Annotated in this window: 104 protein-coding genes, 1 tRNA gene, 1 rRNA gene and 1 pseudogene; 59 read left to right on the top strand and 48 right to left on the bottom strand. The window is 62.4% G+C overall.

The window, feature by feature from the left end:
- Nucleotides 1-244: 244 nt before the first annotated feature.
- Nucleotides 245-363 (top strand): 5S ribosomal RNA (gene rrf, locus QP802_RS06665).
- A gap of 458 nt (nucleotides 364-821) precedes the next feature.
- Here rrf and QP802_RS06660 read toward each other — a convergent pair.
- Nucleotides 822-1799: a pseudouridine synthase gene (locus QP802_RS06660; protein ID WP_070479705.1), complete on the bottom strand. Its 978-nt coding sequence runs from the start codon at nucleotides 1797-1799 to the stop codon at nucleotides 822-824.
- A gap of 22 nt (nucleotides 1800-1821) precedes the next feature.
- On the opposite strand from QP802_RS06660, the gene QP802_RS06655 reads away from it, so the two are divergent.
- From QP802_RS06655 to QP802_RS06640, 4 genes are all read left to right on the top strand, one after another.
- Nucleotides 1822-1968 carry a hypothetical protein gene (locus QP802_RS06655; protein WP_168156154.1) on the top strand — a complete coding sequence of 49 codons (147 nt, stop codon included), beginning with the start codon at nucleotides 1822-1824 and terminating at the stop codon, nucleotides 1966-1968.
- 76 nt (nucleotides 1969-2044) lie between these two features.
- Nucleotides 2045-2938: a universal stress protein gene (locus tag QP802_RS06650; RefSeq protein WP_070361739.1), complete on the top strand. Its 894-nt coding sequence runs from the start codon at nucleotides 2045-2047 to the stop codon at nucleotides 2936-2938.
- Between the two features lie 142 nt (nucleotides 2939-3080).
- A complete protein-coding gene (locus QP802_RS06645; protein WP_070361740.1) occupies nucleotides 3081-3350 on the top strand; it encodes a GlsB/YeaQ/YmgE family stress response membrane protein in 270 nt (89 codons plus the stop codon).
- A gap of 140 nt (nucleotides 3351-3490) precedes the next feature.
- Nucleotides 3491-4123, top strand: coding sequence for a TetR/AcrR family transcriptional regulator (locus QP802_RS06640; protein ID WP_070975662.1), 633 nt, complete (start codon nucleotides 3491-3493; stop codon nucleotides 4121-4123).
- Here QP802_RS06640 and yidC read toward each other — a convergent pair.
- The gene (gene yidC / locus QP802_RS06635) at nucleotides 4086-5192 is read right to left on the bottom strand and encodes a membrane protein insertase YidC (RefSeq protein ID WP_070975661.1); all 1107 of its coding nucleotides are present in this window, start codon (nucleotides 5190-5192) and stop codon (nucleotides 4086-4088) included. The genes QP802_RS06640 and yidC overlap by 38 nt on opposite strands.
- Nucleotides 5193-5208: 16 nt before the next feature.
- Between yidC and QP802_RS06630 the strand changes: the two genes are divergently transcribed.
- Both QP802_RS06630 and QP802_RS06625 read left to right on the top strand, forming a co-directional pair.
- Nucleotides 5209-6000 (top strand): class E sortase, encoded by a 792-nt coding sequence (locus tag QP802_RS06630; RefSeq protein ID WP_070975660.1) that lies wholly within the window; start codon nucleotides 5209-5211, stop codon nucleotides 5998-6000.
- Between the two features lie 3 nt (nucleotides 6001-6003).
- On the top strand, nucleotides 6004-6156 hold the full coding sequence (locus tag QP802_RS06625; protein WP_168156155.1) for a hypothetical protein: 153 nt from the start codon (nucleotides 6004-6006) through the stop codon (nucleotides 6154-6156).
- 4 nt (nucleotides 6157-6160) lie between these two features.
- Here QP802_RS06625 and QP802_RS06620 read toward each other — a convergent pair whose 3' ends face one another.
- Entirely contained in the window at nucleotides 6161-6721 is a 561-nt protein-coding gene (locus tag QP802_RS06620; protein WP_083329434.1) for a DUF2020 domain-containing protein, read from the bottom strand.
- Between QP802_RS06620 and QP802_RS06615 the strand changes: the two genes are divergently transcribed.
- Nucleotides 6720-7982, top strand: a complete 1263-nt coding sequence (locus tag QP802_RS06615; RefSeq protein ID WP_070479701.1) for a sensor histidine kinase — start codon at nucleotides 6720-6722, stop codon at nucleotides 7980-7982. The two genes, QP802_RS06620 and QP802_RS06615, sit on opposite strands and share 2 nt — an antisense overlap.
- Nucleotides 7979-8617, top strand: coding sequence for a LuxR C-terminal-related transcriptional regulator (locus tag QP802_RS06610; RefSeq protein WP_070361745.1), 639 nt, complete (start codon nucleotides 7979-7981; stop codon nucleotides 8615-8617). The genes QP802_RS06615 and QP802_RS06610 overlap by 4 nt, the downstream gene beginning before the upstream one ends.
- On the opposite strand, the gene QP802_RS06605 is transcribed toward QP802_RS06610, so the two are convergent.
- Both QP802_RS06605 and QP802_RS06600 read right to left on the bottom strand, forming a co-directional pair.
- Nucleotides 8614-8934: a histone-like nucleoid-structuring protein Lsr2 gene (locus QP802_RS06605; RefSeq protein ID WP_070361746.1), complete on the bottom strand. Its 321-nt coding sequence runs from the start codon at nucleotides 8932-8934 to the stop codon at nucleotides 8614-8616. The genes QP802_RS06610 and QP802_RS06605 overlap by 4 nt on opposite strands.
- Nucleotides 8935-9027: 93 nt before the next feature.
- Nucleotides 9028-9657, bottom strand: a complete 630-nt coding sequence (locus QP802_RS06600; protein ID WP_070361747.1) for a DUF6474 family protein — start codon at nucleotides 9655-9657, stop codon at nucleotides 9028-9030.
- An 86-nt stretch (nucleotides 9658-9743) separates the two neighbouring features.
- Here QP802_RS06600 and QP802_RS06595 point away from each other — a divergent pair, with 86 nt between their 5' ends.
- The gene (locus QP802_RS06595; RefSeq protein WP_284817964.1) at nucleotides 9744-11222 is read left to right on the top strand and encodes a TM0106 family RecB-like putative nuclease; all 1479 of its coding nucleotides are present in this window, start codon (nucleotides 9744-9746) and stop codon (nucleotides 11220-11222) included.
- Nucleotides 11223-11247: 25 nt separating this feature from the next.
- Here the strand turns inward: QP802_RS06595 and QP802_RS06590 are convergent, their stop codons facing one another.
- Both QP802_RS06590 and QP802_RS06585 read right to left on the bottom strand, forming a co-directional pair.
- Nucleotides 11248-12423, bottom strand: coding sequence for an MFS transporter (locus QP802_RS06590; protein WP_256005694.1), 1176 nt, complete (start codon nucleotides 12421-12423; stop codon nucleotides 11248-11250).
- 521 nt (nucleotides 12424-12944) lie between these two features.
- Nucleotides 12945-13547 (bottom strand): superoxide dismutase, encoded by a 603-nt coding sequence (locus QP802_RS06585; protein ID WP_070361750.1) that lies wholly within the window; start codon nucleotides 13545-13547, stop codon nucleotides 12945-12947.
- An 83-nt stretch (nucleotides 13548-13630) separates the two neighbouring features.
- On the opposite strand from QP802_RS06585, the gene msrA reads away from it, so the two are divergent.
- From msrA to QP802_RS06570, 3 genes are read left to right on the top strand one after another with little or no spacing between them, the layout of a single operon-like run.
- Complete coding sequence (msrA, locus tag QP802_RS06580; protein WP_070975654.1) at nucleotides 13631-14272, top strand: peptide-methionine (S)-S-oxide reductase MsrA; 642 nt, start codon at nucleotides 13631-13633, stop codon at nucleotides 14270-14272.
- Nucleotides 14272-15000: a glycerophosphodiester phosphodiesterase family protein gene (locus QP802_RS06575; protein WP_070479694.1), complete on the top strand. Its 729-nt coding sequence runs from the start codon at nucleotides 14272-14274 to the stop codon at nucleotides 14998-15000. The genes msrA and QP802_RS06575 overlap by 1 nt, the downstream gene beginning before the upstream one ends.
- A 20-nt stretch (nucleotides 15001-15020) precedes the next feature.
- A complete protein-coding gene (locus QP802_RS06570) occupies nucleotides 15021-15926 on the top strand; it encodes a DUF5926 family protein (protein ID WP_070975653.1) in 906 nt (301 codons plus the stop codon).
- 39 nt (nucleotides 15927-15965) lie between these two features.
- Here the strand turns inward: QP802_RS06570 and QP802_RS06565 are convergent, their stop codons facing one another.
- Nucleotides 15966-17228, bottom strand: a complete 1263-nt coding sequence (locus QP802_RS06565) for an LCP family glycopolymer transferase (RefSeq protein ID WP_070361753.1) — start codon at nucleotides 17226-17228, stop codon at nucleotides 15966-15968.
- Nucleotides 17225-17920, bottom strand: coding sequence for a CPBP family intramembrane glutamic endopeptidase (locus QP802_RS06560; protein ID WP_070361754.1), 696 nt, complete (start codon nucleotides 17918-17920; stop codon nucleotides 17225-17227). Before QP802_RS06560 ends, QP802_RS06565 begins: the two co-directional genes overlap by 4 nt.
- 18 nt (nucleotides 17921-17938) lie before the next feature.
- On the opposite strand from QP802_RS06560, the gene pheA reads away from it, so the two are divergent.
- Complete coding sequence (gene pheA, locus QP802_RS06555; protein WP_284817956.1) at nucleotides 17939-18829, top strand: prephenate dehydratase; 891 nt, start codon at nucleotides 17939-17941, stop codon at nucleotides 18827-18829.
- Nucleotides 18830-18845: 16 nt separating this feature from the next.
- Here the strand turns inward: pheA and QP802_RS06550 are convergent, their stop codons facing one another.
- The 3 genes from QP802_RS06550 to QP802_RS06540 are packed head-to-tail and all read right to left on the bottom strand — an operon-like array spanning nucleotide 18846 to nucleotide 20962.
- Complete coding sequence (locus QP802_RS06550; protein ID WP_256000847.1) at nucleotides 18846-19193, bottom strand: metallopeptidase family protein; 348 nt, start codon at nucleotides 19191-19193, stop codon at nucleotides 18846-18848.
- The gene (locus QP802_RS06545; protein ID WP_070361756.1) at nucleotides 19193-20209 is read right to left on the bottom strand and encodes a septum formation family protein; all 1017 of its coding nucleotides are present in this window, start codon (nucleotides 20207-20209) and stop codon (nucleotides 19193-19195) included. The genes QP802_RS06550 and QP802_RS06545 overlap by 1 nt, the downstream gene beginning before the upstream one ends.
- A gap of 3 nt (nucleotides 20210-20212) precedes the next feature.
- Nucleotides 20213-20962 carry a GntR family transcriptional regulator gene (locus tag QP802_RS06540; protein WP_252931694.1) on the bottom strand — a complete coding sequence of 250 codons (750 nt, stop codon included), beginning with the start codon at nucleotides 20960-20962 and terminating at the stop codon, nucleotides 20213-20215.
- Nucleotides 20963-21050: 88 nt separating this feature from the next.
- On the opposite strand from QP802_RS06540, the gene serS reads away from it, so the two are divergent.
- From serS to glpK, 4 genes are read left to right on the top strand one after another with little or no spacing between them, the layout of a single operon-like run.
- Complete coding sequence (gene serS / locus QP802_RS06535) at nucleotides 21051-22304, top strand: serine--tRNA ligase (protein ID WP_284817953.1); 1254 nt, start codon at nucleotides 21051-21053, stop codon at nucleotides 22302-22304.
- Nucleotides 22304-23125, top strand: coding sequence for a lysophospholipid acyltransferase family protein (locus QP802_RS06530; protein ID WP_070361758.1), 822 nt, complete (start codon nucleotides 22304-22306; stop codon nucleotides 23123-23125). Before serS ends, QP802_RS06530 begins: the two co-directional genes overlap by 1 nt.
- 1 nt (nucleotide 23126) lies before the next feature.
- The gene (locus tag QP802_RS06525) at nucleotides 23127-23954 is read left to right on the top strand and encodes an HAD family hydrolase (RefSeq protein WP_284805348.1); all 828 of its coding nucleotides are present in this window, start codon (nucleotides 23127-23129) and stop codon (nucleotides 23952-23954) included.
- A gap of 3 nt (nucleotides 23955-23957) precedes the next feature.
- Nucleotides 23958-25418: a glycerol kinase GlpK gene (gene glpK, locus QP802_RS06520; RefSeq protein WP_284817951.1), complete on the top strand. Its 1461-nt coding sequence runs from the start codon at nucleotides 23958-23960 to the stop codon at nucleotides 25416-25418.
- Between the two features lie 13 nt (nucleotides 25419-25431).
- On the opposite strand, the gene QP802_RS06515 is transcribed toward glpK, so the two are convergent.
- The gene (locus tag QP802_RS06515) at nucleotides 25432-27318 is read right to left on the bottom strand and encodes an N-acetylmuramoyl-L-alanine amidase (protein WP_284817949.1); all 1887 of its coding nucleotides are present in this window, start codon (nucleotides 27316-27318) and stop codon (nucleotides 25432-25434) included.
- A 133-nt stretch (nucleotides 27319-27451) separates the two neighbouring features.
- On the opposite strand from QP802_RS06515, the gene glf reads away from it, so the two are divergent.
- A complete protein-coding gene (gene glf, locus QP802_RS06510; protein ID WP_070361762.1) occupies nucleotides 27452-28630 on the top strand; it encodes a UDP-galactopyranose mutase in 1179 nt (392 codons plus the stop codon).
- A 240-nt stretch (nucleotides 28631-28870) separates the two neighbouring features.
- On the opposite strand, the gene QP802_RS06505 is transcribed toward glf, so the two are convergent.
- The 4 genes from QP802_RS06505 to QP802_RS06490 form a co-directional block, all read right to left on the bottom strand.
- The gene (locus QP802_RS06505; RefSeq protein WP_252931676.1) at nucleotides 28871-29008 is read right to left on the bottom strand and encodes a hypothetical protein; all 138 of its coding nucleotides are present in this window, start codon (nucleotides 29006-29008) and stop codon (nucleotides 28871-28873) included.
- A 45-nt stretch (nucleotides 29009-29053) separates the two neighbouring features.
- The gene (locus tag QP802_RS06500) at nucleotides 29054-30208 is read right to left on the bottom strand and encodes a Fic family protein (RefSeq protein WP_284817947.1); all 1155 of its coding nucleotides are present in this window, start codon (nucleotides 30206-30208) and stop codon (nucleotides 29054-29056) included.
- 1125 nt (nucleotides 30209-31333) lie between these two features.
- Entirely contained in the window at nucleotides 31334-32056 is a 723-nt protein-coding gene (locus tag QP802_RS06495) for a hypothetical protein (protein ID WP_284817945.1), read from the bottom strand.
- Nucleotides 32057-32190: 134 nt separating this feature from the next.
- Entirely contained in the window at nucleotides 32191-32412 is a 222-nt protein-coding gene (locus tag QP802_RS06490; RefSeq protein ID WP_084028527.1) for a PspC domain-containing protein, read from the bottom strand.
- 356 nt (nucleotides 32413-32768) lie between these two features.
- Here QP802_RS06490 and QP802_RS06485 point away from each other — a divergent pair, with 356 nt between their 5' ends.
- Genes QP802_RS06485 through QP802_RS06470 form a run of 4 tightly spaced genes read left to right on the top strand, consistent with a single transcriptional unit; the run spans nucleotide 32769 to nucleotide 36468 of the window.
- Nucleotides 32769-33671, top strand: coding sequence for a siderophore-interacting protein (locus QP802_RS06485; protein ID WP_070361765.1), 903 nt, complete (start codon nucleotides 32769-32771; stop codon nucleotides 33669-33671).
- A gap of 12 nt (nucleotides 33672-33683) precedes the next feature.
- Nucleotides 33684-34706, top strand: a complete 1023-nt coding sequence (locus QP802_RS06480; protein ID WP_350338465.1) for a FecCD family ABC transporter permease — start codon at nucleotides 33684-33686, stop codon at nucleotides 34704-34706.
- Complete coding sequence (locus tag QP802_RS06475; RefSeq protein ID WP_256041993.1) at nucleotides 34706-35701, top strand: FecCD family ABC transporter permease; 996 nt, start codon at nucleotides 34706-34708, stop codon at nucleotides 35699-35701. Before QP802_RS06480 ends, QP802_RS06475 begins: the two co-directional genes overlap by 1 nt.
- Nucleotides 35698-36468, top strand: coding sequence for an ABC transporter ATP-binding protein (locus tag QP802_RS06470; RefSeq protein WP_070361767.1), 771 nt, complete (start codon nucleotides 35698-35700; stop codon nucleotides 36466-36468). The genes QP802_RS06475 and QP802_RS06470 overlap by 4 nt, the downstream gene beginning before the upstream one ends.
- Before the next feature lie 9 nt (nucleotides 36469-36477).
- On the opposite strand, the gene QP802_RS06465 is transcribed toward QP802_RS06470, so the two are convergent.
- The gene (locus QP802_RS06465; protein WP_284805336.1) at nucleotides 36478-37431 is read right to left on the bottom strand and encodes an iron-siderophore ABC transporter substrate-binding protein; all 954 of its coding nucleotides are present in this window, start codon (nucleotides 37429-37431) and stop codon (nucleotides 36478-36480) included.
- A gap of 99 nt (nucleotides 37432-37530) precedes the next feature.
- Nucleotides 37531-37920, bottom strand: coding sequence for a CBS domain-containing protein (locus tag QP802_RS06460; protein ID WP_284817941.1), 390 nt, complete (start codon nucleotides 37918-37920; stop codon nucleotides 37531-37533).
- 430 nt (nucleotides 37921-38350) lie between these two features.
- Here QP802_RS06460 and QP802_RS06455 point away from each other — a divergent pair, with 430 nt between their 5' ends.
- Complete coding sequence (locus QP802_RS06455; protein WP_284817940.1) at nucleotides 38351-39571, top strand: ATP-binding protein; 1221 nt, start codon at nucleotides 38351-38353, stop codon at nucleotides 39569-39571.
- A gap of 102 nt (nucleotides 39572-39673) precedes the next feature.
- Nucleotides 39674-40066, top strand: a complete 393-nt coding sequence (locus QP802_RS06450; protein WP_284817938.1) for a hypothetical protein — start codon at nucleotides 39674-39676, stop codon at nucleotides 40064-40066.
- On the opposite strand, the gene QP802_RS06445 is transcribed toward QP802_RS06450, so the two are convergent.
- Nucleotides 40063-40203, bottom strand: coding sequence for a hypothetical protein (locus QP802_RS06445; protein ID WP_168156157.1), 141 nt, complete (start codon nucleotides 40201-40203; stop codon nucleotides 40063-40065). The genes QP802_RS06450 and QP802_RS06445 overlap by 4 nt on opposite strands.
- Nucleotides 40204-40224: 21 nt before the next feature.
- The gene (locus tag QP802_RS06440) at nucleotides 40225-40740 is read right to left on the bottom strand and encodes a VanZ family protein (RefSeq protein ID WP_284817936.1); all 516 of its coding nucleotides are present in this window, start codon (nucleotides 40738-40740) and stop codon (nucleotides 40225-40227) included.
- Between the two features lie 435 nt (nucleotides 40741-41175).
- Here QP802_RS06440 and QP802_RS06435 point away from each other — a divergent pair, with 435 nt between their 5' ends.
- From QP802_RS06435 to QP802_RS06385, 11 genes are all read left to right on the top strand, one after another.
- Complete coding sequence (locus QP802_RS06435; RefSeq protein WP_284817934.1) at nucleotides 41176-43125, top strand: glycosyltransferase; 1950 nt, start codon at nucleotides 41176-41178, stop codon at nucleotides 43123-43125.
- Nucleotides 43112-43615, top strand: a complete 504-nt coding sequence (locus QP802_RS06430; RefSeq protein ID WP_070479664.1) for a phosphatase PAP2 family protein — start codon at nucleotides 43112-43114, stop codon at nucleotides 43613-43615. Before QP802_RS06435 ends, QP802_RS06430 begins: the two co-directional genes overlap by 14 nt.
- Entirely contained in the window at nucleotides 43612-44598 is a 987-nt protein-coding gene (locus QP802_RS06425; protein WP_070361773.1) for a decaprenyl-phosphate phosphoribosyltransferase, read from the top strand. The genes QP802_RS06430 and QP802_RS06425 overlap by 4 nt, the downstream gene beginning before the upstream one ends.
- 13 nt (nucleotides 44599-44611) lie before the next feature.
- On the top strand, nucleotides 44612-46420 hold the full coding sequence (locus QP802_RS06420; RefSeq protein ID WP_284817931.1) for an arabinofuranosyltransferase AftB family protein: 1809 nt from the start codon (nucleotides 44612-44614) through the stop codon (nucleotides 46418-46420).
- A gap of 27 nt (nucleotides 46421-46447) precedes the next feature.
- The gene (locus QP802_RS06415; RefSeq protein ID WP_070361775.1) at nucleotides 46448-47449 is read left to right on the top strand and encodes an alpha/beta hydrolase; all 1002 of its coding nucleotides are present in this window, start codon (nucleotides 46448-46450) and stop codon (nucleotides 47447-47449) included.
- Between the two features lie 695 nt (nucleotides 47450-48144).
- The gene (locus tag QP802_RS06410) at nucleotides 48145-50088 is read left to right on the top strand and encodes an alpha/beta hydrolase-fold protein (RefSeq protein ID WP_284817929.1); all 1944 of its coding nucleotides are present in this window, start codon (nucleotides 48145-48147) and stop codon (nucleotides 50086-50088) included.
- A 9-nt stretch (nucleotides 50089-50097) separates the two neighbouring features.
- Nucleotides 50098-50565, top strand: coding sequence for a DUF732 domain-containing protein (locus QP802_RS06405; RefSeq protein ID WP_070479656.1), 468 nt, complete (start codon nucleotides 50098-50100; stop codon nucleotides 50563-50565).
- A 9-nt stretch (nucleotides 50566-50574) separates the two neighbouring features.
- On the top strand, nucleotides 50575-51504 hold the full coding sequence (locus QP802_RS06400) for a cutinase family protein (protein ID WP_256000769.1): 930 nt from the start codon (nucleotides 50575-50577) through the stop codon (nucleotides 51502-51504).
- A 39-nt stretch (nucleotides 51505-51543) separates the two neighbouring features.
- Nucleotides 51544-53337: a FadD32-like long-chain-fatty-acid--AMP ligase gene (locus QP802_RS06395; protein WP_284817926.1), complete on the top strand. Its 1794-nt coding sequence runs from the start codon at nucleotides 51544-51546 to the stop codon at nucleotides 53335-53337.
- A gap of 38 nt (nucleotides 53338-53375) precedes the next feature.
- Nucleotides 53376-58052, top strand: coding sequence for a polyketide synthase Pks13 (gene pks13, locus QP802_RS06390; RefSeq protein ID WP_284817924.1), 4677 nt, complete (start codon nucleotides 53376-53378; stop codon nucleotides 58050-58052).
- Nucleotides 58042-59586 (top strand): acyl-CoA carboxylase subunit beta, encoded by a 1545-nt coding sequence (locus QP802_RS06385; protein WP_071573006.1) that lies wholly within the window; start codon nucleotides 58042-58044, stop codon nucleotides 59584-59586. Before pks13 ends, QP802_RS06385 begins: the two co-directional genes overlap by 11 nt.
- 132 nt (nucleotides 59587-59718) lie before the next feature.
- On the opposite strand, the gene QP802_RS06380 is transcribed toward QP802_RS06385, so the two are convergent.
- The 6 genes from QP802_RS06380 to QP802_RS06355 form a co-directional block, all read right to left on the bottom strand.
- Nucleotides 59719-60063, bottom strand: coding sequence for a DUF3054 domain-containing protein (locus QP802_RS06380; protein ID WP_284817922.1), 345 nt, complete (start codon nucleotides 60061-60063; stop codon nucleotides 59719-59721).
- Nucleotides 60064-60073: 10 nt separating this feature from the next.
- Entirely contained in the window at nucleotides 60074-60457 is a 384-nt protein-coding gene (locus tag QP802_RS06375; protein WP_284817920.1) for a DUF305 domain-containing protein, read from the bottom strand.
- Between the two features lie 27 nt (nucleotides 60458-60484).
- On the bottom strand, nucleotides 60485-62707 hold the full coding sequence (locus QP802_RS06370) for a copper-translocating P-type ATPase (RefSeq protein ID WP_284817918.1): 2223 nt from the start codon (nucleotides 62705-62707) through the stop codon (nucleotides 60485-60487).
- A gap of 51 nt (nucleotides 62708-62758) precedes the next feature.
- Nucleotides 62759-63085 carry a heavy-metal-associated domain-containing protein gene (locus QP802_RS06365; RefSeq protein ID WP_284817916.1) on the bottom strand — a complete coding sequence of 109 codons (327 nt, stop codon included), beginning with the start codon at nucleotides 63083-63085 and terminating at the stop codon, nucleotides 62759-62761.
- A gap of 113 nt (nucleotides 63086-63198) precedes the next feature.
- Nucleotides 63199-64326, bottom strand: a complete 1128-nt coding sequence (locus tag QP802_RS06360) for a sensor histidine kinase (RefSeq protein WP_070479642.1) — start codon at nucleotides 64324-64326, stop codon at nucleotides 63199-63201.
- A complete protein-coding gene (locus tag QP802_RS06355) occupies nucleotides 64323-65045 on the bottom strand; it encodes a response regulator transcription factor (RefSeq protein ID WP_070479640.1) in 723 nt (240 codons plus the stop codon). The genes QP802_RS06360 and QP802_RS06355 overlap by 4 nt, the downstream gene beginning before the upstream one ends.
- A gap of 403 nt (nucleotides 65046-65448) precedes the next feature.
- Here QP802_RS06355 and QP802_RS06350 point away from each other — a divergent pair, with 403 nt between their 5' ends.
- The 3 genes and pseudogenes from QP802_RS06350 to QP802_RS06340 all read left to right on the top strand — a co-directional run.
- On the top strand, nucleotides 65449-66024 hold the full coding sequence (locus QP802_RS06350; protein ID WP_284817913.1) for a CueP family metal-binding protein: 576 nt from the start codon (nucleotides 65449-65451) through the stop codon (nucleotides 66022-66024).
- Nucleotides 66025-66095: 71 nt separating this feature from the next.
- Nucleotides 66096-67571, top strand: coding sequence for a multicopper oxidase family protein (locus QP802_RS06345; protein ID WP_284817911.1), 1476 nt, complete (start codon nucleotides 66096-66098; stop codon nucleotides 67569-67571).
- An 88-nt stretch (nucleotides 67572-67659) separates the two neighbouring features.
- Nucleotides 67660-67874, top strand: a pseudogene (locus QP802_RS06340) (cytochrome c biogenesis protein CcdA); the annotation flags it as partial.
- A gap of 274 nt (nucleotides 67875-68148) precedes the next feature.
- Here QP802_RS06340 and QP802_RS06335 read toward each other — a convergent pair.
- The 4 genes from QP802_RS06335 to trmB are packed head-to-tail and all read right to left on the bottom strand — an operon-like array spanning nucleotide 68149 to nucleotide 72904.
- Nucleotides 68149-69147: a lysylphosphatidylglycerol synthase transmembrane domain-containing protein gene (locus QP802_RS06335; RefSeq protein WP_284817909.1), complete on the bottom strand. Its 999-nt coding sequence runs from the start codon at nucleotides 69145-69147 to the stop codon at nucleotides 68149-68151.
- Nucleotides 69131-71449, bottom strand: coding sequence for an MMPL family transporter (locus QP802_RS06330; RefSeq protein WP_284817907.1), 2319 nt, complete (start codon nucleotides 71447-71449; stop codon nucleotides 69131-69133). The genes QP802_RS06335 and QP802_RS06330 overlap by 17 nt, the downstream gene beginning before the upstream one ends.
- A gap of 9 nt (nucleotides 71450-71458) precedes the next feature.
- Nucleotides 71459-72139: an NYN domain-containing protein gene (locus QP802_RS06325; protein WP_284817905.1), complete on the bottom strand. Its 681-nt coding sequence runs from the start codon at nucleotides 72137-72139 to the stop codon at nucleotides 71459-71461.
- Between the two features lie 3 nt (nucleotides 72140-72142).
- Entirely contained in the window at nucleotides 72143-72904 is a 762-nt protein-coding gene (trmB, locus tag QP802_RS06320; protein WP_284817968.1) for a tRNA (guanosine(46)-N7)-methyltransferase TrmB, read from the bottom strand.
- A 329-nt stretch (nucleotides 72905-73233) separates the two neighbouring features.
- Here trmB and QP802_RS06315 point away from each other — a divergent pair, with 329 nt between their 5' ends.
- Nucleotides 73234-75057 (top strand): phosphoenolpyruvate carboxykinase (GTP), encoded by a 1824-nt coding sequence (locus tag QP802_RS06315; RefSeq protein ID WP_083290995.1) that lies wholly within the window; start codon nucleotides 73234-73236, stop codon nucleotides 75055-75057.
- A 501-nt stretch (nucleotides 75058-75558) separates the two neighbouring features.
- Here the strand turns inward: QP802_RS06315 and QP802_RS06310 are convergent.
- Nucleotides 75559-75804, bottom strand: coding sequence for a hypothetical protein (locus QP802_RS06310; protein ID WP_256041982.1), 246 nt, complete (start codon nucleotides 75802-75804; stop codon nucleotides 75559-75561).
- Nucleotides 75805-76600: 796 nt separating this feature from the next.
- Here QP802_RS06310 and QP802_RS06305 point away from each other — a divergent pair.
- The 3 genes from QP802_RS06305 to QP802_RS06295 all read left to right on the top strand — a co-directional run bounded on the left by QP802_RS06305 (nucleotide 76601) and on the right by QP802_RS06295 (nucleotide 79296).
- Nucleotides 76601-77860: a sensor histidine kinase gene (locus tag QP802_RS06305; RefSeq protein ID WP_256008316.1), complete on the top strand. Its 1260-nt coding sequence runs from the start codon at nucleotides 76601-76603 to the stop codon at nucleotides 77858-77860.
- Nucleotides 77861-78212: 352 nt separating this feature from the next.
- A complete protein-coding gene (locus tag QP802_RS06300) occupies nucleotides 78213-78899 on the top strand; it encodes a response regulator (protein WP_256008317.1) in 687 nt (228 codons plus the stop codon).
- A 79-nt stretch (nucleotides 78900-78978) separates the two neighbouring features.
- The gene (locus tag QP802_RS06295) at nucleotides 78979-79296 is read left to right on the top strand and encodes an ATP-binding protein (RefSeq protein ID WP_284817898.1); all 318 of its coding nucleotides are present in this window, start codon (nucleotides 78979-78981) and stop codon (nucleotides 79294-79296) included.
- A 132-nt stretch (nucleotides 79297-79428) separates the two neighbouring features.
- Here QP802_RS06295 and QP802_RS06290 read toward each other — a convergent pair whose 3' ends face one another.
- From QP802_RS06290 to QP802_RS06270, 5 genes are all read right to left on the bottom strand, one after another.
- The gene (locus tag QP802_RS06290) at nucleotides 79429-80655 is read right to left on the bottom strand and encodes a hypothetical protein (RefSeq protein ID WP_284817896.1); all 1227 of its coding nucleotides are present in this window, start codon (nucleotides 80653-80655) and stop codon (nucleotides 79429-79431) included.
- Nucleotides 80639-81448, bottom strand: coding sequence for a hypothetical protein (locus QP802_RS06285; protein WP_284817894.1), 810 nt, complete (start codon nucleotides 81446-81448; stop codon nucleotides 80639-80641). The genes QP802_RS06290 and QP802_RS06285 overlap by 17 nt, the downstream gene beginning before the upstream one ends.
- Nucleotides 81449-81482: 34 nt before the next feature.
- Complete coding sequence (locus tag QP802_RS06280) at nucleotides 81483-82136, bottom strand: ABC transporter ATP-binding protein (protein ID WP_284817892.1); 654 nt, start codon at nucleotides 82134-82136, stop codon at nucleotides 81483-81485.
- Between the two features lie 496 nt (nucleotides 82137-82632).
- Nucleotides 82633-83016, bottom strand: a complete 384-nt coding sequence (locus QP802_RS06275) for a hypothetical protein (RefSeq protein WP_284817891.1) — start codon at nucleotides 83014-83016, stop codon at nucleotides 82633-82635.
- A gap of 11 nt (nucleotides 83017-83027) precedes the next feature.
- Nucleotides 83028-83768, bottom strand: coding sequence for a class I SAM-dependent methyltransferase (locus tag QP802_RS06270; RefSeq protein WP_284817889.1), 741 nt, complete (start codon nucleotides 83766-83768; stop codon nucleotides 83028-83030).
- A gap of 4 nt (nucleotides 83769-83772) precedes the next feature.
- On the opposite strand from QP802_RS06270, the gene QP802_RS06265 reads away from it, so the two are divergent.
- Nucleotides 83773-84849, top strand: coding sequence for a glycosyltransferase family 4 protein (locus QP802_RS06265; protein WP_284817887.1), 1077 nt, complete (start codon nucleotides 83773-83775; stop codon nucleotides 84847-84849).
- On the opposite strand, the gene QP802_RS06260 is transcribed toward QP802_RS06265, so the two are convergent.
- The 4 genes from QP802_RS06260 to QP802_RS06245 form a co-directional block, all read right to left on the bottom strand.
- Nucleotides 84846-85301, bottom strand: coding sequence for a DIP1984 family protein (locus tag QP802_RS06260; RefSeq protein ID WP_284817885.1), 456 nt, complete (start codon nucleotides 85299-85301; stop codon nucleotides 84846-84848). The genes QP802_RS06265 and QP802_RS06260 overlap by 4 nt on opposite strands.
- Before the next feature lie 1791 nt (nucleotides 85302-87092).
- Nucleotides 87093-87320, bottom strand: a complete 228-nt coding sequence (locus tag QP802_RS06255) for a three-helix bundle dimerization domain-containing protein (RefSeq protein WP_256008336.1) — start codon at nucleotides 87318-87320, stop codon at nucleotides 87093-87095.
- Nucleotides 87321-87414: 94 nt separating this feature from the next.
- Nucleotides 87415-88806 (bottom strand): MmpA family trehalose lipid delivery protein, encoded by a 1392-nt coding sequence (locus QP802_RS06250; protein ID WP_479684162.1) that lies wholly within the window; start codon nucleotides 88804-88806, stop codon nucleotides 87415-87417.
- Nucleotides 88799-89593: a porin PorA family protein gene (locus QP802_RS06245; RefSeq protein WP_284817882.1), complete on the bottom strand. Its 795-nt coding sequence runs from the start codon at nucleotides 89591-89593 to the stop codon at nucleotides 88799-88801. The genes QP802_RS06250 and QP802_RS06245 overlap by 8 nt, the downstream gene beginning before the upstream one ends.
- On the opposite strand from QP802_RS06245, the gene QP802_RS06240 reads away from it, so the two are divergent.
- The 6 genes from QP802_RS06240 (at nucleotide 89594) to QP802_RS06215 (ending at nucleotide 95388) form a co-directional block, all read left to right on the top strand.
- Entirely contained in the window at nucleotides 89594-90634 is a 1041-nt protein-coding gene (locus QP802_RS06240) for an acyltransferase family protein (protein WP_284817880.1), read from the top strand.
- Nucleotides 90631-91815 carry an ABC transporter substrate-binding protein gene (locus QP802_RS06235; protein ID WP_284817879.1) on the top strand — a complete coding sequence of 395 codons (1185 nt, stop codon included), beginning with the start codon at nucleotides 90631-90633 and terminating at the stop codon, nucleotides 91813-91815. Before QP802_RS06240 ends, QP802_RS06235 begins: the two co-directional genes overlap by 4 nt.
- A gap of 7 nt (nucleotides 91816-91822) precedes the next feature.
- A complete protein-coding gene (locus tag QP802_RS06230) occupies nucleotides 91823-92872 on the top strand; it encodes a FecCD family ABC transporter permease (RefSeq protein ID WP_071567900.1) in 1050 nt (349 codons plus the stop codon).
- A 2-nt stretch (nucleotides 92873-92874) separates the two neighbouring features.
- Complete coding sequence (locus QP802_RS06225; protein ID WP_284817877.1) at nucleotides 92875-93600, top strand: ABC transporter ATP-binding protein; 726 nt, start codon at nucleotides 92875-92877, stop codon at nucleotides 93598-93600.
- A 222-nt stretch (nucleotides 93601-93822) separates the two neighbouring features.
- Entirely contained in the window at nucleotides 93823-94908 is a 1086-nt protein-coding gene (locus QP802_RS06220; RefSeq protein ID WP_284817875.1) for a trypsin-like serine peptidase, read from the top strand.
- Between the two features lie 9 nt (nucleotides 94909-94917).
- The gene (locus QP802_RS06215; protein WP_284817873.1) at nucleotides 94918-95388 is read left to right on the top strand and encodes a hypothetical protein; all 471 of its coding nucleotides are present in this window, start codon (nucleotides 94918-94920) and stop codon (nucleotides 95386-95388) included.
- A gap of 203 nt (nucleotides 95389-95591) precedes the next feature.
- Here the strand turns inward: QP802_RS06215 and QP802_RS06210 are convergent, their stop codons facing one another.
- From QP802_RS06210 to QP802_RS06200, 3 genes are all read right to left on the bottom strand, one after another.
- A complete protein-coding gene (locus tag QP802_RS06210) occupies nucleotides 95592-95864 on the bottom strand; it encodes a hypothetical protein (protein WP_284817871.1) in 273 nt (90 codons plus the stop codon).
- Between the two features lie 507 nt (nucleotides 95865-96371).
- A complete protein-coding gene (locus QP802_RS06205) occupies nucleotides 96372-99326 on the bottom strand; it encodes an alpha-(1->3)-arabinofuranosyltransferase domain-containing protein (RefSeq protein WP_284817869.1) in 2955 nt (984 codons plus the stop codon).
- Nucleotides 99313-99489: a DUF2613 family protein gene (locus QP802_RS06200; RefSeq protein ID WP_071565697.1), complete on the bottom strand. Its 177-nt coding sequence runs from the start codon at nucleotides 99487-99489 to the stop codon at nucleotides 99313-99315. The genes QP802_RS06205 and QP802_RS06200 overlap by 14 nt, the downstream gene beginning before the upstream one ends.
- Here QP802_RS06200 and QP802_RS06195 point away from each other — a divergent pair, their 5' ends adjacent.
- From QP802_RS06195 to QP802_RS06165, 7 genes are all read left to right on the top strand, one after another.
- On the top strand, nucleotides 99490-100677 hold the full coding sequence (locus QP802_RS06195; protein ID WP_284817867.1) for a glycoside hydrolase family 3 N-terminal domain-containing protein: 1188 nt from the start codon (nucleotides 99490-99492) through the stop codon (nucleotides 100675-100677).
- A gap of 25 nt (nucleotides 100678-100702) precedes the next feature.
- Complete coding sequence (locus QP802_RS06190; RefSeq protein ID WP_284817865.1) at nucleotides 100703-102349, top strand: VanW family protein; 1647 nt, start codon at nucleotides 100703-100705, stop codon at nucleotides 102347-102349.
- 796 nt (nucleotides 102350-103145) lie between these two features.
- Nucleotides 103146-104933 carry an ABC transporter ATP-binding protein gene (locus QP802_RS06185; protein WP_070361799.1) on the top strand — a complete coding sequence of 596 codons (1788 nt, stop codon included), beginning with the start codon at nucleotides 103146-103148 and terminating at the stop codon, nucleotides 104931-104933.
- The gene (locus QP802_RS06180; protein WP_070975613.1) at nucleotides 104930-106678 is read left to right on the top strand and encodes an ABC transporter ATP-binding protein; all 1749 of its coding nucleotides are present in this window, start codon (nucleotides 104930-104932) and stop codon (nucleotides 106676-106678) included. Before QP802_RS06185 ends, QP802_RS06180 begins: the two co-directional genes overlap by 4 nt.
- Before the next feature lie 34 nt (nucleotides 106679-106712).
- Nucleotides 106713-107309 carry an MptD family putative ECF transporter S component gene (locus QP802_RS06175; RefSeq protein WP_070361801.1) on the top strand — a complete coding sequence of 199 codons (597 nt, stop codon included), beginning with the start codon at nucleotides 106713-106715 and terminating at the stop codon, nucleotides 107307-107309.
- Nucleotides 107302-107988 (top strand): energy-coupling factor transporter transmembrane component T family protein, encoded by a 687-nt coding sequence (locus tag QP802_RS06170; RefSeq protein ID WP_256005628.1) that lies wholly within the window; start codon nucleotides 107302-107304, stop codon nucleotides 107986-107988. The genes QP802_RS06175 and QP802_RS06170 overlap by 8 nt, the downstream gene beginning before the upstream one ends.
- The gene (locus tag QP802_RS06165) at nucleotides 107985-109376 is read left to right on the top strand and encodes an ABC transporter ATP-binding protein (RefSeq protein ID WP_284817863.1); all 1392 of its coding nucleotides are present in this window, start codon (nucleotides 107985-107987) and stop codon (nucleotides 109374-109376) included. Before QP802_RS06170 ends, QP802_RS06165 begins: the two co-directional genes overlap by 4 nt.
- 149 nt (nucleotides 109377-109525) lie before the next feature.
- Here the strand turns inward: QP802_RS06165 and QP802_RS06160 are convergent.
- A tRNA-Gly gene (locus tag QP802_RS06160) sits at nucleotides 109526-109599 on the bottom strand.
- A gap of 57 nt (nucleotides 109600-109656) precedes the next feature.
- Nucleotides 109657-110553, bottom strand: a complete 897-nt coding sequence (locus QP802_RS06155; RefSeq protein ID WP_284817861.1) for an esterase/lipase family protein — start codon at nucleotides 110551-110553, stop codon at nucleotides 109657-109659.
- 44 nt (nucleotides 110554-110597) lie between these two features.
- Here QP802_RS06155 and dcd point away from each other — a divergent pair, with 44 nt between their 5' ends.
- Nucleotides 110598-111161, top strand: a complete 564-nt coding sequence (gene dcd, locus QP802_RS06150; RefSeq protein WP_070479603.1) for a dCTP deaminase — start codon at nucleotides 110598-110600, stop codon at nucleotides 111159-111161.
- A 12-nt stretch (nucleotides 111162-111173) separates the two neighbouring features.
- Complete coding sequence (locus QP802_RS06145; protein WP_284817859.1) at nucleotides 111174-112442, top strand: UDP-glucose dehydrogenase family protein; 1269 nt, start codon at nucleotides 111174-111176, stop codon at nucleotides 112440-112442.
- On the opposite strand, the gene QP802_RS06140 is transcribed toward QP802_RS06145, so the two are convergent.
- Together QP802_RS06140 and QP802_RS06135 are read right to left on the bottom strand one after the other, a co-directional pair.
- Nucleotides 112439-113725 (bottom strand): pyridoxal phosphate-dependent aminotransferase, encoded by a 1287-nt coding sequence (locus QP802_RS06140; protein ID WP_284817857.1) that lies wholly within the window; start codon nucleotides 113723-113725, stop codon nucleotides 112439-112441. The two genes, QP802_RS06145 and QP802_RS06140, sit on opposite strands and share 4 nt — an antisense overlap.
- 22 nt (nucleotides 113726-113747) lie before the next feature.
- The gene (locus QP802_RS06135; RefSeq protein ID WP_284817856.1) at nucleotides 113748-114398 is read right to left on the bottom strand and encodes a DUF1707 SHOCT-like domain-containing protein; all 651 of its coding nucleotides are present in this window, start codon (nucleotides 114396-114398) and stop codon (nucleotides 113748-113750) included.
- Nucleotides 114399-114564: the final 166 nt, after the last annotated feature.

Here is a 114564-nt window from a genome sequence, read left to right as displayed (position 1 = left end):
GGGTTGATAGGCCGGATCTGGTAGCACTGTGAGGTGTGTAAGGTGACTGGTACTAATTACACCGAGACTAAAACAAAACACATGGTGTGCATTGTTTATGGTCAAGAGTTTTGAGTGTTCTTCCGCGAGAAGAAAAAGAGTGTTTGCGTCCACTGTGCAGTGTCTGGCATGACATGCCTGTGCTGATATGTGAATATTGTCGTTGTTATCAACAGTATTGTTTTGTTGGCACGATTTTGGTCGTGTCGGTGGTTGATGGCGGCGGGGAAACGCCCGGTCCCTTTCCGAACCCGGTTAGCTAAGCCCGCCCGCGCTGATGGTACTGCACCTGGGAGGGTGTGGGAGAGTAGGTTACCGCCGGCCTATAACTTCATTTTCTTGTGTGTGGTGAGTGTGTGTTGTTGTGGCACATACTCACCACACTTTTTTGTTTTGGTGGGGGTGTGCACCACGTGCGTGGGGGTGTGGTGTGGCTCGGGTGTGGGGGTGTGCGCACCAGATTCTTGCTTTGCCCTTAGTGCCAGTGTCGTTGTGTTTTACCAGTAGGTGTGTACGGCTTGCGGGAATGTGGTTTGTGGGATCCCAGGGGTGGTGACACAGGGACGCAGTTCTGTTGGTTGTTTGTGGTACACACCCAGGTTGTACAGGGGTGCGTGGTTTGTCATTGCGTGTATGGGTAGTACGGGTTGCTCGACACCAAATTTCCTTGCGCAGGGGGCGTGAGCTGGGGAAACGCCACCGCACAGTCTCGAAGACCCGGAATGTGGTGCACAGCTGCCTCGGCTACCGTTGGAGACACACTATTGGTACTCCGAGAGGGTTTATGGCCAGGGCACCGATGGGTCGGTCGTGAAGTGGACGGCCTTGCTGGAGAGCGGGTCGGTGAAGGCAACGGAAATGCATTCCAACAGCATTGGTTTGGTGAAGTCGTCCTCCCCAAAAGGATGTGGGACGGGGTAGATAGAGTCGCCGATGATGGGCACCCCGGCGTCCAACATCTGGATTCTCAGTTGGTGCGTGCGTCCACTGATCGGTTCGAGGAGATAGCGCCCGAGCGGTCCTTCCACTCCGTAGCGTTCTTGTAGCACTGTTTCCTCTTCTGACGGCAAACGGGACGCGCCAAGGAACATCGTTTCTGAATTGGGTTCCGCGCCGCGGACAATCTTGGAAGCAACTTCGCCGTGTTCTTTGACGATGTGATGCCGCCAAGGTCCGGCAGGTAGCGAAGGATCATAAGGAGCAACCGCGGAATACAGGCGGCGGACTTCTCGGCGGGCGAACATGTCCTGGTACGCCCCGCGGACTTCACGGCGCTTCGTCAGTAGCAACAATCCACTCGTCATGCGGTCGAGGCGATGCGCCGGTGTGAGCTCCTCGTTGCCGGTCTCGCGGCGAAGGCGGACGGTGAGGGTCTCCGTGATGTGGGCGGCGCGTGGCATCGTCGCCAAGAACGGCGGTTTGTTGACGACGAGGACGTTATCGTCTTCGAACACCACGGTGTGAGTAAACGGTACGGGAGTTTCGGGGGCGGGGCGTCGATAAAAGAAGACGTCTGTGCCTGGCTGCAAGATATCGTTGGGAGAGAGCGGGGTGCCGTCGCGCAGGACGACTTCGCCGACGGCGAAGCGCTGGAGGACGGCTGCGGCGTCGTCATCGGGGTGGCGGTGGCGCTGCCCCTTGATGACTTCGGTGAGGAAGTCGCCGGCGGTAATGGGGGCGTCGGGGACGCGGACTCGTGACGCGCCGAGGCCATCGCGCGGAGGCAGTGGCGGGGGCGACTTCCTTCGTTTTCTACTCATATCCTTTGCTAGATTAGTCGCTATGGATCTTGGAGCGATGTTGCAACCAGTACTGGCGTTCTTCAATGAAGGTATCGGGAAGGTGATCGCGGACGTGCTGCGAGCACTCTATGAGACGTTCTTCCCTGCGAACTCTGAGGGCGCGAAGCCCGTGGAAATTCCCAAATAAGGGCCACGATATCGATGTGGGTTTTGTCTACAATGGGGGTAGAAACTGCCTACCTTCTTGAGAAAGGGCGAAACACATGTCGAATGAAGAAATGGTCGTCGTAGCTGTGGACGGAAGCCCGGCTTCCCACAACGCGGTCCGCTGGGCGGCGAACACCGCCGCGAAGCGCGGCATCGCGCTGCAGCTGGCTGCAAGCTACACCATGCCGCAGTTCCTGTACGCGGAAGGGATGGTTCCGCCGAAGGAGCTGTTCGACGATCTGCAGAAGGAAACCATCCAGAAGGTCGAGGAAGCGCGTGACATCGCGCTTGAGGTCGCCCCAGATATCAAGATTGGGCACGCAATCGCGGAGGGATCCCCGATTGACATGCTGCTTGAGATGTCGCGTACCGCGACCATGATCGTGATGGGGTCGCGTGGCCTTGGCGGGCTTTCCGGGATGGTCCTCGGCTCTGTGTCTGGTGCGGTTGTCTCCCACGCAAGCTGCCCGGTTGTGGTGGTCCGCGAGGACAACAACGTGACGGAAGAGAATAAGTACGGCCCGGTCGTAGTCGGCGTTGATGGCTCTGAGGTATCCCGCCATGCGACGGAGGTCGCCTTTGAGGAGGCGCACGCTCGCGGTGCGGAGTTGATTGCGGTGCACACGTGGATCGATACTCAGGTGCAGGGGCCGGGCGCTGGGTTCTCTGTCACGGACGAGCACTGGAAGGCTGTGCAGGAGGAGAAGGACGAGATCCTCAATGGCTACCTGGAGGACTCCGCCGCGAAGTACCCAGATGTGCAGATCCGCAAGGTGATTACGCGTGACCGTCCAGTCCGCGCGCTTACCGAGGCCGCTGAAGGCGCACAGCTCCTGGTCACCGGTTCCCACGGTCGTGGCGGGTTCAAGGGCATGCTGCTCGGCTCGACGTCGCGTGCGCTGCTGCAGTCCGCGCCGTGCCCGATGATGGTTGTTCGTCCGAACGACTAATCTCGCGGAACGCAACCAAGTCCCAGCGGTGCCGTTTCCAGATCGTTACCCGTTGGTGTCCGAATCGTAGTGGCATTATGCCCGAATGGGAGGCACCATGGTCAGTAGATATTAAACGATCGTTATAGAAGGAGACGTGCACATGCTGGGACTTGGCTTTTTCGGCTGGATTATTATCGGTGGACTTGCGGGCTGGATCGCTTCGAAGATTAAGGGCAAGGACGCCGATATGGGCATCGGCCTGAATATTATTGTCGGCATTATCGGTGGCCTGATTGGCGGCTGGTTGCTGGCGAAGTTCGGAGTGGACGTCGACAATGGCGGGCTCTGGTTTAGCTTCTTCACCTGCATCCTTGGTGCGGTGATCCTGCTGACCATCGTCAACTTTGTGAAAGGCAAACAACGCCAATAGCCAGTAGCGCGAAAAGCGCGTGATGTATGTACCGGCCGGAGGGACACACCCCCGGCCGGTATTTTTCTTTTCAGAAACTACGGTACGCGGTATGGTGAACGTACTGGTTTGTCTACTAGAGATTTTGGAGGAGCAGTCGCGTGAGCAGCGGTACAACCAGCAAGGCAAAGAGTGCTTCCAGGAGGCGGAATCGTCCCAGCCCCCGGCAGCGGCTGCTGGACGCCGCCACGAAACTCTTCCAAGAAGAAGGCATCCGCGTCATCGGTATTGACCGTATTTTGAGGGAGGCGGACGTCGCGAAGGCGTCGTTGTACTCTCTGCTTGGGTCGAAAGACAACCTGGTCATCGCGTACATTGAGCGGCTGGACGAGGAGTACCGGCAGCGTTGGGCGGAGCGTACCGAGCACGTCTACGACGCGGATGGGAAGGTGCTGGCGTTCTTCGACATGGCGATTGAGGAGGAGCCGGACCGGGAATTCCGTGGCTCGCCGTTCCTGAACGCGGCGAACGAGTATCCGCGCCCGGACACGGAGTCGGAGGAACGCATCGTTGCGGCGTGTAAGAAGCACCGCCAGTGGATGTACGACACGATTACGCACCTGCTCAGCGTGAAGAACGGCTACAACTCGGCCTCGCAGACAAATGAGCTTTTGATCTTCCTCGACGGCGGACTGGCGGGAGCCCGCTTCGTGCGCGATACCGCGCCGCTGGAAACTGCCCGTACGCTGGCGAAAGCTACGCTTGGGACTCCTCCTGCTGACTATTCGATTTAGCCTCCCGCTGCACTTTCGACCGCTCTTTTTCGATGGCCTTTTTGGCGCGCTTCTCGTCGCGCTTGGCCTCGGCTAGGGCGGATTTTTCTGCGCGGATGTCGCGGCGAACCGCTGGGATGGTCGTTGGTCGCACGAGCGCGCCAGCCTTCTTGCGGCGCCAGGTCCGCTTGCGCTCCCGCTTCTCCCGCTTCTTTTCGACGTACGCTTCGCGCGCCTCGCGTACATGGTTGCGGTGAATCTCCTCGGATGGGAAACGCTTTACAAGCAACGCCCAGAGCAGAACGGTCTGTGAGGCAGTCCAGAAGTTGTTGACTACCCAGTACAGCAGTAGCGCGATCGGTACGAGGCCGAGCAGGCCCGCCGTGGTCAGGGACAGCGCAATGAAGGGGATCATCCAGTACAGGAACCGGTAGCTGCCGCGGGTGAACGCGTTTTCCCACTCGAGGGTGGTGCGGTTGCGGATCTGGGAGAGCAGCAGGTTGATGCTGGTGAAGCAGATGGCGGCGATGAGCATCGGGATGGCCAGGCCGCGAACGGCGTCGACCGTGGTGCCGAGGGAGGCAAACTGCTCGGGTGTCATGGAGACGTAGGCGGGGAGGGGGACGTCGAAAAGCGTGGTGTTGCGGAAGCTTTCGATCTCGTCTGGGGTGAGCAGGCCGATCCGGTGGGCGTCGCCGACGTCGGGGACGGCGAGCCAGTACAGCAGGCGGTACAGGCCGAAGAAAAACGGCAGCTGGATCATGGCGGGAACGCAGCCGGCGAGCGGGTTGTAGCCGTGCTCGCTGCGGAGTTTCTTGATGGCTTCGCGCTCCGCCTCGATGTCCTCGAGTGCGGTGGAGCTGCCGTAGCGGTCCGCGATAGCTTTCATGTGCGGGCGCATCATGTAGCTGGTGCGGCCTACCTTGTACGTCTTCCAGGAAAACGGTGCGATGGCTCCGCGCACTGTGATGACCAGCAGGATGATGGATGCGATCCAGGCACCTGAGACGGGGGCGCCGAGGACGTCGGCGAGGAGCCAGTGCCAGAACTGCAGCACGGCGGATACGGGATAGACGAGGATTTCCATCATTCGCTAATGTTAGGCCATGGTTTACCAACAACCCAGACGCAAGGTGCGCGCCTCCCAGGTGTTCGGCGAGGTGCTGCTGACCATCGGGGCGTTGTTGTTGCTGTTCGCGTTTTACGAGTCCTATTGGACGAATATCGCTTCCGGCAAGATGCAGAACGAAGCGCAGGACACGTTGTCGGAGCAGTGGAAGAACCCGCGCCAGCTGCGCACGCCACAGCTTGGCGACGCATTCGCGCGCATGTACATCCCTGCGTTCGGGTCGGACTACCAGTTCGCCATCATCGAGGGCACCGACGAGAACGAGTTGTTGGTGGGTCCGGGCCGCTACCCGGACACGCAGATGCCGGGCGAGCCGGGTAATTTCGCGGTGGCGGGGCACCGCGTGGGTAAGGGGGCGCCGTTCAATGACCTTGGGGCGCTGAACAGTTGTGACGCCATCGTGGTGGAGACGCAGGATTCCTGGGTGACGTACCGCGTGCTGCCGATGGGCCTGGATCCGCAGGAACGCCGGGACGTGGCGGCGGGCTGCGTGCCAGCCGAGATCAACGAGCCGATCGCGACGGGCGAGTACCGCAACGTGGTGGGCAGGCACATTACGCTGCCGGGAGACGTGAACGTGATTAACCCGATCCCGGAGCAGCCCTCCATTGAGGTGCGCCCGGACATGCTGGGCATGATCACGCTGACCACGTGCCACCCGCAGTTTTCGAACGCGGAGCGCATGATCATCCACGCCGTGCAGACTGAGGTGCTGGCGAAAACACCGGGCGAGCAAACGCTGCCGCAGGCGATGTCGGAGGTGAGATAGACAATGTATGGAGCACTTTGGCGGATGCTGCCGGGGCCTACGCCGGTGAAGTGGCTGCTCGCGATCGTGATCGCGGTGGCCGTGTTCTTCCTGCTGATGGAAGTGGTGTTTCCGTGGGTGTCGGCGCAGATGCCCTACAACGACGTTGCAGTGTAACGCCCTAGAGCTGCAGGTTCTTGATGGTCTCCTCGGCGACGAGCTGCGCCTTGATGGACTCGTCCTGGTTGGTGAACACGGTCACGGCCGTGTTGCTCTTGGCCACGGAGTAGGCGGCGCCGATCCTGTTGGGTACGGCCCCGCCGCCGTGGCGTCCGCCGTTCCACCCGGCTGGCTGGTTGGCGGGTTCGGTGTAGTCGATGGGTGTTGCCCAGTCGACAACGGCCATGGCGTCCTCGGGGCTGTCCATGTGCCGCACGATGACGGTCAACTGAGGCTCGGGCGGGTAGGACCAGAACTGGCAGGCTGGGGGGTCGAAGCGGGCGTCGATACCTACGCCGGTGACGCGCTGGCCGTTGGCGTCGGCGACCCAGTCGGTGTCGAGGTATGGGCAGGGCTGCCACGCGTTGCGGTCGGTGGCGGGCAGGGCGTCGAGAGGCAGGGCGGCTTGTTGCTTCTCGACGCCCCCTTCGCCCGCGGGCGCCGGATCCGGGTCGGGGGCGGCGCACCCAGCGAGGACGCCGAATGCCATGACTGCTGCGAGGGTGGGTAGTGTCAAACGCATGGGTTCCAGATTAGCTGTGTTGTCGCCGGGCCCCGGCGAAACCACTGAGGTGCCGGTAAACCGCTCCTTGGATATCGGTATCACGGTGTTGTCGGTGTCGTTAGTGTTGGTGTCGCTGGCGGCGCTGGCGCGGATGTCGCTGGATGAGGCGCTGCTGCACATCACTCTGGTGACGACGTTTTCCTTCCTCCTGTTCTACGGGATGACAGAGATGCACTACTGGGCTACCCCGGGCCGAGTGCTGTGGCTCGTGGGGCTGACCGGCGTGTGGATGCTGGACACGACGATCTCCGTGGTTGCGATGTACTGGGTGTTCATCCTGTTCTTCGTGTACATGCGGGCGTTCAACGACTGGCGAGGTATTGCCGGGGTTGCTGCTGGGCTTGTGATCACGGTGCTGGTACAGCTGCCGGATCATCTCACGCTGGGCAGCGTGTTGGGGCCGGCGCTGTCGGCGGTGGTGGTCCTGGCGATCAACTATGCCTTCACCACGATTACGAAGGTGAGCGACGAGCGCGCCGAGCTCATCAACGAGCTACTGGAGACACGCGAGCAGCTAGCAACCACGGAGCGTGCAGCCGGTGTGGCGCAGGAGCGGGAACGGCTCGCGCACGAGATTCACGACACGGTGGCGCAGAACCTGTCCTCGATCCAGATGCTGCTGCACGCCGCGGAGCGCGACCTGTTGGCAACGGACCTTTCGGGGGAAGAGCTGGCGGCGCCGTTGAAGAGGATGGAGACGGCACGTAGGGCGGCGTCGAGAAACTTGGCGGAGACCCGTGCGATTATTGCGGCGCTGACGCCGGCGCCGCTGAGCACGACGTCGCTGGAGGAGGCACTGCGGCGCATCGCGGCGGACTTCGGTACGACGGGCGACATGGACATCGAGGTGGAGGTCGACGGTGAGCCGCAGCAGCTGCCGATGCGGATCGAGGCCGGCCTGCTGCGTATTACGCAGGGCGCGGTGTCGAACGCGGTGAAGCACTCCGAGGCGAGCCGCATGCGCATCACGCTGACGTTTGGGGATGACGAGGTCCGCCTTGATGTGGTGGACAACGGCAAGGGCTTCGACGTAGCGAGCCAGGCCAAAAAGCCCTCAGGGTTAGGCCATTTGGGTCTCGATGCGATGCGTTCTCGGGCCGAGGAATTGGGCGGTGAGCTGGCAATTGAGTCCCAGCCCGGCGGGCCGACAGCACTTTCTGTGGCGGTACCGAGTAGTATCAAACAAAAGACTGACCAGGTGGAGAGGAAAACTTCATGATTCGTGTGTTGCTGGCTGATGACCATGAGATCGTCCGGCTGGGGCTTCGGGCCGTGCTCGAGGAGGCCGAAGACATTATGGTCGTCGGCGAAGTTGCCACAGCTGAGGGCGCGATCGCGATGGCGCAGGCCGGTGGCATCGACGTGATTTTGATGGACCTCCGCTTCGGCGCGGGCGTCGAGGGCACCCGCGTGACCACGGGCGCGCAGGCAACGGCGCAGATTATCGCCTCGATGACGAACCCGCCGAAGGTGCTCATGGTGACCAACTACGACACCGACGCCGACATCCTTGGCGCGATCGAGGCCGGAGCCGTCGGCTATCTGCTGAAGGACGCCCCGCCGGAGGAGCTCGTCGCCGCGGTGCGCTCCACCGCGCGTGGCGACGCCACAATGTCCCCGGTGGTGCGCGAGCGCCTCGAGACGCGCGACCGCACTCCGCGCTCCTCGCTCACGCCGCGTGAGCTGGAGGTGCTGCAGTTGGTGGCGGCGGGGTCGTCGAATAGGGAGATTGGCACGGAGCTCATGCTTTCTGAGGCGACCGTGAAGTCCCACCTCGTGCACATTTACGACAAGTTGGGTGTGCGTTCCCGTACTTCCGCCGTGGCGTCGGCGCGCGAGCAGGGCGTGCTCTAGTAGTAGGGGTGGGCTTCGTGGAACGCTTCCACGATGCCGAGGGGGATCTTGCCGCGGTTGGCAATGGGCAGGCCTTCGGTCTGCGCCCAACGGCGGATCTCGGCGGGGTCAAGGGCCCGATCGGTCGCGTCGCACGCCTCCCTAGCTGCTTCGACGTACGGCTTGAGCTGCGCCAGGAAGCGCTCCGCGTTCTCCGGCTTGAGGTCCAGCACGTAATTCTTCCCCTGTAACCCGAAGCGGATCACGCGAACATCCGCCTCGTGCAGGGGCGTGTGGTCCAGGTCATCGAAAAACTGGGTGATATTTTGCCGGGCCATGAAGGCTGTCCTTTCTCCGGTACTCCCAAGAACGATACTTGGGAGTAGTGTTCGCGTTTGGAGGAAGTCTAGCAAATACTTTGGCCAATAATATTAATTAAGTTTCTTCTGCACTTCCGCGGACAGTTTCTGCAGGTCTTCATCAATAGAGTTGTGTGCCAGGCGCTGCTGTACCGGGTTCATGTGCTCGGCGTTTTCCACCGCGGTCTGCAGCTCCGCGAGGCGGACCTTCGCGTCGGTGGCGAAGCCCTTCGGCAGCTCGGCGGTCTTGACCTGGCCCTCGAGGGCGTCGACGCGCGACTTCAGCTGCCCGCCGCGCTCAGAAAAGCGCGAGACCTCCTGGGAGGACAGGCCGACGCTCTGCGCGCGCTGTTGTACCTGCTTCTGCTGGTAGGACGTCCAGCCCTTGTAGAACAGCGGCAACAGCACCGGCAGGAGCAGACGGGTCGCGCCGAGCCACTGCTTGGCTTTCTTCTTCGTAATGCCGGATTCCTCAATGCGCTGCAGATGTGCCTTCGCTAGCCGCTCCTCGTGCTTGCGCTTCTGCTTCAGGCCCTGCTTCTCTGCCTTCAGCAGGCGCTTCTCGGCCTTGTCCAGCAGCTTTGCGGTGCGGAAGTCCTGCTTCGCCTCCTCCTTGGCAAGCTTGCGGGCGTGCGCCTGCGCGGCCTTAATCTCAGCCTTGGCCTTCGTGCGTGCTTTCCGGATGGATTTGAACAGTCCCATGCGAGTTAACTCCTTTACGCTTCAGCGTTCGTTTGGACACCAACCTTACCTGTTTCTCCACTGCGCCTAGTAGAATATTGCCCATTGTGAGTACGTCGAAGCAGCAGGATGGCACACGCATGCGGCCGTCGGATCTTGTGGGGTGCCGCTTCCGGTTCCGCCGGAGGTGCCAGCTCCCGGACTACCCGTCGCGCGAGGAGGCCGAGGCGCACCTGCCGCAGCGCATCGCAGTGCAGGAGGCGGTACTCGCCCAGCTGCCTACTAAGCCAGCGCTTGGCGACGGCCGGCGCCGCCTCTTCACCCGCGCCGACGCCGCGGACGCCACCACCGAGGGCGTCTTCGACTTGATGCGCCGCGGCACCCACCTGATCACGCGGGCGACGCTCCATGGGGACATCGCCGGGGTGGCGGTCGAGGTGGACGTCGACATCCTGGTGCGCACCGCCGACGGGTACGTGCCAGTGATCATCTCGAACCACAGAGTCGCGCGCACGCACCCGACCTCGACGCTGCAGGCCGTGCCGGTTGGGCGCCTTGGGCTGGGGGCGCCACTGCGGGTAGCGGGCAAGTACCGCCACCACACCGTCGACGGCTACCGGCTGGCCATGGCGCACCTCCTGCTTGGGGAGCGCTCCGCGGGCCGCGGCGGCGTCATTGGGCAGGATAGGTCGCTGGCGTACGGAGTGGACGTCGAAAAGTATGTCGCGCCGCTGCTGCTCGCGCTCGCCGAGCCCACGCCCGAGCACCCAACCCGCTACAAACAGTGCGCCACCTGCAGGTTCTGGCCGCTGTGCCTGCCTGAGCTCGAGGCGCGCGACGACATCTCGCTGGTGCTGCCCGGCGGCAAGGGCGACCGCTTCCGCGCCCAGGGCATCACGACGGTCCAACAGCTTATCGACGCCCAGCTCGGCGAACCTTCCCGCATCGCCGAAGCCTGGCGCGCCGGGATCCCCCTGCTCAGGAGACCGGGGCCGATCGGTATTCGCCGCGCCGACGTCGAGATCGACATCGACATGGAGTCCTACATGGACCAAGGCGCCTACCTGTGGGGCACCTTCGACGGCGAGCGCTACCGGCCGTTCGTGACGTGGGAGGAAGTCGGCGGCGACGCGGAGGAAGCCAACTTCGGTGTGTTCTGGCGCTGGCTCCTCGACCAGCGTGCCCAAGCCCACGCGGAAGGCAAGACCTTCGCCGCCTACTGCTACGCCGCCGCCGGCGAAAACCACTGGCTGCGCATGTCCGCGCAGCGCTTCGCCAGCATCGACGCCAAGGAAGTCCAGGAGTTCATTGCCTCCGACGAATGGGTCGACGTGTTCGCGGCGGTGCGCAAGCACCTCGTCGGTACCGACGGGCTGGGGCTGAAAGTGCTCGGGCCCATCGTCGGCTTCCACTGGGAGGACGACGACATGGACGGCGAAGCCTCCATCGACCGCCGCTTCGCCGCCGTCCGCGGCGACGAGGACGCAAAGCAGACCCTACTGCAGTACAACGAAGACGACTGCCGGGCCACCCGTGCCGTCCGCGAGTTTCTCGACGCCGACGCCCCCGGGATCCCTTTGCTCTAGCTTTGGGGGTTTAGCGTCTGGTGTTTTAACGCCTGGTGTTGCGGGCCACTGCCGCGGTAATCAGCACCAGCACCACAACGAGGCAGGCCAGCACCATCGTGAACCCGGCCCACGGCAGCAGCTCGTACACCCAGCCCGACGCCGCCCCCACCATCGACGACCCCATGTAGTACCAGAACACGTACATGCTGGACGCCTCCGCCCGGTCGCGCTCCGCGATGATGCCCACCCACGCAGAGGCCGTCGAGTGCATCGCGAAGAAGCTCGCCGTAAACACCAGCAGACCGGCCAGCAAGGCCACCAGGTTCGGTATCGCTGCCAGTATCAGGCCCACCACCATGAGCGACGCGCCCCCAATCACCACGTGCCCGCGACCGTACTTGCTCACCAGCGCACCCGCACGCGACGCAGACCACGTCCCCGACAGGTACAGCAAAAACGCCAGCCCCACCAGCGACGGCGGCAGGCCAAAGTAGTCAATCGCGCGGAACCCCAGGTAGTTGTACAGGGAGACGAACACGCCCATCCCGATGAACGCCGTCGCACATAGCGCCAGAATCCGCGGGTTCCTCGCGTGCCGAACCATCGCGCGGAACTCATTGCCCGGTCGCAGCTTCGCCTTCGGCGTGAAGTTCCGCTGCGCAGGAAGCAGGATCGCCGTTGCAATCGCCAGTGCAAGTGCCGTCACGCTACTGGCTGCGAGCGCCCACCGCCACGACGTGACCGCCAGCAGCCCCGTCGGGATCAACCTGCCCGTCAGCCCGCCGATCGTGTTGCCGGCGATGTACAAGCCCATCGCGCCGGGCAGGTCCTTGGCGTCGAGCTCCTCGGAGAGCCAGGTCATCGCAACGGCCGGGGTGCCTGCAATCGCGACGCCTTGCAGGGCTCGCAGTAGCACCAGCTGTTCCATCGACTGCGCCAGCGGCAACAACAACCCAATGCCCGTTGCCACCAGCGCCGACACGATCAGTACACGCCCGCGCCCGTACTTCTCCGAAAGTATCGACGCCGGCACCACACACAGCGCCAACCCGCCCGTCGCCGCCGACACCGTCAGCGCCGTCGTGGACGGGGAAGCGTCGAACGCCTCCGCCAGGGTGGGGAGTAGCGCCTGGGTGGCGTAGAGGGCGTTAAAGATTCCGAGCCCGGCGAGCAGCATCGCAATCGTTGCGCGACGATACTCCGGGCTCCCTTTCTTCATGCTCCATATCCTGGCACTTTGTGGCGGGGACCTCAAGGAGCGTTCAGGATGCGTGCACCACATTCCTGGTTTTTGGTGGACGGATTTGTAAAAGCCCAGGTCGGTTTGTGTGCGTGGTGGAATGTGGTGCGCAGGTCGTGAGACGGCCACCCGAAAACCGCTCCCGTCGACCTCTTTCGGTCGACCAACCCTGGTCAGCGCAAAATCGACAAAAACGTACCAAAATGACCGAAAACGCCGTGACCTGCATCGGTCGACCGGAGCAGGTCGACCGGAACGCAGAACCGCCGAAACAGGGAACAGGCCCGGTTAACCCCGTCCCCTACCCCCTCTTGCGTGACAGGTTAGCCTACCCTAATATTCCTAGTGGGTCCTGGTTCCTTCAACGGACTCGTCGTGAATACAGATAAAACCCGCCGTGTTTCATACCCCTGTATGAAACACGGCGGGTGGCCATGTAAAGCGCTCCTCGCGAGAGCGCCTTTAATCTAACAGAATTACATGGCGTTGTCTATACCGACTTACTTGGAAGCCGCTGCGAAGCGCTCGTTGACGTCGTCCCAGTTGACAACGTTCCACCAAGCCTTGACGTAATCGCCCTTGACGTTCTTGTACTGCAGGTAGAAGGCGTGCTCCCACATGTCGAGCATCAGCAGTGGGGTGAAGTCAACGGAGATGTTGCCCTGCTGGTCGGTGAGCTGCTCGATGATGAGGCGGCCGGCGATGTGGTCGTAACCCAGGACTGCCCAGCCGGAGCCGTGCAGGCTGGTTGCAACGCCGGAGAAGTGTGCCTGGAACTTCTCGAAGGAACCGAAGTCGCGGTCGATTGCCTCAGCGATTGCGCCGGTTGGTGCGCCGCCTGCGTTCGGCGCCATGTTCTTCCAGAAGATGGAGTGGTTGGTGTGGCCACCCAGGTTAAATGCCAGGTTCTTGGACAGTGCACGCAGCTTGTCCGGGTTGGCGTCGCCGTTGCGCTCTGCTTCGAGGGCCTCGAGGGCGGCGTTTGCGCCAGCGACGTAGTTCGCGTGGTGCTTGTCGTGGTGCAGCTCCATAATCTCGGCCGAGATATGTGGCTCGAGTGCGTCGTATGCGTATGGGAGCTCTGGAAGTTCGTAAACAGCCATTGTCAGTTCCTTTCGTTTGGGGTTGGTGACGTGCCCCATAATAGACAAGAATCACATTCCCGCAATGGCGTACGCTGATTTTTATGGGTTTCTTGTTTGCACCGACGCCGAAGCTGGTTCCTGAAGATCGCACGTTGCCTGGCCGTGATGAGCCGGTGTTGGCGCATCCGCGTCCGCATGCTGTGTTGGGGACGCCGATTACTGGTCCGTGGCGCGAGGGCCAGCGCCGCTTGCTGGTGGGTATTGGGTGTTTTTGGGGTGCTGAGAAGATGTTTTGGCAGATGGAGGGGGTGGAGTCGACGTCGGTTGGGTATGGCGGGGGCGTGACGCCGAACCCGACGTATCGGGAGGTGTGCAGTGGGCAGACGAACCACGTTGAGCTGGTGGAGGTGGTCTACGACCCGGAGCGCGTCTCGTTGAAGGAGTTGGTGCGTGCGGCGCTTGAGGCGCACGACCCGACGCAGGGTTTCCGTCAGGGCAATGATGTGGGGACGCAGTACCGCTCGGCGTTCTTCACCGACACGGAGCACGAGGCGCAGGACATCAAAGGGTGGGTTGCGCACTACGGTGAGCAGCTTGTCGACGCCGGCTTTGCCCCAATTACGACTGAGGTGGGGTGGGGCGTCGATTATTACTTGGCGGAGGATGAGCACCAGCAGTATCTGCACAAGGTGCCGAACGGGTACTGCCCGCACCACTCGACCGGCGTGGAGTGTGGAATCTAATGTTGCCGAAGATTGTGGCGCATCGTGGATTCTCGGCGATGTACCCGGAGTCGACGCACCTGGCGTTCGAGGCGGGCCTGAAGCTGCCGATTCACGGCGTGGAGTGCGATGTGCGGCTGACGCGCGACGGGCGGCTGGTGGTGTTCCATGACGGCCTGGTGGACCGCACGACGGACGGGATGGGGCGCGTGTCCACGATGGACTTCTGCGACCTGCGCGAGCTGAACTGCGGCACGAAGGAGTGCCCGCAGCAGGTGATGCTGCTCGAAGAGCTGCTCGAGCTGCTGCAGGACTACCCGGACAAGCACCTCTATATTGAGACGAAGCACCCGACGCGCTACGGCCCCGAGGTGGACGAGGCGACATTTCGGGCGCTGGCGTACGCGGGCATGCTGGATTCGGAGCAGGTCACAATCATTTCCTTCTCGCATAAGGCGGTGCGGTATTTCACGCGGATGGCGCCGGACCTGCTCACGTATTACCTGTTCCGGCTGCGTGAAGCGAAGTGGAACCCGAAGTCCGTGATGCTTTCGAGCCCGTACGGGATTGGGCCGGGGTTGGCGCATGTGCAGCGGCGCCCGGAGCTGATCGGCAAGTATGGATGCCCGACGTACGTGTGGACGGTCAACGACCCGAAGGATATGCGGTGGTGTGCCGAACACGGCATCGATGCGATCGCGACCGACCACCCACAGTTGGCGCTGCAGACGTACGCAGGGCTGCTGTAGCGCCTGTACGATGTGTGTCTATGGCTAAAAAGAACCGTAGAAAGCAAGAGAATCTCCCAGAGGGAATGAGCCGCCGCCAGGCGAAACTCGCTGCCCGCGCCGCTGAGCGCGAGGCGCTGCAGAAGGACCCGCGCCCGTACGAGGGCCTGGCCGCTGAGGCCGAATTGGTGGCGCTGCAGGAGTTCGTGCCGTCCGCAACCGCGCAGGTGACCGTGAAGGACACCCCGGTGCAGCTGGTGACGGTGCTGCCAGGCGCCGTCGCGGCGATGGTGCGCGAGGGCGGCGAGCGCCTGGTCGCGCTGCAGGTTGCTGCGCACTCCCAGAACCCGGGCCGCGACCTCGCGTACGCCCTGAACTGGGTGCTGAGTGCCAAGGAGGGCGAGCAGCTCCAGTCCACCGCGGCCGACGGCCAGCAGCCGACCCTGAAGGACATCTTCCCGGTTGACGCCGCCTTGGACGTCACCTCCTACGACGACTTCTCCTGGTGGTTCCCGGAGGATGCCCAGGTTCCGCCGCAGATCCAGCAGGCGATGGCGGCCGCGAACGACGCCGTCATCCCGTCCGTCGAGGTCAAGTCGGACGCGCCGGGCGCCGTGTGGTGGGTCAACCCAGGCGGCGGCAAGGCCCACATCCGCTGGGTGCGCACCGAGGATAACGAGAGCCAGATGCTCTCGGCGCTGGCGCGCATCGCGGCGCGCGGTGAGCTCAACCTGGGTGAAGGCACGAAGTTCGCTGGCGCGTTCCGCACCCATGGTGTTGTGGTCCCGGTGTGGGACCTGGACCCGGCGGTGGAGCCTGCGTCCTACGCGGATGCGTTGGTGGCGCTGAACAAGGCCATCGAGGCCGAGTACGCGAACGAGGCCCAGCTCAGCGCCGACGAGCGCAAGCAGCTGGACAACATCAAGTCCCGCCAGGTCACCATCTAAACAGAGGGCGACCGGGCTACACGGGGGCTATTCGGGGGCCTACCTGAGTGACGAGAAGAGCTGCTCGGCAGCGACCTCGTCCCACAGGATCACGTTGCCGACGTCCGCGTCCATAAACCCGCCCACCGGGATGGTTTCCGTGTTCAGACCCATGCTGAACGCCAGCCCGATGCGGGCCAGGTTCCATACGTGGTCCTTGCTGCCCACGGTGAACATGGCCGGGGCGGTCCACAGCAGTGGCAGCGCCCGGAAGGGGTTGAGCAGCACGCCGGGAGAGAGGATGCGGCTGGTCAGGGCGCCGAGGAACTCGCGCTGGCGCCCGACGCGGTCCAGGTCGCCCTGGGCGGTGGCGCGGGTGCGCACGTACCCAAGGCCGGTCGCGCCGTCCATCGTTTGGCAGCCGGGCTCGACGAACAGGTTGGCCAGCGGGTCCTGGATGGGCTCCGCCACGCAGATTTCTACGCCGCCGACGGCGTCGACGATGTTTGCCAACCCACCCATGCCGATTTCCGCGTAGCGGTCCACCCGCAGGCCGGATGCCTGCTCAACGGTCTGGATGAGCAGCTGCGGGCCGCCGTAGGCGAACGCCGCGTTGATCTTTTCCTGCCCGTAGCCGGGCACGGCCACATAGGAGTCGCGCGGGATGGACACCAGCGTCGCCTTCCCGAACAGCGGCAGGTGCAGCAGCATGATCGTGTCGGTGCGGGTGGTGCCCAGGTCGCCGCCGGTGCCGAGGCGCGCCGCGTCCTCCTCGCTCAGGCCCGTGCGCGAGTCGGACCCGACGAGCAGCCAGTTCGTGCCCGAGGTGTTCGCGATGCGCTCGGCGGGCAGGGCGTCGACGCGGGAGAGTCGGGCGTCGACAAGGAAGGTGAGGGCGAGCAGCACCACGAGGAGGGCGGCGAGCAGACGGCCGCAGCCACCTTTTCGACGCCCCCTCCGCCGCTGCGTGCGCTGCCGTGGGGGTCGCTGTGGCCGCTGCGTGACCTGCATCGGGACGTGCTCGCGCTCCGGGCGCTGCTGCGGCGGCCTGTGCTGCGCTGGACGTTGCTGCGCCGGGTACTGGCGCGGCCGGTATTCGCGCGGTTCGTAGTCGCGCGGGTTGTACTGTCGTGTTTCCTGCGGCTCGCGCCGCTCCGGCCGGATGGCTGGCCGTTCCTGCCAGGCAGGGGGCCGTTGCTGCTCCCGCTGCGGGCGACGCTTCCGGATGGGGCGTCCGTAGCGGTCCACGAGCGGTTGGCCGTCCCTGCCAAGCACGAAGTCCTCGAGGTTATCCCGGGGATCGTTGGAATGCGGCGTACTCATGGCAACAGTGTAGACGGCAGGAGTGGGTAGGCGAGAAAAGCGACGGCGTCGATAAGGAAGTGTGCGAGGATGAGTGGCCAGACTTTGCCGGTGCGGTGGTAGTAGTAGGCGAAGACGGCGCCCATCGCGAGGTTGCCGAAGCCCGCGGAAACCCCCTGGTAGAGGTGGTAGGAGCCGCGCAGGATCGCGGAGGCGGCGATCGTGGCGGGTACCGACCAGCGCATCTGCCGCAGCCGGGTGCAGAGGTACATCACCACCACGACTTCTTCGGCGAACCCGTTGGCGAACGCCCACAAGAGGGAAGTGGGGATCTGGACAGCCTCGGTGGTGGGGATGACTACCTTGGACCAGCCGAAGCGCACCGCCCCGATGTAGAGCGCCAGCCCCGGGATGCCGATAAGTGCCGCGAACCCGGCGCCGCGCAGCCAGTCGCGCCACTTCGGCGCAACCCACGCGGTGCCCAGCAGGTACCACGCCAGGCCACCCCACCCGATAAGCGAAAGGGCTGAGACCGCCTGGAGCGCCACGTCGAGCCAGCCGATGGAGCTCGCCTGGGAGTAGAGCGTCGTCGATTGCTCGTTGAGGGGCGCCTGCAACAGCGAGTCGACTAGACGCAGCGCGGCGCGCAGCCCGCTGGCGCCGAAGGTGACGGCCAGCACAAGGAGGACTTCGACGCGGTACCGAGTGTGCATGCAGGCTACAGTAGCCCCATGACAACGATTGCGTACCTCGGCCCGGCGGGAACGTTCACGGAGCAGGCCGTCTGGAACTTTGACCTGCCCGACCCGCAGCTTGTGCCTGTGGATTCCCCGGCGGAGGCGCTCAACGAGGTGCGCGCCGGGCGCGCGGACTACGCAGTGGTTGCGGTGGAGAACTCGGTTGACGGCGCGGTCACCGCGACGACGGACGCACTGACCGAGGCGCCCGGGGTGCAGATTTACGGTGAGACCGAGCTGGAGATCGCCTTCGCAATCATGACGCGCCCCGGTGCTTCACTTGTCGACGCCACCCGCTTCGCCACCCACCCCGTGGCCTACCAGCAGGTAAAGCGCTGGATGGCCGAGCACGCCCCGAACGCGACCTTCCACCCGGCGACATCGAACGGCGCGGCAGCGCAGCTCGTCGCTGAGGGTGAGGCGGACGTGGCCGCGGCCCCGGAGCGCGCGGCGGAGCTGCTCGGGCTCGAGGTGCACGCGCGCGGCGTGGCCGACTTGTCCACGGCGCGGACGCGCTTCGTGCTGGTTGGTCCGTCCGGGAAACCAACGCCGCGCACGGGCAACGACAGGACGTCGATCGTGTTTCAGACCCCGAACGAGCCTGGCACGCTGGTGGCGGCGCTGCAGGAGTTCGCGTTCCGCGGCGTGCACCTTTCCCGTATTGAGTCGCGCCCAACACGTAAGGAGCCGAACACGTACTCCTTCCACGTGGACATCGTGGGGCATATCGATGACACCGCCGTGGCGGAGGCGTTACGAGCTGTGTACCTGCGGTCCTCGCAGATTGCGTATCTGGGGTCGTGGCCGTGCGCGCAGCAGGCAACCTGGCCGAGTGGTAACCCGCGCCTCGCGGAGGCTCAGTCCTGGGTGGACGGGCTGCGCTAAGCAGGGGTAGCTTCGGCTAACCCCAGCCGAGTTCGTGCAGCTCGTGCTCCTCGAGCCCGAAGTAGTGGCCGACCTCGTGCAGGACGGTCACCTTTACTTCGTGGCGCAGTTCTTCTTCGTCGCTGCACATCGCCTCGAGTGCGTCCTTGTACACGAATACCGCGTCCGGCAGGAACCCGCTGTGGTTTGAGTGCTGCTCAGTAAGTGGGATGCCCTCGAACAGGCCCAGCAGCGTTGGTTCGTCCGGGTTGAAGTCACGGGCCAGCACCACCATGTTCGTCATGTGGCGGGCGAACTCCTCGGGGATGGTGTCCAGGGCGTCATTGATCATCTCCTCGAAGGCGTCCTGGCTGACCGGCTCCATCATGGTCGGGGCTGCTCCTCCCGAAGCGGGCGGCGCTCGGGACGCTCCGGTGGCGGGTTGCCGTCGATCTTGAGCACTTCGCGCCCGGCGGTCGCGGACCCGGTCAGGGTAGCGAACTGCCCCTCCGGATTCGAAAAGACCAGCGCGCAGTTCACGCTGTGCGAGCCACCCTCCCATGCGGACGGCTTCTGCGTGGTCCAGAACGGCTGCAGCGCGATCTGGTAGAGGTTTTCCTCCGCGCCCATGTACTTCTGGGCGGCGTCGGTGCATACGTCGCGAAGGTGGTTGTCCTGCTCCTCGATGCTCGGGGTGTGGTCGGGGAAAACCGGTGCGAGGTCCACCGTGCTGGTGATCTCCATCTGGTGTGGCTCATTGCAATCCACGCTGCTCAGGCTGGAGGTGCCGTCGATGGCCACGCACTCCCCGGGATTAAAGGTGCGCGCCTGGTCCTGCTCGGACACGCGGCCCGTGGTCAGGATTGGGGTGCCGTCGCGGTCGGTTTCCTGCAGGCCGCACAGCATGGTGCGGTCACCCTCTTCCCACGCGGCCGCGGGCGGCAGGATCGGCGCGATCGAGTAGCGCCCGTTCGGGTCGAAGGCGCCGTTGAGGTAGCGCAGGGTTGCGCCTCCGCACAGCTCCTCGCGCAGCTGCGCCTGGCGGGTCTGGTTCGGCATCGGCGCAGACGGCCCGAACTCGGAGGTGGGATAGGTGGCCAGGTCCTCGCGCGCGGAGATTTCAAAGCGGTGCTCGAGTGCGCAGTCGGTTTGCTCGAAGGCGGTGATGTGGCCCTCGGCATCGGCTTCCCAGGTCAGGCAGGCGCCTTGGTCCGCCGTGGTGAACGGCGCTGGCTTGTTCTTGCTCTGTCGCTTCGGAGTGGACGTCGATACCCCAGATGCATCAGTGCCGCCTTGCGGCGCGGGTGAGGCGTTGTAGGTGTAGGAGCCGAAGCCGACCGCACCCGCGAGCAGCGCGACGAGAAAGCCGCGCAGCGCTGTTGTCCTGCTAGCCATGTGCATTTCCTATCCCTCGAGGTTGCGCAGTACCTGTGTGTGCAGACTATAACGATCCGTCCGGTACACACTGGCACAGTATTCCACACGTGTGCCATGGCTTTGCGCATAGCGCACGATTCGCAGCAGCGCGCGGTTCGCCGGCACCTCGAGTAACGGGGCGACGGTCGCGCCGGCATTCACGGCGGTCACGGTCTGCTCAGCTTTGGTGATGCCGAGGTTGTAACGCTTATCGAGTACCTCGTACACCGACGCCTGCAGGTCGTGTTCCAGCAGGTCGGGGACCAGCTCGCCGTTGTACCAGCCGTCGTCGACGGCGTAGGGTTGGGCGTCGCCAAGCCGGAGGCGACGCAGGTGGATGTGCTCTGTGTGTGGCGGGGTGCCGAAGTACTCAGCGACTTCTTGAGGCGCTGGCGCGCGCTCCGCCAACAAGATGCTTGACGACGCCACCACGCCTTGCGCCTGCATCTCCTCGGAGAAACTGGCCAGCTGCAGCTTGCTCACCAGCGGGCTCGGCGCCACGAACGTGCCTTTGCCCCGGACCCGGCGGAGCTTGCCCTGGGCGACGAGGTCCCCGATCGCGCGTCGCACCGTGATCCGGGAGACCCGGTAGGTCTCCTCGAGGGCGCGTTCGCCGGGCAGCGGGTCTCCGGGGGACAGTTCGTTGCGGCAGTACTCTTCGAGGATGATGCGTAGCTGCGCGTGTTTCGGGAGGGGGCCTTCCTGGATTTCGGTGGGGGGCTGCTCGGGCGTGGACATACCCCCACCATAGCGCACTGGTTATTACCAGAGCGGGGCGGTGGTGCAGGTGGCGTATCGAGGGGCGGAACCGGGTAGAGTTGTGGGCGTGATTGATCTGAAATTTCTGCGCGAACATGCAAACGACGTCCGAGAGTCCCAAACCGCCCGTGGCGAGGATCCCTCCCTCGTCGATCAGCTGCTAGCGGCCGACGAGCAGCGCCGCGAGGCAATCCAGGCAGCAGATGAGCTGCGTGCGGAACAGAAGGCCTTCGGCAAGAAGATTGGCCAGGCCTCCCCGGAGGAGCGCCCAGCGCTGCTCGAGGGCTCGAACGAACTCAAGGCGAAGGTCAAGGCCGCCGAGACCAAGCAGGCTGAGGCCGAGCAGGCCGTGCAGGACCTGCAGTACAAGATCCCGAACCCGATCCAGGGCGCACCGGCTGGCGGCGAGGAGGACTTCGTGGTCCTCGAGCACGTCGGCGAGGTCCCGACCTTCGACTTTGAGGTGAAGGACCACCTCGAGCTGGGTGAGAACCTCGGCATTATTGACATGAAGCGTGGCACCAAGGTTGGCGGCGCACGCTTCTACTACCTGGTCGGCGACGGCGCCTGGATGCAGCTGGGCATGATGATGCTCGCCGCGCAGAAGGCCCGCGAGGCCGGCTTCAAGGTCATGATCCCGCCGGTTCTGGTCCGCCCCGACGTCATGCAGGGCACCGGCTTCCTCGACGAGCACGATGAGGAGATCTACTACCTCGAGCGCGACGACCTCTACCTGGTTGGCACCTCCGAGGTGGCGCTGGCCGGCTACCACACCGACGAAATTATTGACCTCTCGGACGGCCCGCTGCTCTACGCCGGCTGGTCCAGTTGCTTCCGCCGCGAGGCCGGCTCCTACGGCAAGGACACCCGCGGCATCCTGCGCGTCCACCAGTTCGACAAGCTGGAGATGTTCGCGTACTGCAAGCCTGAGGACGCCGAAGAGATGCACCAGAAGCTGCTCGGACTCGAGCGCGAGATGCTCGCCGCAGTCGAGGTGCCGTACCGCATTATCGACGTCGCCGCTGGTGACCTCGGCTCGTCCGCTGCACGCAAGTTCGACACCGAGGCGTGGGTGCCGTCGCAAGATACGTACCGCGAGCTGACGTCGACCTCGAACTGCACCACGTTCCAGGCGCGCCGCCTGTCCATCCGCTACCGCGACGAGAACGGCAAGACCCAGACCGCCGCCACCTTGAACGGCACGCTCGCGACGACGCGCTGGCTCGTCGCAATCCTCGAGAACAATCAGCAGGCCGACGGCTCGGTCAAGGTGCCTGAGGCGCTGCGCCCGTGGGTTGGGAAGGACGTACTGGTTCCCTAATGCGCACGATTGATGGACTGTTTGAAGTAGCAGACGGCTATACCGCCCCGCGGCCGCACAGCGGTGATATGCAGAACCGCTTCTACCAGCGGATTGTGCGCGCGGCAAAGCGCTACTTCCGGTTCGCCGGGACGAAGGCGACGGTCCACGGCCTCGAGCACGTCCCGCTGGACGGCGGGGCGATGCTGGCGATCAACCACACCGGCTACCTCGACTTCATGCTGGCAGGCATTGGCCCGTACCTGCGCGGGGAGCGCCTGGTGCGGTTCATGGCGAAGAAAGAAGTCTTCGGCATTCCGGTGCTGCGGTGGCTGCTGCGCAACATGGGGCACGTCCCTGTGGACCGCTCGGCGGGCGCCGGGGCTATCGACGCCGCCGTTGCCGCCCTACGCGAAGGGGCGATCGTCGGCATCTTCCCGGAGGGCACGATTTCGCGCTCCTTCGAGATTGCGGACTTTAAGACGGGCGCCGTGCGCATCGCTCGCCAGGCCGGAGTGCCGCTCGTGCCCTGCGTGATCTGGGGCTCCCAGCGCCTGTGGACCAAAGACCAGCCGAAACGGCTCGGACGCTCGGGCATTCCGGTCATCATCCGCTACGGGGAACCCGTTGCTGTCGACGGCACCGTTGAAGAAGCCACGGGTAGGCTCAAGGCAGCGATGGAAGCCATGCTGGAGACCACCCGCGCCGAATACGAAACGCGCTTCGGACCCTTCGAGCCCGGCGAGCCATGGATGCCGGCCTCGCTCGGAGGGAGCGCACCGACTCTTGAAGAAGCAGCCGAAATTCGCCGAAAAGAACGCGAGGCAAAGAAAGGGAAATAACATGAACGCCCCCAGCCTGATCATCAGTGACATCGATGGCACATTCCTCAACTCCTACGGACGGGTGACACCTCGTCTGCTGGAGGTCGTCGCGCGGGCTGTGCGCGGCGGAACCAAGTTCGGGCTGGCCACCGGGCGCCCCCACCGCTGGCTGCTGCCGGTGCTCGAGCAGCTGCCGTTCGAGCCGGTCTGTGTGGCCGCCAACGGCGCCGTCATCTACGACCCAGAACACGACGAAGTGGTGAAATCCTTCGCGCTGTCCCCGGAGAGTATGCAGGAGACCGTGGAGGTCGTCGAAAAGGTGATGGGGGAAGCCGACGCGACCGTGGGCTACGGGGTGGAACGGCTGAGCCAGAGCGCGCTCGACCCGGAGGAAGAGTGCTTCCTGATCACGCCGGAGTACAACCCGGACGCCTGGGACGCCCGCTTCGGCGTCGTCCACGTCGAGGAGCTGCTGGCAGAACCTGCGGCGAAGCTGCTCGTGCGCTGCCCGGACCTGATGGCGGCAGAGATGTTCGACATGATCGCCCCCGAGATCGACCAGGACATCGCGCACGTGACCTACTCCATGGAGGAGGGGCTGCTCGAGTTCTCGCGCCCCGGCGTGACCAAGGCGGCAGGTGTTTCCTACCTGGCTGCCCAGTACGGGATCGACCCGTCTCAGGTGGTGGCGTTCGGCGACATGCAAAACGATGTTGAGATGCTGGCGTGGGCCGGCATGGGCGTTGCCATGGGCAACGCGACGGACGCGGTGAAGGACGCCGCTGATATTGTGACCGCATCGAATGATGAAGACGGCGTGGCACAAGTACTGGAGCACTGGTTTTAACTCATGACGTTGCTGGCGGCTATTGATCAAGGCACAACATCAACCCGGTTCGTAGTCGCCACTACGGGCGGCAAGGTGATCGCGCAGGCGCAGTTCGAGCACCGGCAGATCCTGCCGCGCGAAGGCTGGGTCGAGCACGACCCACTCGAGATCTGGCGCAACACGCGACGCGCCATGAGCGACGCCGTGGCCAGCGCAGATATCGACGAAGCCGCCATCGCCACTTTGGGCCTGACCAACCAGCGTGAAACCGCCGTCATCTGGGAGCGCGCAACCGGTAAACCCATCTACAACGCCATCGTGTGGCAGGACACCCGCACCTCCTACGACGGCGACGCCACCGAGTTCCAGGCCACCACCGGGCTGCTACGCAACTCGTATCCGGCCGGGCCGAAGTGGGCCTGGATCCTCGACCACGTCGACGGCGCCCGCGAGCGCGCCGCCCGCGGCGAGCTGCTCGCCGGCACCATGGATACCTGGCTGATCTGGAACCTCACCGGCGGCCAGCGCGACCCTGACAACGCGCTGCACGTCACCGACGTGACCAACGCCAGCCGCACCCTCCTGATGGACCTGGAGACCCTCCAGTGGGACCCCGCCCTGTGCGAGGCCATCGGCGTGCCGCCCGAAATCCTGCCGGAAATCCGCCCGTCCGTCGGCGACTTCGGACAGGTCCGCAACCAGGGTCCGCTGGCCAACGTGCCCATTTGCGGCGTGCTCGGCGACCAGCAGTCGGCGCTCTTCGGCCAAGGCGGCCTCGAAGAGGGTGCTGCGAAGATGACCTACGGCACCGGCCTGTTCATGCTGCTCAACACCGGCACCACACCCACCTTCAGCGAGACCGGCATGCTCAGCACCGTCGCCTACCAGCGCGCCGGGCAGCCCGCCGTCTACGCCCTGGAGGGCTCCGTCGCGGTGGGCGGATCGCTCATCCAGTGGCTTCGCGACCAGCTCGGGATCCTGTGCACCGCCGCCGAATCCGAGAAACTCGCCAGCGAGGTCCCGGACAGCGGCGGCGTCGTCATCGTGCCTGCGTTCTCCGGGCTGTTCGCGCCGCGCTGGCGCCCGGACGCCCGCGGCGTCATCACCGGCCTGACCCGCTTCGTGGACCGCCGCCACATCGCGCGCGCCGCCCTCGAGGCGACCTGCCTGCAGACCCGCGAGGTCGTCGAAGCGATGGGCGTCGAACTGCGCGAGCTGCGCGTCGACGGCGGCATGACCTCCAACGACCTCCTCATGCAGATGCAGGCCGACATCCTAGGCACCCGCGTCGTTCGCCCCGGCAACATCGAAACCACCGTCATGGGGGCGGCGTCGGCAGCGGGGATGGGCGCCGGGCTTCTCGATGCCCCACTCTCCCTCGGCACGCCCACAACCTGGGAAGATACGGCAAACGCGGCGACTCGCGAAGTGCTTGTCGCCGCGTGGGAAGATGCGGTACGCCGTTCCTATAACCTTGCCTAGCCGCTAGCCGTTGCTAGTGCACGCCAATGTTGATGGTGTTGGTGTGCTGGTTGTACGTGATGTCGCCGCCTTGGAAGTCGACGCGGAAGAGGCCGTCGCCAATCGGGTGCTCGGAGTTGACCGGCAGGCCGAGCGGGCCGGCGTCGAGACCCTGCTGGAGCCAGGCGTTCGCGATCTTCGTGAACATCGTGAACGCTTCGCCCTTCGCGTTGCGCACGGCGATGCCGTTCTGGAAGAAGCCGAAGTCGTTGCCGCCCACGCCGCCGACGCCACCGATGACGGCGCCGAGCGTCGGCTCGAACTGCTTCCACACCGCAGCCAGGTCGTTCTGGCCAGCGAACTTCAGCATCGGCTCGATGTATGGGGCGATCTGCTGCAGCGTCAGCCCCGGAGCGATCTCCACACCGGACAGGTTCTGGATTCCGCCCGGCAGCAGGTCGTTCGCTTTCGCGTACAGGAAGATCAGGCCAGCCAAGGTGCCGACGGCCGCTGCGATCGCCACCGCGTCACCCGAGGCAATACCCGACAGGGAGATGTTGTCGGAGGAGCCCGAGTTGGTCACCTGGGTCGTGGTGCCGTCAGGGTTCGTGACGGTGTCGGACTCCTTCTTGCCGGAGCCCAGTGCGTCGAGCAGGTCGCCGACCGTGGTGTCGGTGACTGGTCCCGTGTAGTCGCCAGGAGGGGTGAACTCGGAGGAGTTCTTCAGCGCGCGGTACTTCGTGTTCGCAATCGTGCGAACCGTGTTCATCCGGTCGTAGAGGTTCTGGCCCGGGCACTCGTTGTAGTGGAAGTCCCGGTGTGCGTTAATGTTCGGGAACATCCCGCCCTGGCCAGCGCGATACTTGCTGCCCTTGAAATCGAAGTCGGCGTAGTGGTAGCTCGAGCCCATCGGATCGAACCCGGAGACGGCAGCCTTCCAGCCGATGATGTCGCCCAGCGCCTGCAGCGACGCCTGCGTCGGCACCGCAGTCTGGTAGTTGCCCAGCACGGACACGCCCCAGGTGTTCTGGTTGAAGCCACCCACGTGCGCGCCCTGGACCGCGCGGTCGAGCCCGCCGTAGCGGCCTTCGTAGATGTTGCCGTACTTATCGACCATGGCGTTGTAGCCCACGTCGCCCCAGCCCAGGGTGTAGGTGTGGTAGTTCCAGATGCCGCGGACGATGCCCGGCGCCTGCGCCTCGGTGTAGTTGTTGGAACCAGCGGTATGGTGGACCGTCGCGGCCGTGACCGGCGCGGTGTACGTCGGGTTGCTGTTCTTGCCCGCACCCCACTGCGCGCGGGTGATGACCTTCGGCATCCCGTAGGTGTAGGAGTCGACGACTGGCTTGATGTTGCCGTTGACGGTGCCGGTGCCGCCGTCGATAAATACGGCCTGGATGTCGGTGGCCGCGTTCGGAGCGGTCGAGTCCTTCCGGCCGTTCTCCAGGAGGTCAACGTTGCCCGTGGAGACCTGGATACGCTTCGTCGGCTCGACGAAGATCGGCTCGGTGCCGAACGTGTCCGTGCCGGGTGCAGCGTCGAGCGGATCCATCTCGAACCACTCCGTCCACGTGCCGTCGGCACGCTGAGCGCGAACGAACGCCGCGATGTCGCGGTCGCCCTTCCACGTCAGGCCAAACAGGGTGAACTCGCGGTCGCGAGTGAACTCCTTGACCACGCGACGCTCCTCGGTCTCCCCGCCCTGGGTGCGCACCGCCGCGTCATCCACGGTGATATTTGCGCCGGTGGCGAAGGACTCGCTGGCGTTATAGACGTCCATCTGCGCCGGTGCCGCCGACTGGACCTGGACAATGTGGTTGCCGCCGAACGCTCCGGCGACAACGAGGGCCACGGACATCACCGCAGCCATCAGAGGGCGCATCCTGGAGGATTGCCCATTCAGGCGCTTCCGCTGTTGCACGTTTTAACTCCTGTGGCTATAGGGATAAAGGTTACTCCAGTGAAGTGTAGTGCAAGTTAAAGTCTCAAGTGATTCTTGAGGCTTGGCGTGTCGTGCGGAGGGGCGTCGAAAAGAAGTGTGACAAAATGGCCGTATGACTTACGACCTCATTGTTGTTGGATCCGGATTTTTCGGCCTCACCGTGGCAGAGCAGGCCGCCAGCGAGCTAGGCAAGCGGGTGCTCGTGGTGGAGAAGCGCAACCACATCGGCGGCAACGCCTACTCCGAAAAGGAGCCGGAAACCGGCATTGAGGTGCACAAGTACGGTGCGCACCTGTTCCACACCTCCAACGAGCGCGTGTGGGAGTACGTCAACCGCTTCACCTCCTTTACCGACTACCAGCACCGCGTCTTCGCGATGCACGACGGCACCGCCTACCAGTTCCCAATGGGTCTGGGCCTGATCAACCAGTTCTTTGGCAAGTACTACTCGCCGGACGAGGCCCGCAAGCTGATCGAGGAGCAGCGCGAGGGCCGCGATCCCGCCGAGGCTACGAACCTCGAAGAGCGTGGCATCGCGCTGATCGGCAAGCCGCTGTACGAGGCATTCGTGAAGCACTACACCGCCAAGCAGTGGCAGACCGATCCCACCGAACTACCGCCGGAAATCATCTCCCGCCTGCCAGTTCGCTACACCTTCAATAACCGCTACTTCAACGACAAGTACGAAGGCTTGCCCGTCGACGGCTACGCCGCCTGGCTCGAGAACATGGCCGACCACGAACTTATCGACGTCCGCCTCGACACCGACTGGTTCGACATTCGCGACGAATTCACCGGGATCCCAGTGGTCTACACTGGTCCACTCGACCGCTACTTCGACTATGCCGAAGGTCACCTCGGCTGGCGCACCCTCGACTTCGAACAGGAAGTACTGGACACAGGCGACTTCCAGGGCACCTCGGTGATGAACTACAACGACGCCGACGTCCCCTACACCCGCATCCACGAGTTCCGCCACTTCCATCCAGAGCGCACCGAGTACCCAACGGACAAGACGGTGATCGTGAAGGAGTACTCCCGCTTCGCCACGGACGACGACGAGGTCTACTACCCAATCAACACCCCCGAAGACCGCGCCAAGCTGCTGAAATACCGCGAACTCGCCGCCGAGGAATCCCGCAAGAACGGCGTCCTGTTCGGCGGCCGCCTGGGCACCTACCAGTACCTGGACATGCACATGGCCATCGGCGCTGCCCTGTCCCTGTTCGACAACCACCTGCGCCCCCACTTCGAGGACGGCGAGCCGCTGGACCAGAAGCGCGGGCACTAGGGGTTCGCTTGGGGTTTCGGCGGGGTCTTGAGGGGTGAGTGCCAAAGGACGCACCCGTTTATATCTAGAACATTTCTTACCTGCTAGTTTGAATGTCTAGGGTAATTCGGGTTGTGTCTATTGGCACTCTTTCTCTTGTACGCGCACCAAAATCCCGCGTCGACTTCGCGCGACCTGGGGAAACGTCTCGGCGCCCAACCGAAATTCGGGGATTTGGTGCGCGCAGCTCTTGGCCCTACGCTACGGCTTCTTCCTATCGGTGATGCGTACCAGGCAGCCAGCGGCTGCGCCCACCAGCGCGGCCCACAGAATATTCGGCACAGGTCCTGCCACGATCAGTGCGATGCATGCCAGCGTCGCCGTTGCCATCAAAGTCAACCAAGTGATTCTTGCCGAAGGCATCGCGGCGCTGGGCTCTGCGTCTCAAGTGCGTCGCCTCCGCTCGGCGAACTCATCGAGCAAATCCAACACGTCGGGGGCTCGCCAGGCGCGGGTGCGTCTGTCCAGCTGTGCTCCGGTAACGATGCCGACCTGCGCGAGTGCTTCGAGCGCATTTCCTGCTGAGGTCTGCGTCGCTCCTAATTCCTCTACCACAATCCGCGTGGTGATTACCGGCCGCTGCAACAACAACGGGAGCACTCTCCATACAAGGGCATCGGAGCGTGCCGCCAACTGTTGCTTCCACTCATCCAGCAGCGTATTCAGTTCATTTGCGATCCACGTGCCGTACTCGACGGCTTCGAGCGCACTTGCTGCGAAAAGGTTGACGATCTGGTCGGCGTCACCTTGCCGGTATGCGTCCAGTGCAGCAAAGTAGCCATCAATATGGGACAGCAAACCTGCAGAGATTGGCACCGACCCATTGACACTGATGCCGTGGGTTTTCAGCAACACATGAACGAGGGCTCTCCCTGTCCTCCCGTTTCCGTCCGCGAAGGGGTGGATGGTTTCCAACTGAGCGTGTGTAATCGCGGCCTGCGCCAACGCTGGGATGTCGCGGCGCGACATGAACCTCTCCAGATCCGCCAACAGCTCCGGTACATGATCGTGGTGCGGCGGAACGAACAATGCACCGCCCGGGTGGTGGTTGTCCGGTCCACCGATCCACACCGGCTGCTCGCGCAGTCGACCTGCGATCCTCGGTGCAGCGTCCTGCAGAAGCACACTGTGCATTGCCAACAACGTTTCAGTTGTTGCTGTATCAACTGCAATCGCCCGTTGCATCTGTCGAACATTCGCCACGATCAGCTTTGCATTGGCCGACCCCGAACCAGAAAGTTCCGCTTCAAATATCTTGCGAGACGAAGAGGTAAGCTGTTCAATTCTGCTCGATGCGACGGATTCACCGCGCAGCAAAAGTGGGATAAAAGGAATGAGGTCTGTGGCGTGTGTGGCGTCGAAACGCGTCACCGCGATGGTTGCTCGATCCCCGGCTGCAAGCGTTTCAGGGCGTAGCTGCAATTCCTCGTCAGCGATGCGCGGGACTATGGCGCTCTCGTACTCTCGCGGCGTACGTAGCTGCGCCCGACGCGAAATATTCTCGGTTGCAGCCTGCCACGGCAAAGTCTCATAAGTCACACTCGGCCACACCATACGTCATAAGTTAGCATGCAAAGTTGTGATGTCGTACCCAACCTATAAACTTAGCTATCTATCCTTTGCTATTTGAGGCAACATCAAAGGATAGGTGGAAAGCGCACCTGCTCCCAATGATTGCCTCACCATCTGTACCGAATGGGTGAACAATTGCCAGCCTGGGCATGATGGCAGTGCATCGAACGCCGATAGCTCATTACATGTTCTACCTTTTTATGCAGAAGAACGAGGTAAATATGGAGCAACCATCTGTGCGGGTCCCCACCAGCTTGACTGTGGGGAATTCAGGGATTTGGTGCGCGCCACTCTTGGCCCGACGTAACGCTAATATTTCTTCGTATTGGGGTTACCTGGAGGTGCGCCTCGTGGTCGTCTCCAAGAAGGCAGACATGGTGTGTGGCTCGGTTTTGAAGATGCCGCACGCTGTTCATGCAGTGGTAGATTTCTCCGCGTTTCGCCGAGAAAGCATGATTGGCTAACTGGTAAGAATTTTTATGTAGCAACGCGGTCCAAAGCCCGAAATCAGACTTAGCGATGAACTGATCCCGTGGGTAATCTCCTGCAAAATCATTGTATTGCAGCGTTCTGTCGATGCTTTTCTGGCAGTATTGAGACAAGTTTGGATAGAAGTCCTCCCACCATCGGTCAGATCCGGTGATGTGGACGAGGGCCCGTCGAGAATATTCCGAAGACCTACCCCAACGGAGCCAACCCGTGTGAGGTATCTGGATGCAACCGCAGCATTCCAGGTATACGCGCGCTGAGCTTTTGCAATCTCGTCTCTAGTGCGGTGCATGAACGGGTCCATGCGGCCAGTCCCGAAGAGCACATCAAGTTCTAATTGTGCCGGATCTAGATCCATGCTCGACACCCCCCTAAAGCAAAGCGCCGACCAGGTTGTGAAAATAAATCACGCCTCCTGGCCAGCTGATGTTCATTAGCATAATGCGGAGAGTGGGAGGCCGGTCAAGCTGTTGAGACTCGCCGTGGCCTGCCTCGGCCATTTTGATCAATATCGGCATGGGGGTTCGTAGAAGGCGATGAGCGGATAGCGCCGATCACGCTGAAGGGCCAGGTCCGGCGGAAGGCACAAGTCACACTCACGCGTTACTGCTCAGCGGCTGTATGGACTTCGCTGCGCGTCGTTTGCTTCACCAGATTTGAGCGGATGCCTGCGCGGATAATCTCGAGGATGCAAGCCGCTTTTACGGCGCTGGATGCCTCATAAAGCATGTATGCCTCGACCGGGAGTACGGAATTAAGCATTTGGGCAGCTTGGATAATGACCGCTGCGCCAACCAAGAATTTCCAATTCATCTCATAAAACGCGAGCGTGGCCAGGGTGCACACGGTGCCCACCAAGATTGCCTCAGGGTACGGCCACGCATGGGCAGTGAGGAAGCGCCCCGCAGTAAGGATGAGAAAGGCGGCGACGATCGCGCCGGGGATTGAGAACCTGCTCGTATCTTGGCGGAGAACAAACGCAGGATTGGCCTGCTCTATACGGGAAATGATGAGGACGTAGATTCCTGCGAGCAGTAACCCCGCCGGAAGCGGAATCCAAACGTGCATAAACGATTCTGGGCTGGGGGCCAGGACCATGGGCACAATGATTGCGATGAGCCCCAGCAGGCCGGTTGCACTGGCGATAACAGCAAACCGACGGGGTAGTGGCCGCAAGAGCAGTGCCACTATTCCAAACACCAACGCGGAAAATGGCCCGAAGGTGCTGATGATGCTTCCTATCAGTGATTCAGGCTCCGATGCTGTATCCGGAACTTCGAGGAAGTAGTCGAGAAAGATAGCTAGTAACGGAAGGAAATGAAACATGTGGAAACACCTAGCGGCATGTAGCTACTAATAGGTATGCCATAAATGTACGGGACTGCATCTGTACGTGTAGGACGTTGCCGATAGATTCGGTGGGGCGCGGTACCTGGCACGCCACCTCGTCTCTTGGCTGGTCAGCTTGCAGGTTGCTCAGTTTCCGGCGGCTCAGGGTTATCGTCGAGCGGATACAACAACCACTGGAGGATATAGGTGGCAATGGCGGGCAAGCTAAATAGTTGCGCTACTGCGTACCACCAACGGATTGTTTCTGGGCTGCGACCGTAGCGTTCTGCGAGCCCCGCACAGACTCCTGCAATGACGCGTCCGCGTGATGTCCTGTAGTAAGGCCTGCGCATGTTATTCCCTTCAGACGAAATGGCGGGTCGAAATCACTGTGTCAGAGCTTAATGGATGGGTGCCGACGACGATATGAACAACGAGCGCGCTCACTCCTGGTGACAGGGAAGCTCAGGGCCGCTTGCGTCGGACAAGCACCAAACCGGTTCCGATCAGTGCGTCCTACCCATCGCTAAAGAGAATGTATCCGCCTTTTACTTCGCCGGGTCGACGAACGTCGATACGAGGTAGCGGTTGATGATGCCCCTGCTGTCACCTGCTTTGAAGGTGGCTAGCCGACTCCAGCTACGCGGGCGCTAGGGGACTGCGCGCTTCACACTTTCTATAGGTTAGGCAAGCCTATATAATTTACGGGGTGAGTTTTAGGTCTTTTCTTGCAACCGTCGTCCGGAGTGAACGTATTGCGCCGAGTTTCCAGCGGGTGACGTTCACCGGGATCGACGCCATGGGGCCCGCCGTTCCGATCAGAGATTTGCGTATCAAGCTGCTGATCCCGCCTGCCAGCGGTCTGTTCGAGCTTCCCGAAGAGGGGTGGTGGGACACATGGCGTGCGATGCCGGAGCACACGCGCGGACACCTGCGTACCTATTCCATTCGGGAGTTCCGGCGAAGTGCTGACAGCCCTGACGAAGTGGATGTGGATTTTGTTTTGCACAGCGATAGTCCCGGTCCCGCCTCGGCGTGGGCACAAGACGCACACCCTGGACAGCAGCTGCTGATTATTGGACCAACCCGCGACGATGATTCCGGTGTTGGTATTGAATTTAACCCCGGATCTGCTGGGATTGCCCGTCTTTACGGCGATGAAACCGCGTTGCCTGCAATGGCTCGTATCCTGGAGGATTGGCCCGAGGGGCTCGCTGGTTCGGTTGATATCGAGGTGCCCGCCGGCAATCACCTGCCCATCGACTCCCCTTCACAGGTTGATGTCCGGTGGCATTTTCGTGCAGAGGGGGACTTCGACTATGGAGGCTTGCTTCTTGCGCAGCTGAAACAGGAAGTTGGATCCCGTTGTGCCTCCGCTTCGTTGGAAAATGGAGAACCTGGTCTTGTGGATGAAGCCCAGCTCGATGAAGTCTGGGAGACACCCACGTATTCCAGCAGTGGAGAATTGATAGGTCCCACGTCGGATACTGCAGGGCACACCTATTACTGGATCGCAGGGAAGAACACGGCTGTGACGGCGATGCGGCGGCTCCTGGTGAAAGAGGCGGGTGTGCCTCGCCACCACGTGTCGTTTATGGGGTATTGGCGATAACGGGGTTACAAAGTGGATAAACGTGTAGGGCTTGTCGCTTTCCTTGCGGCTTCCACCGTGTGCGCGGCATTAGTGTCTCTTCTGTTCGGGGCGCGTGAAATGGGTTTCGGGGCAACGTTGGGCGCGGTTCGCGACGGAATTGTGTTGGCATTCTCGGGAGGAGTCGAAAGGCTTGAGGCCTCCAGCGACGAGGCGAAGATCATTGCACAGCTTCGGGTTCCGCGCACCCTGCTAGGCCTGTTGGTGGGGGCAGCCTTGGGCACAGCGGGGGCGTTGCTGCAGGGACACACCCGAAACCCGCTCGCAGACACAAACTTGCTGGGTGTAGGCCCTGGTGCGGCGCTTGCGGTGGCTGCAGCCATTTCCTTTCATGGCTCAATGACGGTGTTGGGCACTGTTGGGGTGGGATTCCTCGGCGCAATACTTGCGGTGGCGCTCGTGTTCACACTCAGTATGAGGAGCCTGGGATCGAGCCCGATCATGGTTGTGCTCGGTGGTTCTGCGCTGGGCGCGGTTTGTAGTGCGCTTACCAGCGGCATCGTGCTGACGAATACACAAAGCCTCAACGAGATGCGGTTTTGGACGGCGGGCGCTATCGCTGGGCGTGACATGCAGGTGGTCGCGGTGCTTGCCCCGGTGATTCTCCTCGGACTAGTGGGGGCCTTCGCCATGGCAAACAGGGTGAACCTCCTGAACTTGGGAGACGATGTGGCAAGCGCACTTGGCGTGAGCGTCCCCCTCTCGCGGGCCGTGGGCATCGTCCTGGTTGCATTGCTCACGGGTGCCGCGGTGGCTGGGGCGGGCCCAATCGGGTTCGTCGGTCTGGTTGTTCCACACCTTGTGCGCGCCTTCACGGGGCCCGATTACCGCTGGGTACTACCGTGTTCCGCGTTGGCTGGGGCCACGTTGCTTTTGCTTGCCGACGTTATCGGCCGCGTCATCGCCAGGCCCGGCGAATTGCAGGTGGGCATCACGCTCGCCTTCGTTGGTGCCCCATTCGCCCTGTACCTCTTGCGCAAAGGGGCGAAACTGTGATGCGGGTTTTCGTGACGAATGGTGTCCTTGCGGTGTTGGCTCTCGCCGCGGCCCTTAGCGGCGTTATAGTCGGGGACTTCGGGCTTACGGTGCGGGATGTCGCTTCTGCGCTCATGGGCCAATCCACAGAATTGGCTCGTACGGTGATTGTTCAGTGGCGTCTGCCGCGGGTGGTAACTGCTTTGGGAGTAGGAGCTGCGCTTGGTTTTGCGGGGGCGATCTTCCAGACCATCACGAGGAATCCATTGGCGAGCCCAGACATCTTGGGCGTCACTTCGGGTGCCTCCGCTTTCGCATTGACTGCGTTACTTGCTGGTGGAAGCTCCGGAATGCTGCTGCATCTTCTGGGGGTCCCGCTCAGTGCGTTCCTCGGTGGATTAGCAGTGTCTGCGGCAATCTGGTGGCTGAGCCGTGGCGCGGGTCTCGGGTCTTTCCAGCTTGTCTTCGCCGGGATCATTATCAATGCACTGGCGATGGCATATACCTCGTTCCTGCTCGTTCGCGCCGACTATCGTGACGTGGGCAAGGCGCAGGCGTGGGTGACCGGCTCGGTGGGTTCTGCTAGCTGGCGCGATGCACTCGCCGTACTTATTGCGCTGGCAGTCGTCGTTCCGTTCTTGCGGTGGGCAGCCTTCAATCTACAGGCGCTCTCGCTCGGGGAGGATACGGCTGCTGGCCTCGGGGTGGAGCCCCGGCATATGCAACTCATCCTCATGCTCATGGCTGTAGTGCTGGCATCGGTGGCCGTCGCGGCGTCTGGTCCGATAGCTTTTGTGGCGTTTGTTGCGCCACAGATTGGACGCAAGATCACACAAGCAGCAACGCCACCTTTAGGAACAGCGATGCTCGCTGGCGCGGCGATTGTGTCTGGCGCAGACTTAGCAGTGCGCACCCTGGTGCCGGGGAACTTGCCGGTGGGCATAGCTACAACTGCGATTGGTGGCGCAGCACTGCTCTACACACTGCTACGCGCAACACGAAAGGTGTCCGTATGATGCTTCAGGTTCGAAATCTCAAGGTGAGTTATGGGGCTTCCGTCATCGTTGACGGCATTGATCTCGACGTGCCCCAAGGCGGTGTCACCACAATCATCGGCCCCAACGGTTGCGGCAAGTCAACGCTGTTGCGAGCTACAGCAGGGCTTATTGCGCGCGATGGCGGCACGGTAATGCTGAACGGCGTAGACACGTCGAAAATGAAGCGCCGAGAGATTGCGCGTCAGCTAGCAGTATTGCCACAGACGCCTGTCGCCCCCGAGGGACTGACGGTTCGTGACTTGGTCAGCCGCGGACGCCACCCGCATCAGTCTTGGCTACGACAGGCTTCTGCTGAGGATGCGCGTGCGGTTGATGCGGTGATGGAACTGACCAATATTGCAGAGTTTGCAGATCGTCCACTCGAACGGCTTTCTGGCGGACAGCGCCAGCGTGCCTGGATCGCGATGGTCTTGGCGCAGGACACTCCGCTCGTGTTTTTGGACGAGCCGACGACATACCTCGACCTGTCTCACTCCGTCGAGGTCTTGTCGCTCGTACGTCGACTCGCTGATCAAGAGGGGCGAACCGTGCTCATGGTGTTGCATGATTTGAACCTCGCAGCACGCTACTCGGATCAACTTATCGTGATGCAGCGTGGCGAGGTTCGTGCGGTCGGTGCGCCTGCCGAGGTGGTCACGGAGACTTTGCTGAACAGCGTTTTTGATCTGCCTGCTGTCGTGGCAACCGACCCGGTAAATGGGGGCCCACTGGTTGTCCCCCGGTAAGCACCACTTCTAGAGCGACTTTTTGATTTGCTCGATTGCGTACGGGATGGTGAGGGGGTTCGGCATGCTCATTGCATTGGCGGTATCGGTGTCTAGCCAGTAGACCCCGCCACGCTTGTTGACATCAAGGTCCATGAAATTCTCGTCGTTCTTCAGCGCATCGATTGCGCCGTAGTAGTCCAGCACGAAGAGGTAGTCCACGTCGTTGAAGTCGACGTAGTTTTCAGGCGACCAGTCGAGGAAGAAGCTGGAGCCATCGCCGTTGAACTTCTCTGGGATCTTGAAACCAAGCTTTTCAATGAAGGAGCCGCGGCCGTCGCCCGAGGTGTATACGCCAAACTTTCCGTCGTAAGGCATGCCGATTACCGCTGTTTTGCCTTGCAACTCAGGGTGAGCTTCGCGGAAATCTTGGAAAGCCTGCTCGGAAGCGGCGATGAGTTTTTCGCCTTCGGCTTCCTTATTCAACGCCTTGGAGATTTCCTTAATCTGCTCATCCCACGGCACTTGCCAATCTTCGTATGCATCCGAGTGGAAGGTAGTTGGCGCAATTTGCTCGAGCAGCGCCTTCTTGTCAGCTTCGAGACCACTGTTCACCGCAATGATCTTTGTCGGGTTGAGCGAGGCAACTCTTTCGGCAGTGTCGGTGCTGAACTCGGTGGTCGTATCCCGGATCGGGTTTGGGTCGACTGTGAGTTTGTCCTTGGCCCATGGTCCAAGTCCGGAAGGGTCTCCCGAACCTTCCTGTTGCCAGGTGGCGTAACCGACCGGTTGTTCACCGAGCGCAAGGACCGTATCGACGTCGCCGAGACCCATTGTCACAATGCGCTCCTCTGACCCGTTGGCATTGGAGGTTTCGGGAGCGGTTGTCGAATCGCTTGATCCGGTGGAGCAGCTGGCAAGCATGAGCGCCGCAGTGAACGTGGCTGCGATCCCCTTCAGGGCGCGAGGGGTAAAGAGTGTCAAGGTTGCACCTTTCGTAGGTGGTTAAAGAATTTCGCGTTAGGTCTCCCTGACCTAACGTGACCACTCTAAGGTATGCCTTGCCTAATGGGCAATCCTTGTCTAGGCGCTCGGGACCGGGTCGACGAACGTCGATACGAGGTAGCGGTTGCTGTCGGAGCGGTTGATGATGCCCACGACGGTGCCGTCATCCGCCACAACCAGCGCCTTCTTTAGGTGTTTATCGGCGAGGACGGAGGAGATGTGCCCGAGGTCGTTGTTGACGTTGACCGTGATGACGGACTTGGTCGCGATGGAGACGATTGGCCGGTCGAGGACTACGGCGACGTCGGTACCGAACTCCGTCGAGTCGTTGTGCGCGAGCAGCGCATACGGTGTGGTGAGCGCCGGGACGGAGTCGCCGATGACGTCTCGAGCACGTCGCCGTCGGAGACGAAGCCCGTGGTGGGCGTCATGACGGCCGAGCCCAGCATGTATGCCGTGGCGAGCCACTGGACAGTCGAGACGCCAATGTTGAAGTCGGCCATGATGTTGGTGAAGCCGACGTTGAGGAACGTTTCATTAAACGTAGCGATAAACGCAGCAAGCGCCGCCGCAAACATAATGGACAGCGGCCGATTTTCTGCAGCCTGAGCTGCCGAGGATGGAGACGTAGCCATGAAGCCTCTCTCAGTCGAGCGGATAGGAATGGCTTCGGTGGCGTTAGCGGATTTACGCGCGGCTATCCCGGCAGCGGGACCGCACAACGTGTCTCGTATTCCAGGCCAGGGGCAAGGCTGTAGCAGATTTTCGGTTTTGGTAGGAGTGGATTTCAAAGTGGCGAGTAAAACCATTCCAAACTGCCGAGTAAAAGTATTTCAAAATGACGAGTGAAACCATTTCAAAGTGCGGAATAGGCAGTTCATGGCTATGATTTATCCTCATGGTGGATTCGTATATTGCCCGCATTGCGGACGCTCAATTAGAGGCAGCGCTTCGGCGGCAAGGTGGGGTGCTCATCCAGGGACCAAAAGGCTGCGGGAAAACAGAGACGGCAAGCCGACAAGCGGGAAGCATTTTGAATGTTGAAACCGATCACAGCGTCCCATTGGCGATGGCTACCGATCCACGGTTGCTGCTCGATGGGGAGGCACCTCGCCTTTTCGACGAGTGGCAACTGCATCCTCGCCTGTGGGATTTTGCGCGACACGAAATTGATCGACGCAAAGCGAAAGGGCAGTTCATTTTCACAGGCTCGACAGCGCCTGGGGTGAACGCGACTCGCCACTCCGGGGCAGGTAGATTTGCGCGATTGACGATGTCGACCATGACTCTATTTGAATCGGGCGAATCGGATGGCTCGGTATCTTTGCGGGATGTCGTTGCTGGCAAGTCTCCTGCTTTTGCAACTCCGCCACTCGCATTTGCGGATTTAGCGAATCGGATGTGTCGTGGTGGCCTGCCCTACAACGTGGATCTTTCTTTGGAAGATGCCATTCAAAACGTCCGCGACTACATGCAAACAGTTGCGGGCGTAGACATTCACACGGTTGGGGATGTGACTCGCGACTCGGAACGGGTTCGTAGAGTTTTGCGCTCTATTGCAAGAGCCGTCGCGACAGAGCTTAACCTACAGACGATTGCAACCGACGTCGAAGTGAGTCGCGATACAGCGCGTGACTACCTTGACGCACTTTCTCGGATTTTCGTCTCCGTGGATCAACCAGCCTGGTCGACTCACCTGAGGACAAAAGCAACGTTGCGAAAGTCTCCCAAGCGTCACCTCGCTGACCCTTCGTTCGCCATGGCTGTCCTTGAGCGAGGCCCACATCATCTGATGCAGGATGCCCGCTATTTTGGGCAACTGTTTGAGTCGCTCGTTGTGCACGAACTACGCGCGTTGACTGGCAAGACGGTGTACCACGCAAGGCTGAATACCAAGCTCGAAGTGGATGCTGTAGTCAGCTTTGACGATGTTGATCTACTCGTCGAAGTGAAGCTTGGCTATACGCCAGAGATTCTTGACCACGCCGCAGATACGCTTAAACGGTTTGCGGATCAGCTTGAACGGGAAACAGTTTTGCTCATCGTGACCTCAGGGGGTCCGGTCCACAGGCGTGCGGACGGTGTGATTGTTGCGCCGATTGGGGCGTTGGGTCCGTAGCGAAGGGGGTGACGTGCTGTTCCGCGGGTGGTGGTCACTGAAAAAGTTGGGCGGGGAACTTTTTCAAAAGGATAGGAGGGGAAACCTCTGTACCATGTGCACATGGAACCTCGAAGCATTCTCCGGACCTACGCGACGGCGATGGTTGTGTGCCTCGCGCTGGCGATCGGTACGCAGATCCTGCTCGGTAGCTCCGTGGACTTCATGACTATGACCATGGTGTGCGGCATCGTGGAGGCATCGACGGCGCTGCTTGCGCTGGGCGGAGCAGCCTGGTTCACGCAAGCTGCGTGGGGGCGCGGCTACAGAAGGGCAGTTGTGACGGCGTGGGTAGCCGCGGTGTGCCTGGTGGTCGGGTGGGGGTCGATGGCGGTGGCGCGGTGGGAAGAGTATCGGGCGGAGATGTCCCTGCCGATCATCAACCTCTTTATGTTCCTCATTCCCATCGGCCTGGTGGTGTTGTTGAGCGCGGTCCAGCTGGTGCGGAGGCGCTAGCGCTGCGCACCTTTAATAAGGAACACCACTCCCACGATCGCGCAGGCGGCCGCGATGATAGCGCCTGTCGAGCCTGAGATGAACATGACAGCAAACGCTGAGAGCAAAATTCCTGCCCCGCCAATTAAGAAATCCATAGGTTGCAAGGCTAGTGCATGTCAGTAGACTTCGGTGACCTTGGAGGGGTCGCCGAGGCGCTCGCCGGCGAGTACGAGGCCGAGGAAGCAGAGTGGTACGACGTAGCCGAGCACGATCCAGAAGGTGTGCAGGCGCGGGCCGCATGCGCGGGCGATGCCGACGCCCACCAGGGTGCCCACGGTGTTCATGAGGAGGTCGTCGATATCTGAGTAGCCGAGCGAGAAGATGTATTGTCCCGTTTCGACGGCCAGGCTCAGCCCGAACCCGAATAGGATGGCCCAGCGGGCGTCGCGGAAGGCAACGTATGCGAGCACGCCGATGGGGATGAAGAAGGCGATGTTGCCGCCGTAGCCGAAGATGGGCGCGAACCAGGATTGGGCGTCGTGAAGCTCGGCGAGGGGTTGCAGCGAGAGGCCGCGGCGGCGTTGGTTGGCTGGATCCCAGAGGTAGCCGATGCGGAAGAACGCTTTACACATTGTTAACGCAATGACGACGCAGCAGTAGGCGGCGAGTGCTCCGAGGGCTTTGCGGTTCATGGTTGCAACCTAGCACAGTTTCACACCAGTCACAGGGGTAACGGTGGGGGCGTCGAAAGGCTGCCCTGAACTGCGTAAACGGAAAAGCGAGATAGTGGGTGAAAATAAATGCTTGACTTTCACCCACTAATTCTTTAAAGTAAACAGCAAGTTAACAAACGGTCAACAAAGTAAATGAAACCGAAGGGAGAGTGTCATGAAGTTCCTCAAATACTTGCTCACGTACGATACGCGCACGATCCTTGAGGCGATCGACCGCGCATCGAACTAACAACTAACACAGAGCGAACGCGAACTGGCGGGCACCGACGAGGGGGTTGGTGCCCGCCAGATTTTTCATGTGCACCCACATATGAGAGCGCCGAACATGCACCGGCGCCCGCGAACGCACTACGCTTAGGGCGAAACTCTAACTAGGCACCGAAAGTGAGACCTGTGGAAACCACGACTGCAGTAGAAGTCCTTCAGCGAGTGCTGATGCCGAAGAAGGGCGAACCGCACGACGTTCGCATGCTGTACCTCATCGAGGCAGAGCAGAACAAGCAGCGCTTGACGTGGGCGGACCGGACGAGCGTATCCATCCCCGCCGGGGAGGAAGTTTCCTTCGAGACGTACTTCAACGCGTTCCCGGCATCCTATTGGCGGCGCTGGTCGCAGCTGGAAAACGTTGTGCTGGCGATGGAAGTTGAGGGGCAGGCGACTGTCTCCATTTACCGTTCGAAGCACGACGGTAAGCGCATCGCTGTGCAAAACGCTGAGGCCAGCGACGGCGTGCTGGAGGTAGTGCTGCCGCTGCGCAACTTCGAGGACGGCGGCTGGCTGTGGTTCGACGTCACGGCGGAAACGGACACGACGATCCGCAACGCGGGTTGGTTCTCTGACAAGGAGCCGGAAGCACAGACGATGCCGGACGGCACGACCACCGGCCCGGAGCCGAAGCAGGTCGCGGTGGGCATCCCGACGTTCAATAGGCCTCGCGACGCCGTCAACGCCCTGCACGCGCTGGCAGAGGACCCGTTCGTGCTCGAATCCATCTCCGATGTGCTGATGCCCGACCAGGGCAACCAGCACCCGTCGGACCTGCCGGACTTCAAGGAAGCGGAGAAGAACCTGCAGGGCAAGCTGCAGATCTTCCGCCAGGGCAACCTAGGCGGCTCGGGCGGCTACGGCCGCATCATGTACGAGGCGCTGCGCACCACGGACGCCCCATACATCCTCTACATGGACGACGACATCGCGATCGAGCCGGATTCGATCCTGCGCGCGGTGCAGGCCGCCCGCTACGCGAAGGCCCCGATCCTGGTCGGCGGCCAGATGCTGAACCTTCAGGACCGGTCGCAGCTGCGGACGACGGGAGAGGCCGTCGATAAGGATGTGTTCATGTTCCGCGCCGCGGAGCACGCGGTGTACGACCACGACTTTGCCAAGTACCCGCTGGGCTACCTCGGCACCGAGGAAGAAGAGCTGGACCCTCGCAAGACCACGTCGCGTGCCCTGCACCGCCGCGTCGATGTGGACTACAACGGCTGGTGGATGAACCTCTTCCCACGCGTCGTCGCGGAGAAGCTCGGCCTTCCGATGCCGCTGTTCATCAAGTGGGACGACAACGAATACGCCCTGCGCGCCAAGCAGGCCGGCTTCCCCACGGTGACGTGGCCGGGCGTGGCAATCTGGCACATGGCCTGGGCAGATAAGGACGATGCCATCGATTGGCAGGCGTACTTCCACATGCGTAACCGCCTCATCGTCGCCTCCCTGTACGGACCGGAGGCCCCGGACGCGATGCTGAAGAACATGCTGAAGTCCACCTACAAGCACATCATGTGCATGGAGTACTCCACCATGGCCATCCAGCTGGAGGCCATGAAGGACTTCCTCGCAGGCCCGGACCAGCTGTTCGACATCCTCGAGACCTCGCTGCCGCGCATCCAGAAGATCCGCGCCAACTACGACGACGCCAAGGTCGTCTCCTCCGCAACGGAGCTGCCAGCGCCGACGGGCGCGCCGGGCGTACCCACCAAGAACATCGGCGGGCGCCTGGCCAAGCTGAAGAAGATCCCGTGGGCGGTCAAGGCGCTGCGCCACCAGTTCACCCAGGAGAACCAGGAGCACTGGGAGGCGCCGCAGCTGAACCTCACCGCGGAGGAGGCCCGCTGGTTCACGCTGGCCCGCCTCGACTCGGCGACGGTGGCCACGGCAGGTGGCACGGGTGTGGCATTCCGCAAGCGCAACAAGGCGCTTGCCGACGACCTGCTGCGCGAAACCAAAGCGCTACAGGAAGAAATCAAGGAGCGCTGGCAGGAACTGCGCCAGCAGTACCAGAGCGCGAAACCGGCGCTGACCAGCGCAGAGAACTGGGGGAAGGTGTTCGATGAGCAAGCGTGAGGCTGATATCCTCGTCGCGATCCAGAACGCGGCGTACACCCCGGCAGCCGTCAAGGCTGCCAGAGGCTTGAGCCACTTCGGCGAGCACGACCTTGGCTGGTTGGCCGTCGCGGGGCTCGGGGCGGGCGTCGATAAGAAGAGGCGCTCGAAGTGGCTGGCGCTGGGCGTGGGCACCTTCGTGGCGCACGCGGCGAGCGTCGTCATCAAGCGGATTGTGCGGCGCCCAAGGCCGCATGACCCCCGCGTGAACATTGGCGTGGCCACCCCGTCGAAACTGTCGTTCCCTAGCTCGCATGCGACGAACACGGGCGCGGCCGCGGTGCACCTGATGGACATCACGGGCAAGAAATGGCCGCTGCTGCTCGTACCGGTGATGATGTTCTCCCGCAACCTCCTTGGCGTCCACTACCCGACGGATACTATTGTCGGTGCTTTGCTCGGCGCCGGGTGCGCCAAAGCGACGATCAAGGTGGAAAGGCAGCTGAAGTGAGCAACACGCAACCGCACGAACCCTTTTTGAAGCCGGAGCCCCACACTGAGGGCGTGGACTACCAGCAGGTACGCGTCCCGCCGAAGAACCTTCCCGACGCCATGGTGAAGGGCCTTCGCCCGAAGCAGTGGGTGAAGAACGTCCTGGTGCTGGCGGCTCCGCTGGCCGCTGGGACGGAGGCCTGGACGTCCCGCACCGCGCTGGACGTGCTGCTGGCGTTCGTGGTGTTCTGCTTCGGCGCCTCCTCGATCTACCTGGTCAACGACGCCCGCGACGTGGACAGTGACCGCGAGCACCCGACGAAGCGCTTCCGCCCGATCGCCTCGGGCATGCTGCCGATCAACCTGGCCTACGCGATGGCGGTGGTGCTCATCGTCGCAGCGCTTGGCCTTTCCTTCTTAGCGACGGACGGCTTCGCCCTCGCCCTCGTGATTGGCATCTATATTGCGCTGCAGCTCGGCTACTGCTTCGGCTGGAAGCACATCCCGGTCATCGACATCGCGCTGGTGTCCTCCGGGTTCATGCTGCGCACCATGGCCGGTGGCGTGGCGGCGAACATTGACCTGTCGCAGTGGTTCCTGCTGGTCGCGGCGTTCGGCTCGCTGTTCATGGCGTCGGGCAAGCGCTACGCGGAGCTGCTGCTGGCGCAGGAGACTGGCGCGAAGATCCGCAAGGCCCTGGAGGGCTACACGGCCACCTACCTGCGCTTCGTGTGGACCCTGTCCGCGACCGCCGTCGTGATGAGCTACGCCCTGTGGGGCTTCCAGCTCTCCAACTCGGTCGAAGGCGCGGCCGCGGTCTGGTACCAGATCTCGATGGTGCCGTTTGTGATCGCGATCCTGCGCTACGCCGCGAAGGTTGACGGTGGTCACGGCGGCGCGCCTGACGAGATTGCCCTGGAAGACCGCGTGCTGCAGATGCTGGCCGCAGCCTGGATCCTGTGCATTGTGCTGGCAGTTTACGTGGTGCCAGCGCTGGCTTAGTAACATTGGCGCAATGAAGATCAACGCCCGGGTGACGCTGCTGCTGTCGTGCGCCATTGCGGGCGTGTTCGCATTTTGGGGCGGGTGGACCAGGCGCTGGATGTCTGACGACGGCCTCATCGTCCTGCGCACCGTGCGCAACCTGCTGGCCGGCAATGGCCCAGTCTTCAACGCAGGCGAGCGCGTGGAGGCGAACACCTCCACGCTGTGGCAGTACTTGATCACCGCCTTCGCGATGGTCAGCGACGCCCGCCTGGAAACCATCGCGATGTGGCTCGCGCTGCTGTGCACCGTCGTCGCGGCGGTGCTGGCCACCTACGCTGCGGGCAGGTTCTGGCGCACCGCGCCGGTGGTGCCGCTGGGCATCCTGGTGTACTTCGCCCTGCCGCCCGCGCGCGATTTCGCCACCTCCGGCCTTGAGTGGGGCCTGTCCCTGCTGTGGCTGGCGGCGTGGTGGGCGCTGCTCGTCCAGTGGGCGGGCGGCACCGCGCGCCGCGCCGCCCCCGTGGTCGGCTACTGGCTGGCCTTCTGGTGCGGACTGTCCTGGCTGGTCCGCCCAGAGCTGGCACTCTACGGCGGGCTGACCGGCCTGGTCCTGCTGGTGTACTCGCCGCGCAAGACGCTCGGCATCCTGGCGGCAGCGCTGCCCGTGCCCGCCGCGTACCAGATCTTCCGCATGGGCTACTACGGCCTGCTCACCCCGCACACCGCGGTGGCCAAGTCTGCCTCCGGCAGCGAGTGGGCCGACGGCGCCACATACGCCTGGGACTTCATCGGGCCCTACGCGCTGTACCTGCCGCTCCTGCTGGTCATCGCGGTACTCCTTATTTCTTTACGACGCTTCCTCGTCACCGGACGCCGTGCCGCCATCGTGGCGCTCGTCGTGGGGTGCGCGCTGATCCACATCCTGTACGTGCTGCGCGTCGGCGGCGACTTCATGCACGGACGCATGTGGCTGCTGCCGCTCTTCGCGCTGCTGCTGCCGGTGATGGCCGCCCCACTGACGCGCCTCAACTTGGTGGTTGCGCTGGTGTTGGTGGTGTGGGCGTCGATAATTGTGGTGCGTGCCCACCCGCTCGACGAAGACATCCACAGCAGGTCGGCGAAAGAATTGGGCATCGTAGACGAGCGCGAATTCTGGACGATGGCCGTCAACCGCGAACCAGACAACCCGCCGCGCTACGCCGAAGACTTCCTGGGCTCGAAACTCATGACGAACTACACAGACGCTGTCATCGAGGCCCGCGACGCCCACGCCGCCCAAATCGCACCGGGGCTTATCAGCCGCGACCCGGAGCTCTACTCCTGGTACCCGCGCCCCCGCGTCCCCGAGGCTGACAGTGACCTGCAGGCCTACCCGTTGTCGCTTTACCTGATCAACCTCGGGATGACCAGCATGAACGCGCCTCTCGACGTGCGCGTCCTCGACACCGTCGGACTCGCCACACCGCTCGCGGCCCGCATGCCGCGCGATCCCGAAGGGCGCGTCGGGCACGACAAGCAGCTCGCCGCCGAATGGCAAGTTGCGGACACGGCCGTCGACCTCTCAAAGCTTCCCGAGTGGATCGACCAGGAGGAAGCGCGCCAAGCCCGCGCCGCACTCCGTAGCCCCGAAATAGCCGAGCTGCTCGCCACCTCCCGCGAGCCAATGAGCCGCGAGCGCTTCTGGAAGAACATCAAATACTCCCTGGGCAAGGGCCGAACCCTCCAGCTTTCCGACGACCCCTCCACCTACCTCAGCTACCTCACAGAAGACGAACAGGCACGGCTCAGCCAAGGCGAGGATTTGGGTATCCATAGCGGTACCCGTGTAGTTTGGTAGCAAACTGCTGAGAAAGGGAAACGCTGTATGAAGAACCGCCACGGACTCATGGGCCTAGTGGTAGCGCTCCTGACCGCGCTGTCGATGATCGTCGCCGCCCCCCAAGCACAAGCCGCCAACCGTGACTGGCTGCGTCCCGACTCCACCGGAACCTGCGAGTGGGACCGCGTCGGCTACTGGGTACAACGCTGCACCGTCTGGTCGCCAGCAATGGGCCGCCACATCACCGTCCAGATCCAGCCCGCTCAGCGCGGCGGAAACGCCGGCCTCTACATGCTCGACGGCCTCCGCGCCACCGAACGCACCAACGCCTGGGTCCAAGACGTCAACGCAGCACGCACCTTCGTCAACCACAACATCACCCTCGTGATGCCTGTCGGCGGCCAGTCTTCCTTCTACACCGACTGGAACGCGCCAGCCACCTACAACTTCAACAGCCCCGTCACCTACAAGTGGGACACCTTCCTGTCCAAGGAGCTGCCCGCATACCTGCAGCGCCACTTCGGCGTATCCCCGACGAACAACTCCATCCTCGGCCTGTCCATGGGTGGCACCGCCGCGATCAACCTCGCCGCGCTGCACCCGCAGCAGTTCCGCCAGGTGTTGTCCTACTCCGGCTACCTCACCACCACCATCCCCGGCGCCCAAACCGCGCTGCGCCTCGCACTTCTCGACGGCGGCCTCTACAACCTCAACGCCATGTGGGGCTCCATCTTTGATCCCCGCCGCTACGAGAACGACCCATTCCTGAACATGGGTAACCTGCGGGGCCGCGACGTCTACGTCTCCGCCGGAAGCGGCACTCCATCCGCACGCGACGACCGCTACTTGCCACAGCACAAGGCCGCCGGTATCGCGCTCGAGATGGTCGCGAACTTCACCACACGCCTGTGGAGCGCCAAGGCCACAGCCACCGGCGTCAAGCACACCGCCGTGTTCACACCTGTTGGCCTGCACAACTGGGAACAGTTCGGCCAGCAGCTTGAGTACACGAAGCCTCGCATCCTCAACGTGATGAACGCCTGGTAGTTTTTGGCCCTTGCACTTCTTGGCTCCCGCGCACCAAATTCCTTGATTTGGTGGGCGGGTTTTGCGTTTCCCCAGGTGGTGCGGCTCGCGGGAGGGAATTTGGTGTCTGCCTAACTCCGGTGTGCACCAAATTCCTGGATTCTCGCGTGCTGATCTGCAAACGCCCAGGTCGCTGACTCTCGCTGAGGGAATTTGGTGCTTGGTGTACGAGGGTGAGTGACAAAAGACGCACCCCAGTTTTGACGACCTGGGCTTTTACCCCGTCCCCGAGCATGAATTGCGTCCTCTGCCACTCGCTCCCCGATCTGCGCACCAAATTCCTTGGTTTGGTGGGCGGGTTTTGCGTTTCCCCAGGTGGCGTGGCTTGCGGGAGGGAATTTGGTGTCTGCCTAACTCCGGTGTGCACCAAATTCCTGGATTTTCGCGCGCTGATCTGCAAACACCCAGTTCGCAGGCCCTCGCCGAGGGGATTTGGTGCACGCGCCCCACCCAACGCCAAATAACTCGGTGGCGCTCCGGCGTGTCTGGTGGCTAAACTCTCAAGGCATACTTAACCTTTAGAGTGATTTGTTAGCGCCGTCGCTGGTTGATTCCGGGGGAGGGGAACCCTCGGAGTTGGTCGTAGAGCACGCGGCGCTGGTTGTGCACACCCAAAAATGGCAAAAGCCCAGAAGAAGAGTTGAGGCAGGAAATTCATGCGTGAGACCCGTTCCCCTATGAATCGGATGAAGAAGGCTGCGATTGTGGCGGCGGCGGTGCCGATGGTGGCGTCGTTAGTTCCGGTGGTGTCGACGTCGGCTGCGGCGCAGTCGTCGTTGCCGCTGTCGAGTAACCGTGGTGGGCTGTCGGATAATATTCGGCCGTCGGACCCGCCGAAGCGGACGCCGATTGAGGTGGATAAGAACCCGCAGATCCCGGGCCTGCCTGAGGGCGTGAGCGTGGACCGCATTGAGTGGTTGACGAACCGCCGCGTGGCTGTGTTTATTCGTTCGGCGGCGATGCCGGAGCAGTTGATGCAGGTGCAGATCCTGCTGGCGCGTGACTGGCACTCGAATCCGCAGGCGAAGTTCCCTGAGGTGTGGGCGCTGGATGGTCTGCGTGCTCGTGATGATGAGAATGGCTGGACCATCGAGACGAATATTGAGCAGTTCTACGCTGACAAGAACGTGAACGTGATCCTGCCGGTTGGTGGCGAGTCTTCGTTCTACTCGGATTGGCAGCGCCCGAACAACGGAAAGAATTACAAGTGGGAGACCTTCTTGACGAAGGAGCTCGTCCCCGTGCTGAACAACGAGTTCCGCTCGAACAACAGCCGCGCTGTGGTGGGTATCTCGATGGGTGGTACTGCCGCGATTAACCTGGCGGAGCGCAACCCGCACCTGTTCAAGTTCGTGGGTTCCTTCTCTGGTTACTTGGACACCACAACCACGGGTATGCCGACGGCGATTAAGGCCGCGCAGATGGATGCGGGCGGCTACGACTCGGAGGCGATGTGGGGCCCGGCTGGGTCGCAGGACTGGATTGACCACGACCCGAAGCTTGGCATTGAGGCGTTGAAGGACATGACGGTGTACGTGTCCTCGGGCTCGGGCCGCGATGACTTTGGTAACCCGGAGTCGGTGGCGAAGGGCGCTGCGAACCCGGCTGGTGTCGGGCTTGAGGTGATTTCTCGCTTGTCGACGCAGACCTTCGTCGATTACGCGTCGCGGACGCCGGTGAAGCCGGTTGTGAAGTTCCGTCCGTCGGGCGTGCACTCCTGGGAGTACTGGCAGTTTGAGATGACGCAGGCCTGGCCGTACATCGCGAATGCGTTGGCGTTGGCGGAGGCGGACCGCGGTTCGGACTGCAACCCGGTGGGCGCGATTGCTGAGGCGACGAAGTCTGGTGTGATCGGTAGCTGCGTGAATAACGAGTACGACGTCGCTGACGGCAAGGGCAAGGCCGAGGACTTCCGTGGTGGTACCGCGTTCTGGTCCCCGAAGACGGGTGCGTACCCGCTGTTTGGCGCGATTTTGGCGAAGTACAGCGGCCTGGGTGGCGCGTCGAGCTGGCTCGGTTTCCCGACCACCGGTGAGACTAAGACGCCGGACGGCGTCGGCCGCTTCGTCCACTTCGAGAACGGCTCGATTTACTGGACGCCGCAGACCGGCGCGTACGCCATCCCTGGCGACATGTTCAAGGCCTGGGGCGAGAACGGCTACGAGACGGGCGACCTGAAGTACCCGGTTGCTGAGGCGAACCAGGTGGGCAAGGGCTACGTGCAGAAGTTCCAGGGCGGGTTCCTGACCCGCAACCCGGATAAGAGCCACAACATTGTCCACGGCGCGATCGCCGAGAAGTACGGCGAGCTGGGCACGGCGACGAGCGCATTGGGCTACCCGAAGAGCAACGAGATCGCGATCCGCGGAGGGTTCTTCCAGCAGTTCGAGAAGGGCAACATCTACTGGTCGCCAGAGACCGGCGCACACGTGGTGCTCTATGGCGACATCTTCGAGGAGTGGGGCAAGCGCGGCTACGAGCAGGGCGCGATGGGCTGGCCGACCTCGGACATGCGCGAAATCCCTGCCGGTGGACTGGTGATTGACTTCCAGCACGGAACGCTGGAGCAGGTCAACGGCGTGGTCCGCGAGCGGAAGTAAGGAGCGGCGATGAAGCGACTGCTGACGAGCGCAAGCCTGTGCCTCGCGTTGGGCTTGGCGGCCTGCGGTGGCACGACGGTGGAAAGCGATGACGTAACGGCGACGCAGGCCCCGCCGACGGCAACGTCGTCGGCGTCTGGCACTGCGAAGGCGACGACGTCGGAGGGAGCGAAGCCGGCGTCGAAAAACCAGGGCCCGGCGGATCAGCCGGCGCGTGAGGTGACCTCGATTCCGGAGCAGGCGCCGACGTTTAGCCCGAAAGAGCAGGCGTTCCTTGACCAGCTGCAGCAAAGCGGCGTGAATGTGAAGGGCGTCGAGGATCAGTTGACGGCGACGGGCGCGACGGTGTGCAATGGTGACTCCGTGACGCGCGATGCGGTTGCGGGGCAGCTGGTAGAGCAGCGCCGCACCGATTTGGATGCGAATGCCGTGGCGGCGCTGATTGGTGAAACCGCGCAGTCCAAGCTGTGCAAGTAAGGGAGTAATATGCGCAGAGCAGGCGTTGTAGCTGCGGTCATTGTGGTGCTCGCGGCGATTGGGCTGGGGGTATTCCAGTGGCTCAAGAACCAGGACGGGCCGAGTGTCGTTGAGCCGGGTGAGCCGGGCACGTCGACGGAGGCTCGCCAGGAGCCGGATTGGTGCCCGACGGTGGAGTTCGTTTCGATTCCGGGCACGTGGGAATCGTCAATTGACGACGACCCCTTCGCCCCGCAGGCGAACCCGAACAGCTTCATGCTGTCGATTACGAAGCCGCTGCAGGAGCGCTACCCGATTGACCAGGTGCGCGTGTTCACGGTGCCGTACACGGCGCAGTTCCGGAACATTCAGACGCCGCAAGGCCGCAACGAGATGAGCTACGACGAGTCTCGCGCTGAGGGTACGGCGCGTGCGAACGGCGAGATCGCGTTTGTGGCGGAGCAGTGCTCGAAGACGAAGTTCATTGTGGCAGGGTTCTCTCAGGGCGCGGTGATCGCGGGCGATATTACGAGCCAGATTGGCGCGGGTACGCACGCGTTGCCGCCGGAGCGCCTGCTGGGCTCGTTGATGATTGCGGACGGGCGTCGTGAGAACGGCGTCGGCGTGAACCCTGGTGTTGAACTGCGTGGTGTTGGCGCTGAGATTGCGCTGCGCCCACTGCAGATGGTTGTGAGCGCGGCGACGCCAGGCGCAACGATGACTGGTGCGCGGCAGGGTGGCTTCGGCCAGGTGGCTGACCGCGCGTATGAGATTTGTGCGCCGAATGATTCCATCTGTGACGCGCCGCAGGATATCGGAAATGCGGTGGACCGCGCGAGTGCGTTGTTGCTGGCCAACGGCAATCACGCGATGTATGCCTCGAACCCGGATGTGATTCCGGGTACCACTACGCCGCAATGGGCTGTAGATTGGTCGATGTCCGTAATTGATTCTTTCTAGAAACTAACTAATTCTAGGACCTGACTACAAGGAGTGTCCATGGATCTCCAAGTACTGATTCAGCGGTTTATTGACGAAACCGGCCAGATCAAACTCCCGCCGAACTTCACCATCCCGGCCCTGACCGAGATGCTCTACGGGGCAGCCGCACAGGCCGGTGCGACAGGCACCGTCAACATCCGCTCGTGGGACTACTCCGCAGACCCGGACGGGGCGCTGCGCACGTTCACGCGCGCGGAAGTAAACACACGGATCAAGTCGGTGGCGGCGCGCCTGCAGCAGATCGGAAAGCCGGGGGACCGCGTGGCCATCCTGGCGGGCAACTGCCCCGAGTACATTTTCGGATTCATGGGTGCCATGTACGCCGGCCAGATCCCGGTGCCGCTCTACGACCCGACCGAGCCAGGCCACGAAGGCCACCTGCGCGCCGTCCTCGCCGACGCCGAGGCCAACGTGGTGCTCACCAACAAGCAGGGCGCGCCAGCAGTGCGCACCTTCTTCGCGGAGCTGCCGGGCAGGGAGCGCCCGCGCATCATCGCGGTCGACGCGCTGCCGGACACGCTCGCTGCCAGCTGGGTGGCCGGACAGGTGGAGGGGGACGTCGATACGTCGGACCATGTGTCCTTCCTGCAGTACACCTCCGGCTCCACCCGCAACCCGGCAGGCGTGATGCTCACCAACGAGTCCATCGTGTCTAACGTCATCCAGATCTATACGGCGGCGAAGCTGGAACAGCCGATGCGCGTGCCGTGCTGGCTGCCATTGCACCACGATATGGGCATCATCATCTCGATGATGCTGATCATCCTTGGCAGCGAGTTCGAGCTATTCACCCCGCGTGACTTCATCCAGCAGCCGATGCGCTGGGTGGAACGCCTCGGTCGCTGCGAGAGCGACCCGGAGGACATCCACGTCTTCACCGCGGCGCCCAACTTCGCGCTCGAGCTGTGCGCTCGTGCCGTCGGGCACGCGCCGCAGGACCTGGACCTGTCCGTCCTCGACGCCCTCGTCATCGGTTCTGAGCCGGTGACGAAGCCGAGCGTCGACAGCTTCATTGCGGCCTACGAGGGCTTCAACCTGGACCGCAAAGCGATGCGCCCCTCCTACGGGCTCGCGGAGGCGACCCTGCTCGTTTCCACCCCGCAGACCCCGGACCGCCCCAAGTTCGTCACCCTCGACCGCGACAAGCTCACCGAGGGGCTTGCGGTAGAGACAGATGGCGGCGTTGTGATGGCCTCGAACGGCCAGCCGGTGTCCTGGATGCACTTCGCCGTTGTCGACCCGCAGACCCACGACGAGGTCGCGCCTGGCACCATCGGCGAGCTGTGGGCACACGGCCCGAACATCGCCCTCGGCTACCAGGACCGCGCGCGCGACACCGCCGACACCTTCGGCAACACCATCGGCGCCACGCTCCAGGAAGGCCTGCCGAAGGACGGCTGGCTGGCAACAGGGGACCTCGGCACGCTTCTCGACGGCCACCTCTACATCACCGGTCGCGTCAAGGACCTCATCGTCGTCGCAGGACGTAACCACTACCCGCAGGACATCGAGGCCACCGTCATGGAGGCCAGCGAACATGTGCGCAAAGACTCGGTGGCGGCGTTTGCGGTGCCGGGGGAGGACGTCGAAAAGCTGGTGCTGCTGGTAGAGCGCGCGGACACCGCCACCCCGGACGGCGACGCCGACGCCATCGCCGCGATCCGCTCCGCCGTGACCGCGAAGCACGGCCTGGCGCCCGCAGACATCCGCTTCTACGCGCCGAACGAAATCGCGCGTTCCTCCTCGGGCAAGATTGCGCGCCAGGTCAACGCGAAGAACTATCAAGGCTGATAACGAAAAGAAAGGCACGACCGATAGGGTTGGATGCTATGAGTGAGAATGCATTGATCCAGTGGCTGCAACAGTGGGTTGCGGAGACGACAGGTGTGGAAAGTGTTGACGCGACCACGCCGTTTGAGTCCTACGGACTTTCGTCCCGCGACGCAGTGGTGCTTTCCGGGGAGCTGGAGAAGCTGCTGGGTCGACGCATCGACCCCACCGTGGCCTACCAGTACCCGACGGTCGCAGCCTTGGCCCACGCGCTGACCGCTGACGCCCCGGCGGCGTCGAACGTCGTCGCCACCGGCCGCGACGTGGAGGCGAAGGGTCACGACATCGCCATCGTTGGCACCGCGGGGCGGTTCCCGGGCGCGAATAACGTGGACGAGTACTGGGAGCTGCTCGCCGCAGGCGAGGTCACGACCGGCCCGCTGCCGGAGGGCCGCTGGTCCGAGTACAACTCGGATCCGTTCCTGCGCACCAAGATGCGCGAGGAAGCCACCGACGGCGGCTACCTCGACGACATCGCCGCCTTCGACAACGAGTTCTTTGGCCTGTCCCCGCTGGAGGCGAAGAATATCGATCCGCAGCAGCGCATCATGCTGGAGGTCGCCTGGGAGGCGCTTGAGGACGCCCACATCCCCGCCGACACGCTGCGCGGGCAGCGCGTGGGCGTGTTCGTCGGCTCCTCGAATAACGACTACGGCATGCTCATGGGCGCCGACCCGGCGCAGGCACACCCGTACGCGCTGACCGGCGCGTCGAGCGCGGTGATCCCGAACCGGATCTCCTACGCCTTCGATTTCCGTGGCCCGTCCATGAACGTGGACACGGCCTGCTCTTCCTCGCTGGTGTCGGTGCACCACGCGGTGCGCGCGCTTCGCGAGGGCGAAGCCGACGTCGCCCTCGCCGGCGGCGTGAACATCCTGGCCAACCCGTTTGCTTCCCTGATGTTCTCGGAGCTGGGCGTGATTTCGCCCTCCGGGAAGATCCACGCATTCTCTGATGACGCGGACGGCATCGTCCGCTCGGAAGCGGCCGGGTTCATCGTGCTCAAGCGTGTGGAGGACGCCATCGCCGACGGCGACGACATCCTCGCCGTGATCAAGGGCAGCGCCACCAACTCGGACGGCCACTCCAACGGCCTGACCGCCCCGAACCCGGAGGCCCAGGTAGACGTGTTGCAGCAGGCGTACGCCGACGCGGGCGTGGACCCGCGCACCGTTGACCTCGTGGAGGCCCACGGCACCGGCACCATCCTCGGCGACCCGATCGAGGCGACCGCGCTGGGGCAGGTCTGCGGCACCGGCCGCGAGGCTGGCCAGCCGCTGCTGCTTGGGTCCGCGAAATCGAATATTGGCCACTCGGAGTCGGCCGCGGGCGTGGCGGCACTCATCAAGGTCGTCCAAGCCTTGCAGCGCGACACGATCCCTGCGATGGCGAACTTCGCCGGCCCGAACCGCTACGTCGACTTCGACGCCAACAATCTTGAGGTCGTCGAGGACCCGCGCGAGTGGCCGCAGTACTCCGGCCAGCGCGTGGCGGGTGTCTCCGGCTTCGGCTTTGGCGGCACGAACGCGCACGTCGTGGTCAAGGAGTTCGACCCCGCCGACTACGAAGCAGCACCGCAGCGCCCCGAGGCGCTCACCGGCGTATCGACGGCCGCCCTGCCCGTCAGCGGCCTGCTGACCTCGCGCCGCAAGACCGCAGCAGCCGGGCTTGCCGACGCGCTCGAGGGACGCCCCGACGCGGACCTTATTCCTTTTGCGCGGTCGTTAGCGCTGCGTAACCATGGCCGTTCCGCCGCGGTGGTTACCGCCGCAACGACCGAGGAGGCCGTCAAACGGCTGCGCCAGGTCGCCGAGGGCAAGGTCGGCCCCGGTATCGCCGTGGCGGATTCGCCGAACGCGCTCGGCCCGGTGTTTGTGTACTCCGGCTTCGGCTCCCAGCACCGCAAGATGGCGAAGCAGCTCATGGCATCTTCGCCGCTGTTTGCGCAGCGGATGCGTGAGCTGGACTCAATCGTCCAGTTCGAGGCCGGTTGGTCCATCATCGAGATCATCGAGGACGACGGGCTGACCTACGATACCGAGACCGGCCAGGTCGCGGTGACCGCCTACCAGATCGCGCTGACCGACATGCTTGACGCCGCCGGGATCCGCCCGGCAGCCGTGATGGGCATGTCCATGGGCGAGATCGCTGCGGGCTACGCCTCCGGAGGCATCAGCGCGAAGGACGCGATGGTGATCGCGTGCCACCGTGCTCGCCTGATGGGTGAGGGCGAAGCGCTCACCGCCGACACTGACGACGAGGGCGCCATGGCCGTCGTCGAATTGAGCGCCGATCAATTGGAGGGCACGGGTGTTGAAGCGGCCGTGTTCGCCGGGCCCGGCATGCTCACCGTCGGCGGCCCCGTCGGTGCGGTGAAGGGGCTCGTCGAAAAGCTGGAAGAGGAAGGCAAGTTCGCGCGACTGATGCGCGTGCGTGGCGCCGGGCACACGAGTGCGCTCGACCCGATCCTGGGTGACTTGGCCGCGCAGATCGCCGGCATTGAGGCCCACCCGCTGCGGATCCCGCTGCTGAGCAGCGTCGACGAGCGTGTGGTGTACCAGCCGGGACAGGTTGTGCACACCGACGAATACTTCCTGCGCATGACGCGCCAGCCGGTCTACATCCAGCAGGCCACCGAGACCGCGTTTGCCGAGGGCTACACCACGCTCGTGGAGGTCGCGCCGAACCCGGTGGCGATCATGGGTCTGATGAACACCGCGTTCGCTTCGGGGAAGCCGGATGCGCAGCTGCTGTTTACCTGCAAGCGCAAGGTCGACGAGGTGGAGTCCATCCTGGACCTCGCGGCGAAGCTCTACGTCACAGGGGCCGCCGTCGACTTCACTGCGTTCTACGGCCGCGGCCCGCGTATCGATGCCCCACTGACCCAGTTCAAGCGCTCCGAATTCTGGACCGACGCGCGCCCCGCCTCCGCGCACACCTCACTGCTCGGCGCGAAGGTGCGCCTGCCGGAGGGTCAGGTTGCGTACTCGACGGCCGCGGACACGCTGTTTAGCCCGCACCAGATTATCGACGCCGTCGCCGCCGAAGTCCTGCCCGGCTCCCGGGTAGTGGCCTACGAGGATCACGGCGTGTTGCCTGCCGAAGGCGACGTGACCACCATCGCGGCGACCTCGCTCGGCGGGGTAAGCGTGAAAGTCTTCCACGAGGACACTCTGCTTGCGGAGGGCTTCGCTACCGCGCTCGACCTTGGCGGTGCTGTTGAAGAGGGCTCAATAGCTGAGGCTACTGGTGACGCCGCGCCGGCCGTGGAGGAGCTCGCCGACGTCGACGCCATCCGTTGGGACCCGAACTCTGGAGAGTCCGTCGCCCAGCGCTTGCGCTCCATCGTGTCCGAGTCCATGGGCTACGACGCCGAGGACCTCCCCGACGAGCTACCGCTCATCGACCTCGGCCTGGACTCCCTGATGGGCATGCGCATCAAGAACCGCGTAGAAAACGACTTCCAGATCCCGCCGTTGCCGGTCCAAACGCTTCGCGACGCCTCCGTCGCCGACGTCATCCGCATCGTCGAGGACGCGGTCGCCGGGGTGCAGTCCGAAGCAGCTGAGCCTGTTACTGAGCCCGCCGAGAAAGGGGAGGGCGCCCAGGGCGTCGGCGTCGCACCCCGCGACGCCTCCGAGCGCATGGTCTTCGGCGCGTGGGCGAAGTTCACCGGCACCGCAGCAGCCGGCGTGACCTCCGAGCTGCCCGCCATCGACGACGCGCAGGCCGAAGCCATCGCCAACCACCTCAGCGAGCGCTCCGGCATCACCGTGACCGCCGAGCAGGTCAAGGACGCCGAGACGCTCGAGCCGCTCGCCGACATCGTGCGCGAGGGCCTCGAAACCGAGGTCGAGGGCAACATCCGCGTGCTGCAGCAACCAGAGCACACCACCAAGCCGCCCGTGTTCGTGTTCCACCCGGCCGGTGGGTCCAGTGCGGTGTACCAGCCGTTAGCTCGTCGACTAGAAGATGACGTCGCGGTGTACGGCGTCGAGCGACTCGAGGGCACCCTCGAAGAGCGTGCCGCGGCCTACGTTGAAGACATCAACCGCATCGCCCCCGAGGGCAAGGTCGTGCTCGCTGGCTGGTCCTTCGGCGGCGCACTGGCCTACGAGGTGGCGCACCAGCTGGGCAACGACCGCATCGCGTTCATCGCGCTGCTGGACACCACCCAGCCGTCCGAGCCTGCCCCCGACACCCCGGAGGAGACCAAGGCGCGCTGGGAGCGCTACGCCAAGTTTGCCAAGGACACCTACGGGCTGGATTTCCCGGTGCCCTTCGACCTGCTGGAGACAGCAGGGGAGGACGCGGTGCTCAACATGCTGGCGGAATTCCTCGCCACCACCGATGCATCCGAGCACGGGCTCGCCGCCGGTGTGCTGGAACACCAGCGCGCGTCCTTCGTCGATAATCAGATCCTCAACCGCCTCGACTTCGCCCGCTGGGCAGACGTGCAGGTGCCGGTGCTGCTGTTCCGCGCCGAGCGCATGCACGACGGCGCGATCACCCTCGAGCCGGCCTACGCCCACATTGACGAGGACGGCGGCTGGGGCGCTATCGTGAAGGATTTGACGATCGTCCACCTGCCGGGCGACCATTTGGCAGTAGTTGACGAGCCCGCGGTAGGCATCGTGGGCAAGCACATGAACGAATGGATTGACAATGGCAACTAGCGCAGAAAAGCTCGCTGACCTGCGTGCGCGTCTAGAAAAAGCGCAGGACCCCGGTTCCGAACGCTCCAGGAAGCGCCGCGACGACGCCGGGAACACCACCCCGCGCCAGCGCATCGCCGCGCTTCTCGACGAAGGCTCCTTCGTTGAGATCGGCGCCCTGGCCCGCACCCCCGGCGACGAGAAAGCCGTCTACTCCGACGGTGTCGTCACCGGCTACGGGCGTGTTGACGGCCGCCCCGTCGCCGTCTACGCCCACGACAAAACCGTCTACGGCGGTTCCGTCGGCGTGACCTTCGGCCGCAAGGTCGTCGAGGTCATGGAGTTCGCCATCAAGATCGGCTGCCCCGTCATCGGCATCCAGGACTCCGGCGGCGCCCGCATCCAGGACGCCGTGACCTCCCTGGCCATGTACTCCGAGATCGCACGCCGCCAGCTTCCGCTGTCCGGCCGCAGCCCGCAGATCTCCATCATGCTGGGCAAATCCGCCGGCGGCGCCGTCTACGCGCCCGTGACCACCGACTTCGTCGTCGCCGTCGACGGCCAGTCCGAAATGTACGTCACCGGCCCCAACGTCATCCGTGAAGTCACCGGCGAAGACATCACCTCCGCCGAACTCGGCGGCGCCCGCGTCCAGGAACAATCCGGCAACATCCAGGCCGTCGTCAGCTCCGAAGAAGAAGCCTTCGACTACGTCCGCGACCTCCTCGCTCACCTGCCGACGTCCACCTTCGACCCAGCCCCCGTCCAATGGGCCCCCGAGGACGACGACCTCGACGACTCCGCCCTCGACACCTTCATGCCCGACGACACCAACGCCGGCTACGACATGATGGACCTCCTCGTGCAGCTCGGCGACGACGAGGACCTCGTCGAAATCCAAGCCGGCTACGCCGAGAACCTCATCTGCGCCTTCGGCCGTATCGACGGCCGCACCGTCGGCTTTGTCGCCAACAACCCCATGTACCAGGCCGGGTGCATCGACGCCGACGCCGCCGACAAGGGCGCGCGCTTCATCCGCACCTGCGACGCCTACAACATCCCCCTCGTCTTCGTCGTGGACACGCCCGGCTACCTGCCCGGCGTCGACCAGGAGCGCGAAGGCCTCATCCACCGCGGCGCCAAGCTGGCGTTCGCCGTCGTGGAGGCCACCGTGCCGAAGGTCACCCTCATCGTGCGCAAGGCGTACGGCGGCGCCTACGCCGTCATGGGGTCCAAGAACCTCACCGGCGACATCAACCTCGCCTGGCCGACCGCGCAAATCGCCGTCATGGGCTCCTCTGCTGCCGTGGTGATGATCCAGGGCAAGCAGCTCGCCGCCATCGAGGACCCCGTCCAGCGCGAAGCGATGAAGAAGATGTTTATGGACTTCTACGACGAAACCATGACCTCCCCATACGTCGCAGCCGAACGCGGGTTCATCGACTCAATGATCGAGCCGTCCCAAACCCGCATCTCGTTACGACGCGCCCTTCGCCAACTTGCCACCAAACAAGAGCAAGACCTGCCGAAGAAGCACACCATCAGTCCCCTCTAAAACACATAAGGAGAAGAATTTCATGCTTTCCTCAGCACTCGACATCGCCGGAGACATCATCAACCACCTCGTGTGGATGATCTACGCCCTCCAGGGCGGCGACTTCCTCGCCAACATGGGTTGGCTGTCGAGCTAACGCCGCTTCAGAATCAGTTTCACTGCACCGCGCCATCCCAGCATGAGCAGCGCCGACATGCTGCTCGCCACGATGACGAACGAGTAGTGCGGCAGCTTGTGGCGGTAGAAGCCCCAAATGATCAGGCCCACCACGATCGTGATGAGCCAAATCAGCCACCCCTTGTCTTTGCGGGTGGCCAGCCACGCCAACCCCAGCCCGACCGCGAACGGCAGGAAGGTTTCCAACCAGCCGAAGAAGTTCAGCGGCATGTCTTCGGTCTGGTGCGCGATGCGCGCGAGCAGCGCGAACGCGGCGATGGCAACGTAGTCAGCAGCAATTGCGTACGGTTTTTTAATCATGTCAGACAGTCTAACCCGGTGCCTGGTTGCGTCGGTAGGTCGCTGGTAGGTGCCACAAAACCCGCTTAGCGAATTTGTGAACAGATTTGCGTTTCCTGCCTACCGCCCCCGGTAAAACCGCAAAGTGAAGCAATAGGATTGTAGTAATCCTCCCGATCTCCACGGCCTGCTGGTGATGGGGGATCATCATCCGGGCAAACACGATGTCCGTGTCGTCGTGATCGGCGGAGATCTCCCCGTCCGCCTCAGTCGTCGCAGTGTTGGTGGCCGAGGTGGTGGTATCGGTGTTGCCTGACTCGGGGGCCTCACCGCAGGCGGCTAGCGCCAGGGTGGAGGCCACGGCGAGAGCGGAAAGAACAGGGGTGCGCCTCATGGTGGGGTCTTTCAGGGCCATATGGAGGCAGTGGAGAGAAGTGGTGGATCAGTGGACGGCGGTGGATGCCGGAGTAGGCGTGGTGTGTTCCTCCTTCGACTCGGTCGGCGCCAGGTGAGCCGGATCCAGATCGATACGGCGCAACAGCTGGGCGTTCAGGGCCACCACGATGGTCGAGGCGGACATTAAGATCGCACCCACGGCCGGGGACAACACGAACCCGATCGGTGCGAGCACGCCGGCGGCCAGCGGCACGGCGAGGATGTTGTAGCCAGAGGCCCAGATCAGGTTCTGGATCATCTTGCGGTAGCTGGCCTGGGAGAGCTCAATCATCGACAGCACTGCCCGCGGGTCATCACTGGCTAGGACCACCCCGGCAGATTCCATGGCCACATCCGTGCCGGCACCGATGGCGATACCGACCTCCGCGCGAGTCAGAGCGGGGGCGTCATTGACACCGTCACCGACCATGGCCACGCTCAAACCCCGGTCCTGCAGCTGCATGACCTTGGTGTCTTTGTCCTGGGGCAGGACCTCGGCGAAGACCTCATCAATGCCTAAGTCGTGACCGACCGCGTGGGCCACCTGCTGGGCGTCGCCGGTGATCATCGCAACCTTCACCCCGCGGTCCTGCAGGGCTTTCACGGCGGCGCGGGATTCAGGGCGGATCTTGTCCTCGACGGCCACCGCACCGATGATCTGACCGTCGCGGACAATATGGAGCACACCAGCCCCACGCTCGGTCCAGGCGCTGGTGGTGTCGGTGAGCTCGGCCGGGGTGGTGAGGTTGAACTCGCGCAGCATGTTCGGCCCGCCCACGAGGATCTCAGCGCCATCGACAGTGGCCCGGACCCCCCGGCCGGAGGCGGCGCTGAAACCAGTTGCACGGATTTGCCGACGGGACGCCTCGGGATGGGCGGCCGCGGCCTCCACGATGGCGCGGGCCACGGGGTGCTCGCTGTCGGCCTCCGCGGCGGCGGCCAGGGCCAGCAGCTCGCCCTCGGTGACGCCGACAGCTGCCGCGACATCGGTGACCGCGTGCGCACCCTCGGTCAGGGTGCCGGTTTTGTCGAAGAGTACCACGTCGATGGTGCGCATCCGCTCGAGCGCCATCCGGTCCTTGATGAGCACCCCGGATTTCGCGGCCCGCTCGCTGGAGATCGCAATGACCAGCGGAATCGCCAGGCCCAAGGCATGCGGGCAGGCGATGACCAGCACCGTGACCGTGCGCACCACAGCATCGTCCGGGCTGCCGATGATGGTCCACACCACCGCGGTGATCAGAGCGGAGATCAGCGCGAACCAGAACAACAATGCCGCCGCCCGATCCGCCAGGGCCTGGGCCCGAGAGGAGGACTCCTGGGCGTCGGCAACCATGCGTTGGATCCCGGCCAGAGCGGTGTCCCCGCCGGTAGCCTCCACCCGGATGCGGACGGTGTTGTCGGTGGCCACGGTACCGGCGACCACCTTGTCACCGGTGTCGCGGAAGACGGGACGGGATTCGCCGGTGATCATCGCCTCATCGAATTCGGCGGCTCCGTCGATGATGGTTCCGTCGGCCGGCACCCGGGCACCGGCCCTCACCAGCACGACGTCGTCGACGACCAGCTCGGAGATGGCCACGGTGCGGGTGGTCCCGTCGGTGACTTTCTCGGCTTCATCCGGCAACAGGGCAGCCAGCGCGTCAAGCGCGGAGGACGCTGCCCCGAGAGCGCGCATCTCCAGCCAGTGGCCCAGCAGCATGATGGTCACCAGCAGGGCCAGCTCCCACCAGAAGTCCAGGTCAAAACCGCCCAGCCCCAGAGTGGTGACCCAGGAGGCGACAAACGCCACGGTGATGGCCATGGCGATCAGGAGCATCATCCCGGGTTGGCGGGATTTCAGTTCATTCCATCCGCCCTTAAGGAAAGGCGTTCCGCCGTAGACGAAGATGATCGTGCCCAGCACCGGGGGGATCCAGGTGGATCCAGGGAATGCCGGGAGGTGGTAGCCGAGCAGTTGGGCGACCATGGGGCTGAAAATAACGACGGGAATGGACAGAATCAACGACCACCAGAAGCGGTCCCGAAACATTGCGGTGCTGTGTCCGGCGTGTTCGCCGTGACCATGAACGTGGTGGTCTTCGTCCAGGGCGGAGTGCGGGTGATCGTGGGGCATCGCATGGCCGTGGGTGTCGGCATCTGCGTGGTGTTCGTGGCTGGCATGATCCGGGTGGTAGGTGTGGTCTGTTTCCGGAGCGGGGTGATCACCGGAATGGTTGGGAGTGTTCATGACGTTCCTTTCGCTCAACCCGGTCGGGGTCGAGATTATGGGTAAAACTGATCAGGATAAGACGGCGTAGCCGGCCTCCTCGATGGTCCGGCGAACCATCTCCGGAGGTACGACACCGGTGACCGTGACGGTGGAGACACCACCAGCAGCGAGATCGATCTGGACGTCGTCGACCTGGGGGAGGGCTTGAAGGGCCTGGGCCACGCTTTTCGCGCAGTGCCCGCAGGTCAGACCGGTGACCTGGTAGCTAGGGGAGGATCCTCCTGCTGACGAGTCGCTGGCGGCAGGGATGGAGACGGTGTCGGCACGTGAGGCAGGTCCGCAACAGCTGCAGCCGTGGGAGGCCATCGGCAAGAGGCGGGGCGGGGACGTGATCATGGGAAAGCTCCTTCGGGTCGGTGGGATGCGACGATGCTACGCTCTAACGCATATCCCCTGCGGTATATTTTCGAGGGGTGGAGGGCACGGCCCTCACGCGAGGCAGGGTGTGGTCACCGAGCAGCCTCCTCACTGTCGGGAGGGGACAGCGGGAGGCGGAGGGTAAACACCGCTCCGCGACCAGGTCCGGGGGAGGTGGCGGTGAGAGTGCCGCCGTGGGCCTCGATCAAGGCCTTGGAGATGGTCAGACCGATACCGGACCCGCCGTTGTCCCGGCTGCGAGCGGCATCCCCCCGGTAGAAGCGTTCGAAGATGTGTCCGAGCTGGCTAGGTGGGATTCCCTCGCCGTCATCGGCGACGTGGATGAGCGCGGTGGACGCCCCCTGGCGCTGAACGCTGATCCGGACCTGCCCGCCGGCCGGGGTGTGCCGTAGCGCGTTGGACAGGAGATTGCTCATCACCTGGCCGAAGCGTTGCCGGTCCACGAGCACCCGGGCGGTGTCCGTAATGGTCTCGACCTGTAAATCGACGCCTTTGTCAGCATAAGCTTCCCCCGCGGCAGCAGCGGCGGTATGGAGCAGATCCCCGAGCCCTTCCTCCACCAGGTCCAAATCGATCCGGTGTTCCTGGGCCCGGGAGACATCGTCAATGTCTTCCATCAACCGGGTCAGGCGGGTGAGTTGGTCAGCCATGATCGTGTGGTTGGCATTATTCCAGTCCACGACCCCGTCCTGGAGACCATCGAGGTAGACCGTGAGCACCGATAAGGGGGTGCCCATTTCGTGGGCCAGATCAGAGAGCATCTGGCGGCGGACCTGTTCGGTGTGTTCCAGCCGGTCGGCCATGGTGTTGAAGGCATGCGCCAGGGTGGCGACCTCGGGGCCTGCTTCTCCGGCGGGCACGCGGGTACGGGAGTTACCGGCCGCTAGGCTGGTAGCGGCGCGGGTGAGATCCTGCAGGGGGGTGCGCAGACGACGCGATAACCACAGGCTGGCCAGTAGGGCGCTGATCAAGGCAGTGGGCAGGGCGACGGCCAGGGTGATCAGGTTGGCGTCCCGGTAGGCCTGCTCGGCATGGAACAGCTCCAGCGAGGGGTCCTCCCGGCCGGCCATCAACATATGATCATGGAACAGGGTCGGGCCCACCGTCGTGGCCACGGCCGTGGCCACCAGCAGGCTAATCACCACGACCAACACCTGGGCGGCCAGGAAGCGGAAGGTCAGGCCGGGTCCGTGATTCATGGCTGCCCCATCCGGTAGCCCACGCCGCGCACGGTGTCGATAAACCCCCGGCCTCGGGTGTCGGTGCCGAGCTTGCGACGCAAGTTGCCGATGTGGACATCGACGATGCGTTCATCACCGACCCAGGTGGTGTCCCAGACCTCGGTGACCAGGTCGTGGCGGGTCAGCGCCTGGCCGGGGCGCAGGGCCAGGGCAACCAGCAGTTCGAACTCCGTGCGGGTGAGCTCCACGGTCGTCTCCCCCACCCGCACCTGATGGGCGACGGGGTCAAGGATGAGGTCACCAACGATCAAGGGGGTGGTCACCTGCGGTGGGGTGGTGCTGGTGCGCGGGCGGCGCAGCACCGCATGCACCCGGGTCACCAGTTCCCGGATGCTAAAAGGTTTGGTGATGTAGTCATCCGCCCCCAGGGTCAAACCGCTGATCTTGTCGTCCTCGCTGCCACGCGCGGTGAGCATGAGGATGTAGCAGTCCGAGAAGGTGCGGATCCGTCGGCATACCTCCAGGCCGTCGAGTTCGGGCAGCCCCAGATCCAGCACCACAACATCGGGGGAAAAGCGACGAGCCTCGTCCACGGCCTGGGTGCCGGTGTGCGCCTGGTGGGTATCGAAGCCTGCCCGGATGAGGTAGGAGGCCACCATCTGAGCCAGGGGTTGTTCATCATCGACGACCAGCACCCGCCCCGGGGGCGTGGTGGTGGTCGGTGTGTGGTCAGCCATAGACCCTAGTATCGCGCCAGCCAGGGGGGAATACCACCTTCACTCAGTGCCCAGCGGGGAATCTTCATCAAATCTTCAAACATCACCCTTCGATCGCCGTCACCCCTGTGCCCCATCCCGGGCCGGCGGCATCGCCTCCCCTGGTCGGTTCAGCAGGCGTCACCAGGGATTTCACTGCCCGCACCGCATACCCGGGGCGGGTAGAAGGACATCGCCCACGGCTGTGGGGTGGTGTCCCGGTGGTGACCCAGCCCACTGAATTCACCCCCTTTTCGCTCTGTTATAAGGCTGTGAGCAGGGTTTTTGATTTCTACTCCGTCAGGCACCCGTGCAAGATAACGGTATGACACCGACCTTGAGGCGGTGTCTTCTCACAGTGTTACCACGATCCAAGGAGATTGACGTGAAACGAGCAGCGATCGCAGCCGCCGCCCTTGCCCTCGCCCTCACGGGGTGTTCGACCGCCGACCCGGAACCCACGGCCGACGGGACGGTGTCCCAAGATACATTCCTGACTACCCATGGCCTGGCTGACATGGACGCGGTGGAGATCATTGATCACCTCGACCGGCAGAAGGTCACTGAGCGCCCCACGGATCTGATCGCCTCAGTGCGTCCCGATGAACTGCTGCTCTCGAGCGGTGACCAGGAAGTCGTGGTCGATCTTCCCGACAATCAGACGTATGTCTCGATCGCACCCTATCTCACATCCACCCACGACTGCTTCTACCACAGCCTCACGACCTGCGTGGGGGAACTCAGCAATGAGGATATCCAGGTCAAGATCACCGATGAGGCGACCGGTGAGGTGCTGGTGGACGAGGAGACAACCACCTTCGACAACGGGTTTATTGGCTTCTGGCTTCCCGATGATGTCACCGGCCTGATTGAGGTCAGCTACCAGGGGCGTACCGGTACCACGGAGTTTTCCACCACCGACGACGGTGCCACCTGTGTCACAGACCTGCGCCTGACGTAATGGCTCAGCAGGCCCCTCACCTGCACCTATCTCTCCGTGTCACTGAATTCTTACACCAGGAAGGTTAAATCATGACGAACGCGTTTTCCCGACGACAGTTTCTGCTCGGCGGGCTCGTCCTCGCCGGCACCGGGGCCGTGGCCGCCTGCACCAGCGACCCTGGACCCGCTGCCTCGGCACCAGGTTCCCCCCTTCGACCCACTCCCACTGCGCTCGGTGAGCCGACGGTGCGGCGGACACTGACCGCCCGGCCCCTCTCCCTGGATATCGGCGGCATCGAAGCCAAGACGTGGGGATACGTCTCTGACACCGGGGATGCGGCCATTGAGGCCACCGCCGGCGACGTCCTCCAGGTCGATATCACCAATGAATTGCCTGAGAGCACCTCCATCCACTGGCATGGCATCGCACTCCACAACGCAGCCGACGGTGTGCCCGGCATGACCCAGGACCCCATTGAACCTGGCGAGTCTTTCTCCTATGTCTTTGAAGTCCCCCACGGTGGCACCTATTTCTACCATTCCCACACCGGCCTGCAGCTTGATCGCGGCCTCCACGCCCCACTGATCATCCGTGACCCGCAAGACACTGAGGACCAGGACGTCGAGTGGACCATCGTGCTCGACGACTGGGTCGATGGTATTCAGGGCACTCCCGACGATGAGCTCGATAAGCTCACCGGAATGGGTTCGGGCGACCATAACGGGAAGAAAGGGATGGGAGGTCACGGCCATATGATGCACGGCACCCCGGACCCGGTTCTGGGCGGCGATGCCGGCGATGTGATGTATCCGCACTACCTCATCAACGGACGTATCCCCCGCGCTCACCGAACCTTCGAGGCTCGCCCGGGCGATAAGGCCCGCCTGCGGTTTATCAACTCCGGCGGTGACACCATCTTCAAGGTGGCCCTCGGTGGTCACCGCATGACCGTCACCCACACCGACGGCTTCCCTGTCCAGCCCAGGGAGACCGAATCGATCTACCTGTCGATGGGCGAGCGTGTCGACGTCGAGGTCATCCTCGGCGACGGCGTCTTCCCGCTCACGGCTTTGGCGGTGGGTAAGGACGACCGCGCCTTCGCCGTCATCCGCACCGCCGGCGGCCAGGCCCCCCGCCCCGATGTCGACTTCCCCGAGTTGTCGTCCACCGGACTGCTCCTGTCCTCTCTGAAGCCTGCAGACCGTGCACTCCTGCCCGAGGGCACACCAGACCGAGAAGTTGGCATCGACCTGGGCGGGCAGATGATGCCGTATGAATGGAGCATTCTCACCGACGGCCAATCGTCCTCCGCGACCGTGCAGGAGGGCCAGCGCCTGCGGATGGTCATGCGCAACAGGACCATGATGCCCCATCCCATGCACATCCACGGCCACACGTGGGCGCTGCCCGGCAGCGGCGGGCTACGCAAGGACACCGTCCTTCTCCGCCACGGTGAAACCATGATCGCCGACCTGATCGCTGACAACCCCGGTGAGTGGGCATTTCACTGCCATAACGCCTACCACATGGAAACCGGGATGTTCAGCTCGCTTCGCTACGAGTAACGCCCACAGCAGGGTTGAGTGCCGAGGTAGGCAGAGTCGCTGCAGACCACCCACCGGGCAGCACGATGATCTTCCTCGGTGTTTCGGCATCCTGGCTGCGGCAGCTGCCGGTCTGATCTCGTTCGCCTCCCCGTGCGTCGTACCCCTGGTACCCGGGTATATGTCGTATCTGGCCAGTGTGGTCGGCGGGGAGGCCGACTACGACGCTGAGGGGGCACGGTGGTCACCATATGCCAGTGGGCGGTAGCGGGTGCGGCCGGGTTGTTCATTCTCGGCTTCACCATAGTCTTTGTGCTGGCCACTTCAGTACGACTACCGTCATCGCTGTGTCCTTCCTACCCGGTGTTGCACCGCGTGACCTGGGGCGTTCACGAGTTCAACGGAAGGAAGTTCCCGGGCCGGGGAACCATTTTGGGCCTGAAGCCGGTTCCGGTCGACCAGCACTCACGTTTTCCCAGGTGGCGACGTATGTCTACGAAGAAAGGTCCCGAGCTCACCGTGATCCGGGGAACTTTTTCGGGGCGACCGGGCCAGACCGGGCCAGACCGGGACAGACCAGGCCAGGCCAGGGCCGACCTCACGCCTTGCCCAGCATGTAGCCGCGCCCGGCGTACTCCGCCGTGTGGACGACCCAGCCGATGGCGGTGATGAGGGCGAAGGAGATGAGTCGGTAGAGGACGGTGACGGCGGTGGCGTCGACAAGAGTGAGGCCGACGGTGACCAGGGAGCCGGCGAGGATGGCCTCCACGGTGCCCACGCCGCCGGGCGTGACCTGGGCGGCGCCGGCGAGTTTGGTCATGATGAACGCGAGGGTGATGCCCATCGCGGAGGTTTGGTTGAGGCCGGGGTTGAAACCTGGGGCGGCGCCCAGGACGGACCAAGCGCAGAAGTAGAGCACGGCCAGGTCGAGGATCTGGTTGAGCAGGGAGAACGCGGCGGCTGCGGTGAAGCGGCGGCGTGATATTTGGATGGCGGCGACTTGGTCGACAACTCCGCTGGCTTTGGTGGCGACGCGGGCGGGCAGGAAGCGCAGCCAGCGTTTCAGTACGGCGGGGTTGCGGGTGGCCCAGTAGAGGCCACCGACCACGGCCGCGGTCCCCGCGAGCGATCCTGCCAGGGCCCACACGGAGAGGCGGGCACCCATGAACACGACGGCGCTGATGCCGATGAGCGCCATCCAGACCGTGGATAGCGCGCCGGAGACGACGAAGAACCAGGCACACAGGCCGGTGGTCGCGCCCCAGGACTGGTGGACGCGGAAGGTCAGCCACGCGGAGAGCGCCGGGCCGCCGGGGACGGTGGTGGACCAGGCGTTGGAGGCGAGCGTGATGTTGATGCAATTACGTAGGTCGGCGATGCGCCCCTCGATGTTCAGGAGCACGAGCATCACGGCGGCCATGGCGGCGATGGCGCCAAAGGCGGTGGCGACGGCCCCGATCAGCGGCAGCGGGTGGACGCGGCGTAGCGTGGTCCAGGCTTCGCCGAGGAAGGGGAGGCGGTCGCGAAACAGCACCAGGCCGACAATCAGGATGACGACGGGTGCTGTCCAGCGCAGCCACTTAGCGTTCAAGTTCACGCTTCTTGAGCTGCTCGAGGGCCCGGCGGGCTTCGAGTTCCTGCATCAGTTCCGTAAAGGGGACCAGGTTGGCGTTTTCGTTGACGGTCCGGCCCGCGCGGGCGGGGGACGGGTCGAGGGCGATCGCTTCGTCGACGGGGGTGTGGGTGGGGTCGGAGGGGGCGTCGATAAGTGGGATGGAGCTGGAGCCTTCGCCGAGGCTGTGGTAGGCGCGCTTGACCCAGCGTGGTGCCCACCAGTTGTCCTCGCGCAGCAGGTGCATGACGGACGGCACGATGAGCAGGCGGATGATGGTGGCGTCGAGGGCCAGGGAGACGATCATGCCGAACGCGATGTACTTCATCATGACGATGTCGCTCATGGCGAAGGCTGCGGCGACCACGATCATGATGGCGGCGGCCGCGGTGATGATGCCGCCGGTGTGCGCGGTGCCGTACTTGATGGACTGGTCGGTGGTGGCGCGGTTGTGGCGGGCCTCAACCATGCGGGAGACCAGGAAGACTTCGTAGTCGGTGGATAGGCCGTAGAGGATCGCGATGATGAGCACCAGCACCGGGCTCATCAGTGGGCCTGGGGTGAAGTTGAGCAGGTCGGAGCCGACGCCGTCAACGAAGACGAGCGTGAGGAACCCGAGGGTGGCGCCGATGCCGAGCACGTTCATGATGACGGCTTTCGCCGGCAGGATTAGCGATCCGAACAACAGCGCCATGAGTAGGAACGTGGCCAGCACCATGTAGAGCGCCATCCAGGGCAGCCGCTCGAGCAGCGCCTCGATGGATTCGACTTCCATGGCAGGGGTGCCCGCGATGTAGACGCCGACGCCCTCTGGCGCCTTGATAGCGCGCAGCTGGTCCACGACTGCTTGGCCGCCGTTGCGGTCCGCCAGCGGCGCGGAGAGCACCGTGGTGCCGTCCTTCGTCGCCTGGGACGGGGACAGCGGCTTGGCTAGGCCGGTGACTTCACGGGACTGCAGGACCACGTCCACGAGCTGTTCGTTGGTCGCGTTGGTGACCACGAGCTTGATCGGGTCGGTGCGGAACGCGGGGAACTCTTCGTTGAAGGCGTCCTGCGCCTGCCGTGTCTCCTGGTTGGGCGGCAGGTAGCTTTCGTTGATGCCGCCGAAGGTGATGCCGACCATTGGCACGGTGAGCAGCAGCAGCGCGCCCGTCGCGCCGACGACTACTTTCTTGGAGTTGCGCATCGCCCACGCCGGAAGCCGGTACCACAAGGTGTCTTCTATTCGACGCCCCCTTCGCGACGTGCGCCGCACCGACCACTTATCGATGTTCGGCCCGAGCATGCCGAACAGCGCCGGCAGCATGGTCACGGAGATGACCGCGGCGAGCATCACGGCGCTAATTGCGCCGTAGGCCACGGACTTGAGGAAGGCCTGCGGGAACATGAGCAGGCCGGACAGCGCCACCCCGACCATCAGCGCGGAGAAGAACACGGTCTTGCCGGCGGTGGTTGTGGTGGCGGCGACGGCCTCTTCGGTGCTGACGCCGCGGTCGAGTTCTTCGCGGAAGCGGGAGACCATGAACAGGCCGTAGTCGATGGCCAGGCCCAGGCCGAGCAGCGTAATAATCGACTGGGAGAAGATGTTGACCTGTTGGAACTGCGCCAGGATGGACAGCAGTGACAGGGAGCCGATGATGGACAGGATGCCGACGATCAGCGGCATTGCCGCGGCGATCACGCCACCGAAGACGAACAGCAGGATGATGGCTACGAACACCAGGCCGACTTTTTCGGCGCGGGCGATGTCGTTGGCCATGCCGGTGTCCAGCGCGTCGGCGACGGCGGTGGCGCCGGCGATCTGCACGGTGGCGTCGCCGGGCAACGTGATGTCGTTGAGCGCGGGTTGGATGGTGCGGAAGTCTTTCAGCGTCTGTTCGCCGTCGCCGGCCAGGCCGATCGCGGCGAAGGCGGCGGTGCCGTCCTCGGTGATCTGCTGCTGGTTCGGCGCGGAGAAGTAGCTGGTGATGTGGTCGATCTGGTCCGGGAACTGGGTTTTTAAGGCCTCGATTTGCCGGTTGGCCTCGTTGAATACGGCGGGGTCGGCTACGCCTTGTGGGGCGCGGACGAGCAGGATGACATCACCGGCGTTGTCGCGACCGAAGGTGTCGTTCTCGATGGTGGCAGCTGTGGTGGAGTCCGCGCGCGGGTCCTCCCAGCCTTCCTGCGAGAGGCGTTCGCCCAGCTTGGAGCCGAAGAGCACCTGCAGCACCACGATTACCGCGATGACCATAATCGGCAGTACTTTGCGCTGCCGGTACGCGAAATGTCCCCACCTGTAAAACACGGCCAGCTCCTACTTTTCCTTGGTGTTGTGCAGCAACGAGGTCAGCGGGCGGAACGGCTGCAGCCATGCGCCGCCGTCCGGCAGGGATTCCAGGTTGATGCGCGGCAGCGGCTCCAGGAATACGTTCGGGATGTCCTCGAGGTCCACGAAGCGCAGCAGCGGGGAGTCGACGGCCCACGCGGCGTGCTCGTGGAACCCGATGACGGTCACGGGCAGGCCGTCCTCCGCGAGCTGTTCGAGCGGCTCCTGGAAGTTTTGGCCGTCGGCAGACGCGACGACGACGCCGCGCAGCACGCCCTCGTCGAGGCGGCGGCGAATGTGGGTGAGCATGTCCTGGTCAACGTCCGAATCCTCAGCAGTCTTCGGTTTTGCGAAGACCGCGAAACCCACGTTGCGCAGCGCGTCCACCCACGGGCGGACCGATTCTGCGTTGTGGGCGGCGACGTTGGTAAACACGGTGGCTTCCGGCTCGATGGTGGAGCCGGTGTCCTGCGAGGCCTTCGCCGCGAGCCCGATCAGCCAGTGGCCGAGGGCGTCGAAACGCGGCCGCTGCGACCCGGAGGGCCGCCCGCCGAGGATCGCGCCGAGCCCCATGTCAAGGTTCGGTGCGTCCCAGACGAGCAAGTAGGTGTCGGGGCCGGGTTCGGCCCCTGGCATGTAGGGGTGCGTCTTGTCCTGCAGGTCCTGCATGGTTTACTTCTTCTCCCAGAGGTATTCGCGGATCGTGTGGTCTTTTTCCAACCCTTTCCCCTCGAATTTAGTGATGACCTGTCGGTCTGTCAGCAACGGCGCCTCTGGCCACGGCCAACCCTTGTATTCCAGCATGGGTTCCACGTTGACGAGTTCGTCGATCCACTCGGCGTAGTCGGCGTGGTCGGTGGCTACGTGCAGCACGCCGCCTGGCTTGAGGCGCGTTGCGATGAGGTTCAGCGTGCCCGACTGGATAATGCGGCGCTTGTGGTGGCGGGCCTTCGGCCACGGGTCGGGGAAGAAGATGCGCACGCCGTCGAGGCTTTCCTCGCCGAACATGCGGGCCAGGACCTCGACGCCGTCGCCGCGCACCATGCGGATGTTGTCGATCTCGCCGCGCACCACGGAGCCGAGCAGCTTCGCCAGGCCGGGCTTGTACAGCTCGACGGCAATCACGTTGGTGTCCGCCTCCAGCGGTGCCATCGCGGCGGTGGAGGTGCCGGTGCCTGAGCCGATTTCGAGGATCGTCGGGTGGCCCGTGCGACCGAACCACTCGTCGACGTCGATGGGGGTATCGCTGAGCATCTGCCCCAGGCGCGGCCAGTGCTCCTCGAAGAGCGCCTCCTGGTTGTCCGTCAGCGTGCCGCGGCGGAACGTCACCGAGCCGAGGCGCGGGTAGTCCAGGCCGGTATCAAATTCAGTTTGCGGGGGCCGCCCGTGGGGCAGTTCGCCCATGCCAGGGCGTGAATTCTCAGACATGTTCATCGTGTTCATTGTCCACACGGTGGATTGAAATGCAATTCCCCCATTTGCCCCCAAAATGGGGTGAATGTGGGTCCGGTCACGTTTGTTTTCGGGTTTGCGCAGTCGTGGAATGTTGTTTTCGCTGCGTACGGCCTATATTTATTGACGTCTCACCGTTCGGGCACACCCCTTTTCGGGGCACATTTACATGCTCACTCTTGGTCGTATCTATGAAGTATGTCACTGGTTATGACCGGGGTGGGCGTCGAAAAGCTGGAGACGGACCAGCGTAACCGCGATTTCGATAGGCTTGGGACCTAGAGGTTTGTCTATTTTGACCAGGAGAGATTATGACCACTGCCGTGAAGCGCATCGAAGGCAACGTACCAACCGACAATGAGCAGCTCATTGCTTGGATCAACGACGCTGTCGACCTCTTTGACCCGGACAAGGTGGTTTTCGCGGACGGATCCCAGGAAGAGTGGGACCGCCTCGCAGCCGAGCTGGTGGAGAAGGGCACGCTGATCAAGCTCAACGAGGAGAAGCGCCCGAACTCCTTCCTTGCACGTTCGAACCCTTCCGACGTCGCACGTGTTGAGTCTCGCACCTTCATCGCCACCGAAGACGAAGACGGCGCAGGCCCAACCAACAACTGGCGCGACCCAGCCGAGCTCAAGGCTGAGATGCGCGAGCACTTCAGCGGCTCCATGAAGGGCCGCACCATGTACGTTGTGCCGTTCTGCATGGGCCCAATCAGCGACCCAGACCCGAAGCTGGGCGTTCAGCTCACCGACTCCGCATACGTGGTCATGTCCATGCGTGTGATGACCCGCATGGGCCAGGAGGCACTGGACAAGATTGAGGGCGACAAGTTCGTGCCGTGCCTGCACTCCGTCGGCGCGCCGCTCGAGCCAGGCCAGGAAGACGTCGCGTGGCCGTGCAACGAGACGAAGTACATCTCCCAGTTCCCAGAGACCAAGGAAATCTGGTCCTACGGCTCCGGCTACGGCGGCAACGCAATCCTGGCAAAGAAGTGCTTCGCCCTGCGTATCGCCTCCGTCATGGCGAAGGAAGAGGGCTGGATGGCTGAGCACATGCTCATCCTGAAGCTCACCTCCCCAGAGGGCAAGGTCTACCACATCACCGGCGCGTTCCCGTCCGCATGTGGCAAGACCAACCTGGCAATGCTCACGCCGTCGCTCGAGGGCTGGACCTCCGAGGTTGTCGGCGACGACATCGCCTGGATGCACCTGCGTGAGGACGGCCTCTATGCCGTCAACCCAGAAAACGGCTTCTTCGGTGTTGCACCTGGCACGAACTACAAGTCCAACCCAATCGCCATGAAGACGATGGAGCCGGGCAACACCCTGTTCACGAACGTCGGCCTCACCGACGACGGCGACGTCTGGTGGGAAGGCATGGACGGCGACGCCCCAGCACACCTCGTGGACTGGCACGGCAACGACTGGACCCCAGAGTCCGGCGAGAAGGCCGCCCACCCGAACTCCCGCTACTGCACCCCGATCGCACAGTGCCCAACCGCAGCACCGGAGTACGACGACTGGAAGGGCGTCAAGGTCGACGCCATCCTCTTCGGCGGACGCCGCCCGGACACCGTGCCGCTGGTCACCCAGGCGCACGACTGGGAGCACGGCACCATGATCGGTGCGATGCTCTCCTCCGGCCAAACCGCAGCCTCCGCAGAGGCGAAGGTCGGCTCCCTGCGCCACGACCCGATGGCCATGCTGCCGTTCATCGGCTACAACGTCGGTGACTACTTCCAGCACTGGATCGACATGGGCCGCGAAGGCGGCGACCGCATGCCGGCGATCTTCCTGGTGAACTGGTTCCGCCGCGGCGAGGACGGCCGCTACCTGTGGCCAGGCTTCGGCGAGAACTCCCGCGTACTGAAGTGGATCGTGGACCGCATCGAAGGCCGCGTCGGCGCAGACGAGACCGTGGTCGGCTACACCGCCCGCGCGGAAGACCTGGACCTGGAGGGCCTCGACGAGCCAATCGAGGACGTCAAGGAAGCCCTCTACCCGGATCCGAAGCTGTGGGAGGGCGACGTCGCAGATGCCCGCGAGTACTTCGCTGGCCTCGGCGACCGCGTTCCGAAGGAAATCTTCGAGCAGCTGGACAAGCTCGAGGAGCGCGTCAACGCCGCCAAGTAAGCTTCTGGCGTAAGTAATCCGCTGAGATGAAAGGCCCGCCGTGTGGCGGGCCTTTACTTATGTGAACTTACTCGCCAGAGCTGCCAGCTCCGCTCTGTTCTGCATTCGGTGGGTACGCAGTAGGGCCGATACTTTCTTTGTGATAGTGATTTCCGCGTAATTCAGTCGCTGTGCAATCTGCCGATTGCCTGTTCAGAGCTTTGCTTTGCGTGGTGTTAGCAGCAGGGCGTTGATTCTTGAGCGCATACTCTGCGACAGAAGTGCACCGGGTTTTGTTCCTAGGTTTTGCCTTAATTTCTATTGCCAGTGGAGGGATCTGCTTCCAAAATTCGGTTTCCACCTCGACCAGGTTCCGGTATCTCAAGCTTTGGTGGAGCTTTGTCTCGTTCCGCAATGACGCCCATTCGAACATCGCGATTTCCCTCGACAGCATCATTTCACCTGCGAGTATGGATCAGCTCGTTCTTGTAGGAACTGTTCACAATTACAGCAAGAGCATTGTCAATTGTCATAGGTGTCACCAACAGTTCCGGTGGAAGCAGCGAACCTGTGCTGGGCGAGTCGCTCGTTGTAGACAACGCCCAGATACTGCGACCCGTGATCCGGGTGGTGACTGAGACCTGTTGTTTCTTCAGCAGACGCGATCGTCTGGCTGAGCTTGCAGCGGTAAAACTTCGGTGTGCATGGAATCTGATAGCGCCTATCCAACGATCCGTCGAGAATAAACGCCAATGGCAAACGCGACATACACGAGCTTTTCTTCGTCGTGCATACGTAATGTCAGCCACCCACAGATTGTTCGGGTCCTGGGTTTGAATTCACGCTCCACCCAGTTCTGGCGAAGAGGAGGCGCATCAGGCTTACGGATTGTGATCTGCTTTTGCTTTTGCCAGAAACGTCGGCCTGTCGCATCAACCGTGCAGTTTGCTCACGATCGATATCGATTCCGTCACGGTGAAGAGCATGCCGCATTTCCGCACACCGACACCGGGCCCGATGAATAGCACTAATGCGTTCAACGAGTAAAACATCACAATGGCGCCGAGCACTTTAACCGCAGGCCTTGGCCTGGCGATAACCACGCGATATGACGCACCCACTAGCTTGGCTATCTTTCAACGTCTCACAGATGAACTCGACAGAGAAACGAATTCGGTATTCATCGATGAACTGGATTATTTCCGACGTGGAAAGGTGAGGCAGCCCTAGTGTCTCATTAGTATCGCGGAGCGCTTGATTTTCACGGAGCAACCTCGCGTTTTCGATGCCACGATCATGCACGCATCCTCATGAGGATAGTCTCCGGCCCACCAAGATACGAGCATCGATAAGGCGGGCCGTACGGTCCTTTGCGTCCTGGTCAAATCATCTTGGCATACTCCAGATTTTTCTGTCTAATCAAACAGGATAAAACCTAGGACACTTCACCTCAGTATGCTGGTTGAGAGTGTCGGCGAGCTTGTACTAATTTACAAGAAACTTTTCCGGGGATTACGCGCCTAGAAGTCCGACGGTCTTTAACCGAGCGCTTAAACAGGTGCTTTTGCAGGAGAAGAGTCGTCGTATCTGCCTGAAAACAAGTAAGAGGGAATTACGTTTTGTAGCTTCAGAATCACATACAGTTAAGATTGCTGACAGTCAGAAGAAGCTTCAGGAGTATGGGGTAAATATGAAGCCAGCATCATTGATAAAAATATGGTCCAAGCTGAAGCCCTTGCCTCTCCCCTACTGGACTGGACTCGTAGGGATCCTGGCGGTGGCAGTTAACTTTTTCCTGCAACCTGGTACTTTTACCAATCCCTGGACGATTCCAGCGACTGCATTGAATCTCTTATGTCTCATTGCAGTACCTCGTTTCCCGCTCCCTACCTGGGCCGGATATCTCGTTCTATTTCTTCTTTTATCGGCACAGCCAGATATCCGAGCCACGGCCTTTACCTTCTTTGCTCCGCTTGTCGCTGCAGTTGTTGCCTACCGTGGCCACACAGTAGCGGCGGCAGCCGGAAGTACCCTGATTTGGTACTCAGGTTCAGTCAACCCTTCAGAAGGGGTCCTGTTTCCTCCTGATCTGCTGGCATCTACCGTCTGGGCGTTATTCCTTGCAGCTGCAGTTCTTCTCGGTCACATCCTTTACCGCGTCATCATTCAGAGAAGAGACTTGATGGAGCAGTGGGATAATGACATCCGAGCTCGCCGAACATCGTTAGCAAGAGCATTGCATGACTCTGTAGCAGCGTCGTTGACCTCAGTGGTGATGCGTGCAGAAACGCTTAGTCTGCAGCAAGGTTTTGCTGCTGAAACCCAGGCGGAACTTGCCGCAATCGCAGAGCAGGCGCGCGATTCCATGAAAGAGGTGCGGAGTCTACTGCGTATTCTTAGCAGCGACTCCCCATCCTGCTCGAGCGGTTTGGAATCATCTGCCGCCGACCAGTTTTATCAGATAGTCAGCTTTCTAAAAGCACATGGTTTTACCGTGGAAACAAGGGGCTCTTTCCGGGTCCTTTCCCTTAACTCAGATGGCCTTGTCGTACTCCGAGAGGTACTGAAAGAAGTGGCCACCAACATCATCAAGTACGCAAATCCCGGTTCTACAGTGACACTCACTGTGGAGGACCACGACGGCTATGTCACCATCAGCTTCATCAATACTGTTGGCAGCAGAAAACCGGCATCGGATTTAACCACCGGACTGGGTCTTCCGGCTATTTCACAGCTAGCCGAAGGTATCGGAGGCGACATGCGGACAGTCTCAAGCTCCACCCGATGGAATACCGAGTTACGGATCCCTCAGCAGAAACAATGACACCCCCAGAACGGTGGTCACTTTCGTCTATAACCTTCGCTTGTGGGCAGCGGAGGCTACTTGATGCGAGATAATGAGATAGCCCAGAGATGCCCCCTAGATGCAGAAAGAGGACAGAGAATGATACCTTTCCATCGACCTCGCTCCATTGCTCCCCTCACAGCAGCATTAATCGTGACCTTGCTAATCGCCCCCTCGGCGGTGGCTGAACAAGTCTCCGTAACGCCGCAAATTTCCCAGCCTCAAGAGTCCCACATGGAAAATAACGCTGTTGCGATCCTCGGCACTATTACCGATATCTTCTCCTGTAAACATCATCCAGCCCTGCCATGGTGCAAATGAGCTACAAGAAATGAGCGAACATACTGCGCAAATGAAGGTTCTTCTCGTTGATGATGACCCACGGGTCTTATCCTCATTCCGACAGTATTTCGCCACTACTAAAGACATCCGCGTTGTGGCAGAAGCGCACAATGGAGTCGAGGCTCTCACCGTGCTCGACAACGTCCCTCTCGATATCATTCTGGCCGATATTCACATGCCGGAGATGGACGGGGTGACGTTGTTGAGCGAGGTTCAACGACGAACGGACCCGCCTCCATTCGTGGCGATCACTGCACTTGACAGTGACGAGACAATGCTCAGAGTGTTGGCCGGTGGTGGTGCTGGTTATGTTCTTAAGAGTTCACGACCACAGGCAATTATTTCCGCAGTTCGAGACGCAACCACTGGCGGAATCACGGTATCTCCACAGGCCCTGAGCAGACTCGTTGATTACATCCCTGACAAAGTTTCCACACCCCCAGCAGCCCACCGAGTGGACTTCTTTTCAGCCTATGAGGACCTAACTAAGGTAGAGGCGCGCATTCTACATTGCATATGCCAGGGGCTATCTAATGCTGAAATAGCTTCCGCAATGAAGTATTCCGAAGCGACGGTAAAAAAGCATGTCTCTCACCTCATCGCGCGCTTCGGCGCGACCTCAAGACTCAGTTTGGCAATCACAGTGATCCAATCAAAATTGGGCAAGTCGTGGTAGAAATTTTTCTGATCGGCCGACTACTCTGTGTGTTTCTTCCGCACAGACACCCTGGCCAACCAACTGATGGTGCTATGCCATGATGAATACACCGCGCGCATGGAGTTTCGTTGAAGATCTCCACCTGGCAGACGTACTCGTGCTTGATGACTTCTTAACAACGCCGATTGATGCTGCCACAGCACACCAACTGCTCAATATTCTTGCTGAGCGTGAACACCGCGGGTCAACGATTGTCACCTCCCAGTTCACGCCCGATGAGTGGTACAAGTCCATCCCGGATGCTGTCATCGCCGAGTCGATCCTTGAGACACCACCCGGGTTGGAGAATGTTAGAAGTAGAGTTCTCCTTTTCTTTGCCCAAGCATTAATGGAGCGCTTGCTGATCATCCGCTGATGCGGGATTGAGGCTTCAATGTGAGAGATCCCTTCTTCCGCCAGTGCCGAAATTACTTCAAGATCACTCCGCTTGGGATCAGCTACCTTGTCAACAATCCGAAGTCCCACTAACTGGACCAACCATGCAGGATTAATCATCTTGACCGTCCGTTCTGTGAAGCTGGATTTCAGTAATGATAGGTACTGCAACGACGTAAGCCGCCAGTATCCCCAGTGCATGAGGAGTGAAAGCATCCCGAGGATTTAGACTCGATACTTGAGCGACTGCAGCAGCTAGAAGAGTGCCACTGATACATCCAAACAGCGCGAAGGGGAGAGTAAGGCTGATCGTTTCGATGCGGACAAGATTCTTAGCGACCGTATTTTGTACTCCCCGTAAGGTGAGAACCTTGACTAACCTAGTGCGGTCTCTGATTGCTGCAATAGTGATTCCACTTACTGCTGCTAAACCGAACAGCATAATACTGAGCGTCAACGCAGATGCCGCTTCACCGTACCCGGATGACATGGCAGAGTTGACATTGTCGATTCTTTCCTGCGATGTCAATCCGGACTTGGTTTGCATGGTTGCAGACAAAACAACATTAGATGGGAGCTGATCCAAATCTGCGTATAGATATCTGCCCACGTTGTTGATTTCTTCACTGGAGGTCGAAATGAGAATTTCCGTTAGTCCGGGAACTTCTTGGATCCGTAGTGGCGGTAGGTCTAGTTCAGTGTCTGTGGTTGGGATGACAAACTGAGAAGATAGAGCTGCTGCGTCCATTCCCACCGGGGTCAGCAGTGATTCGGCGTCATCCGCTGGACATTCGGGGTCGTCAGTGGCTAGCTCTGCATATTCATGACAGGACATAACGAACGCGTTTATTGAACGTTGGTTTTCCCGCAGTAGTCGCCCTTGTCCAAATGTTCCCATTACCCCCGGAGATATGAATTCTTCGTAGGTGGACTCAACCTCAGCATCATCGCGAAGAGCTCCCCAGTGAATCCCCGGCTTCCAGTAACTCAGTCCCGAGCTCACCTGTCCAAGTCCGGCATTCGCTAAACCAACTGTCACAGTCGATACTGCGCAGATGCAGAATAAGAGCACTACGCTCGAACCAATGGAGGTTGCACGGTAGCGAAGGGAAGCTGATATTAGAGTCCCTTGGATCCCTCCGCCGAAGACCTTTTCATAACACCAGCCGGCGCCGAGGGCTAGAAATGGCGCAAGATACACTAGCCCAGCAATGATGGGGAGGAAGGCTAGAGGCACCAGGATTGGGAGGGAAAATATCTCGGATGCGATGGCCATAAGAGCCGCTGCAACCATACCAACAGGAAAAGCAGCTAATTGCCATTTATGCAGTCGTTGCAAAGAGTTTCATCCTCCTCAGGTACGTCGCGACGCCCACCATGATGGTGATAAGGACCCCGCAGCCAAATGCTCCTACTAGGCCAGCCAAAGCATCCGCAGGGAGGAACCCACGGCCTGCCCAGACCACCTTTTCGAGAATGCGAGATACGAGATATAAGGGGGCTACTGAAAGTACAACGCTCACGAGAAGACCGGCCAACGGTGCAGCCGACAGCAACGCAGCCGCGACCCACTTCCCTGCGCCTCGTAGCGCAAGCACCCGAGCAGTTTCCTCCCATGCAGGGTCGAAGATCTTGGACACATTCCAAAAACACACCAGGCAAGGAAGCACGACAACAATAAAGTAGACCAAAACTATATACATGATGGTCTGATCAACTACAGATGCTGAATCTTTGGTTGCAGTGACGGAGCTTTCCACTGCCTTATCTGTTGGCATAACAATGTTCACCGTCCGGGAGTCTGCGACCGCCGTCTTTTTAATTGTGGAAGTGCATTCCAAATCCTCCATGTATCGAACGAACCTGTCCGGAGCGTTATCACCTGCCCCTGTGGCACAGTCGAACGATCGAGCCTGCCCCTGAAGAGGAATTTTGCTGAGGTAGGCAGGCGTAGCGGATGTCAGTTCCAAAACTCCGTCGCCGGAAGCGATCCACCATGTTGCGGAGCTCTGCTGTCCCGCGATAATCTCCGGAGACTGCCACTGGGTGCGTTCATCCGCATTTACGAGCATCATTATTCCCATGAGCGGAAGAAGCAGAATCACCAGCAGCGCCAGGTTAAAAAAGCCCACAACGAATACTTCGCTTCTATTCCGCTTCGCTAGGTCACCGAGATACACACGAACCACCGATCTCGTAGACAGCGGATACATGCTTAGTTACTCGGGCATCGTGAGTAACCACCACCACCGGAACCTGGAATTTCTGGGCAAACTCTAGAAACAGATCGATCACAACCCTGGCAGCTTCATCGTCAAGACTAGAGGTTGGTTCATCTGCAGCAATTAGTGAGGGGCGGTTGGCTAGCGCGCATCCAACGCTAATGCGCTGACGTTCGCCCCCTGAGAGAGAACTTGGATAACGATTTTCATACGACTCCATATTTAATTGCCTGAGAATTTCCCTCGCCGTAGTGAGACTCGTCTTTCTTCCGCCTTGGGACATCTCAGCAATCAGCCGGATGTTATCGCGGCATGTCAGATCCTCAATGAGGCGGTTTCCTTGATCTACTACACCGATATTCTTGAGCCGAAAGTTACGGCGCTCTTTTTCGGGGAAACTTGAGTAGGTCTTGCCAGAGAGCGAAATCGTACCAGAGTCTGGTTGCTCGATTCCGATGATGCATCTAAGTAAGGTGGTCTTGCCACTCCCGGAGGGTCCGGTGATAGCAGTTAATTCGCCCTGCTTTACGGAAAGGCTAACTTTATCGAAAATAGGTTTTCCTGAGAGGGTTTTGCTGATATCGCTAACTTCAAGCATATGTTCCAGCTCCTAGAAAAATAACTTGTGTGCCGCCGATATCGGCGGCACACAATCCTGTTCTCTTTTACATGCAGACGCAGCGGAGGTCGAGGAAGCCCTCACAGTAGCCACCGGCAGCTTGGTAGTTGTCTCGGCAATAAGCCGCACAGCGACTTTCCGACGGACATCCACAGCATTCCGCTGGAGCGGTGGTTGCGTGCAGATTCAGGTTTCGGGGGGATTCAGTGGACTCGGTACGATAGAGCGAATGTAGGCATTATTTCTCCTTACTCTTTGGAGCACAGCGGATTTGCTATGCACTTTAGAAGATAGAGCAACCCACTTACTTGGCAAGCACAAACAGGGAAACAGTATACAAAAGTGACCACCCCGTCGAGGGGCGGGAGAAAACCAAATAAAAGGCATCAGTGAGGTGATCGCAGATCACGCTAAAGCGGAAGAGAGGCGGGACTGCCGTTTCAAGATGCTCCTTGTGAGCCTTTACCGCTCGACGCTATTGAACAGTGATTTTGACAACCTGTGGCTTCTCAAAGTTGCTGACCTGCGCGTGGCCTTCCAGCCGTGTCTTTCCGGAGGACAGCGCCGCGACACTCGGGCAGGACGCGTCGATGCGTTCTTCCCCCGGCTCGAGCTTCCAGTAGTAGACGGAGTTCTTGTCGGTGTAGTGCACCTTTTCCTGACGCAGGCCGCCGAGTGAGCATACGCCCGCTGACTTGCCATCTTCGGTGACTACCTGGATGACTGACTGCTCGCCACGAGGCTGCACGACGGGCGCTTTCGAGTTGGTTTCGCCCATCACGACGGCCACCACGATGGAGACCACCGCCAACACGGCTGCGAAAATGGACGGGGCTTGGAATTGGATGGGGAGTTTCATGGTTACGTATCCTACCCCCGCAGCACGACCACCAGGTTGGAAACCGCAAACTCGCGAAGCAGGGGCACCCGCGTGAGCCACCAGGCCCAGCGTGGGTGGTAGCGCGGGAACGCAGTGAGCAGCCTGCCGTTCGACTCCGCCCACGCCACACCCTCCTTTGCCGACACCGCGAAGAGGGACTCGCCCCACTTGTTCTTCGGCTCGTGCCCGTGATCAGCCACGTAGCGCGAACGGGCGAACTCGCCGCCCACGTAGTGCTGCCACAGGCCGGTCTCGTGTCCGCCGAAGGGGCCCAGCCACACCGTGTAACTCAGCACCACCAGGCCGCCGGGCTTGACCACCCGCAACATCTCCTCAGCCATCGTCTGCCAATCCGGGATGTGCTCGGCAACGTTGGAGGAGTACACCACGTCGAAGGAGTCGGTGGCGAAAGGGAGCGCGGTGCCGTCGCCACGAACGGAGCCGTAGCCGGAAATACCGGCGGCGGACAGCTCCGAGACGCTCGGCTCCACGCCCACGTAGAACGTGTCCGCGAAGGCCTTGGCGAAATAGCCCGGCCCGCCACCCACGTCTAACACCGACTTGCCCCGCAGGGGGGTGGAGGTGAGGTCGGCGGAGAGGGCGTCGAGAAGCTGGTAGGTGTCGCGGGCCAACCCCTCGTAAAAGATGCGGGGGCGGAACTGCTCATAGCGAAACGAGCGTAACAAGCGCAACGAACGTGCCAACGTGGCCAGGCGGCGGGTACGGTACATGACAATGAAGATACTGCTGATGTGTTGGCGCGACTCCACCCACCCACAAAGTGGCGGCTCCGAGGCGTACCTGGAACGCGTCGGCGAAGCGCTCGCAGCCGCCGGCCACCAGGTGATCTACCGCACCGCGAAACACACCGACGCCCCGCGCGTTACCCGACGAAACGGCATCCGCTTCGAACGCGCCGGCGGCAAATACAGCGTCTACTTGCTCGCGCCGTTCGCCGCGTGGCGGCACCGGCCCGACGTCATCGTGGACACCCAAAACGGCATCCCCTTCTTCGCGCGCCTCTACTCGCGGGCCACGACCGTGCTGCTCACCCACCACTGCCACAAGGAACAGTGGCCGGTGGCTGGGCCGATCATCGGGCGGTTCGGGTGGTGGCTGGAATCCAAGGTGGCGCCGCGGGTGTATCGCGGGGCGCCGTATGTGACGGTCTCGCAGGCCTCGAAACGCGACCTGGAGGCGCTTGGGGTGGACCCGGCGGCGATCCGCATCATCGAAAACGGAGTGGACCCAGTGCCCGCCGAACTGCCCACCCTCGCCGACGACGGCCGCACCCACGTGGTCACCCTGTCCCGGCTCGTGCCGCACAAGCAGATCGAGCACGCCATCGACGCCGTCGCTGCCCTCGACAACGTGGTGCTCGACGTGATCGGCTCCGGCTGGTGGGAAGACCAACTCCGCGAATACGCCGGCGACCTCGCAGGCGAGCGCGTCATCTTCCACGGCCACGTCGCCGACGACCACAAACACGCCCTCCTCGCCCGCGCGCAACTCCACCTCATGCCCAGCGCCAAAGAAGGCTGGGGCATCGCCGTCATCGAAGCCGCCCAACACGCCGTCCCCACCATCGGCTACGCGGGCGCAGGTGGCCTCGCCGACTCAGTGCAGCACGGGGAAACCGGCCTGCTCGTGGACACGCACGCTGAGTTCGTCACCGAAGTCGCCCACCTTCTTGACGACGCCCCCCTCCGCCACACCCTCGGCACCCAGGCGCAACAGCGCGCCGGGACCTACTCGTGGGCGGAAACTGGGCGCAAGTTCACCCAGTTCATTGACTCTCTCACCCGCCCTTAGAGCAGCTCCGTCGCCCAGTTCAGCTGCTGAATCTTCGTATCCAGCTCCCGGTACTCCTTCGCCGCCTTATCCGCCATCGCGTGCAACTGGCCCACATCCACCGTGGACACATACCGCACCTCGGAGGCCGAATACCGATCCGCGCGTGCCGACGCCGCATCCGCCACCGCGCTATAAAACCTCCGGGCGCGCAAAAACGCATCCCGGCGTGCAATCGCATCCGTCAACGTCGCGTCCCCCTCAAACGGCGTCGACGCATTCGTGTGGTTAATCCGGCGGACCAGCGTCTCAATGCTCTGCAGCACCGACGCCGACTCCTTCAGCAACGCCTCCGAATCCTCCACCGGGGTATCCCCCTCCTGGATCCGCGCATTCCGCGTCAAACGACGCTCCAACTCATTCAGCCGATCCTGTGCCTGCGCCCGCTTCGCCAGCGCTTCTGCCAACAACATCGCATCCTCCTTCAAAAAAATAGGCGGCCACCCCCAGCACCGTGGTAGTTCCCAATTCTCATGTGCACTGTACCCGTGTACCTTGTGCAGGCTTAGGGATCAATCACAGGGACCCGGAAAGCCACCGGGTTACAGGTTTGGGTGGTTTCCAATTGCGCCCGAGGAAACCGGTCGGGCTGGTGCTCGCTGAGTGGCCTGTGCACCACGATAGCAGGTTGGTGGGTGTTGGGGTTGGTGGCGGTTTCGGCTTTGGCTTCGGTTCGGTTTCGGTTCGGTTTCGCTCTGGTTTCGCTCCGGTCGAGGTGTTAATGGAGTGCGATGCTGGTCGCCACAAATCGGCCGGGCGGGGTGAGAAAGCGCGACCTGCATCGCACGCTTCTAAGCGCACGCTTTGAGTGGTTTCGGGAGTCCGGAGTGGGCAGGGTGCGCACCAGATTCCGGTATGGTGTTTGTTTGGCCCCTTCCATTGGAGTGAGTCCTGAACATTATTTAAGAGGTTGTTCGTAATGGCTAAGGTTACGCGGGAAAATAAGGTAAAAGCTTGCTTCACCTTGATCTTTACGGGTTTGGCCTTATACTACTGCTTCTATACCTTTCTTAGTCGAGACGGTGCCTTGCCTACTAGTGTTGGCCTCGTCGGATTCGCGGTGACAGGTGTTGCAGTATGGCGATCGGTTCACCTTTTTCCCCAACGCCCAGTTCGAGAGTTCTTGCAGGAAACCTTTCTGTACTTCTTTCCTGTCTTCGTGGTACCTATCGTCGGTGCGCTGCACGTGGAGTTTCCCTATTCCGGGCTGATGGCTCTTATTTGGCCTGTAGGTCTAGCTGTCTGCTTTGTTTATAATGACAGCTATCTCTCATGGGCTTCTAGGGGGTGACTTCTCCGAGAAGATTATCCGCTGTAGCGCAGGAGCATCTTCGCTAAGCATGTTCGCTAAGCACGGGGCTGGGCGCGGGCTACTTGTGTGCGACACTAATGGATACAACCGGTGCACCACGACACCCCAAGACCAGCGGTAATACGACTGTTCGAAAGGTAGTTAATCACCAGTGTCACTCCAGCTATCTTCAATTTTTTACCGAGAGCAACGCTAAAAGATAAGTGTTGCGGACTCCTAGCTCCGTCAAGGGATCACAACCAGCTGACCGTCTTCCACCAATCAGATTCCGACACCACCTAACCAGCTCAGCCTCAGAGTGGACCTACACCTTTGACTGCGAAGAGCTTGAAGACTATTCAATGGGTTACTTTGGCCGATGTCGTTTATAGTGCTGCACGTGCAGCACCATCGAAGTTGTAGTCGATTCCTTCATGCTGAGGTAAGAACACGAACGCCTACAGCGTTCGTGTTCTTTTGATTTTTGCACTTGATGCCGCTTTTCCTCATCCACGCCACGCGCGGGCTTACCGCGTACCGACAGAGGGGGTCACGCTCACATCACCGTGTAGGGACATCAGCGTGAACCGGAATTAACGGTAGCAGTAGTGGGTGGGTGAGCGGAGGACTCTGAAATCATTTGATGGGGAACTTTCTTCGTGGTCACACGTCGCGACCTGGGGAAACAATGTGGTTGGTCGACCGGAACTGGCGCGAAACGCTAAATGGTTCCCGAACGCGGGAACTTTTTCAGCGGGCGAGCGACGTGAACTGGGGAAACACGTCCCGAACGCAGGCGGGCGGCCCCGAAAACGCGAAAAAGTTCCCGGACGCAGGGCGCGGGAACTTTTCGCAAACGGATAGGGGAGGGGATGGGGTGGGCAGAGCGCGTTGAGTATGAGCGAGCCGGAGTTTAGGCGGCTGCGAGGAGGCTGCCTGCGCGCAGGCGGTTGAGCATCTCGGCTTCGACGAGGACGGGGATGAAGTCTTCGACGGTTGCGGTGCTGCAGTGCTCGGCGAGGACGGTGTCGAAAGTGTTGTTGATTTCGGCTTCGCTGAATTGTGGGGTCCAGGTCTCGAGGAGGTCGTGGCGGATGTTGCGAAGTACGCGCTTCTGGATGGTGTTGAACTGAATCTGCATGGTTACGCTCCTTGTTAAACTCTTGTTTACCTGGAGTTCACTTTAACCTACGCGCAAGAATACTGCAAATGCTCCAATAATGGGCGTGCCCCAACTATCTAATACGCCTGGTCAATACCGCAATCAAGGGCGAGACGCACCACAAACCGAACAGTCCGAGGCCAAGCGGCGGCAGCCCGACGGGCGCAGCACCCGTGTCCACCGAGCGGCCATCCGGGTACACCACCACGCCGACGCCCAACGAGGCGGCACGGCCCAAGTCGGCGTTGAGGGCGGACCAGCGCGGGGACGGTGGGTCGACCTGCACGTCGCCGACGCGTAGCGCGCCGGACTCGACAACGTTCATCATCTTGGGGGCGGGATCGACGATCACCGTGCCATCGGTACGCAGGGTGAGGGTGGGGCGGTCGATGAAGAAGACGTCGTGGTCCTGGTGGTCGACGTGCGGGATCGGGAGGGAGGAGGCCGGAACTGGGGTGAGGGCGGAGAGGGTGAAGGGGGCGTCGAGAAGCTGGAGGAGGGCGAAACTGCCCGCGAGCTGGGCGCGAAGCCCCGGCAGGTTGCCGGCGGCGGTGACGTAGGCGGGGATGGCGAGGATGAGGAGTTTGTGGGCGTCGCGAAGGAGGCCGCCGCCGGGAACGTGCTGGATGATGGGGGTGAGCCAGCCTGCCCACGACGCGAGCGCCAGTGCAAACCCGAGGCCCGCCAGCACGAGGAGGCGGCGCGGGACATGGCGCCACGCCAGGCACAGCACAGCAAACAGCAGCACGCCGAAGACGGCGAAGCCGGAGGCGCGGGAGGCGGGTACGGCGTGGGCGTTCCAGATCCCGCCCAGGCCGAGCAGTGCACCGAGGGTGCCGACGCTCCCCTCCGCACGCGGGGCGAACATGGCGGCGGCCTGCGCCGAGGATGTGCCCTGTCCGCCGCTAACGGCGGCAACTGCACCGGCGACGGTCCAGGGTGCGCAGGTCAGGGCGCTGAACAGCCAGCGTCGCGAGTGGAGGGCAGCCGCGATAGCGCCGGTTGGGGTGAGCGACGATACCCACTGGGCAGCGATGCTGCCGCGCGCGCCAAGCGCCACCAGCGGCAGCAGCCACGCGGCCACCGCCACCGACCACTGCCCCTGCAGCAAGCGCTCGACGACGAACGGGTTCCACACCGCGACCGTGATCGCCGCGAACCGGCCCCAGCCGCCGCGACCAATCCGCCACCCCGCCCACGCGGCAGTGGCGGCCGCGCCGACCACGAGCGCGCGCACCGCCGCGACCGGGAAGGGGAGGACGGCGAGCAGTGCGTCCTGGGGGACGTTGCGGGCCGGCAGGTCCCCGAAGCCGAGGGCTGCGCGGGTCAGCGCCATGTCCGGTAGGACGAGCATGTCCCGGTAGGCGAGCGCCTCGCCCGGCGCGAGGAACGGCCAGGTCACGCCGAGGACCAGGGCCGCCGCGTAGGCGAACAGCAGCCAGGAGGACCAGCGGGATTTAACCACGGCGGCGCCGCACCAGTAGGACGAAGGCGTAGAAGAGCGCGAGCGCGCTGACCAGGCGGGTTACGAACGCCATGACCTGGAGGGATTTGAGGATGTGGACGTCGTGAAGTGCGGCGGAGGCCGCGGTGGCCTTGTTCTCTTCGCTGAGTGTGTAGAGGCCCTTGAGGGGGCCGCGCGTGATGGTCCACGACTCGTCGAGGAGGCGGCCGGTGCGGCGCTCGACGTCGATGGTTCGCTCAGCGTGGTACTCGGGCACGTCGATGGTGGCGGTGTACTTGTAAGTTTCCAGGCCGTCGACCCAGCCCGCGCCGAGGTAGTCCAGGGGGACGACGAGGTCCGCAAGCGGGTCGTAGAACGGGTAGGAGCGGCGCTCCGGGTTGTACGGCAGAACGTAGCCGAGTCCCTGGCGCCCGCTGGTGGGGTAGGCGGAGGCTGGGTTGACCTCAAAGGAGTCCTCGGCGATGACGGTGCCCTCGTTGCGGACGGTGGCGGACATGGTCAGCGCCTTCTTCTTCGGGTGCTCCTCCGAGGGACCCTCCGTGATGAGGAGGGTGCGGGTGAGGGCGGAGGGGCCGTCGAAAAGGAGGGTGCTTTCGGTGGGGGCGAGCACCCGCTGGTGGTTGATGATGAGCGGGGACAGGAAGTTCAGCGCCACGCACACCGCGATGATGGCGGCGCAGATGCCCAGGCGCCGTTTGCTTACAATGTCCACATCAGAAACATTAACGTACTCCCGGAACTGGCGGGCCTGCGCGGTATCGCGGCGCTCGGCATTGTGGTGACGCACGTGGCGTTCCAGACGGCCACTGACTCGCCGGTGCTCGCGCGCTTCGACTACTTCGTGGCCGTCTTCTTCGCGCTTTCGGCGTTCCTGTTGGCGCGCGGCGAGCCCCGCCCTGCGCGCGAATACTACTGGCGCCGCGTCGCCCGCATTGTGCCTGCGTACGTGGTGTCCGTGGCGATCATCGTGGTGACGTTGCCGCCACTGGCGGGGGTGCGCGCCGGGCCGCTTCTGGCCAACCTGACGCTCACGCAGCTCTACGTCCCCGGCGGGCTTATCGACGGCCTCACCCAGCACTGGTCGCTTTGCGTCGAGGTGGCGTTCTACCTGGTCCTGCCCGCCTACCTGGCGTGCGGGCGCCGGGGCCGCGCCGTGGTGCTGGCGGTGGCGGTGGTGGCCGCCCTGGCGTGGCCGCACCTGATCCCCACCCCGGAGCAGACGCCGGGCGAGCTGAACCTGCAGATCTGGCCGATCTCCTTTGCACCGTGGTTCGCGGTGGGCCTGCTGTGCGCGGAGACGGAACGCGCCGGGCACACGTGGCGGCTGCGGGTACCGGCGCTGCGCTGGGTGTTTCCGGCGTTGTCGTTGCCTGTCGCGTGGGCGGGCGGGGTGCTTGGTCCTGCGGGTTTGGAGCACCCGAGTGCTGCTGAGTTCAACGTCCGCGTGCTGCTCGGCGCGCTGTTCGCGGTGCTGTGGATCGTGCCGTTCGCGCTCGCGCCGCGGCTGCACGGCACCGCGCTGTGCACCCGCCCGGCCCAGCTGTTGGGCCGCTGGTCGTACTCGCTGTTTTTGTGGCACATGGCGGTGCTCTACGCGGTGTTCCCAATCTTGGGGGTATCGCTTTTCGACGCCCACTTCGTCCCCACCCTCACCCTGACGGTGCTGTTGAGCCTGGTGGTGAGCTATTTGTCCTACACGTGGGTGGAGGTGCCGGGCGCGCGGGTGGTGCACCAACTACGCGCCAAGCTTGTTAGGCAAGCCTTGCCTGATATATTGTTGATTCGCTCTATTGGAATGAATGTTACTACGGCAAGGAAACCACTGTGAACATCCTGCGTAAAGCAATGACCGGCGCCGTCGCCCTCTGCGCGGCCGCCTCACTCGCCGCGTGCTCGGGCAACAGCACCGACACCACCCCATCGGCCGAGCCGACCCAGGCGGACAAGGCACTGACCGTCACCGACGTCACCGGCCGCGAAGTCACCTTCGACCACGCCCCGGAGCGCATCGTGCTCGGTGAGGGCCGTGGTGTCTTCGCCACCGCGCTGCTCGGCGGGGACCCCTTCGACCACGTCGTCGCCTACGGCAACGACCTGACCAAGGCCGCCCCGGCGTTCAAGGACAAGGTCTTCGAGATCAGTGAGGGCGCCATGAAGGCGCAGGAGATCGGCAACATCGGCAAGGGCGACGTCTCCCTGGAGACGCTCATGGCGCAGGACCCGGACGTCGTCGTGATGACGCTCGACCAGAAGAAAGTCGCCGAGGAATCCGGCCTCCTGGAAAAGATGGACCAGACCGGCATGAAGTACGTCTTCACCGACTTCCGCCAGTCCCCACTCGAGCACACCGTCAGCTCCGTGCAACTGCTCGGCGACCTGCTGGGCAAGTCGGAACGCGCTAAGGAATACGGCGAGTTCTACGAATCGAAGGTCGAAGAGATCAAGGGTCGGGTCGAAGAGGCCGTCGCAAAGGACGGAGAGAAAGACGGCCTGATCTGGTCCGCCGCGGGCTTCGTTGACTGCTGCAGCACCCCCGGCAAGGCGAACCTCGGCCAGCTGCTCACCGCCGCGGGCGGCAACAACCTGGGCGAACAGCTCATCACCGCGGACTCCAAGCAGTTCAGCGCTGAGAAGATGATCGAGCTGCAGCCCGAAAACCTCATCGTCACCGGCGGCGAGTGGGCACGCAAGCCCGACCAGCCGGACACCTTCAGCCACGTCGAGCTCGGCTACCAGTCCAGCCCACAGCGCGCCGCCGAAACCCTGAACAACCCGCTGGGCACTCCGGGCCTGGACCTGCTGCAGGCACCGAAGCAGGGCAAGTACTTCGCCGTCTACCACCAGTTCTACGACAACCCGTACAACGTGTTCGCACTTGAGGCGTTCGCGAAGTGGCTGCACCCGGAGGCCTTCGCTGACATGGACCCGGCGAAGGACTTCGAACAATTCCACGCCGACTGGCTGCCATTCGACTACTCCGGCGCGTTCTTCGCCCAGGCACAGCAGTAGGGGAACCATGAACCAGCAAGATCAGGCGATCCGCGCCTACCACCAGCGAGGACGACGCAAACTCATCGCGATTAGCGCGCTGCTGCTCGTCGCGTTCGTCAGCTTCGTCGTTGCCACGGTGGTCGGCCCGATCAACCTCAGCGCCTCCCAGCTTCTCGACGCCCTCCTCCACCCCAACACCGCACCCGAGCAAGCCTCCGTGGTCCTGTGGGACCTGCGCCTGCCGGCCTCGGTGATGGCGCTGCTCATCGGCGCGTCCCTGGGACTTGCGGGCGGGATGATGCAAACCATCCTGGACAACCCGCTGGCGGAACCGTTCACGCTGGGTATCTCGGCGGCGGCCGCGTTCGGCGCCGCGATGTCGATCGTGCTGGGCATTAACCTGATCGCGCACCCCCAGTTCAACCTGGCGCTCGCCGCTGCGCTGGCCGCCCTGGTGGCGGTGGCCGTCGTCGCCGCCGCTGCCGTGTGGCGCGGGGCCGCCGCCGAAACGATGATCCTGCTGGGCATTGCCCTGTCCTTCTTCTTCCAGGCGTTGCTGTCGCTTATGCAGTACGGCGCAACGCTTGAGGCGCTGCAACAGATCGTCTTCTGGACGCTCGGCTCCATGCAGCGCGCCACCTGGCTCGCCGACGGTATCATCGGCGTCCTCCTCGCCGCCGCGGTCCCGTTCGTGGTGTTCAACGCCTGGCGGCTCACCGCCCTCCGACTTGGCGACGCCCGCGCCGCCTCCCTCGGCATCAAAGTCTCCCGCCTGCGCGTCACCACCCTGATCGTGGCATCCCTGCTGGCAGCAGCTTCGGTGGCCTTCGCCGGCGTCATCGGCTTCATCGGACTGGTGGGCCCCCACATCGCCCGCATGTTGGTCGGGGAGGACCAGAAGTTCTACCTGCCCGCCTCCGCCGCGGCCGGCGCCCTGCTGCTCACCGCAGCGCACGCCGTCTCCATCACCGTCAAACCAGGCCTGGTGATCCCGATCGGCATCATCACCGCCATCGTCGGTGTCCCATTCTTCGTCTTCCTCATCTTCTCCCGCTACCGCAAGGCAGGCCGTTAACCATGATCGTCGCCACAGACCTCAACGTTGCCTACGGACGCACCCCTATCCTCCACGACATGACCTTCCGCCTGGGCACCCCCGGCGCCGTCACCGGCCTGCTCGGCCCCAACGCCGCCGGCAAGTCCACCCTGGTCAAAACCATCGCCGGCCTCAAAGCCCCCACGTCCGGCACCGTCACCACCTCCTGTGGGCCCCACGACGTCGGCTACGTCCCCCAAGACCTGCTGACCAGCGCGTCGCTGACCGCGTTCGAATCCATCGTCGTCGCCGCAAAAGCCGGCGGCGCCGTCACCAACCCACTCGAAGCCACCGCCGCGATGATGGACCGCCTCGGCATCCTCCACATCTCCGACCGGATGGTCTGCCACATGTCAGGTGGCCAGCGCCAACTCGTCGGCGTCGCCCAGATGCTGGTACGCGAACCCCAACTCCTCCTTCTCGACGAGCCCACCTCCGCCCTCGACCTCCACCACCAAGTAAGCCTGCTCACCATCATCCGCAACATCGTCGCCGACACCGACCGCCAAGCCGTCGTCGCGATCCACGACCTCAACCTCGCCGCCCGCTACTGCGACGAACTCCTCGTCATGAAAGCCGGGCGCGTGGTCACGCACGGCGAGCCCCTCGACGTACTCACCCCCGAACTCCTCCAAGAGGTCTACGGCATCGAAGCCCGCGTCCTCTACGACCCGGTCTCCGGCGCGCCCGTCATCTGCCCTGCGTAGGGGGTGGTAGGGGGTTGATCCGTTTTGGTGTGGAACTGGTCTGGGTAGGCATTCAACAAGAGTCAGCGTAGGTGGGGTGCATATGTAACTTCGATGCCAGCCCCAGAGACAATCTATGTTGCATATCACAGTATTGAAAAAGAGTAACGTGCGTGATAGTTTCCATACCAATGCGTTTATCTCATACGAACGCAGCCTTCATCCTTACCTCAAGGAGCTGTCATGTATCTCAACTCCCATATCAGAAAGATCTTCAACCGGGCTACAGTCCTGGCATCATCGGCTTGTCTGGCCATGGCTGTGGCGCCAGTGGCAGTCCATGCTCAGGAATCATTCATCGGAGAAGAAGCTGAAACCACTGTCGGAGTAATTAACCCGAATGATCAGTCGACTAGATCAGTTTCCTCGGAGATGACACTGGATGAGTATTGGACACTGGATCGCATGTCGAGGGCCACTCCTGTTGATGCAACCCTCGACTTGCCATTTGCGGCGGACCAAGCAACGTCAAACAGCAAAGAGGTTGTCGTTTCCCCTGAAGCGCCAGAACGTGAACAAGAAGCATCAGAACCTATTGAACCGTTCTCCTCATCTCAAACGGCCGGTGAGGCGCACTCTCGAATCGGCAATTCCGGTGCTGCGAATGGAAAAGTATTTTTCTCAAGGAAAGTCAATGGCCAATATGAAGATCGCGTCTGCTCCGCGTCTGCTGTAAACTCCGACAACAAAAGCACTGTAATCACTGCTGGTCACTGCGTCCATAGCGGGAGTGGAGGCGAGTTTCATAAAAACTGGGTATTCGTTCCAGAATATACGATCGGTGTTGCACCCCATGGGAGATTCAAGGCCAATTTTATGACCACAACTACTGACTGGGCAAACTATGGAACTACGCCTCGTGGGTTTGCTGCTGACTTCGGGTTTGTCACTGTCAACTCAGAAAGAGGAAAACGACTCGTCGATGCGGTTGGAGGCCATGGACTGCGCTCCGGAAATGCAGGTTCGTTCAAAGCTGACATAATTGGATATCCCCGCAACCGTTTCCTGGGTTCCGCTATGTTTCGGTGTACGGTACCGGTGAAAAACGAAAATTCGTCGTCCTTCAATTTCTACATGTCATATGGGTGCAACTTTGGCGGTGGTGCATCCGGTGGCGCATGGCTAGAAGACTTCAACGGAACTCTGGGGCATATCCGCTCCGTGAGTTCGTTTGGTCCTGAAAACGGTGCGTCGTATCTCGGTTCGCCGATCATAACCTCCAAGATTTGGGACATGTTTGATTCAACGGCGAGTCGGCCAGTGAAGTAAGGAGTGAGAATGTCTGGCATACTATCTAAATTCGGCATAAACGCAGGTTTGAATGCGCAAACTGTACATTTGGTCGGCGTTATTTTAGCGGTGTTGACGGTGGTGGGCAGTACCATAGGAATAGTCTCAGCCACCCCTGTCGGCGACGAACTCAGCAGCGCAATGGGGATCGTCCACAAAACGCGACAACAACCCTCCGACGTGGAGGCGCGCAACGATCTCAAAAATGAGCGTCAAGTCAAATGGTCGGGCTATCAAGTAATCAGCCCCACACAAATACGTGTGTTCTTCCCCGCCGGAACCGAAACTTGCTACGGATACCGCGTGGAGACATCGGAGACCGCGACATCAGTAAAAGTTAGAGTGTACGAAGGGAATATTCCAGGATCGCCTGATAAGTGCATCCTGATCGGTCGCCCGGCCTCCATGAAGGTGACGCTGCAGTCGCCACTAGGGGCTCGCTTGCTTCAGAACTGGTAGATCACATGCCCGTCATGTGAAAGTTTTCCGGCTTTTCTTTTGACCCGTGCTCTAATGGGCGCGGGTCAAATTGCGTGTGGAGTCCAATAAGGCTCAGATTCACCCCGCTTGCTGCGCTACCGTCATCTGTCCCACGCTTTGAGCCTCGTTGGGGCGTGATGGACTGAAAACCCGGTAAAGATATCGCCTGCAACTCGAAGAATTCAGGCCGATCCGCCCTTCTGCCAAGCAACGATTGCTTCAGAAAAAGAGAGATCTGGATTCTTCTCCCGATAGCTCTTTAACTCTGCTGCCGAAGGGATTGGCAGATCAGAAGCAATAACATCATCGAATGCTGAGCGCCGATTATGCGACCCCAACCCCCACACGCCAATCGCCGCGACTACCGTCGCAAGCAGAAACTGGCCGGAAAGAAGCCCCAGTACCGCCGCGAATATAGCCAAATATGATCCAATGATCGTCAGTTTCTCAGACATAACGACACCTTTCGCAATATCTCGATCGTGCTATCTACTCAAAGCACTGGTCTTTGATTCCTGCAATTCTTGTCAGCTCTGCTGTGAGCACCGGCTGCGATCATTCTAGTGATTACAGTCGCACATCGCAGAGCGCTTGTATATGGAGTGGCGTGCTGTTACTCGATTTTGTTCCGGTCGAGGTGTTAAAGGAGTGCGATGCTGGTCGCTGGAAATCGGTCGGGCCGGACGAGAATGCGCGACCTGCATCGCACGCTTCTAAGCGCACGCTTTAAACGGTTTTGGGGTGCGATGAGCGGCCGGGTGCACACCAAATTCCTGCATGAGGTTTGCGCGACCTGGGGTTTTGCAAACCCGTTCGCCGAAAACCTGGAATCTGGTGCGAAGAGGCGGTGGTCTTGGGAACTTTCTTCGTAGACAGCGGTCGCGACCTGGGGAAACGTCACGTCGGTCGACCGGAACCGGCCGAAACCCCAAAATGGTTCCCGGGCGGCGGGCAACCAAAATCTAGTCCGGCCAGGCGAGGCAGGCCACCGCGACGCACCCGGCCACGAGCATGAGGGCGGCGTCGCCGGCGTACCCGGCGGAAGGCCAGGGCGCGCGTGCCAGCCACAGTCCCATCACGGTGATGGCGCCGGCGGCAATGTAGCGTCTGGCCAGGAGGGTAAAGCGGCGCACCGCCCAGACTCCGATGGCGCTGACGATCCCGAGTACCGGGTTGATGCACAGCGCGGCTGCCAGCGGCAACGCTGCCACCATCCTGCCGGGGATGGGGCGGGCCGGAGTGCTAACAAAACGGCGTCGACACGCGAACCACCCCAACACCAGCGCGGTGACCAGGCTGAGCGCCGCCCCGCCGAACAGGCTGAGGCGGTAGGGGCGCTCGCCTGCGAAGGAGAACGTAAGGGTGCCGCCGTGGCGGGCGGGGATGTGGAAGGCGAGTTGGCCGGCGTCGATGCGTTGGGGGGTGAGGGGTTCGCCGTCGAGGCTGGCTTGGAGCCCAGGGTTGTACGCGCGGGTGGTGATGAGCAGGCGGTCCTGGTCAGCGGGCACAACTGCGCTACCAACAATCGGCTCCCAAGAAACAGCAGGCGCGGGCCCGCGCCGCAGCGTGATCGTCTCGGCGTCCGTGACGAGTTCGTGGCGCCCGGCGGGCAGGAAAACGGTGTTGGTGGCGGAGGAGCCGTCGATAAGGGCGGGGGTGGAGAGGTGCCATTCGGCGTCTTCGGCGGTGGTGAATGCGCGCTGCAGTGTGTTGGTTTCGGGCATGAGGCGTTGGAAGAAGTAGGTGTCGGCGGTGCCGGGGACGTCGACGATGCGGTGGATGCCGGTGTCGATTTCGGTGATGCCGACGGGTTCGGTGAGGGTGAGCGTGGTTTCGCCGCGCACGCTGATGGTGCGGGGTTGCTCGGCGACGAGGCTGAGCGTGCGCTCGCCGGAAGCATCCGTGACCTGCACTTTCGTGTTGGCAGTGGCGGTGATGGTGGCGGTGTTGGCGTTGGGGGTGAAGCGCAGCCACGGGTGGGGGTCTTGGGCGGCGGGCCACCAGGCGGTGTCGTCGAGGCCGTCGAAGGCGGCGGTCAGCGATCGGGAGGCGCGGGCGCCGCCGAAGGCGGTGGCGTCGGCGGCGGAGGAAGAAGCTGAAGCGCTGCCTTCCATGGCTACGCCGACGGGCGTGCCCGCAGACGGGTAGTCCGGCACCCGGTTGCGCACGTCTTTGCCCTCCGAAGCGGTGGCCAGGTGCGCGGACTGCGCGCGCTGCACGGCGCCGTAGTTGCGCACCGCCAGCGCCGGCGTATCCGTCACGATGTCCGCATCACCGCTGGTCAGGGTTGCGGGGAAGTAGCCGAACTCGCGCCACAGGAGGGGCAGCGCCTCGCCGCCGGCGTCGACGCGGACGGGGGTGGCGCTGGTCAGCATCATGTCGCGCGTGGGCTCCAGCACATAGATATCGACGTCCCCGAAACGCACGGTCGGCTCGCCAAGATCGGGCACGCTTGTCGACGCCACCGCCTCCTCCAAATCGTGCCGGACCACGACGACGCCCACCCCGATGGCGCGCAGCGCCTCCGAGTCCACGGCGCGGACCTGGCCGTCGAGGCCGCGGATCGCCTCCGGGTCGACGAGGGGGATGGCGTCGCGCACTGCGAAGCGCGCCTGACTGAGCGCCTGGATGGGTTCGTCGCGCGTCCAGCCCCAGGTCTGGCGGGCGAAAGGCGCGGCGGGGACGACGAGCGTGCGGGTGCCGGTGGCGTGTTCGTCGAGCCAGCGGGCCGCCGCGACCCAGTCCGCGGACGGTTCCTGCCACGTGCCCTGTGGCAGCAGGCGTAGCGACCACGCCGGGGATACCGCCACCGCCACCAGCGTGACGGCGCCGATCAGCTGCGGGGTGCGCGCCCGGGACACCACCCACCCGGCCCCCAACACCAGCGGGAGGCGGACCAGTGGGTCGAACTTGTGCAGGTTGCGGAAGGCGGCGAGGGGGGCGTCGAAAAGTGAGGGGTGGGCGTGCGCGAAACACAGCATGCCGACGCCCACGGCGAAAACCGCGACGAGCGGGCCGCGGGCGGGCATGTTGCGCCGGGCCAGCCCCGCGATGCCGAGCGCCGCCACACCCGCTGTGAGCAGCACGAATACTGGCTCTGTGACCAGGAGGTGCCCGGCGGCGCGCTCCGCGTCGACGAACGGGGTCCAGCTGGTGGTGCCGCGCAGAACCTCGATCGGGTTGAGCCACGCGGTGGTGACTGAGGCGGACTCAATAAAGTCGGTGAACGGCGGGGAGTAGCGTCCGAGCACCACGAGCGGGCCGAGCCACCACGCGTTGACCAGCACCGCGCCCACCGGCCACAGCGCGGCGGCACGCCACTGGCGCTGCGCACACAGCACGAGCAGGGCCGGCAGACAAGCGGCGATGGTGGCCGTCGCGTTGACCGCACCCATGCACGCCACCGGCAGGAGCGCGGCGGCAAGGCGAGGCCCCCGGCGCTGGGCCCCCAGCAGCGGCAGCAGCGTCCACGGCACCAATGCCACAGGCCACGCCTCCGAAGAAATGGCGGTCAGCGTGGTCAGGATTCGCGGGCTGAACGCGTACAGCGCCCCGGCCACCGCCGGGCCCGCCACCCCGCGCATGCCCAGCCGCCTGGCCAGCGCGTACGTCCCGGAGAACGCCAATCCGACCAGCAGCGTCCACCAGCAGCGTTGCAACACCCACGCGGGCAGCGGCAACAGGAAGAACGCGCCCTGGGGGAAGAGGTAGCCGTACGCCTGGTTCTGCAGCTGCCCGAGCGTGAAGCGGTCCGTGTAGGCGTGCATCGCCTGCGCGAGGAACCCGGCAGGGTTGGTGGTGAGGTCGAATTTGGTATCGGCGGCGATCTGCCCCGGCGCCTGCGCCCACACAATCAGCGCGATGATTGCCCACGCGACCAGGTGGGGAGTGAGGCTGCGGAGTTTAGCGCGCGCCATATTCCGGGCCGCCAAGCACGGCCTCGTCTGCCGGGACGGCGTTGGATACCGGTACGGAATTCTGCCCGGAGAACGCCGCTACCCCAATCACGCCCACCACGCCGAGCACAACACCGACGACGGCGCTAGCCACAACGGAAGGCAAGGTAGTACGGTTTGACATGTGCAAAAGCGTACCAGACGTGCAGGGGGGCTCGCCGCGGCGACGGCGGGGCTCGTCGTCGTGCTCGCCGGGTGCGCGCCCGAGCCGACCCCACAACCCGTGACGACGCCCACTCCGCTCCACAACCACATCCCACTTTTGCCCACAGACACAGTGCCAATCACCGAGGTCGTCCCCAAAACACCAGCCCAGCAGCGCGTCCCGGAGGACCTGCGGTCGCGCGTCGCATCCCTGATGGTCGTCGGAGTGAAGAACTACGACCAGGCCCGCGCGGCCCTCGATCAGGGCGTCGGCGGGCTCATCATCCCCAGCTGGGCCGACCCCAAGCTTCTCGACGACCCCGGCCACGACATCAATGCGCTGCGCGAGCAGTACCCGCGCGGGTTCACCGTCGCCATCGACTTCGAGGGTGGCCGCGTCCAGCGCCACACCGACGTCCTCGGGGACTTTCCTGCGCCGGGCCGCCTCGCCGCCGGGACGCCCGCGGTGATCCAGGGCACCGGCTACGACATCGGCCGCTCGCTTCGCGCCCACGGCATCAACGTGGACTACGCCCCGGTCGTCGACATCGATGCCGCCGACCTGGCCATCATCGGGGACCGCGCCTTCCACCGCGACCCCGCCGAGGTCGCCCGCATCGCCGGGCTCTTCTCCCAAGGCCTTCTCGACTCCGGCGTCACCCCCACCTTCAAACACTTCCCGGGGCACGGCCGCGCCTCCGGCGACACCCACAAGAAGCTCGCCACCACGCCACCGATCGGGGACCTGCATACTTTCGACCTGGTCCCGTACGGCGAGCTCCTGCAACGCTTCCCGCGCGCCAGCGTCATGGTCGGCCACATGATTGTGCCCGGTCTCGGCGCCGAAGGCGTGCCCAGCAGCCTCAACCCGGAGGCCTACCGCATCCTGCGCGAAGGCGACTACCCCGGCGGCGTCCCCTTCGAGGGCGTGGCCGTCACCGACGACCTCTCCGGCATGCGCGGCATCCTCGAATACGCCCCCACGCCGGACGCAGTCCGCCTCGCCATCAGCGCGGGTGCCGACCAAGCCCTCTGGTCCTCCGGCCACGACATCGCAGGCATCATCGATGGTGTCGTAGCGGGCGTCGAAAAGGGAGAGATCCCCGAATCCCGCATCAACGAGGCCGCCACCCGCGTCCAACAACAACTCATTGACGTTGGGTTATAGCCCACACTCGATTACCCTGGGGCGGGTGAATAGGGCAACAAAAATCTTCATCGGCTTCTCCGTGGGCGTGCTCGCGGTGCTGCTGGCCATCTACCTCGCCGACCTGGCGCTCAACCGCGACCACGTGCCGCGCGGCACCACCGTCGGCGGCGTCGCCATCGGCGGACTCACCCCGCAGGAAGCAGAAGCCGAGCTCAAGGCCCAACTTGGCGACGCCCCCTCACGCCCCATCACCGTCACCTCCGGTCCAGAGCGCGTCGAAGTGGTGCCGCAGCGCGCCGGGCTCGGCATCGACTACTCGGCGACGGTGGAGGCGGCCGGGCTGCAGTCCGCAAGCCCGATTGAGCGCCTCAGCGGCCTGATCCGGGAGCACGAAGTGGACGTCGTCCCCTCAGTCGACGACGCGAAACTCACCCCCGAAATCACCCGCCTGCAGAAAGAACTGCACCGCGACCCCGTCGACGCCGCCATCACTCTCGAGGGCGGCACCGCCCGCGAACGCACCCCCGAGGACGGCCAGGACGTGCCCGCCGACGCGCTGCGCACCGAGCTGACCACCCACTGGCTCAACCCCGACGGCGTCACCGTTGAGCCGAAACCAATAGCGCCGCGCATCGGCGCTGCTGCCCTGAAAGAAGCGATGGACGGCCCGGTCCACCGCGCCCTCTCCGGGCCACTCACCGTCAACGGCCGCGAAGACATCAAGGCCGTGATCCCCAAGGAACGCATCGGCGAAATCCTCCACTTCGATGAGGGGCTGAAACCCGTCGTCGACTACAAAGCAGCCGGCGCGATCCTCGGCGAGCAGCTGCAAGAGTCCGAGGTAGAGGCCAAAAACGCACGCGTCTTGACCAGCGGCGGCATCGAGCCCTCCGTCGACGGCATCAACGTTGACTGGGACGCCACCTTCAAAGGTTTCGACGACCGCCTCCTCCACGACGCCGACCGCACCTGGGACGCCACCTACAAAGACGTCCCCGCCACCTTCACCACCGCCGACGCCGAACAAGCAACCTTCAACGACACCGTTGGCACCTTCACCACCGGCGGCTTTTCCGGCGCCTCCGGCGAGAACATCCGCATCGTGGCCAACACCGTCAACGGTGCCATCGTCAACCCCGGCGAAACGTTCTCCCTCAACGGCTACACCGGCCCCCGCGGCACCGCCCAGGGCTACGTGGAATCCGGCATCATCATCAACGGCCGCGGCGGCACCGCCGTCGGCGGAGGCATCTCCCAATTCGCCACCACCCTCTACAACGCCGCCTACTTCGCCGGCATGACCGACGTCGCCTCCACCCCACACTCCTACTACATCTCCCGCTACCCAGCCGGGCGCGAAGCCACCGTCTACGAAGGCGCCATTGACCTCGCCTTCCGCAACGACAGCAACCACCCCGTCAAAATCGTCACCAACTACGGTGGCGGCAACATCACCGTCAGCCTCCTCGGTGTCAAGACCGTCAACGTGCAGTCCATCAACGGCGGGCGCTGGGCCTATACCCAGCCGCAACCCCGCACCGTCACCGGCCCCGACTGCGCCCCATCCGGCGGCGCCCCCGGCTTCACCACCTCCGACACCCGCGTGATCACCGACCTCGCCGGCAACGAGCTCAGTCGCGAAACCACCACCACGGTCTACGACCCGCAGCCCATCGTCCGCTGCGGGTAGTGTCTCTGTTCTTGGCTTCTTCCCTTTCGCTTCAGTGACAAAAGACGCACCTCTTGACGTCTAGCCCTTTTACGGCCTGCGGTTATGGCGACCAAATTTTTCCGGGTTGCGTCTTTTGTCACTCGCGTCTCCGCCCACCTCAAAAACGGCAAACGTAAACACCCCTGCAAAAGGGGTGTTAGTGGAGGCTTAGACGTCGAAAATGATAAAAGCCGCATGAGCCACTAAACCCCTGGTGAGCTGGGATTTAGCTGTTTTTGAGACTGCTCGCTACTTTGCTGGAGGTTCGGCGATCCGGCAGTCATCGCTGTAACGCCCACTGGGGGTGGCGTCCGTTTGAAGCCAAGGGGATCTGCGGGTGGGCTTGCGTTAGCGGGTATCTGGTTAGGGGGTGTCATCGCTTTCAGCTAGTGGTTGGAGGGCACGGAGTGTTTCAATACCGGCTTGATTGAGCGTTTCGAGAATTAACTCTGTGAGTGTTTCGTACTCTTGAGCAGTAGATGGACTTGCTTCAAGTTCGTGTTGGACAGTCCTGAAGTGCTTGATCGGTGCGAACCCATTTCGCGGGCGCAGCAAACTTCCAGCCCAAGAGCCTTCGTTCTTACAGATGTAGAGTGGAGCGCACTCATTGACCACGCCATCGTAGACGAGGATACGATCCGGTTGGTATTCCGCACCGGTGAACAGGTAAGCATGGCCTTGAAAGGGTGATGCTCGTATCGGTTGATGTGCACGGTTAGGTACACCTCCCAGAAAGCGAGTAAGGTTAGACTTACCTAATAAGGATGGTGTTTACGTGAACGATAGTGTAACGGATCAGGTTGTTGACGGTGAGTATGGGTCCGCGAAGGAAAAATCTGTCGCTGGCCAGAACGCGATCCGTCAGCTATCGCAGCCGGTGAAAGGCAAACTGTTTATCGCGCAGGTTTTGGCTTTTCTCTCAGGCGTGTTGGCTATTGCCCCGTATGTGGCTCTGGTGGAGCTTGGCAGAGAACTTATGCAAGACCAGGTGGACCCGGCGCGGGTGAACTGGATCGTCATGCTCCTCGTCAGCGCATACATGGCCCGGTTGACCTTATATTTTGTTGCATTGGGCGTGACGCATTTTATTGACCTGTCGTTGCGTAATCAGATGCGTCGGCAAATTGCCGCCCGAATGTCGACTGCTCCGCTGTCGTGGTTTACCCGCGAGGGTGAGGGGAAGATCCGCAAGACCATTCAGGATGATACGGCCACGGTGCATACAGTGATCGCGCACGGGCCGATTGAGAAACTGAACGCGATCGTATCCCCGCTCGCCTTGTTGGTGTATGCGTTTGTGGTGGATTGGCGGCTCGCTCTGCTGTCGATTGCGACGATTCCGATTTATGTGGGTATGTATGGCATGTCGATGCGTGGGATGAATGAGAAGACCGCACAAATGGACACCAAGCTCGCTCAGGTTTCGGCAACGATGGCCGAGTTCGTTGCCGGTATCTCAGTGGTGAAAGCATTCGGCAAGGTCGGCCAAGCACATAAAGCCTATTTAGATGCGGCTAACGAGTTTTCTAAGTTCTACCGGGCGTGGTGTATGCCGCTGGTGTCGATGTCGGTCGCCTCATTTTCGTGGGTGTCGATCCCGGTGTTGTTGATCGTGAACCTTGGCGGTGGCGCGTTGATGATGAACGCCGGTTGGGTGAGCATCTACGAGGTGATAACGACGACGTTGATCGCCTTGGTGCTGCCGGGAGCGTTGATGGCAGTCGCAACCATCGCCTGGTCGTACCAGCTCGCAGGGTCTGCGGCAGTGAGGCTGGTGAACGTCATGGAGCTACCAGCGTTGAGTCAGCCCGATGCGCCACAGACACCACACGGTCATGATATCGAGATTCGGGGTGTGTCGTATGCCTATGACGACACCCAGGCATTAGACGAGGTGAGCCTGAGCATTCCGGCAGGCACGGTGACCGCGCTGGTTGGCCCGTCGGGTGCGGGGAAGTCGACGTTGGCGAGTTTAATTGCCCGCTTCGATGACCCGGACGCTGGCACGATCACTATCGGCGGGGTTGATCTAAAGAGCATTTCCCAGGATTTGTTGTATTCGACGGTCGCGTTCGTCTTGCAAGATGCACAGCTTATTCGCGACACCATCCACAACAACATTGCCCTGGGCGCGCCAGACGCAACCTTGGATCAGGTGCGACAGGCGGCGAGAGCCGCGCAGATCGACGAGTTCATCATGAGCCTGCCAGATGGTTACGACACCGTGTTGGGGGAGGACACCCACGTTTCGGGCGGGCAGGCAGCCCGTATCGCGATCGCCCGGGCGCTCATGGTTGATGCCCCAGTGTTGGTGCTGGACGAGGCGACGGCGATGGCGGACCCGGAATCGGAATCGAAAATTCAACAAGCTCTCTCGACTCTTGCCAAAGGCAGAACCGTGATTGTGATCGCCCACCGGTTGGCCTCGATCAGGGGCGCGGATCAGATTGTCGTCATGGAACGCGGGCGCATTGCTGTGGTCGGTAAACACGACGAGCTGTTGGGTAATGCGCACTATCAGGCACTTCTTGCCCAAGGTGCATGTGAGGAGATGACACGATGAATCAACTATTGCTGCCACGCTTTAAGCGTTTGATGGAACCCGCTTCGTGGCGTGACCTCTCGGTCGGTCAAGCGTGGGGTGCGGTCTCAGGACTGTGTCACGGCTTTGCCCTGCTGATTCTGCTTCCCGCAGCAAGTGCCCTAGCGACCGGAATGCCGGTGTGGGGGTTATCGTTTTGGGGCTGGCTCATCGCCTTGGCGGTGATCTCGGTAGCGGGTGTAGGCACCGAGTTTTATGGCATGCGCACCGGCTATATTGGCGCGCTCGGGTTCATTCACGACGTCCACCACGCAATAGGTAACAAAGTAGCCCGCCTACCGTTGGGAGTGTTCGATTCGGGTAGCTCTGGCCGACTGTCGCGCATGGTCACCCAGGAAATGATGAACTTGGGCGAGTCGGCGGCGCACTTCATTTTCTCCCTCGTCCAAAAACTCTCAGCCGTGCTGGTGATCACTGTGGGAACCTGGTTCTGGGATTGGCGGCTGGGACTGACCTTGACGATCGCGTTCCCGATCATGCTCGCCTTCCTCCATATCTCCCGCGTGCTTCTTGATAAAGGTAAGCAGGTTTCCGAACCAGCTGAGTCAGAATTGGCGGCTCGCATGGTCGAATTCGCCACCTGCCAAGGCGCGCTGCGCTCCTGCCATGTCGCCGACGACTACCCGGCCCTTGATCGGGCATTCAAACAGGCTGACCGCAAAAGCCGCAAAGCATTGTGGATCGAAACATTAGCGAACCTGATTAATGGAATGTTCGTCCAAGCCCTTGTCGTGATAATGATCTGGCTGACCGCCCAACTCGCCCTCGGCGGGCAAATGAATGCGCTGAACGCCGTGGTCACAATCGGCATGTGCCTGCGGTTCACCACCATGCTCCAAGACATCGGTGGCTGCATGACCGGGCTGGAAGAACGCCGCCAGCAGATGAACCACGTCGACAAGGTCATGGATGCCCCCGAACTGTCCGAACCCGATGCCTCTACACCAGTGAGGGCACCTGGTGATGTTCGTTTCGAGGACGTCACCTTCAGCTACGATCCGGACACCCCGGTGCTGCACGATATGTCCTTCCATGTCCCGCAAGGCGGCATGTGTGCCCTGGTTGGTCCATCTGGGTGCGGGAAGACGACGATCGCCCGGATGGTTGCACGTTTCTGGGATGTGCAGTCCGGCAGCGTGCGCGTTGGCGGAGTGGACGTGCGCGAGCAGACCACCGAAGATTTGATGCGCCAGATATCTCTGGTCTTCCAAGACGTCTACTTATTCAACGACACTCTCGAAGCCAACATTCGCCTTGGCAATCCCGAAGCTACTGATGAAGAAATCAGGTGGGCCGCTGAGCTGTCGGGCGTGACGGAAATTGTCAACCGCCTCCCAGACGGCTGGAATTCATTGGCGGGTGCTGGCGGGCGTGCACTGTCAGGTGGGGAACGCCAACGAGTGTCCATCGCTCGCGCCTTGGTGAAGAAAGCCCCGATCGTGCTGTTCGATGAGGCCACCAGCGCGTTGGACGCGGAAAATGAAGCCAACATTGTTGCGGCGATGAACGAGCTGCGTAAGCACTCCACACTAATTGTCATCGCCCACAAACTTGAAACCATTCGCCAAGCTGACCAAATCATTGTGCTCTCCCACGATGGGCGTATCGCCCAGCGCGGGTGCCACGACGAGCTGGTCAACCAGCCGGGTCAATACCGCGATTTCTGGCAAGAACGCATCAACGCAGCTGGATGGCAACTCGTCTAAACACAGCACGTATACGCACATGAAAGGAAAAACTATGTCTACGCCTACATCCTCGCGCCTCAACACGCGCGACTTCATCAACATTGGCGTCTTCACCGCCTTGATGTTCGTCATCGTGTTTGCATTCGGAATGCTCGGGTTCATCCCCGCCGCCATGTATGCCGGCTTCTTGCTTTCTATTCTCGTTAACGGCATCGTCTTTGCGCTGTTCACAGCACGCACTCCGAAGATGGGGGCATTGACAATCATGCTGATTATCATCGAAATCCTCTTCTTCGTGACCGGCCACTGGGTAGGGGGAATCGCGGTGGCCGCTGTATTCGGCCTGCTCGCCGACCTAGTCATTACCAAGGGGCCGAAGAGCGTGAAGGTTCGCGTTCCGCTGGCATACGCACTGTTTATTCTGCCGATCTATGTTTCCCCGTGGATGCCGCTATTTATGGACCAAGACGCATATATGTCGCAGATCGCCGAACAAATGGGCGCCGAGTATGCCGCGAAGATGGCGCAGGTTGTCACGATTCCGATTCTGTTGGGCTTCTTCGTTGTGATGCTCATCGTGGGCTGGCTTGCTGGTCTGTTGGGAACCAGGGTGGCGCGTAAGCACTTTGAACGGGCCGGTCTTGTCTAAACTTCCCGACCCGCGCACGATTATCGTAGCGCTCGTCATCGTCTCCACCACGATCTACAGTGCCTACTCGCCGTGGTTCGTGTGTGCTCTGGGCGGATTCGCCGCCGTGATGCTGGCGAGCGCTGCGATCAACCCCAACACGCTCGTGCGCCCGAGCTGGGTGGCCGTCTACCTGGCCACGTTTGCGGTCCTCGGCGGGCTCGTCTTCGTGATACCACTGGTGTGGAAGTCAACGGTCAGCGCGTTCCTCGTGCTGTTTTTGCAGTGGATGTGGCGATTCAGTGTCAGCGCAGGAATGGGAGCCTACGCGATCGGCGTGATCCGACCCGCCACCTTGCAAAAAGCACTCGCCAGCTCACGAATCCCAACCTGTTTCACGATCCCAATCTCGGTTGCCTTACGTGTGCTGCCTGTGATCGGCCACGAGGTTAAAGCGATCTCAGATGCGATGAAACTACGCGGCATGTCCGCGCTTTCCCTGCGCGCGGCCCAGTACTTCACAATCCCGCTGCTATCGACCGTGGTACGCAGCGGGGACGAACTGGCATCGGCCGCCCTCGTGCGCGGACTGGGCGGAACCGCAAAGCCCACCTCAGTCACGGTCGTGAAATTCCGTGTGATCGACGCAGTCATTCTGCTCATCGTTATCGGTTTCGCGATATGGAGAATCGTCCTATGACAATAACCCAAGCCACCGGCGTCACCTTCACCTATCGAGGAGCAGACCACCCCTCAATCAATGACGCAACCATCACCATCACACCCGGAACCGTCACCTTGCTGTGTGGCGCATCGGGATCGGGGAAGACCACCGCGTTACGGCTGTTTAACGGGCTCATCCCACACTTTCACGACGGCGACCTTACCGGAAGCGTCACAGTCGACGACATTGACGTGGCACGAGTAGATCTATCAGAGCTTGCCCACCACTGTTCGACAGTGTTTCAAAACCCACGCACCCAGTTCTACACCACTCACGTGCGCCAAGAACTCGCCTTCGGCCCAGAAAATCTCGGCCGCGCCCCGCAGGAGATCTGTGCCCGCATTGACGAGGTTGCAGCCGAGTTAGGTATCGCCGACCTGTTGGAATCCCGCGTCACACAGCTGTCGGGCGGGCAGATGCAACGCGTGGCCTGCGCCGTCGCCATGTGCAACAACACGTCGCTGATCGTCTTTGACGAGCCGACCGCGAACCTATCAGCTGATCTTATCGGCCAACTCGCCACACTCATCGCCAGGCTCAAAGCTGATGGACACACGATCATCATTGCTGAACACCGGCTAAGTTTTCTTTCCGGGATCGCTGACCGTGTCTACTGCTTCGACAAAGGCAAGATCGCCCTCACCGCAACCGGCGAAGAGTTCTACGCTACCTCGGATGAGGAGCGCAAACAGCTTGGACTGCGATCCCTAGTGACTGTGTCTATGCCACAACTTCCGGAACCGGCAGGGGAGGGGCTCACGATCGACAACCTCACCTTCGCCTACCGGCAGGGGAAAACGGTTCTCAACGTCGACCATGCGCTCTTTCCGGCAGGGAAAATCACAGCGCTCCTCGGCCCGTGCGGTTCAGGGAAATCAACCCTGGCACGCATTGTTTGCGGACTAGAAAAAGCCAAACACGCATCCATCACACTCAATGGACAAAAATTCCCCAGCCGTGACGCCTACCTTGTGATGCAAGACCCTACCCGACAGTTGTTCTCAGATACCGTCATCGACGAAGTCACGCTCGGCACGACCAAAGCCGAAAAGCAACACATCGATGCCCACGCGATCCTTGAAGAACTCGACCTTGCCGACCACGAGGCTGACCATCCCCAAGCACTCTCTGGCGGGCAGCGCCAACGCCTGGTTATTGCTACAGCGCTTGCTGCGAACAAGAAAGTTTACATCTTCGACGAACCCACGTCCGGTGTTGGCTACAAGCACCTTGTCGCGATTTCCCGAGTAATGCGTAAACTCGCTGACACTGGTGCCGTCGTCATTGTCATCACCCACGACGCTGAACTCGTTACCGAGGTCGCCGACCATAGCGTCCGCCTTGACCAGATCAACGCCTGCTAACGCAAACGCTCGCTCAGCCGAAAGAGAGGAAAGCGCTTCCGCAGGTCAGAGCTAATGCGCTATACACTCGCTAACGCAAGCGATTTTCTTGACCCCCTTGGGGCGTACGCGCTAACGCAAACGCCTACTTATCATTTTCGACGTCATAGTGGAGCCGGCGACGGGAATCGAACCCGCACTCTCAGCTTGGGAAGCTGATGTTCTACCACTAAACTACGCCGGCAGCGCATGTAATGCAGCAGTGGGTAATTTTAGCACCGCGCTGCTAATTCGCCAAACGCTAGCGGGCTGCGTCGGACCCGTCGGGGAGTGCGCTGAGTGAGCAGGCGCGCTGGTTGGGAGTGCGGTCGTCGGCGGTGCGCTCGAGTCCCCATCTGGTGAGGGCTGCGACGGTGAGGTCGGATTGCATGTTGGGGTGCAAGACTCGGCCTGAGTTCGGGCAGGATGCTTCGATGTTGATGTTGGCGACGTCCGCTCCGTCGACGGCCTGCAGGATTGAAGTGCTGTTTGGGGTGGCGGTGGTGTCGGATGGTGAGTAGAGCGAGGTGTATACGATTCCGGCTTGGGTGTCGGGAAGCGTGTTGAGCGCTTGGATGACGGGGGAGTCGTTGAGTTGTTGGACTGCGCCTGGTCCTGCAAAGAACGCTGCGAGACGCGGGAATGCGCGGGCGATGGGGGAGAGGATTTTGCCGGTGCCGTTGAGGTCGGTGCCGTGGAAGGTGGCGCCAACGGTGACTGCGCGCCGGACGTTGTCGCCACCGCCGAGCTCGGCGATGTACTTCTTCACCAGCAGGCCGCCTTGGGAGTGTGCGACGAGGTCGACCTGGTCGGCACCGGTTGCTTCCTTGACACGTTCGACGTTGCGCGCGAGTTCGCGCGCGGAGCTGTTGATGTCGGCGTTGCCGTAGGAACCGGGGAAGAGAGAGGGCAGTCCGCTGCCACGGCCGTAGTTGAAGCCCCATACGCAGTAGCCTGCGGCTTTGAGGACGACGGCGTTTTGGGCCCACTTTTCGGTGTTTGCGGAGGTGCCGTGTACATAGAGCACGGGTGTTGTTTTGTCGGCGGCGGGGACGCAAGAGGCGTCGTTAAATATGTCGCTGGTGTTCGCTGTGGCGATTGGGGCGCCGCTGACCGCGAGAGCGGCGGTCAGGAGAATGGTCGAGAGGATTCGGTGCATGCGTTTACTTTAGCCCCACCCCAAAGCAGGCTAGACTAGGCGCCGTGCTTCTTTCAGACCATGACATTCGTGACGCCGTTGATTCGGGACGCCTCGGTATTGCGCCGTATGACGCTGCGTTGGTGCAGCCGTCGTCGGTAGATGTGCGTTTGGATCGGTTTTTCCGCGTGTTTAATAACTCGCGCTATACCCATATTGATCCGCGTGAGGAGATGCCGAATCTGACCACGCTGGTGGAGGTGCCTGAGGGTGAGGGGTTTGTACTGCACCCCGGTGAGTTTGTGTTGGCGTCGACGTTGGAGAAGTTCACGTTGCCGGCCGATTTGGCTGGGCGTCTGGAGGGCAAGAGCTCCCTGGGCAGGCTTGGCCTGTTGACGCACTCGACGGCAGGGTTCATCGATCCGGGGTTCTCGGGCTACATCACGCTTGAGTTGTCGAATGTGGCGAATTTGCCGATTGTGTTGTGGCCGGAGATGAAGGTCGGCCAGTTGGCATTGTTCGCGATGACGTCGCCTGCGGAGGTGCCCTACGGCAGTGGTGCGTTGGGCTCGAAGTATCAGGGGCAGCGGGGGCCGACGCCGTCGAAGGCGTACCTGAATTTCCGGTAGGGGGCTTCGCGTATGCGATTGTCGGTGGTCGGCGCGGGGTATTTGGGGGCGACACACGCTGCGTGCATGGCTGAGCTCGGCCATGAAGTGCTGGCGGTGGACACGGATGCGCGCAAGGTTGCGGCGTTGCAGTCGGGGAGTGCCCCGTTTTTCGAGCCCGGCCTCGACACATTGCTGCAGCGCCACACGGCGTCGGGTCGCCTGCGCTTCACGACCGATCTGCGCGAGGTGGCGGGGTTCGCGCGGGTGCATTTTTTGGCCGTCGGCACGCCGCAGGTTTCCGGTGGGCTTGCCGCGGACACTTCATTTCTTGACGACGCCACCTCCCGCCTCGCCGCGATCCTTGAGGGGGAGCACCTGGTGGTGGGCAAGTCGACGGTGCCGGTGGGTACGGCGCACCGCCTGCAGGAGCGCCTCCCGGGGGCGGTTGAGGTGGCGTGGAATCCGGAGTTTCTGCGTGAGGGCCACGCGGTGAAGGACACGTTGGCGCCGGACCGGATTGTGGTGGGGCAGCGCCCGGGTGGGCGCGCGGAGCAGGTGCTGCGGGAGGTGTACGCCACTCCTATTGAGCAGGGCTCACCAGTCGTGGTGACGGATCTTCCCACCGCCGAGCTAGTGAAGGTGGCGGCGAACGCGTTTTTGGCCACGAAGATTTCTTTCATCAACGCGGTCGCCGAGGTCTGCGACGCGGCGGGGGCTGACGTCACCCAGCTTGCGGACGCGATCGGGATGGACGGGCGCATCGGCCGCCAGTTCCTGAACGCCGGGCTCGGCTTCGGCGGAGGCTGCCTGCCGAAGGACGTCCGTGCGTTCATCGCGCGCGCCGAAGAACTCGGCGCGGGAGACTCGCTGCGCTTCCTCCGGGAGGTCGACGCCATCAACCAGGGCCGTCGCGCCCGCGTCGTGGACCTGGCGCGGCGGGAGCTCGGCACGTTGGAGGGGCGCACCATCGCGGTGTTGGGCGCGGCGTTTAAACCGAACTCGGATGACATCCGGGACTCGCCCGCCCTCGACGTGGCGCAGCGCCTCCACGACACCGGGGCGCACGTGCGCGTCTACGACCCGAAGGCCCTCGACAACGCCCGCGCCGCCTACCCCGACCTTGACTTTCCCGGCACGCTCACACTGGCCACCGCAGGCGCGGACCTGTGCATCCTGGCCACCGAGTGGGATGCGTTCCTGGAGCCGCTGGTGGGCGTCGACAAGCGAGTAATTATCGACGCCCGCAACGCCCTCGATGTGCCCACCTGGCAGCTGGCGGGCTGGCGCGTCATCCGCTAGTGCTGGTGGTAGTCGGCGAGGAAGTTGCCGAGGCGCTCGATGGCGTTCTCCAGCTGTGACGCCCACGGCAGCGTGACCACGCGGAAGTGATCCGGGGTGGGGAAGTTGAAGCCGGTGCCCTGCACCATAAGGATCTTCTCGCTCTTGAGCAGGTCCAGCATGAAGCGCTCGTCGTCGTGGATGTGGTACATCTCCGTGTCGATCTTCGGGAAGGCGTACAAGGCGCCCTTCGGCTCCACGACGGAGATGCCCGGGATCTCGCGCAGCTTGCGCACGGCGACGTTGCGCTGCTTGTGCAGTCGTCCGCCGTCCGCGGTGAGCTCGTAAATCGACTGGCGCCCACCCAGGGCCACCTGGATCGCGTGCTGGCCAGGCACGTTCGCGCACAGGCGCGTGCCGGAAAGCAGGTCCAAGCCCTCGATGAGGCCCTTCGCCCGGCGGCGTGGCCCCGTGAGCACCATCCAGCCGGCGCGGTACCCGCACACCCGGTACGCCTTCGACAGGCCGTTGAACGTCAGGGTGATGACGTCCGGGGCAACCTCCGCCATGGAGATGTGCTGGGCGCCGTCGTAAAGGATGCGGTCGTAGATCTCGTCGGCGAAGATCATCAGCTCGTGCTCGCGTGCGATGTTCGCGATGCCCTCGAGCGTCTCCCGCGAGTACACCGCACCCGTCGGGTTGTTCGGGTTGATCACCACGATGGCCTTGGTCTTGCTGGTCACCTTGGAGCGAATATCCTCCAGCGAGGGGTTCCAGTCGTCCTCTTCGTCGCACTTGTAGTGCACCACCTTGCCACCCGCAAGTGTCGACGCCGCCGTCCACAGCGGGTAATCCGGCGTCGGGATGAGGATCTCGTCCCCCTCGTTCAGGGAGGCCTGCGTAACCATGCTGATCAGCTCCGAGACACCATTGCCCAGGTACACATCATCGATGTCGAACGCCGGGAAGTCCGGAATCATCTCGTAGCGCGTCACAATCGCGCGACGCGCCGAAATAATGCCTTTCGACGTGGTGTAGCCCTGGGACGTCGGCAAATTGGCAATCATGTCGCGCATGATCACATCCGGCGCCTCAAACCCGAACACGGCCGGGTTGCCCGTGTTCAGCTTCAGGATGGTGTGGCCGTCGCGCTCCATCTCCTCCGCGGTCGCGCTCACCGGGCCGCGAATGTCATAAAACACGTTCTTCAGCTTCTCGGCCTGGTCAAAGTGCCGGTGCCGCTTAAAAGGCGTGTGCTGCGGGGTTGTTTGTTCTGGTGCTTCTGATTGCTTCTTGTTGGCCATGTGCCAATACTAGCGCCCGAACCTAACCACGTTTGTTGAACCGCTGCATCGTCTGCTGCGCGATATTCAACGCATCGTTCTTGAGTTGGTCCATCTGCTGGCGCTGCTGCTGCTTCCGCATCGCGATCTCCGCCGCCTGATGCGACTGCAACTCCAACTGCTGTATCTTGACCGCCTGGCGCTGCGCCCGCTGAATCTGCCGAACCGACGGCGAGTACCAGCTATCCGGCCCCACCTTCATCACATACAGCAGGATGAACACGGTCGGGATGATCAGCAGCGACAGTGTAGCTAGGGCGTCCGCCCCCATCTCTGCAAAGACGCCGATGAATGCGAGGCTGGCGATCGTCGACAAGCCCAGCAGGCCTCCGCGCACATTGCGTCCGCGCTTGCGGGCCAGCTCAATGTCCTCGCCCGTGTACACCGGCGACTGTTGCGACTGCTGGGCAGGCACCTGGCACTGGCCCGGCTTCTGCGGCAGGTCCTGGAACAACGCCATCAAATCCGGCGAGTACTCCGCTTTCGCGACAGCCGCACACCGCCTATCGAACTCGTCCATGGTCAGGCGCCCCTCACCGAACGCCACCGACAACGCCGTCACCGCGTCATTGCGGTCGGTATCGCCGATGCGGTAGTTGAATTGGAAATTCGGATTCGGTTGAGGCATGGTCATAGCTCCTAAGCATACTTGGCTGGTGCGGACTGTCCTAGAACTGCAAAGTGTAGTAACAGGAATGTAGTAATCCGCTTTTTGGGGCAATTGGGAGCGCGGACATTTCGTTGGAGTGTTGAGGGCTGGAAGGTATTCCGATGCCCGCAAAGTTCCCCGACACCGTCCG

The organism is Corynebacterium sp. UMB10119B, assembly GCF_030228125.1.
GTDB classification, from domain to species: Bacteria; Actinomycetota; Actinomycetes; order Mycobacteriales; family Mycobacteriaceae; genus Corynebacterium; species Corynebacterium pseudogenitalium.
Note: the sequence above shows the minus strand (reverse complement) of the source record. Positions and strands in the feature narration are given on the sequence as shown.

Coding starts and splice junctions, on each gene's coding strand:
- QP802_RS06660 (WP_070479705.1), bottom strand. CDS start 1,799: ATGAGTAGAAAACGAAGGAAGTCGCCCCCGCCACTGCCTCCGCGCGAT.
- QP802_RS06655 (WP_168156154.1), top strand. CDS start 1,822: ATGGATCTTGGAGCGATGTTGCAACCAGTACTGGCGTTCTTCAATGAA.
- QP802_RS06650 (WP_070361739.1), top strand. CDS start 2,045: ATGTCGAATGAAGAAATGGTCGTCGTAGCTGTGGACGGAAGCCCGGCT.
- QP802_RS06645 (WP_070361740.1), top strand. CDS start 3,081: ATGCTGGGACTTGGCTTTTTCGGCTGGATTATTATCGGTGGACTTGCG.
- yidC (WP_070975661.1), bottom strand. CDS start 5,192: ATGATGGAAATCCTCGTCTATCCCGTATCCGCCGTGCTGCAGTTCTGG.
- QP802_RS06630 (WP_070975660.1), top strand. CDS start 5,209: ATGGTTTACCAACAACCCAGACGCAAGGTGCGCGCCTCCCAGGTGTTC.
- QP802_RS06625 (WP_168156155.1), top strand. CDS start 6,004: ATGTATGGAGCACTTTGGCGGATGCTGCCGGGGCCTACGCCGGTGAAG.
- QP802_RS06615 (WP_070479701.1), top strand. CDS start 6,720: ATGGGTTCCAGATTAGCTGTGTTGTCGCCGGGCCCCGGCGAAACCACT.
- QP802_RS06620 (WP_083329434.1), bottom strand. CDS start 6,721: ATGCGTTTGACACTACCCACCCTCGCAGCAGTCATGGCATTCGGCGTC.
- QP802_RS06610 (WP_070361745.1), top strand. CDS start 7,979: ATGATTCGTGTGTTGCTGGCTGATGACCATGAGATCGTCCGGCTGGGG.
- QP802_RS06605 (WP_070361746.1), bottom strand. CDS start 8,934: ATGGCCCGGCAAAATATCACCCAGTTTTTCGATGACCTGGACCACACG.
- QP802_RS06600 (WP_070361747.1), bottom strand. CDS start 9,657: ATGGGACTGTTCAAATCCATCCGGAAAGCACGCACGAAGGCCAAGGCT.
- QP802_RS06590 (WP_256005694.1), bottom strand. CDS start 12,423: ATGAAGAAAGGGAGCCCGGAGTATCGTCGCGCAACGATTGCGATGCTG.
- QP802_RS06585 (WP_070361750.1), bottom strand. CDS start 13,547: ATGGCTGTTTACGAACTTCCAGAGCTCCCATACGCATACGACGCACTC.
- msrA (WP_070975654.1), top strand. CDS start 13,631: ATGGGTTTCTTGTTTGCACCGACGCCGAAGCTGGTTCCTGAAGATCGC.
- QP802_RS06575 (WP_070479694.1), top strand. CDS start 14,272: ATGTTGCCGAAGATTGTGGCGCATCGTGGATTCTCGGCGATGTACCCG.
- QP802_RS06570 (WP_070975653.1), top strand. CDS start 15,021: ATGGCTAAAAAGAACCGTAGAAAGCAAGAGAATCTCCCAGAGGGAATG.
- QP802_RS06565 (WP_070361753.1), bottom strand. CDS start 17,228: ATGAGTACGCCGCATTCCAACGATCCCCGGGATAACCTCGAGGACTTC.
- QP802_RS06560 (WP_070361754.1), bottom strand. CDS start 17,920: ATGCACACTCGGTACCGCGTCGAAGTCCTCCTTGTGCTGGCCGTCACC.
- pheA (WP_284817956.1), top strand. CDS start 17,939: ATGACAACGATTGCGTACCTCGGCCCGGCGGGAACGTTCACGGAGCAG.
- QP802_RS06550 (WP_256000847.1), bottom strand. CDS start 19,193: ATGGAGCCGGTCAGCCAGGACGCCTTCGAGGAGATGATCAATGACGCC.
- QP802_RS06545 (WP_070361756.1), bottom strand. CDS start 20,209: ATGCACATGGCTAGCAGGACAACAGCGCTGCGCGGCTTTCTCGTCGCG.
- QP802_RS06540 (WP_252931694.1), bottom strand. CDS start 20,962: ATGTCCACGCCCGAGCAGCCCCCCACCGAAATCCAGGAAGGCCCCCTC.
- QP802_RS06530 (WP_070361758.1), top strand. CDS start 22,304: ATGCGCACGATTGATGGACTGTTTGAAGTAGCAGACGGCTATACCGCC.
- QP802_RS06525 (WP_284805348.1), top strand. CDS start 23,127: ATGAACGCCCCCAGCCTGATCATCAGTGACATCGATGGCACATTCCTC.
- glpK (WP_284817951.1), top strand. CDS start 23,958: ATGACGTTGCTGGCGGCTATTGATCAAGGCACAACATCAACCCGGTTC.
- glf (WP_070361762.1), top strand. CDS start 27,452: ATGACTTACGACCTCATTGTTGTTGGATCCGGATTTTTCGGCCTCACC.
- QP802_RS06495 (WP_284817945.1), bottom strand. CDS start 32,056: ATGTTTCATTTCCTTCCGTTACTAGCTATCTTTCTCGACTACTTCCTC.
- QP802_RS06490 (WP_084028527.1), bottom strand. CDS start 32,412: ATGCGCAGGCCTTACTACAGGACATCACGCGGACGCGTCATTGCAGGA.
- QP802_RS06475 (WP_256041993.1), top strand. CDS start 34,706: ATGCGGGTTTTCGTGACGAATGGTGTCCTTGCGGTGTTGGCTCTCGCC.
- QP802_RS06470 (WP_070361767.1), top strand. CDS start 35,698: ATGATGCTTCAGGTTCGAAATCTCAAGGTGAGTTATGGGGCTTCCGTC.
- QP802_RS06455 (WP_284817940.1), top strand. CDS start 38,351: ATGGTGGATTCGTATATTGCCCGCATTGCGGACGCTCAATTAGAGGCA.
- QP802_RS06450 (WP_284817938.1), top strand. CDS start 39,674: ATGGAACCTCGAAGCATTCTCCGGACCTACGCGACGGCGATGGTTGTG.
- QP802_RS06445 (WP_168156157.1), bottom strand. CDS start 40,203: ATGGATTTCTTAATTGGCGGGGCAGGAATTTTGCTCTCAGCGTTTGCT.
- QP802_RS06440 (WP_284817936.1), bottom strand. CDS start 40,740: ATGAACCGCAAAGCCCTCGGAGCACTCGCCGCCTACTGCTGCGTCGTC.
- QP802_RS06430 (WP_070479664.1), top strand. CDS start 43,112: ATGAGCAAGCGTGAGGCTGATATCCTCGTCGCGATCCAGAACGCGGCG.
- QP802_RS06420 (WP_284817931.1), top strand. CDS start 44,612: ATGAAGATCAACGCCCGGGTGACGCTGCTGCTGTCGTGCGCCATTGCG.
- QP802_RS06415 (WP_070361775.1), top strand. CDS start 46,448: ATGAAGAACCGCCACGGACTCATGGGCCTAGTGGTAGCGCTCCTGACC.
- QP802_RS06410 (WP_284817929.1), top strand. CDS start 48,145: ATGCGTGAGACCCGTTCCCCTATGAATCGGATGAAGAAGGCTGCGATT.
- QP802_RS06405 (WP_070479656.1), top strand. CDS start 50,098: ATGAAGCGACTGCTGACGAGCGCAAGCCTGTGCCTCGCGTTGGGCTTG.
- QP802_RS06400 (WP_256000769.1), top strand. CDS start 50,575: ATGCGCAGAGCAGGCGTTGTAGCTGCGGTCATTGTGGTGCTCGCGGCG.
- QP802_RS06395 (WP_284817926.1), top strand. CDS start 51,544: ATGGATCTCCAAGTACTGATTCAGCGGTTTATTGACGAAACCGGCCAG.
- pks13 (WP_284817924.1), top strand. CDS start 53,376: ATGAGTGAGAATGCATTGATCCAGTGGCTGCAACAGTGGGTTGCGGAG.
- QP802_RS06385 (WP_071573006.1), top strand. CDS start 58,042: ATGGCAACTAGCGCAGAAAAGCTCGCTGACCTGCGTGCGCGTCTAGAA.
- QP802_RS06380 (WP_284817922.1), bottom strand. CDS start 60,063: ATGATTAAAAAACCGTACGCAATTGCTGCTGACTACGTTGCCATCGCC.
- QP802_RS06375 (WP_284817920.1), bottom strand. CDS start 60,457: ATGGCCCTGAAAGACCCCACCATGAGGCGCACCCCTGTTCTTTCCGCT.
- QP802_RS06370 (WP_284817918.1), bottom strand. CDS start 62,707: ATGAACACTCCCAACCATTCCGGTGATCACCCCGCTCCGGAAACAGAC.
- QP802_RS06365 (WP_284817916.1), bottom strand. CDS start 63,085: ATGATCACGTCCCCGCCCCGCCTCTTGCCGATGGCCTCCCACGGCTGC.
- QP802_RS06360 (WP_070479642.1), bottom strand. CDS start 64,326: ATGAATCACGGACCCGGCCTGACCTTCCGCTTCCTGGCCGCCCAGGTG.
- QP802_RS06355 (WP_070479640.1), bottom strand. CDS start 65,045: ATGGCTGACCACACACCGACCACCACCACGCCCCCGGGGCGGGTGCTG.
- QP802_RS06345 (WP_284817911.1), top strand. CDS start 66,096: ATGACGAACGCGTTTTCCCGACGACAGTTTCTGCTCGGCGGGCTCGTC.
- QP802_RS06325 (WP_284817905.1), bottom strand. CDS start 72,139: ATGCAGGACCTGCAGGACAAGACGCACCCCTACATGCCAGGGGCCGAA.
- trmB (WP_284817968.1), bottom strand. CDS start 72,904: ATGAACATGTCTGAGAATTCACGCCCTGGCATGGGCGAACTGCCCCAC.
- QP802_RS06315 (WP_083290995.1), top strand. CDS start 73,234: ATGACCACTGCCGTGAAGCGCATCGAAGGCAACGTACCAACCGACAAT.
- QP802_RS06310 (WP_256041982.1), bottom strand. CDS start 75,804: ATGTCGCGTTTGCCATTGGCGTTTATTCTCGACGGATCGTTGGATAGG.
- QP802_RS06300 (WP_256008317.1), top strand. CDS start 78,213: ATGAGCGAACATACTGCGCAAATGAAGGTTCTTCTCGTTGATGATGAC.
- QP802_RS06295 (WP_284817898.1), top strand. CDS start 78,979: ATGATGAATACACCGCGCGCATGGAGTTTCGTTGAAGATCTCCACCTG.
- QP802_RS06280 (WP_284817892.1), bottom strand. CDS start 82,136: ATGCTTGAAGTTAGCGATATCAGCAAAACCCTCTCAGGAAAACCTATT.
- QP802_RS06275 (WP_284817891.1), bottom strand. CDS start 83,016: ATGAAACTCCCCATCCAATTCCAAGCCCCGTCCATTTTCGCAGCCGTG.
- QP802_RS06270 (WP_284817889.1), bottom strand. CDS start 83,768: ATGTACCGTACCCGCCGCCTGGCCACGTTGGCACGTTCGTTGCGCTTG.
- QP802_RS06265 (WP_284817887.1), top strand. CDS start 83,773: ATGAAGATACTGCTGATGTGTTGGCGCGACTCCACCCACCCACAAAGT.
- QP802_RS06260 (WP_284817885.1), bottom strand. CDS start 85,301: ATGTTGTTGGCAGAAGCGCTGGCGAAGCGGGCGCAGGCACAGGATCGG.
- QP802_RS06255 (WP_256008336.1), bottom strand. CDS start 87,320: ATGCAGATTCAGTTCAACACCATCCAGAAGCGCGTACTTCGCAACATC.
- QP802_RS06230 (WP_071567900.1), top strand. CDS start 91,823: ATGAACCAGCAAGATCAGGCGATCCGCGCCTACCACCAGCGAGGACGA.
- QP802_RS06225 (WP_284817877.1), top strand. CDS start 92,875: ATGATCGTCGCCACAGACCTCAACGTTGCCTACGGACGCACCCCTATC.
- QP802_RS06220 (WP_284817875.1), top strand. CDS start 93,823: ATGTATCTCAACTCCCATATCAGAAAGATCTTCAACCGGGCTACAGTC.
- QP802_RS06215 (WP_284817873.1), top strand. CDS start 94,918: ATGTCTGGCATACTATCTAAATTCGGCATAAACGCAGGTTTGAATGCG.
- QP802_RS06210 (WP_284817871.1), bottom strand. CDS start 95,864: ATGTCTGAGAAACTGACGATCATTGGATCATATTTGGCTATATTCGCG.
- QP802_RS06205 (WP_284817869.1), bottom strand. CDS start 99,326: ATGGCGCGCGCTAAACTCCGCAGCCTCACTCCCCACCTGGTCGCGTGG.
- QP802_RS06200 (WP_071565697.1), bottom strand. CDS start 99,489: ATGTCAAACCGTACTACCTTGCCTTCCGTTGTGGCTAGCGCCGTCGTC.
- QP802_RS06180 (WP_070975613.1), top strand. CDS start 104,930: ATGAATCAACTATTGCTGCCACGCTTTAAGCGTTTGATGGAACCCGCT.
- QP802_RS06175 (WP_070361801.1), top strand. CDS start 106,713: ATGTCTACGCCTACATCCTCGCGCCTCAACACGCGCGACTTCATCAAC.
- QP802_RS06165 (WP_284817863.1), top strand. CDS start 107,985: ATGACAATAACCCAAGCCACCGGCGTCACCTTCACCTATCGAGGAGCA.
- QP802_RS06155 (WP_284817861.1), bottom strand. CDS start 110,553: ATGCACCGAATCCTCTCGACCATTCTCCTGACCGCCGCTCTCGCGGTC.
- QP802_RS06145 (WP_284817859.1), top strand. CDS start 111,174: ATGCGATTGTCGGTGGTCGGCGCGGGGTATTTGGGGGCGACACACGCT.
- QP802_RS06140 (WP_284817857.1), bottom strand. CDS start 113,725: ATGGCCAACAAGAAGCAATCAGAAGCACCAGAACAAACAACCCCGCAG.
- QP802_RS06135 (WP_284817856.1), bottom strand. CDS start 114,398: ATGACCATGCCTCAACCGAATCCGAATTTCCAATTCAACTACCGCATC.